At 67.0% G+C, this 109,251-nt stretch carries 110 protein-coding genes and 1 pseudogene (2 of these 111 cut by a window edge); 56 read left to right on the plus strand and 55 right to left on the minus strand.

From position 1 onward, the window contains the following. From ACAM54_RS29460 to ACAM54_RS29485, 6 genes are all read right to left on the minus strand, one after another. Positions 1-44, minus strand: the start of a protein-coding gene (locus ACAM54_RS29460; RefSeq protein ID WP_192326245.1) for a zinc-dependent alcohol dehydrogenase family protein. Its footprint begins 979 nt before the window's first position; the window shows 44 of its 1,023 coding nt (coding positions 1-44); it begins with the start codon at positions 42-44; its stop codon lies off the left edge, out of view. After that, positions 41-619, minus strand: coding sequence for an amino acid synthesis family protein (locus tag ACAM54_RS29465; protein ID WP_369651392.1), 579 nt, complete (start codon positions 617-619; stop codon positions 41-43). Before ACAM54_RS29465 ends, ACAM54_RS29460 begins: the two co-directional genes overlap by 4 nt. Before the next feature lie 10 nt (positions 620-629). Continuing rightward, a complete protein-coding gene (locus ACAM54_RS29470; RefSeq protein WP_225613156.1) occupies positions 630-1,601 on the minus strand; it encodes a tripartite tricarboxylate transporter substrate binding protein in 972 nt (323 codons plus the stop codon). Positions 1,602-1,670: 69 nt separating this feature from the next. Further along, complete coding sequence (locus ACAM54_RS29475; protein ID WP_145746310.1) at positions 1,671-2,534, minus strand: fumarylacetoacetate hydrolase family protein; 864 nt, start codon at positions 2,532-2,534, stop codon at positions 1,671-1,673. A gap of 44 nt (positions 2,535-2,578) precedes the next feature. Next, positions 2,579-3,130, minus strand: a complete 552-nt coding sequence (locus ACAM54_RS29480; RefSeq protein WP_145746311.1) for a VOC family protein — start codon at positions 3,128-3,130, stop codon at positions 2,579-2,581. 33 nt (positions 3,131-3,163) lie between these two features. Then, a complete protein-coding gene (locus ACAM54_RS29485; RefSeq protein WP_369651391.1) occupies positions 3,164-3,880 on the minus strand; it encodes a GntR family transcriptional regulator in 717 nt (238 codons plus the stop codon). A 31-nt stretch (positions 3,881-3,911) separates the two neighbouring features. Between ACAM54_RS29485 and ACAM54_RS29490 the strand changes: the two genes are divergently transcribed. After that, complete coding sequence (locus ACAM54_RS29490) at positions 3,912-4,496, plus strand: NADPH-dependent FMN reductase (RefSeq protein WP_369651390.1); 585 nt, start codon at positions 3,912-3,914, stop codon at positions 4,494-4,496. A gap of 16 nt (positions 4,497-4,512) precedes the next feature. Here ACAM54_RS29490 and ACAM54_RS29495 read toward each other — a convergent pair whose 3' ends face one another. From ACAM54_RS29495 to ACAM54_RS29505, 3 genes are read right to left on the minus strand one after another with little or no spacing between them, the layout of a single operon-like run. Next, entirely contained in the window at positions 4,513-5,526 is a 1,014-nt protein-coding gene (locus tag ACAM54_RS29495) for a TRAP transporter substrate-binding protein (RefSeq protein ID WP_369651389.1), read from the minus strand. A 35-nt stretch (positions 5,527-5,561) separates the two neighbouring features. Beyond that, positions 5,562-6,011 (minus strand): type II 3-dehydroquinate dehydratase, encoded by a 450-nt coding sequence (locus ACAM54_RS29500; RefSeq protein WP_369651388.1) that lies wholly within the window; start codon positions 6,009-6,011, stop codon positions 5,562-5,564. 15 nt (positions 6,012-6,026) lie between these two features. Beyond that, positions 6,027-7,034: a TRAP transporter substrate-binding protein gene (locus ACAM54_RS29505; RefSeq protein WP_369651387.1), complete on the minus strand. Its 1,008-nt coding sequence runs from the start codon at positions 7,032-7,034 to the stop codon at positions 6,027-6,029. 118 nt (positions 7,035-7,152) lie between these two features. On the opposite strand from ACAM54_RS29505, the gene ACAM54_RS29510 reads away from it, so the two are divergent. Continuing rightward, the gene (locus ACAM54_RS29510) at positions 7,153-7,935 is read left to right on the plus strand and encodes an IclR family transcriptional regulator (protein WP_145746317.1); all 783 of its coding nucleotides are present in this window, start codon (positions 7,153-7,155) and stop codon (positions 7,933-7,935) included. Positions 7,936-7,962: 27 nt separating this feature from the next. Here ACAM54_RS29510 and ACAM54_RS29515 read toward each other — a convergent pair whose 3' ends face one another. Together ACAM54_RS29515 and ACAM54_RS29520 are read right to left on the minus strand one after the other, a co-directional pair. Continuing rightward, positions 7,963-8,667, minus strand: a complete 705-nt coding sequence (locus tag ACAM54_RS29515) for a B3/4 domain-containing protein (RefSeq protein ID WP_369651386.1) — start codon at positions 8,665-8,667, stop codon at positions 7,963-7,965. Positions 8,668-8,706: 39 nt separating this feature from the next. Further along, positions 8,707-9,567, minus strand: coding sequence for a helix-turn-helix domain-containing protein (locus tag ACAM54_RS29520; protein WP_369651385.1), 861 nt, complete (start codon positions 9,565-9,567; stop codon positions 8,707-8,709). Positions 9,568-9,756: 189 nt separating this feature from the next. Between ACAM54_RS29520 and ACAM54_RS29525 the strand changes: the two genes are divergently transcribed. Together ACAM54_RS29525 and ACAM54_RS29530 are read left to right on the plus strand one after the other, a co-directional pair. Next, positions 9,757-9,957 carry a hypothetical protein gene (locus tag ACAM54_RS29525; RefSeq protein WP_145746320.1) on the plus strand — a complete coding sequence of 67 codons (201 nt, stop codon included), beginning with the start codon at positions 9,757-9,759 and terminating at the stop codon, positions 9,955-9,957. Positions 9,958-10,099: 142 nt separating this feature from the next. Then, positions 10,100-10,546, plus strand: a complete 447-nt coding sequence (locus ACAM54_RS29530; protein WP_192326226.1) for an SRPBCC family protein — start codon at positions 10,100-10,102, stop codon at positions 10,544-10,546. A gap of 14 nt (positions 10,547-10,560) precedes the next feature. Here ACAM54_RS29530 and ACAM54_RS29535 read toward each other — a convergent pair whose 3' ends face one another. Then, positions 10,561-11,310 carry a TerC family protein gene (locus tag ACAM54_RS29535; RefSeq protein WP_369651384.1) on the minus strand — a complete coding sequence of 250 codons (750 nt, stop codon included), beginning with the start codon at positions 11,308-11,310 and terminating at the stop codon, positions 10,561-10,563. Positions 11,311-11,499: 189 nt separating this feature from the next. On the opposite strand from ACAM54_RS29535, the gene ACAM54_RS29540 reads away from it, so the two are divergent. The 5 genes from ACAM54_RS29540 to ACAM54_RS29560 all read left to right on the plus strand — a co-directional run bounded on the left by ACAM54_RS29540 (position 11,500) and on the right by ACAM54_RS29560 (position 14,303). After that, on the plus strand, positions 11,500-11,868 hold the full coding sequence (locus ACAM54_RS29540; protein WP_145746323.1) for a hypothetical protein: 369 nt from the start codon (positions 11,500-11,502) through the stop codon (positions 11,866-11,868). Between the two features lie 60 nt (positions 11,869-11,928). Further along, a complete protein-coding gene (locus ACAM54_RS29545; RefSeq protein ID WP_192326222.1) occupies positions 11,929-12,342 on the plus strand; it encodes a GNAT family N-acetyltransferase in 414 nt (137 codons plus the stop codon). Between the two features lie 29 nt (positions 12,343-12,371). Continuing rightward, positions 12,372-12,884, plus strand: coding sequence for an AAA family ATPase (locus tag ACAM54_RS29550; RefSeq protein ID WP_369651874.1), 513 nt, complete (start codon positions 12,372-12,374; stop codon positions 12,882-12,884). A gap of 86 nt (positions 12,885-12,970) precedes the next feature. Beyond that, complete coding sequence (locus ACAM54_RS29555) at positions 12,971-13,837, plus strand: alpha/beta fold hydrolase (RefSeq protein ID WP_145746325.1); 867 nt, start codon at positions 12,971-12,973, stop codon at positions 13,835-13,837. Between the two features lie 34 nt (positions 13,838-13,871). Further along, positions 13,872-14,303, plus strand: a complete 432-nt coding sequence (locus tag ACAM54_RS29560) for a VOC family protein (RefSeq protein ID WP_369651383.1) — start codon at positions 13,872-13,874, stop codon at positions 14,301-14,303. A gap of 23 nt (positions 14,304-14,326) precedes the next feature. Here the strand turns inward: ACAM54_RS29560 and ACAM54_RS29565 are convergent, their stop codons facing one another. Further along, positions 14,327-15,004 carry a glutathione S-transferase family protein gene (locus ACAM54_RS29565; RefSeq protein WP_192326216.1) on the minus strand — a complete coding sequence of 226 codons (678 nt, stop codon included), beginning with the start codon at positions 15,002-15,004 and terminating at the stop codon, positions 14,327-14,329. Between the two features lie 57 nt (positions 15,005-15,061). Next, positions 15,062-15,541: a VOC family protein gene (locus tag ACAM54_RS29570; protein WP_192326214.1), complete on the minus strand. Its 480-nt coding sequence runs from the start codon at positions 15,539-15,541 to the stop codon at positions 15,062-15,064. Positions 15,542-15,638: 97 nt separating this feature from the next. Between ACAM54_RS29570 and ACAM54_RS29575 the strand changes: the two genes are divergently transcribed. After that, positions 15,639-16,133, plus strand: coding sequence for a helix-turn-helix transcriptional regulator (locus ACAM54_RS29575; protein ID WP_307698175.1), 495 nt, complete (start codon positions 15,639-15,641; stop codon positions 16,131-16,133). Then, complete coding sequence (locus tag ACAM54_RS29580) at positions 16,130-16,537, plus strand: VOC family protein (protein WP_319442731.1); 408 nt, start codon at positions 16,130-16,132, stop codon at positions 16,535-16,537. The genes ACAM54_RS29575 and ACAM54_RS29580 overlap by 4 nt, the downstream gene beginning before the upstream one ends. An 18-nt stretch (positions 16,538-16,555) precedes the next feature. On the opposite strand, the gene ACAM54_RS29585 is transcribed toward ACAM54_RS29580, so the two are convergent. Genes ACAM54_RS29585 through ACAM54_RS29605 form a run of 5 tightly spaced genes read right to left on the minus strand, consistent with a single transcriptional unit; the run spans position 16,556 to position 20,943 of the window. After that, the gene (locus ACAM54_RS29585) at positions 16,556-17,248 is read right to left on the minus strand and encodes a substrate-binding domain-containing protein (protein WP_192326208.1); all 693 of its coding nucleotides are present in this window, start codon (positions 17,246-17,248) and stop codon (positions 16,556-16,558) included. Next, positions 17,245-18,150 carry an NAD(P)-dependent oxidoreductase gene (locus ACAM54_RS29590; RefSeq protein WP_192326206.1) on the minus strand — a complete coding sequence of 302 codons (906 nt, stop codon included), beginning with the start codon at positions 18,148-18,150 and terminating at the stop codon, positions 17,245-17,247. Before ACAM54_RS29590 ends, ACAM54_RS29585 begins: the two co-directional genes overlap by 4 nt. 19 nt (positions 18,151-18,169) lie before the next feature. Further along, on the minus strand, positions 18,170-19,189 hold the full coding sequence (locus ACAM54_RS29595) for a tripartite tricarboxylate transporter substrate binding protein (protein WP_192326204.1): 1,020 nt from the start codon (positions 19,187-19,189) through the stop codon (positions 18,170-18,172). Between the two features lie 13 nt (positions 19,190-19,202). After that, entirely contained in the window at positions 19,203-19,910 is a 708-nt protein-coding gene (ligK, locus tag ACAM54_RS29600; RefSeq protein ID WP_369651382.1) for a 4-carboxy-4-hydroxy-2-oxoadipate aldolase/oxaloacetate decarboxylase, read from the minus strand. 4 nt (positions 19,911-19,914) lie between these two features. Beyond that, a complete protein-coding gene (locus ACAM54_RS29605) occupies positions 19,915-20,943 on the minus strand; it encodes an amidohydrolase family protein (protein WP_192326200.1) in 1,029 nt (342 codons plus the stop codon). A gap of 164 nt (positions 20,944-21,107) precedes the next feature. Between ACAM54_RS29605 and ACAM54_RS29610 the strand changes: the two genes are divergently transcribed. Next, on the plus strand, positions 21,108-22,412 hold the full coding sequence (locus ACAM54_RS29610) for a LysR family transcriptional regulator (RefSeq protein WP_369651381.1): 1,305 nt from the start codon (positions 21,108-21,110) through the stop codon (positions 22,410-22,412). Between the two features lie 21 nt (positions 22,413-22,433). Here the strand turns inward: ACAM54_RS29610 and ACAM54_RS29615 are convergent, their stop codons facing one another. From ACAM54_RS29615 to ACAM54_RS29635, 5 genes are all read right to left on the minus strand, one after another. Beyond that, entirely contained in the window at positions 22,434-23,288 is an 855-nt protein-coding gene (locus tag ACAM54_RS29615; RefSeq protein WP_192326317.1) for an NAD(P)-dependent oxidoreductase, read from the minus strand. A gap of 264 nt (positions 23,289-23,552) precedes the next feature. After that, positions 23,553-23,948, minus strand: a complete 396-nt coding sequence (locus tag ACAM54_RS29620; RefSeq protein WP_369651379.1) for a nuclear transport factor 2 family protein — start codon at positions 23,946-23,948, stop codon at positions 23,553-23,555. A 133-nt stretch (positions 23,949-24,081) separates the two neighbouring features. Then, positions 24,082-25,059, minus strand: coding sequence for a tripartite tricarboxylate transporter substrate binding protein (locus ACAM54_RS29625; RefSeq protein WP_192326194.1), 978 nt, complete (start codon positions 25,057-25,059; stop codon positions 24,082-24,084). 56 nt (positions 25,060-25,115) lie between these two features. Continuing rightward, positions 25,116-26,087 (minus strand): Bug family tripartite tricarboxylate transporter substrate binding protein, encoded by a 972-nt coding sequence (locus ACAM54_RS29630; RefSeq protein ID WP_369651378.1) that lies wholly within the window; start codon positions 26,085-26,087, stop codon positions 25,116-25,118. A gap of 54 nt (positions 26,088-26,141) precedes the next feature. Continuing rightward, complete coding sequence (locus ACAM54_RS29635; protein ID WP_369651377.1) at positions 26,142-27,095, minus strand: 2-hydroxyacid dehydrogenase; 954 nt, start codon at positions 27,093-27,095, stop codon at positions 26,142-26,144. 112 nt (positions 27,096-27,207) lie between these two features. Between ACAM54_RS29635 and ACAM54_RS29640 the strand changes: the two genes are divergently transcribed. Next, the gene (locus ACAM54_RS29640) at positions 27,208-28,356 is read left to right on the plus strand and encodes a citrate/2-methylcitrate synthase (RefSeq protein ID WP_369651376.1); all 1,149 of its coding nucleotides are present in this window, start codon (positions 27,208-27,210) and stop codon (positions 28,354-28,356) included. 51 nt (positions 28,357-28,407) lie between these two features. Here the strand turns inward: ACAM54_RS29640 and map are convergent, their stop codons facing one another. Continuing rightward, a complete protein-coding gene (gene map, locus ACAM54_RS29645; protein WP_369651375.1) occupies positions 28,408-29,199 on the minus strand; it encodes a type I methionyl aminopeptidase in 792 nt (263 codons plus the stop codon). Continuing rightward, positions 29,199-29,453 (minus strand): ParD-like family protein, encoded by a 255-nt coding sequence (locus tag ACAM54_RS29650; protein WP_125965980.1) that lies wholly within the window; start codon positions 29,451-29,453, stop codon positions 29,199-29,201. Before ACAM54_RS29650 ends, map begins: the two co-directional genes overlap by 1 nt. Before the next feature lie 70 nt (positions 29,454-29,523). On the opposite strand from ACAM54_RS29650, the gene ACAM54_RS29655 reads away from it, so the two are divergent. Next, positions 29,524-29,733 (plus strand): dihydrofolate reductase family protein, encoded by a 210-nt coding sequence (locus ACAM54_RS29655; protein WP_369651374.1) that lies wholly within the window; start codon positions 29,524-29,526, stop codon positions 29,731-29,733. A 65-nt stretch (positions 29,734-29,798) separates the two neighbouring features. Here the strand turns inward: ACAM54_RS29655 and ACAM54_RS29660 are convergent, their stop codons facing one another. After that, positions 29,799-31,268: an HD domain-containing phosphohydrolase gene (locus ACAM54_RS29660; RefSeq protein ID WP_369651373.1), complete on the minus strand. Its 1,470-nt coding sequence runs from the start codon at positions 31,266-31,268 to the stop codon at positions 29,799-29,801. Positions 31,269-31,427: 159 nt separating this feature from the next. Here ACAM54_RS29660 and ACAM54_RS29665 point away from each other — a divergent pair, with 159 nt between their 5' ends. Continuing rightward, the gene (locus ACAM54_RS29665) at positions 31,428-32,006 is read left to right on the plus strand and encodes a DUF308 domain-containing protein (RefSeq protein ID WP_369651372.1); all 579 of its coding nucleotides are present in this window, start codon (positions 31,428-31,430) and stop codon (positions 32,004-32,006) included. Positions 32,007-32,056: 50 nt separating this feature from the next. On the opposite strand, the gene ACAM54_RS29670 is transcribed toward ACAM54_RS29665, so the two are convergent. Next, positions 32,057-32,476: a hypothetical protein gene (locus ACAM54_RS29670; RefSeq protein ID WP_369651371.1), complete on the minus strand. Its 420-nt coding sequence runs from the start codon at positions 32,474-32,476 to the stop codon at positions 32,057-32,059. 133 nt (positions 32,477-32,609) lie between these two features. Here ACAM54_RS29670 and ACAM54_RS29675 point away from each other — a divergent pair, with 133 nt between their 5' ends. The 18 genes from ACAM54_RS29675 (at position 32,610) to ACAM54_RS29760 (ending at position 49,572) form a co-directional block, all read left to right on the plus strand. Next, positions 32,610-33,791, plus strand: a complete 1,182-nt coding sequence (locus tag ACAM54_RS29675; protein ID WP_369651370.1) for a CaiB/BaiF CoA transferase family protein — start codon at positions 32,610-32,612, stop codon at positions 33,789-33,791. 71 nt (positions 33,792-33,862) lie between these two features. Further along, the gene (locus ACAM54_RS29680) at positions 33,863-34,876 is read left to right on the plus strand and encodes an AraC family transcriptional regulator (protein ID WP_307698156.1); all 1,014 of its coding nucleotides are present in this window, start codon (positions 33,863-33,865) and stop codon (positions 34,874-34,876) included. 97 nt (positions 34,877-34,973) lie between these two features. Then, on the plus strand, positions 34,974-36,476 hold the full coding sequence (locus ACAM54_RS29685; protein WP_369651369.1) for a class I adenylate-forming enzyme family protein: 1,503 nt from the start codon (positions 34,974-34,976) through the stop codon (positions 36,474-36,476). Beyond that, positions 36,476-36,895, plus strand: a complete 420-nt coding sequence (locus tag ACAM54_RS29690; protein WP_369651368.1) for a PaaI family thioesterase — start codon at positions 36,476-36,478, stop codon at positions 36,893-36,895. Before ACAM54_RS29685 ends, ACAM54_RS29690 begins: the two co-directional genes overlap by 1 nt. Before the next feature lie 33 nt (positions 36,896-36,928). After that, entirely contained in the window at positions 36,929-37,909 is a 981-nt protein-coding gene (locus tag ACAM54_RS29695) for a tripartite tricarboxylate transporter substrate binding protein (RefSeq protein ID WP_369651367.1), read from the plus strand. 17 nt (positions 37,910-37,926) lie between these two features. Then, positions 37,927-38,745: an SDR family oxidoreductase gene (locus tag ACAM54_RS29700; RefSeq protein ID WP_369651366.1), complete on the plus strand. Its 819-nt coding sequence runs from the start codon at positions 37,927-37,929 to the stop codon at positions 38,743-38,745. After that, positions 38,742-39,176 carry a PaaI family thioesterase gene (locus tag ACAM54_RS29705; protein WP_369651365.1) on the plus strand — a complete coding sequence of 145 codons (435 nt, stop codon included), beginning with the start codon at positions 38,742-38,744 and terminating at the stop codon, positions 39,174-39,176. Before ACAM54_RS29700 ends, ACAM54_RS29705 begins: the two co-directional genes overlap by 4 nt. A gap of 109 nt (positions 39,177-39,285) precedes the next feature. Continuing rightward, a complete protein-coding gene (locus ACAM54_RS29710) occupies positions 39,286-40,470 on the plus strand; it encodes a lipid-transfer protein (RefSeq protein ID WP_369651873.1) in 1,185 nt (394 codons plus the stop codon). A gap of 90 nt (positions 40,471-40,560) precedes the next feature. Then, positions 40,561-41,004: a MaoC family dehydratase N-terminal domain-containing protein gene (locus ACAM54_RS29715; RefSeq protein WP_369651364.1), complete on the plus strand. Its 444-nt coding sequence runs from the start codon at positions 40,561-40,563 to the stop codon at positions 41,002-41,004. A gap of 17 nt (positions 41,005-41,021) precedes the next feature. Beyond that, positions 41,022-41,450, plus strand: coding sequence for a MaoC family dehydratase (locus ACAM54_RS29720; RefSeq protein ID WP_369651363.1), 429 nt, complete (start codon positions 41,022-41,024; stop codon positions 41,448-41,450). Positions 41,451-41,472: 22 nt separating this feature from the next. Beyond that, on the plus strand, positions 41,473-42,312 hold the full coding sequence (locus ACAM54_RS29725; RefSeq protein WP_307698148.1) for an SDR family NAD(P)-dependent oxidoreductase: 840 nt from the start codon (positions 41,473-41,475) through the stop codon (positions 42,310-42,312). Continuing rightward, positions 42,309-43,475, plus strand: coding sequence for an acyl-CoA dehydrogenase family protein (locus ACAM54_RS29730; RefSeq protein WP_369651362.1), 1,167 nt, complete (start codon positions 42,309-42,311; stop codon positions 43,473-43,475). The genes ACAM54_RS29725 and ACAM54_RS29730 overlap by 4 nt, the downstream gene beginning before the upstream one ends. Beyond that, a complete protein-coding gene (locus ACAM54_RS29735) occupies positions 43,472-45,160 on the plus strand; it encodes a long-chain-fatty-acid--CoA ligase (protein WP_369651361.1) in 1,689 nt (562 codons plus the stop codon). The genes ACAM54_RS29730 and ACAM54_RS29735 overlap by 4 nt, the downstream gene beginning before the upstream one ends. Then, the gene (locus tag ACAM54_RS29740) at positions 45,160-45,963 is read left to right on the plus strand and encodes an enoyl-CoA hydratase/isomerase family protein (RefSeq protein WP_369651360.1); all 804 of its coding nucleotides are present in this window, start codon (positions 45,160-45,162) and stop codon (positions 45,961-45,963) included. The genes ACAM54_RS29735 and ACAM54_RS29740 overlap by 1 nt, the downstream gene beginning before the upstream one ends. Then, a complete protein-coding gene (locus tag ACAM54_RS29745) occupies positions 45,960-46,349 on the plus strand; it encodes a Zn-ribbon domain-containing OB-fold protein (RefSeq protein ID WP_369651359.1) in 390 nt (129 codons plus the stop codon). The genes ACAM54_RS29740 and ACAM54_RS29745 overlap by 4 nt, the downstream gene beginning before the upstream one ends. Beyond that, the gene (locus ACAM54_RS29750) at positions 46,346-47,527 is read left to right on the plus strand and encodes a thiolase (RefSeq protein ID WP_369651358.1); all 1,182 of its coding nucleotides are present in this window, start codon (positions 46,346-46,348) and stop codon (positions 47,525-47,527) included. The genes ACAM54_RS29745 and ACAM54_RS29750 overlap by 4 nt, the downstream gene beginning before the upstream one ends. A gap of 41 nt (positions 47,528-47,568) precedes the next feature. Further along, positions 47,569-48,561, plus strand: coding sequence for a Bug family tripartite tricarboxylate transporter substrate binding protein (locus tag ACAM54_RS29755; protein ID WP_369651357.1), 993 nt, complete (start codon positions 47,569-47,571; stop codon positions 48,559-48,561). A 180-nt stretch (positions 48,562-48,741) separates the two neighbouring features. After that, positions 48,742-49,572, plus strand: a complete 831-nt coding sequence (locus tag ACAM54_RS29760) for a class I SAM-dependent methyltransferase (protein ID WP_369651356.1) — start codon at positions 48,742-48,744, stop codon at positions 49,570-49,572. 138 nt (positions 49,573-49,710) lie between these two features. Here ACAM54_RS29760 and ACAM54_RS29765 read toward each other — a convergent pair whose 3' ends face one another. Both ACAM54_RS29765 and ACAM54_RS29770 read right to left on the minus strand, forming a co-directional pair. Then, positions 49,711-50,523: a class I SAM-dependent methyltransferase gene (locus tag ACAM54_RS29765; RefSeq protein WP_369651355.1), complete on the minus strand. Its 813-nt coding sequence runs from the start codon at positions 50,521-50,523 to the stop codon at positions 49,711-49,713. Between the two features lie 140 nt (positions 50,524-50,663). Beyond that, a complete protein-coding gene (locus ACAM54_RS29770; protein WP_307698139.1) occupies positions 50,664-51,749 on the minus strand; it encodes an alpha/beta fold hydrolase in 1,086 nt (361 codons plus the stop codon). Positions 51,750-51,828: 79 nt separating this feature from the next. Here ACAM54_RS29770 and ACAM54_RS29775 point away from each other — a divergent pair, with 79 nt between their 5' ends. Together ACAM54_RS29775 and ACAM54_RS29780 are read left to right on the plus strand one after the other, a co-directional pair. Then, the gene (locus ACAM54_RS29775) at positions 51,829-52,476 is read left to right on the plus strand and encodes a glutathione S-transferase family protein (protein ID WP_307698138.1); all 648 of its coding nucleotides are present in this window, start codon (positions 51,829-51,831) and stop codon (positions 52,474-52,476) included. 224 nt (positions 52,477-52,700) lie between these two features. Next, positions 52,701-53,231, plus strand: coding sequence for a cytochrome c precursor (locus tag ACAM54_RS29780; RefSeq protein ID WP_369651354.1), 531 nt, complete (start codon positions 52,701-52,703; stop codon positions 53,229-53,231). Between the two features lie 42 nt (positions 53,232-53,273). Here ACAM54_RS29780 and ACAM54_RS29785 read toward each other — a convergent pair whose 3' ends face one another. After that, positions 53,274-54,164, minus strand: a complete 891-nt coding sequence (locus ACAM54_RS29785) for an NmrA family NAD(P)-binding protein (protein WP_369651353.1) — start codon at positions 54,162-54,164, stop codon at positions 53,274-53,276. Positions 54,165-54,274: 110 nt separating this feature from the next. On the opposite strand from ACAM54_RS29785, the gene ACAM54_RS29790 reads away from it, so the two are divergent. After that, entirely contained in the window at positions 54,275-55,180 is a 906-nt protein-coding gene (locus tag ACAM54_RS29790; protein ID WP_369651352.1) for a LysR family transcriptional regulator, read from the plus strand. 88 nt (positions 55,181-55,268) lie between these two features. Here the strand turns inward: ACAM54_RS29790 and ACAM54_RS29795 are convergent, their stop codons facing one another. Together ACAM54_RS29795 and ACAM54_RS29800 are read right to left on the minus strand one after the other, a co-directional pair. Then, the gene (locus ACAM54_RS29795) at positions 55,269-56,015 is read right to left on the minus strand and encodes an SDR family oxidoreductase (RefSeq protein WP_369651351.1); all 747 of its coding nucleotides are present in this window, start codon (positions 56,013-56,015) and stop codon (positions 55,269-55,271) included. A gap of 157 nt (positions 56,016-56,172) precedes the next feature. Then, positions 56,173-57,078: a helix-turn-helix domain-containing protein gene (locus ACAM54_RS29800; protein WP_369651350.1), complete on the minus strand. Its 906-nt coding sequence runs from the start codon at positions 57,076-57,078 to the stop codon at positions 56,173-56,175. A 151-nt stretch (positions 57,079-57,229) separates the two neighbouring features. Here ACAM54_RS29800 and ACAM54_RS29805 point away from each other — a divergent pair, with 151 nt between their 5' ends. Next, positions 57,230-58,066 (plus strand): oxidoreductase, encoded by an 837-nt coding sequence (locus tag ACAM54_RS29805; protein ID WP_369651349.1) that lies wholly within the window; start codon positions 57,230-57,232, stop codon positions 58,064-58,066. A 36-nt stretch (positions 58,067-58,102) separates the two neighbouring features. Here the strand turns inward: ACAM54_RS29805 and ACAM54_RS29810 are convergent, their stop codons facing one another. Together ACAM54_RS29810 and ACAM54_RS29815 are read right to left on the minus strand one after the other, a co-directional pair. Next, entirely contained in the window at positions 58,103-59,068 is a 966-nt protein-coding gene (locus tag ACAM54_RS29810; protein WP_369651348.1) for an AraC family transcriptional regulator N-terminal domain-containing protein, read from the minus strand. A 77-nt stretch (positions 59,069-59,145) separates the two neighbouring features. Beyond that, positions 59,146-59,589, minus strand: coding sequence for a DoxX family protein (locus ACAM54_RS29815; RefSeq protein WP_369651347.1), 444 nt, complete (start codon positions 59,587-59,589; stop codon positions 59,146-59,148). Between the two features lie 308 nt (positions 59,590-59,897). Here ACAM54_RS29815 and ACAM54_RS29820 point away from each other — a divergent pair, with 308 nt between their 5' ends. Genes ACAM54_RS29820 through ACAM54_RS29835 form a run of 4 tightly spaced genes read left to right on the plus strand, consistent with a single transcriptional unit; the run spans position 59,898 to position 62,909 of the window. Then, entirely contained in the window at positions 59,898-60,674 is a 777-nt protein-coding gene (locus ACAM54_RS29820) for an SDR family NAD(P)-dependent oxidoreductase (RefSeq protein ID WP_369651346.1), read from the plus strand. Between the two features lie 21 nt (positions 60,675-60,695). Beyond that, entirely contained in the window at positions 60,696-61,130 is a 435-nt protein-coding gene (locus ACAM54_RS29825; protein ID WP_369651345.1) for an ester cyclase, read from the plus strand. Positions 61,131-61,140: 10 nt separating this feature from the next. Then, positions 61,141-61,914: an SDR family oxidoreductase gene (locus ACAM54_RS29830; protein WP_369651344.1), complete on the plus strand. Its 774-nt coding sequence runs from the start codon at positions 61,141-61,143 to the stop codon at positions 61,912-61,914. Positions 61,915-61,952: 38 nt separating this feature from the next. Then, positions 61,953-62,909, plus strand: a complete 957-nt coding sequence (locus ACAM54_RS29835; protein ID WP_369651343.1) for a zinc-binding dehydrogenase — start codon at positions 61,953-61,955, stop codon at positions 62,907-62,909. A 52-nt stretch (positions 62,910-62,961) separates the two neighbouring features. On the opposite strand, the gene ACAM54_RS29840 is transcribed toward ACAM54_RS29835, so the two are convergent. Beyond that, the gene (locus ACAM54_RS29840) at positions 62,962-63,516 is read right to left on the minus strand and encodes a pirin family protein (RefSeq protein WP_369651342.1); all 555 of its coding nucleotides are present in this window, start codon (positions 63,514-63,516) and stop codon (positions 62,962-62,964) included. A 102-nt stretch (positions 63,517-63,618) separates the two neighbouring features. On the opposite strand from ACAM54_RS29840, the gene ACAM54_RS29845 reads away from it, so the two are divergent. Beyond that, a complete protein-coding gene (locus ACAM54_RS29845) occupies positions 63,619-64,530 on the plus strand; it encodes a LysR family transcriptional regulator (protein ID WP_145746368.1) in 912 nt (303 codons plus the stop codon). Positions 64,531-64,563: 33 nt separating this feature from the next. Here the strand turns inward: ACAM54_RS29845 and wrbA are convergent, their stop codons facing one another. Together wrbA and ACAM54_RS29855 are read right to left on the minus strand one after the other, a co-directional pair. After that, on the minus strand, positions 64,564-65,163 hold the full coding sequence (wrbA, locus tag ACAM54_RS29850; RefSeq protein ID WP_145746369.1) for an NAD(P)H:quinone oxidoreductase: 600 nt from the start codon (positions 65,161-65,163) through the stop codon (positions 64,564-64,566). 160 nt (positions 65,164-65,323) lie between these two features. Continuing rightward, positions 65,324-65,464 (minus strand): hypothetical protein, encoded by a 141-nt coding sequence (locus ACAM54_RS29855; RefSeq protein WP_186454244.1) that lies wholly within the window; start codon positions 65,462-65,464, stop codon positions 65,324-65,326. Positions 65,465-65,499: 35 nt separating this feature from the next. Here ACAM54_RS29855 and ACAM54_RS29860 point away from each other — a divergent pair, with 35 nt between their 5' ends. Further along, positions 65,500-66,249 (plus strand): DUF4303 domain-containing protein, encoded by a 750-nt coding sequence (locus tag ACAM54_RS29860; RefSeq protein ID WP_225613151.1) that lies wholly within the window; start codon positions 65,500-65,502, stop codon positions 66,247-66,249. Positions 66,250-66,390: 141 nt separating this feature from the next. Here ACAM54_RS29860 and ACAM54_RS29865 read toward each other — a convergent pair whose 3' ends face one another. Next, on the minus strand, positions 66,391-66,939 hold the full coding sequence (locus tag ACAM54_RS29865) for a DUF1003 domain-containing protein (protein WP_369651341.1): 549 nt from the start codon (positions 66,937-66,939) through the stop codon (positions 66,391-66,393). Positions 66,940-67,280: 341 nt separating this feature from the next. After that, positions 67,281-68,174, minus strand: coding sequence for a LysR family transcriptional regulator (locus ACAM54_RS29870; protein ID WP_369651340.1), 894 nt, complete (start codon positions 68,172-68,174; stop codon positions 67,281-67,283). Between the two features lie 100 nt (positions 68,175-68,274). On the opposite strand from ACAM54_RS29870, the gene ACAM54_RS29875 reads away from it, so the two are divergent. The 3 genes from ACAM54_RS29875 to ACAM54_RS29885 are packed head-to-tail and all read left to right on the plus strand — an operon-like array spanning position 68,275 to position 72,284. Continuing rightward, entirely contained in the window at positions 68,275-69,429 is a 1,155-nt protein-coding gene (locus tag ACAM54_RS29875) for a CaiB/BaiF CoA transferase family protein (protein WP_369651339.1), read from the plus strand. Positions 69,430-69,460: 31 nt separating this feature from the next. After that, positions 69,461-70,435: a Bug family tripartite tricarboxylate transporter substrate binding protein gene (locus ACAM54_RS29880; RefSeq protein ID WP_369651338.1), complete on the plus strand. Its 975-nt coding sequence runs from the start codon at positions 69,461-69,463 to the stop codon at positions 70,433-70,435. Positions 70,436-70,469: 34 nt separating this feature from the next. After that, positions 70,470-72,284, plus strand: coding sequence for an acyclic terpene utilization AtuA family protein (locus ACAM54_RS29885; protein WP_369651872.1), 1,815 nt, complete (start codon positions 70,470-70,472; stop codon positions 72,282-72,284). A 79-nt stretch (positions 72,285-72,363) separates the two neighbouring features. Here ACAM54_RS29885 and ACAM54_RS29890 read toward each other — a convergent pair whose 3' ends face one another. Then, positions 72,364-73,344: a tripartite tricarboxylate transporter substrate-binding protein gene (locus tag ACAM54_RS29890; RefSeq protein ID WP_369651337.1), complete on the minus strand. Its 981-nt coding sequence runs from the start codon at positions 73,342-73,344 to the stop codon at positions 72,364-72,366. 208 nt (positions 73,345-73,552) lie between these two features. On the opposite strand from ACAM54_RS29890, the gene ACAM54_RS29895 reads away from it, so the two are divergent. Both ACAM54_RS29895 and yccS read left to right on the plus strand, forming a co-directional pair. After that, complete coding sequence (locus ACAM54_RS29895; protein ID WP_307698120.1) at positions 73,553-74,095, plus strand: MarR family winged helix-turn-helix transcriptional regulator; 543 nt, start codon at positions 73,553-73,555, stop codon at positions 74,093-74,095. Positions 74,096-74,157: 62 nt separating this feature from the next. After that, on the plus strand, positions 74,158-76,371 hold the full coding sequence (gene yccS, locus ACAM54_RS29900; protein WP_369651336.1) for a YccS family putative transporter: 2,214 nt from the start codon (positions 74,158-74,160) through the stop codon (positions 76,369-76,371). A gap of 13 nt (positions 76,372-76,384) precedes the next feature. Here the strand turns inward: yccS and ACAM54_RS29905 are convergent, their stop codons facing one another. The 5 genes from ACAM54_RS29905 to ACAM54_RS29925 all read right to left on the minus strand — a co-directional run bounded on the left by ACAM54_RS29905 (position 76,385) and on the right by ACAM54_RS29925 (position 84,319). Continuing rightward, a complete protein-coding gene (locus ACAM54_RS29905; RefSeq protein ID WP_369651335.1) occupies positions 76,385-77,287 on the minus strand; it encodes an amidohydrolase family protein in 903 nt (300 codons plus the stop codon). Positions 77,288-77,765: 478 nt separating this feature from the next. Next, the gene (locus tag ACAM54_RS29910) at positions 77,766-78,797 is read right to left on the minus strand and encodes a hypothetical protein (RefSeq protein ID WP_369651334.1); all 1,032 of its coding nucleotides are present in this window, start codon (positions 78,795-78,797) and stop codon (positions 77,766-77,768) included. Between the two features lie 283 nt (positions 78,798-79,080). Next, positions 79,081-79,836: a prolyl oligopeptidase family serine peptidase gene (locus tag ACAM54_RS29915; protein WP_369651333.1), complete on the minus strand. Its 756-nt coding sequence runs from the start codon at positions 79,834-79,836 to the stop codon at positions 79,081-79,083. Between the two features lie 179 nt (positions 79,837-80,015). Next, complete coding sequence (locus tag ACAM54_RS29920) at positions 80,016-83,183, minus strand: CapA family protein (RefSeq protein ID WP_369651332.1); 3,168 nt, start codon at positions 83,181-83,183, stop codon at positions 80,016-80,018. A gap of 182 nt (positions 83,184-83,365) precedes the next feature. Next, on the minus strand, positions 83,366-84,319 hold the full coding sequence (locus ACAM54_RS29925) for a GlxA family transcriptional regulator (protein WP_369651331.1): 954 nt from the start codon (positions 84,317-84,319) through the stop codon (positions 83,366-83,368). A gap of 108 nt (positions 84,320-84,427) precedes the next feature. Between ACAM54_RS29925 and ACAM54_RS29930 the strand changes: the two genes are divergently transcribed. Then, positions 84,428-85,426 carry an SLAC1 anion channel family protein gene (locus ACAM54_RS29930; RefSeq protein WP_369651330.1) on the plus strand — a complete coding sequence of 333 codons (999 nt, stop codon included), beginning with the start codon at positions 84,428-84,430 and terminating at the stop codon, positions 85,424-85,426. A 48-nt stretch (positions 85,427-85,474) separates the two neighbouring features. Here the strand turns inward: ACAM54_RS29930 and ACAM54_RS29935 are convergent, their stop codons facing one another. Beyond that, positions 85,475-86,401, minus strand: coding sequence for a DUF3883 domain-containing protein (locus tag ACAM54_RS29935; protein WP_145746385.1), 927 nt, complete (start codon positions 86,399-86,401; stop codon positions 85,475-85,477). Between the two features lie 86 nt (positions 86,402-86,487). Then, positions 86,488-87,486 (minus strand): LysR family transcriptional regulator, encoded by a 999-nt coding sequence (locus ACAM54_RS29940; RefSeq protein ID WP_369651329.1) that lies wholly within the window; start codon positions 87,484-87,486, stop codon positions 86,488-86,490. A 102-nt stretch (positions 87,487-87,588) separates the two neighbouring features. Between ACAM54_RS29940 and ACAM54_RS29945 the strand changes: the two genes are divergently transcribed. Genes ACAM54_RS29945 through ACAM54_RS29955 form a run of 3 tightly spaced genes read left to right on the plus strand, consistent with a single transcriptional unit; the run spans position 87,589 to position 90,501 of the window. After that, positions 87,589-88,794, plus strand: coding sequence for a pyridoxal phosphate-dependent aminotransferase (locus ACAM54_RS29945; RefSeq protein WP_369651328.1), 1,206 nt, complete (start codon positions 87,589-87,591; stop codon positions 88,792-88,794). A gap of 17 nt (positions 88,795-88,811) precedes the next feature. Further along, complete coding sequence (locus ACAM54_RS29950) at positions 88,812-89,801, plus strand: Bug family tripartite tricarboxylate transporter substrate binding protein (RefSeq protein WP_369651327.1); 990 nt, start codon at positions 88,812-88,814, stop codon at positions 89,799-89,801. 10 nt (positions 89,802-89,811) lie between these two features. Then, entirely contained in the window at positions 89,812-90,501 is a 690-nt protein-coding gene (locus ACAM54_RS29955) for an RraA family protein (protein ID WP_369651326.1), read from the plus strand. Between the two features lie 4 nt (positions 90,502-90,505). Here the strand turns inward: ACAM54_RS29955 and ACAM54_RS29960 are convergent, their stop codons facing one another. Genes ACAM54_RS29960 through ACAM54_RS29975 form a run of 4 tightly spaced genes read right to left on the minus strand, consistent with a single transcriptional unit; the run spans position 90,506 to position 94,162 of the window. Further along, on the minus strand, positions 90,506-90,943 hold the full coding sequence (locus ACAM54_RS29960; RefSeq protein WP_369651325.1) for a DUF4019 domain-containing protein: 438 nt from the start codon (positions 90,941-90,943) through the stop codon (positions 90,506-90,508). Between the two features lie 30 nt (positions 90,944-90,973). Next, positions 90,974-91,918, minus strand: a complete 945-nt coding sequence (locus tag ACAM54_RS29965) for an AraC family transcriptional regulator (protein WP_369651324.1) — start codon at positions 91,916-91,918, stop codon at positions 90,974-90,976. Positions 91,919-91,949: 31 nt separating this feature from the next. Continuing rightward, a complete protein-coding gene (locus ACAM54_RS29970; protein ID WP_369651323.1) occupies positions 91,950-93,140 on the minus strand; it encodes a M20 aminoacylase family protein in 1,191 nt (396 codons plus the stop codon). Positions 93,141-93,157: 17 nt separating this feature from the next. Next, positions 93,158-94,162, minus strand: coding sequence for a tripartite tricarboxylate transporter substrate binding protein (locus ACAM54_RS29975; protein ID WP_369651322.1), 1,005 nt, complete (start codon positions 94,160-94,162; stop codon positions 93,158-93,160). A gap of 128 nt (positions 94,163-94,290) precedes the next feature. Here ACAM54_RS29975 and ACAM54_RS29980 point away from each other — a divergent pair, with 128 nt between their 5' ends. Beyond that, positions 94,291-95,208, plus strand: coding sequence for a LysR family transcriptional regulator (locus tag ACAM54_RS29980; RefSeq protein ID WP_369651321.1), 918 nt, complete (start codon positions 94,291-94,293; stop codon positions 95,206-95,208). Positions 95,209-95,220: 12 nt separating this feature from the next. Here ACAM54_RS29980 and ACAM54_RS29985 read toward each other — a convergent pair whose 3' ends face one another. From ACAM54_RS29985 to ACAM54_RS29995, 3 genes and pseudogenes are all read right to left on the minus strand, one after another. Continuing rightward, on the minus strand, positions 95,221-95,631 hold the full coding sequence (locus ACAM54_RS29985; protein WP_369651320.1) for an outer membrane protein assembly factor BamE: 411 nt from the start codon (positions 95,629-95,631) through the stop codon (positions 95,221-95,223). A gap of 23 nt (positions 95,632-95,654) precedes the next feature. Continuing rightward, positions 95,655-105,878 carry a YadA-like family protein gene (locus tag ACAM54_RS29990; RefSeq protein ID WP_369651914.1) on the minus strand — a complete coding sequence of 3,408 codons (10,224 nt, stop codon included), beginning with the start codon at positions 105,876-105,878 and terminating at the stop codon, positions 95,655-95,657. After that, a pseudogene (locus tag ACAM54_RS29995) lies at positions 105,873-106,238 on the minus strand (hypothetical protein); the annotation flags it as partial. The gene ACAM54_RS29990 and the pseudogene ACAM54_RS29995, both read right to left, overlap by 6 nt. 1,013 nt (positions 106,239-107,251) lie before the next feature. Between ACAM54_RS29995 and ACAM54_RS30000 the strand changes: the two are divergent. The 3 genes from ACAM54_RS30000 to ACAM54_RS30010 form a co-directional block, all read left to right on the plus strand. Beyond that, positions 107,252-108,004 (plus strand): winged helix-turn-helix domain-containing protein, encoded by a 753-nt coding sequence (locus ACAM54_RS30000; protein ID WP_369651319.1) that lies wholly within the window; start codon positions 107,252-107,254, stop codon positions 108,002-108,004. A 107-nt stretch (positions 108,005-108,111) separates the two neighbouring features. Further along, positions 108,112-108,513 carry an aspartate 1-decarboxylase gene (gene panD, locus ACAM54_RS30005; protein WP_047784860.1) on the plus strand — a complete coding sequence of 134 codons (402 nt, stop codon included), beginning with the start codon at positions 108,112-108,114 and terminating at the stop codon, positions 108,511-108,513. Positions 108,514-108,859: 346 nt separating this feature from the next. Further along, positions 108,860-109,251, plus strand: the 5' portion of a protein-coding gene (locus ACAM54_RS30010; protein ID WP_369651318.1) for a GreA/GreB family elongation factor. It continues 10 nt past the right edge of the window; the window shows 392 of its 402 coding nt (coding positions 1-392); its start codon is at positions 108,860-108,862; the stop codon falls past the right edge of the window.

Consider the following 109,251-nt stretch of genomic DNA (forward strand, 5'->3'; position numbering starts at 1 on the left):
CCGGGTGCCTGGAGCTGGACGGCCTTGATGGTGGCGCTCATCATCGCTGCCCGTCGTGCACGGACACGTTTTCCTTGGTGAGCCCCCCCAGGCGCGCATGCACCCGCCCTCCCGTGCCCATCACCAGCGCGAACAGGATCTCGTTGGGGCGCGGCGCATCCTGGATGCCGATCTCCATCGTGTTGTAGTGGCTGCGCACATACGCGGCATGGATGTAGTGCAGCGGCACCATCAGCCGGTAGCCGGTGGCCGCCACTGCCTTGGCCGAGGGCACGATCGCCTTCGGCTCGCCGAGCACCTCGCGCATGGCCCAGCCGCCGGCTTCGTGCCAGACGGCACCGTGCTCCAGTTCGCCGTTCACGCCAATGATCGCGGCCTTGCTGTAGACCTCGACCTTGTCGCGCCCGAGCGTCTCGACCAGCTCGGTAGCCAGCAGCGTGCCGAGTGCGCGCAGCTCGGCCATGAAAGGCAGCAGGTCCGGCTCGTAGCGGCCTGCGTAGGGGTTGTGGATGACCGCGCAGGCAGCCGCCAGCCTGAGCGGCGTGGCGGCCGGCGGACCGCCCTCGTGGTAGATGGTTTCGATGCAAAGGCTGCGCTTGCGGATGTCGATCAAAGACATGGAGGGGTCCTCATTGCTTGGGGATGTGTGCATCGTTCACCACGGCGGTCCACCGCTTGAGTTCGGTGGCCACCATCGCGGTCATTTCCTCGGGCGTGCTGCCGCGCACTTCGCCGCCCATCTCTTCGAGCCGCGCACGCACGGCCGGCGCCTGCAGGGCCTTGAGCGTTTCGGCGCGCAGGCGGTCGACGACCGGGCGCGGCGTGCCCGCGGGCGCCATGAAGCCGGCCCAGGAGCGTACGTCGTAGCCGGGCACGCCCTGCTCGGCCACGGTCGGCAGCTCGGGCATCTGGCTCCAGCGCTGCGCGCCGGTGGTGGCCAGCGCACGGAGCTTGCCGGCCTTGATGTTGGCGAGCACGGCCGTGGGCGGCGCGATGATCATCGGCACCTCGCCGCCGAGCAGCGCCGCCACCGAGGCCGCATCGCCGCGGTAGGGAATGTGCAGCAGCTCGACGTTCGCGCTCTTCACCAGCAGCTCGCCCGCAAGATGATGCGTGGAGCCGATGCCGGCCGAGCCGTACGATACGCCCCGTGCATCGGCACGCGCCGCGGCAAGCATCTCGGCGAGTCCGCGATAGGGCGAATCGGCCCGCACCACCAGGAGGAACGGAAAGTAGGTGATCGTCGAAACCATCTGGAAGTCCGCCACCGTCTGGTAGCTGAGCTTGTTGTAGAGCGCGCCGGCCACCGCATGGCCACCCGTGGCCAGCAGCAGCGTGTATCCGTCGGGCTTGGCACGCGCCACTGTGCCCGAGGCAATGGTGCCGCCCGCGCCGGTCTGGGCCTCGACCACGAAGGGCTGGCCCAGCCCCTTGGACATCTCGGTGCTGACCACGCGCGCGATGGTGTCGGCGTTGCCGCCGGCCGCAAAGCCCTGGTAGATCTTGATGGGCTTGTCCGGAAAGCCCTGGGCCAGGCCGTGGAAGGGTGCCGCGCAGGCCAGGGCCAGGCCTGCGGCAACGAGCGATCGTCTGTGCCACATGGTTCTTGTCTCCAATGTTGTGGAATGAAGGCCGCGGCTTGTGCCGCCGCGGTCCGGGTCCGAGAGGCCTCAGTCCTGCTGGACGATGGGATTGCGCAGCACGCCGATGCCTTCGATCTCGACTTCGCACACGTCGCCCGGCTTCATGAAGCGCGGCGGCTTCTTGCTCCAGCCCACGCCGGCCGGCGTGCCGGTGGCGATCACGTCGCCGGGCACGAGCGTGAAGATGGTCGACGCGTAGCTGATGAGCTTCGGAATGCTGAAGATCATGTGGCCCGTGTGGCTGCTCTGCACCACTTCGCCGTTGAGCCGGGTCTCGAGTTTCAACGCACGGCCGGGCGCGATCTCGTCGGCCGTCACCATCCAGGGGCCGAAGCCGCCGGTCGACTCGAAGTTCTTGCCCGAAGCGATCTGCTTGGCATGGAACTGCCACTCGCGCACGCTGCCGTCGTTGTAGCAGGCGTAGCCCGCCACATGGTCGAAGGCGTCGGCCTCGGCGATGTTGCGCCCGCCCTTGCCGATGATGACGGCGAGCTCGCCTTCCCAGTCGAGCGATTCGGACACGTGCGGCCGCACGATCGGCTGGTTGTGCGCACATTGCGAACGCCACACGCGCAGGAAGATCGGCGGCTGCTCGGAGAGTTCGCGCTGCATGCCGGCCGCCAGCACCTCCTGGTGGTGGTCCATGTAGTTGCGCACCGCGCACACGATCTTCTCGGGCTTGGGGATCGGTGGAAGAAAGGTGATGTCGGCCAGCCTGGCCGCGATCGGCAGTCCTTCGACATGCTGCGCCGCCTGCAGGTACTCGCCCGATGCGATGTAGTCGACCAGGCCTGCATGCTGCGGGCGCGCCTTGCCGAGATCGACCACGCCGTCGCCGACGACGGCGCCCCAGGTTTCGCGGCCTTGATGGACAAATGACAAAAGCTTCATGGGAACTCCGGTTGAAATGTGCGGGTGGGTGAAAGGCGCGTGCGTCAGGGCGCGGCCGGCGAACGCGACTCGAACTGCGCCTGCCACTGCGCGAGCGGCATGAAGCTCGGGTCCTTGCGGCAGGCCTCCTCGGTCTCGCGCATGAGCGTTTCGTCGTCCTTCGACAGGTCCAGCGGATCGCCATGCGGCTGCGCGATGTAGAACGGCGTGTCGACGTAGATCTCCACCGTGTTGCCCTCCGGATCGAGCATGTAGACCGAGAGCGCATTGCCGTGGTTGAGGCCGCGGATATTGGTGGCACCGCGCGCCTCGGCGCGCGCCGAGATGTCGCGCAGGTGCTGGATGCTCGGCACCACGAACGAGATCTGCATCACGGTGCTGAACGTCGCCTCCGGCGGCCGGCCCGAGGCCAGCACCAGCTGGTGGTGCTGGTCCGGGCTGGCGCTCGTGAACACCAGCTGGTTCCTGAAGGTGCGGCCCACGCCGCGGTCGGTGACCGTGAGGTCGAAGGTCTCGGTATAAAAAGCCACCATCCGCTCCAGGTCGGTGACGAAGATGCCGAAATGCGAAGGCGTGGGTCGTGCGACCTTGAGCATGCTGTCTGTCTCCGGTGACGGGGCCTTGCACCCCTAGGATTGCGCGGCCTGGGCCGCCTTGAGTGCGGCGACCACGTTGCGCTGTGTGCTCAGGATGTGTTCCTCGAGCAGCGCGCAGGCCGTGTCCGCATCGCGGCGCAAGGCGGCGTCCATGATCTTCCTGTGCTCGTTCGACTTGCGGCGCGCGGTCTTCCGGTGGCGCGCGGAAAACCGCCGGTAGCGCTCGGCCTGGTCGAACAGGCTCGCGCCCCAGACGCGCTGGCGCAGCGAGGGGCAGGCGGCCAGCAGCGAGAGATGGAAGGCGCGGTGCAGCTGCGACCAGTCGTTGTCGAGAATGACCGGGCCGTCGCTCAGGCGCGACTCGACCTTCTCGAGCCGGTGGAACGCCGCCAGGATGTCGGCCTCCCAGGCGTCGTCGCCGTGGGCAATGGCCTCGCGCAGCGCGGGCACATCGAGCATCACGCGCATGCGCGTGATGTCGGCCAGATCCTCTTCGGAGATCGGCGCCACACGGAAGCCGCGGCGCTCGTCGGCTCGAACGAGCCCTTCCTGCGCCAGGCGGCTCAGCGCCTCGCGCAGCGGGCTGCTCGAATAACCGTAGGCGGCCTGCAGTTCGTCGAGCTTGAGCTTGGCGCCGGCTTCGAAGGTGCCGGCCAGGACGTCCTGCCGCAAACGGGCGAAGGCCTGCTCGGCCAGCGGCGGCTCATTGGCGATGACTTCAGGTTTGTGCATGGAGTTGATTTTATGCATAAACTTGGAATTTTGGAAACAAGGGATCACCATGACACGCAGCACCCCCATCGCTGGCATCCGCCTGCTAGGCATTTCCGGGAGCATCCGGCGCGACTCTCACTGCACCGCGGTGCTGCGCAGCCTGCAGCCGTTGCTGCCTGCGTCGGCAGCCATCGAGCTCTTTGCGCTGAACGATATTCCGCTCTACAACGCCGACCTGGACGGCGATGCGCCGCCCCCGGCCGTGGCACGGCTCAAGGCTGCGATTGCAGAGGCCGACGGCCTGGTGCTGTGCTCGCCGGAATACAACTACGGCATGCCCGGGGTGCTGAAGAATGCGATTGATTGGGCATCGCGGCCCGGCTTCGCCTCGCCGCTCAAGGGCAAGCCCGTGCTGATCGCGACCGCATCGCCGGGCACCGCAGGCGGCGTGCGCGCGCAGGCGCAGATCCGCGACGCCCTGGCCGCCACGCTGGCGCGGCCCGTGGTGCGGCAGCACGTCGCCATTGCGAACGTCGCCACGCGCATCCACGACGGCCGGCTGGATGACGAATCCACACTCGACTTCCTACGAGTGGCGCTCGCCGATCTGCTTCAGGAGATTGAATTGCTGGACGGCGCCGCGTCCCGCTAGACGGACTGCCTCGGAGCTACCTGCGCACCTTGTCGATCTCCGACATCAGCTCCTTGACCGTGGCCTCGCCCACCGATGCGGAATATTTGTCGATCACCGGCTTCACCTTGGCGCGCAGTTTCGCCATTTCTTCCGGCGGCAGTTCCGAGACGGTCATGCCGGCTTTCCTGAGCGCCTCGAGCGCGCTGTCTGCGGCGCTGCGCGAGGCCGCGCGCTGGAACACGGTCGAATCCTTGGCGGCCTCGGTGAGGATCTGCCGCTCGTCAGCGCTCATGCCGTCCCAGGTCTTCTTGCTGACCAGGAGCGCCTGCGGGTTGTAGACGTGCCGCGTCTGGGTGATGTACTTCTGTACCTCGGCAAACTTGGAGGCAAGGATGGTGGTGTTCGGGTTCTCCTGACCGTCGACCGCCTTCTGGTCGAGCGCCGGATAGAGCTCGGGGAACGGCAGCGGCGTGGGGTTGGCGCCCAGCGCGCTGAACAGGTCGACGTAGATCGGCGATTGAATGACGCGGATCTTCAGCCCCGCGATGTCGTCCGCCTTCTCGATGGGCCGCTTGCTGTTGGTGAGATTGCGAAAGCCCAGGTCCCAGTAGCCAAGCCCGTGCAGGCCCTTGTCATCGAGCCTGGCCATCAGCTTCTGGCCGAAGGGCCCGTCGGTGACCGCATCGGCCTCCTTGCCGCTGTTGAAGAGGAACGGAAAGTCGAAGACTGCGAACTCCTTGACCTGCGCCGAAAGGATGCCGGCGTTGAGCACCGTGAGCTCGACCGTTCCGCCCTGCAGCGCCGACACGGTCTGCAGGTCGCCGCCGAGCGTGCCGCCTGCAAACAGCTTGACCGTGATCTTGCCGCCGGACTTGGCCGCGACGATGTCGGCGAACTTCTGCGCGCCCTGCGCCTGCGGATGGCCGGTCTGGTTCTGGAACGCGAATTTGAGCGTGCGTTCCTTGACCTGCGCACCGGCACCGGCCGCCGCCAATGCGGCGAATGCCGCGGCGGCCACCGCCAGCCATTTCCGCTTCGAGCTTTTCATGGGGGTCTCCTTCGTGTGTTCCGCCGGGGCTCTCTTCAGGCACCGGCCGGTTGCCTTTCCTGCATCTCGACCAGCGCGCGCAGCGCGGCCAGGTACGACTGCGGTCCCAGGCCCTGGATCGTGCCCTTGACGGCCGGCGAGATGATCGAGTGCGCGCGCCAGGCCTCGCGCGCCGCAATGTTCGACATGTGCACCTCGATGGTCGGAAACGGCATGGCCTTGATCGCGTCATGCAGCGGAACGCCGTGCTGCGTGAGGCCGGCCGGATTGACCAGCGCACCCTGCGCATCATCGATGTGCGCGTGCAGGAAGTCCACCAGCACGCCTTCGTGGTTCGACTGGATCGTCTCCAGCGTGGCGCCGAGCTCGTCCGCGAGCTTGTGCAGCCGGGCATCGATCTCGGCCAGCGTGGTGGTGCCGTAGATGTGGGGTTCGCGGCGGCCGAACAGGTTGAGGTTGGGACCGTGCAGGACGAGGATCTTCATTGCGTGGCTTCTTTCCTATTTGCGGACGCGCACGAGTTCGTCGTTGTAGAGCTTGACGATGGCGGGGTCGTAGCTGGCGGAGAAGCGCTCGATGACGGGCCTGGCGATCTGCCGCATGCGGGCCTGCTCGGCCGGCGCAAGCTCGTTGAACTGCGCGCCCTTGGCCTGGAGCTCGCCCACGGCGCGCTGCGCGGCGGCGCGGCTCACCTGTCGCTGGTAGCCCCGGGCCTCGTCTGCAGCCTCGCGCATCATCTTCTGCTCCGCGGGATTGAGCGAATCCCAGAACTTCTTGCTGACCAGCACGATGTTGGCCGCATACACGTGGTTGGTGGCGCTCACGAACTTCTGCACCTCGAAGAACTTGTTCGAAAGAATCACCGAATACGGGTTCTCCTGGCCGTCGACCGCCTTCGATTCGAGCGCACCGTAGAGCTCCGCGAAGGGCATCGGCACCGGGTTGGCCTTGAAGGACTTGAAGGTCTCAAGGAATACCGGGTTGGGAATCACGCGGATCTTCAGGCCCTCCAGGTCTTCGGGCCGGGTGATCGGGCGCTTGCTGTTGGTGACGTTGCGAAAGCCCAGGTCCCAATAGCCCAGCGCGACCAGGCCCTTCTCCGGCAGCTTCGCAACGAGCGCCTGCCCGAGCGGGCCGTCGAGCAGCGCATCGGCCTGCGCGAAGTTGCCGACCGCGAACGGAAAGTCGAGCAGGCCGAACTCCTTCACGATGCCCGCGAGCGAAGTGGTGGCCGGCGCCGACATCTGCTGCACGCCGCCCTGCAGCGCCGACTGCTGCTGCATCTCGTTGCCCAGCTGCGAGGCCGGGTACTCCTGCACCTTCATCCGGCCGCCGCTCCGGGCCGCCAGCAGTTCGGCAAAGCGCTTCACGCCAAAGCTCACCGGATGGTCGGCGTTGTTGAGGTGGCCGAAGCGGATGACGCGTTCCTGCGCCTCCTGCGCGAGCGCCGGAACGGCCAACGCGAGGGCCAGGCCGGCGGCCGCCAGCGAGCGATGAAGCTTTCTCAAGATGGTTCTCCAGCAAGTGATGCGGCGCGATCTTAGGATCGAAGTGGAAATCTTTTCCACTAGTGAAAACACTTGGCAAAAGAGCTAGCATTGCACCTGCCCCACCTTTCCGAACGACATGAGCGCCATCCTCGAACGCAGCTTCAAGGTCCTTGAACACCTGGCCGGCCATCCCGAAGGCCGCGCGCTTTCCGCGCTCTCCGCCGAGCTGGAAATGCCGCTGAGCGCCACCCACCGCCTGCTGGGCGAACTGATCCGCTGCGGCTACGTGCGGCAGGACCAGAGCCACGGCGACTACATGCTCACGATCAAGCTGGTGTCCCTGGGCCTGAGCTTCCTGAGCAACAGCGGCATCGTCGACGTGGCGCAGCCGCTGCTCGACCGGCTCGCGGCCGAATCGGGCGAGCTGGTGCGGCTGGCGGTGGTCGACGGCGACGAGCTGACCTTCGTCGCCAAGGCGCAGGGCGCGATGCGCGGCCTGCGCTACGACCCCGACATGGGCCTCTCGGTCAATCTCTCCTGCAGTTCCGCGGGCCACGCGTGGCTGTCGACCATGACGGACGAACAGGCGCTGCAGCTGGTCGCCAGGCAAGGCTTCGGCAAGCCCGAGGACTACGGCCCGAAGGCGCCGACCACCGTCAAGGCGCTGCTGGCGTACCTGCGCGCGGCCCGCAAGCGCGGCTTCGCAATGATCAACGAGGTGTTCGCGCCCGCCATGACGGCCATGGCCGCCCCCGTGCGCAGCGGCAACGGCGCGGTGATCGGCGTCATCACCATCGCCGGGCCGCTGGTGCGGCTGACCGAAGAACGCATGCTGGCGCTGGGCCCGGCGCTGCTGGCCACGGCCGAGGACGTGGCGCACGCGAGCGGCGCGTCTGCCCTCTTCAAGCGGCGCGCCTGACCGGGCGCCTCGGGAGACGGCCGCTCTTCAGAACGCCAGCCGGGGCGCCTCTTTCCGCAACAGCGCGCTCGCGGCCGGCGGCTCCCAGATCTCGGCCAATGCCCGGGACAGCGCATCCAGCAGCTGCCGCACATCGTTGGCGGCATCCGCGTGCAAGGCCTCGGCCACGATGAGGACGCGGGAGGTTTCATCGCGCACGGCGGAACGCGCGCTCTGGCGATGGGTCCAGCGCCGGGCGTGCGCGCAGCCCGCGGCATCCGCAAAGACGACTTCGCCGCGATCGGGCGTTTCGGTTTCGCCCGAGAACGCGAGGTAGCTTTCGGTGCCGTCGGCGCACCGCACCTGCAGCCCCTCGGCCACCTTCGACAGGTCGAACACCGCGATCGGAATCGCGAAGGCCAGCGACAGTGCATTGCAAAGATCGACGAGCGGATGGATCGGCGGCAGCGCGCCTTCTTTCCGGAACCGGCGCAGCAGCGACTCGGAGGCGCACCGGTATTGCGTGGGCTTGAGGCCCATGCGTGCGAAGCTGCGGCGCCAGGCCTGGATCTCCGGAAGATCGGCTTCCGAACCGACGGCTTCGAGCCGTGCGCGCGCCACGCCGTGGTAGTGCGCCACCTGCGCCTGCACCGAGCCGTTCCGGTGGATGCCCTGGGCCAGCAGGACGCCGGGCACCAGTTCGGGATGGCGCTGCCAGATTTCCGGCGAATGAGAGAAGAAGAAAGAATGCATGGCGCAGTGTGTCGCCGGCGCGGCGGCCTGTCTTGAACGCTATTGCAGCCGTGCGGGCGGCGTCCAGGCGCGCTGCCATGCGCCGGGCGTGAAGCCGAAGTGCAGTGCGAACGCGCGCGTCATGTGGCTCTGGTCCGCAAAGCCGGCCGCCATGGCCGCGTCCGCCAGTGCCGCGCCGCGCCGGATGAGGCCGCGCGCCACTTCCGCGCGCTGCTGGAGCAGCCACGCGAACGGCGTGACGCCATGGACCTCCCTGAAGCGCCGCAGCAGCTGGTATTTGCTCAGCCCCGAAGAGGCCGCGAGCTGGCCCAGGCTGGGCGGCTGCGCAAGGCAATCCGCGAGCATTTCGCGCGCCCGCGAGACGCCGGCCGACGGCGCACGCACGGGCAGCCGTTGGGCGCCGTGGCGCGATGCGAGCATGGTGCAGGTCTGCACGAGCAGTTCCTCGCAGCGCAATGCATCCGCCTGCGCCTGCTTCGGCGCGGCGGCGCGCGCCTCCAGCAGCCGCAGGAGATCGCCGAGCGTGCGCCGCAGCCGGTCGTCGCTGATGACGGGGCGGATCAGCGCCATGTCGCCATCATTCGCCGTGCCCGTTGCGGGCGCATCCACGGCCCATCGGAGCGCAGCGGGTTCGAGATACAGCATGCGCCAGCGCCGAAACGGCCCGCCAAGCGGCCGCCCGTCATGCACTTCGCCCGGATTCGTTGCGATGAGGTGGCCGGCATGGGCCTCGACCTCGCCGCACCCGCTGGCCGAGCGCTGGGCACCTTCGTCGATGATGCCGATGCCGAAGGTGGCATGCCAATGCCTGCCGTAGCGGCGTTGGCTCGAGATGCGGGTGCCATGCACGCCCTCCCAGGGAGAACCGAAGACGCGGCAGTCGTGGTGCGGGTTCTTCATCGCGCGGAGTATGCATGGGCACGCGAACCCGCAGGATTCGCCGCGAAATGCGCAAATTCGCACAGGTTCCGCCACCGCCCTCCCGTACGACCTGCCGCATTTGCCGGTTCGCACTTGTAGGATCGCCGCCATCCAGCAGAGCACGCCATGCGGCCCGCACTCCACCCTTCCCCGTCCGCCTCGATTCGAATGAAGCAAATCTGCGTCAACTGGCGTTCGAGCGTCGTCCACGACGAGGACGACGAGCACTGCGACGACGGGCTGTGGGTGCCCGAAACCCCGGCGGCACGCAGGGAGGCCCAGGTGATCTGCGAAGTTCAGAATGCGATCTACGGGCACGGCTCGCACTGGATCGAAGAGCGCGAGGCTCTTTTTCTGCGCTCCGCCTGACCAGAGCGCGCAGGCCAGACTGCGAACTTTCGGCCTCAGAAAAAGTTTCATCGCACGGCGCTACAGTTCGCTGTCGATTTTCCGCAGCCTCGTTCGTCGTGTCAGTGGAGGGTCATCCTCCGCATTTCAGGAGAACACAGCCATGGCTACCAATACCGTCCGCCTGCACCGCGTACTGCGCGCCCCGCCCGAGCGGCTCTACCGCGCCTTTGTCGAGCCCAGCGCCTTCGAGCGCTGGCTGCCGCCTTTCGGATTCACCGGCAAGGTCCACAGCATGGACCCGGTGGTCGGGGGCGCCTGGCGCATGTCCTTCACCGCCTTTGGCAGCGGCCACAGCCACTCGTTCGGCGGCAAGTACCTGGAACTCGTTCCCGGCCAGCGCATTGCCTACGACGCGAGCTTCGACGATCCCAACCTGCCGGGCACCATGAAGACCACCGTGACGCTCGCGGCCGTGTCCTGCGGCACCGACATGTCCGTCGTGCAGGAAGGCATCCCTGGCCTGATTCCCGCGGAGATGTGCTACCTGGGCTGGCAGGAGTCGCTGGTCGCGCTGGCCCAGCTGGTCGAGCCGAACATTCCGGGCTGAGGCGCCGAGCGGCGTCAGTCGCCCGGAATATGGGGCGGGTTCAGCTCCACGGGCTTGGCCGCCTTCTTGCGCAGCCGGATGTTGAGCATCTCGACGGCCAGCGAGAAGGCCATCGCGAAGTACACGTAGCCCTTGGGCACGTGATGCCCGAAGCCCTCTGCCACCAGCACCACGCCCACCACCACCAGGAAGGCCAGCGCCAGCATCTTGATGGTGGGATGGTTCGAGACGAAGCGGCCGATCGGGCCGGCAAACAGCATCATGAGGAACACCGACACGATCACCGCGGCGATCATGACCCGCACGTCGTCCACCATGCCGACCGCCGTGATGATCGAATCCAGCGAGAACACCAGGTCGATGACCATGATCTGCAGGATGACGCCGGCGAAGGTGGCCTTGACGGCGCTGGACTTCTGCTCGTGGCCGCCCTCCAGCGACTGATGGACCTCGCTGGTGCTCTTCCAGATCAGGAACAGCCCGCCCAGGATCAGGATCAGGTCGCGCCCCGAGATGTCCTTACCGAGCACCGAGAAAAGCGGAGCGACCAGGCCCACGATCCACGCGAGCACCAGCAGCAGGCCGATGCGCATGAACATGGCCATGAACAGGCCGGTCCGGCGCGCGAATTCGCGCCTTTCGGGCGGCAGCTTGTCGACCAGGATCGAGATGAAGATGATGTTGTCGATGCCCAGCACGAGCTCGAGCGCGGTCAGGGTCGCAAAGGCGATCCAGACCTGGGGATCCGTCAGCAGTTCAAGCATGGAAGATCTTTCGGCACGGCAATGCCGGCAAAAAAGAAGGATTGGCGGCAGGGGCAGAGTCTGCCATGCGGCTTCCTGGGGTTTTCGCGTGACATCTTGAAATGTTCTTCACCGAAGCGATGTGTGCGATCTTGCGCGGCCGAACGTTGGAAGAGGCATCGGGAGCAATCCCATATCTTTGGAGACGAGATGACCTTTCCTCGAACCGTTCTCAAGCTGGCTCTCTCGGGCACCATTGCCGCAGGCGCTCTTTTCGGCGTGGCTGCTGCAAGCGCGGGCACCAGCTGGTCCATCGGCGTGTCGGTGCCCGGCGTGGTGGTGAGCGAACCGGCACCGGTGTACTACGAGCCCGCGCCCGTGTACTCGCGGCCGGCCCCCGTCTACTACGAGCCGGCGCCGCCGGTGCGCTACCAGCCGCCCGCCTACGTTGCACCGGCACCCGTCTACTACGAGCCGGGACCGAGCTGGGAAGAACGGCGCGCAGCGCGCCGTGAATGGCGCCGCCGCGAATGGGAGCGCCGCGAGCACTACCGCCACTATCGCGAAGACCGGGACTGATCGCAGCCGCGCGAGCGGCTACAGTCGCCCTCGATGCCATTCAATTCCCGAGGAGCGGATATGCAGATTCGCGCTGCTGCGGCTTCCGATGCCGATGCGGTCCATCGCCTTCTTTCCGCCAGCGGATGGGCGCACCGGATCGCCGATGCCGCACACCTCGGCCGGCTGATCTCGGCATCGCAGCAGGCGGTGGTTGCGTTGTCGGCGGACGGCGAGATCGTCGGCTTTGCGCGCGCCATCGGCGATGGCATCTCCAACGGCTACCTGTCGATGGTGGTGGTCGCCGAGCCGTTGCGCCGGCAGGGCATCGGGCAAGCGCTGGTCCGGCACATCCTGGGTTCGGAGAAGGGCATCACATGGGTGCTGCGGGCCGGCCGGCCGGGTGCCGCCGAGTTCTTTGCCAGGCTGGGCTTCAGCCCCTCGTCGGCCGCGATGGAACGGCCGCGGGAGCAACAACTGCGGACGGCGCCTTGAGCCGAGGAATCACGCGCATGGCGAAACCGATGCTGATTGTTCTCGGCGGATTGCCCGGCACCGGCAAGACCACCATTGCGCGCGCACTCGCTGCCGGCTTCCCCTGCGCCTATCTGCGCATCGACACCATCGAGCAAGCGCTCATCCGATCGAGGGCGCTCGATGAACCGGGCCCCGCCGGCTACGCTGTTGCCTGCGAGCTTGCCCGGTCCAATATCGCGCTTGGCATGTCGGTGATCGCTGATTGCGTCAATCCGCTCCCGGTCACCCGCGAAGCATGGCGTGCGGTGGCAGCCGACACATCCTCGGGCTTGCTCGAGCTCGAGATCGTGTGTTCCGACCCCGCCGAGCACCGCAGGCGCGTGGAGGGCCGGAAGGCCGACATTCCGGGCCACGTTCCGCCGACCTGGGAGGCGGTCGCGCGCCATGAATACGCGGCCTGGACCACAAGTCGCCTCGTCATCGATTCGGCATTCGTCAGCGCGAGCGAGGCGGCCACCCTGATCCTGGAACGGTTGCGCAGCGAGGCCGCAGGCGAGTAAGTAAACGGCCTACATCCGGCTGCGGACGAGGCTGATCAGCACGGGCTTCGCGAGGGATACGGTGCTTCTCGAAGGAGCACGCACCCATGGCCCGCGAATCCACGCTTTCGATCGATGGCTTGACCCTTTCCTACCGCTGTGCCGGCGACCCGCGCTCGCCGTGGCTCGTGCTGCTGCACGGCTGGCCGCAATCGAAGTCGATCTACGACCCGGTGCTGGACGAACTGGGAAGTGATGCCCACGCCATTGCCTTCGACCTGCCCGGCATCGGCGGATCGCTTGGCATGCCGCCAGCCGCATCGCCGTGCGAACTGCATGTGCTCGCCGGCCTCCTGCTCCGCGCGGCCGAATCGCTGGGTGCGCATTCGATCGTGTTCGCGGGCGTGGACATCGGCGGCATGCTTGCCTTTGCAGCGGCCCGCGAGCATGGCGCACGCATTGCCGGCGCGGTGGTCATGAACACCGTCATCCCGGGCGTTGCGCCGTGGTCGAGGCTCATCGCCGAGCCGCGCATCTGGCACTTCGCGTTCCATGCGATACCGCAGCTGCCCGAACTGCTGGTGAGCGGACGCGAACGCGCCTATTTCGACTACTTCTACGACCTGCTCGCGGGCGACAAGCATGCGCTGACGAACGAGATCCGGAACGACTGGACGCGCGCCTACCAGCGGCCCGAAGCGTTGAAGGCCGGCTTCGACTGGTACCGGGCACTCGAGAGCGCCGCGCAACGCAATGCGAGCCCCGTTCGCATCGACACGCCCATCCTGTACCTGCGCGGCGACGCCGGCGGCCGCGACATCGACGACTATGCCGACGGCCTGCGCAAGGCCGGCGCCGCGAATCTTCGATCGCAGCTCATCAGCGGCAGCGGCGAGTTCCTTCCCATCGAGGCGCCCGCCGCAACCTGCGAGGCACTGCGCGCATTTCGCGCGGAACTCGGGCATGCAGCCTGATCCGGGCCACATCGCCTTTTCTTCGGAGACCTCCATGCAACCAAGAATCACCGTCATCACCCTCGGCGTCGAGGACCTGGAGAGAGCCGTCGCCTTCTATCGCGACGGACTCGGTCTGCCGACCAAGGGCATCGTGGGCAGGGAGTTCGAGCATGGCGCCGTCGCCTTCTTCGAGCTGCAGGACGGGCTCAAGCTGGCCGTGTGGCCGCGCTCGAGCATCGCGGTCGATGCCGGCCTTCCGCTGCGCGCGGGCGGGTCCCTCGAATTCACGCTCGGGCACAACGTCATGTCGAAGGCCGAAGTGGACGCCGTAATGCAGCAAGCCGCGAGGGCCGGTGCCAAGGTGGTGAAAACCGCAGCGGACACCTTCTACGGCGGGTACGCCGGTTACTTCATGGACCCGGACGGGCACCTGTGGGAGGCGATCTACAACCCGCAACTGCTGCCAGGGGCTGAAGCTGCATAGGCGCTTCGGGCCGGGGCCGCGCGTCAAGGCCTGTCGGGCCTGATGTCGGGCGCAGGGGTCGAAGAGACACCCTGCGCCTCGGCCGCTCGCGATTGCGCAGCCATGGCCGCCTTGAAGCCCGGTCGCGCCTGCAAGCGCTCCCAGTAGGCCGCCACCGCCGGTGTGAAGCGTTCGGCCAGGCCCAGATGCTCGGCCAGCAGCAATGCGTAGCCGACCGACACGTCCGCCGCAGTGAAGCGGCCCGCACAAAGATAGTCGCGCTCGGCGAGCAACGGCTCCAGCGTTCGCAGGCGCGCGAGGAACCACTTGGCATAGTCGTCGGCCACCTGCGGCTGCTTCCGCTGCGCCGGCTCGAAGTGCGCATACCGCAACACGAGCGTCTGCGGAAAGGTCAAGGTCGCCTCGCCGAAATGGAGGTAGTTGAGGTACGGGCCGAAGTCAGCCTCGTCGCAACCTACATCCAGCTGGCCCGCCGAGAACCGCGCAGCCAGGTACTGGCAGATCGCGGCCGACTCGGTCATTCGCATGGCGCCGTCGGACAGCATCGGCACGGTGCCGAGCGGGTTCACCTCGAGATACGGCCGCGACAGCACGCGCGGCGGAAAGGGCAGCATCCTGAGGTCGTAGGAAAGCCCGATCTCTTCAAGCATCCAGAGAGGGCGGAACGAGCGTGCGCTGAGGCAGTGGTGCAGGGTGATCATGGTTCGGCGGCTTGTGGCCCGCCATGAAGCCGAGGCCGGGGTTGGGGTCCGAACGCGTCAACCGCGCCGGGCCGCTTCGATCGCGGCGATGTCGATCTTTGTCATTTCCATCATGGCTTCGAACGCGCGCTTGGCTGCCGCCGGGTCGGGATCGGTGATCGCGGCCGTCAGGGCGCGCGGCGTGATCTGCCACGACAGTCCCCACTTGTCCTTGCACCAGCCGCATGCGCTTGCCTGCCCGCCGTTGCCGATGACCGCGTTCCACAAGCGGTCCGTTTCGGCCTGGTCGTCGGTTGCGACCTGGAACGAGAAGGCCTCGCTGTGCTTGAACGCCGGTCCCCCGTTCAGGCCCAGGCAAGGGATGCCCATCACCGTGAACTCGACCGTCAGCACATCGCCCTCCTTGCCCGAGGGATAGTCGCCGGGTGCGCGATGCACGGCGCCCACCGCGCTGTCGGGGAAGGTCTCGGCGTAGAACTTGGCGGCATCGAGGGCGGTGCCGTCGTACCAGAGGCAAATCGTGTTCTTGCTGATCATCTTGGGTCTCCTGAATTGGACAGATACGAACGCCAGTTGCGATCCCCGGCAGGATAGCGCCTCCAGCCGCTGCACGGCGCGTCCCCGATAATTTGCGATGGCCATCAACTCGATCAACCAGGATCCCGCGCTGCTGCGGCGGCTGCTGCGCGCCAAGGACCGGATGGACGCCGCATCGCACGAGGAGTGGCCGGTCGAACGGCTGGCGCAGGTGAGCGGCGTGTCGGAGGCCCACTTCGCGCGTTCGTTCAAGCAGGCCTTCGGTACGCCGCCGCACCGGTACCTGCTCACGCGCCGCATCGAGCGCGCGATGGCGCTGCTGCGCGAGACCGACCGGCCCATCACCGACATCGCCTTCGAGACGGGCTGGGCGAGCCTGGGCACCTTCGGGCGCACCTTCCGCGACATCACGGGCAGCAGCCCGAGCGCGATCCGCGCGCGCGGCAAGGCCACGCCGCACGAGCTCGGCCGGGTGCCCGTCTGCATCGTCAATGCCGCCCGCCGGCCCCATCTGACGACCGCAGTTTCGGAGAAGCGGCGCCTCGCGGCAGACGGTACAAACGAGCCCGAACAACCACAGGAGATCCCATGAATCAGGGCATTGAAGTCGCCGGTCTGTACGTGCACGATCAGGACGAGGCGCTGGCGTTCTATGTTGAGAAGCTCGGCTTCCGCGTCCACACCGACGTGGGAAACGGCGACTACCGCTGGCTCACGGTGCAGCACCCCGAGCAGCCGTCGTTCCAGCTCGGCCTGTTCAGGCCCGGGCCGCCGGTGCTCGACGCGGCCACGGCGCAGGCGGTGCGCGCCATCGTGGCCAAGGGCGCGATGCCGCCGCTGGTGCTGCGGGTGGACGACTGCCGCGCCGCCTATGAGCGGATGCGCGGCCTGGGCGTGGAGTTCACGCAGGAGCCGGTGGAGCGCTACGGCACCGTGGACGCGGGCTTTCGCGATCCGTCGGGGAATGGCTGGAAGATGATCCAGGCGCGCGGCTGAGCCGGCGCCGAGCTGGCCTCAGGCCGGCGCCATGCCGTGGCGGCGCTTGGCCTCGGCGCTGTCGGCCGAGCACATGAATTCGAGCAGCGCGCCCACCGCGGCCGGCTGCGCGCAGCCGACCACCGGCGCCGCGGAAAAGACCGTGGTGATCTGAACCTCCGGCGGCAAGGGACCGAGCAGGTCGATGCCTTCGACACCGATCAGCTCGCTCAGTTGCTGGAACCCCAGTGCGGCCTCGCCGCGTGCAAGCAGCGCGCCGACCGGCACGCCGGGCGGCGCCTGCGCCAGGCGGGCGCGGATCTCGCCGGCCATGCCCCACCGCTCGAACAGTGCCATCAAGGCGACGCCGCTTGGCCCGGTCGAATACGCAACGCCGGAGGCGGCCCGCACCGCGCTGCGCAGTGCGTCTTCGGTGGAGATATCGGGACGCGCCGCGCCCGCAGGCACTGCCACGGCCACGCCCGAACGGACCAGGTCGACCTTGCCGGCGGCGTCGAGCCTGCCCTGCGCGACGAGCGCGTCGATCGCCTCCGAGGCCAGCACCACCATGTCGAAGGGCTCGCCCGCGGCCACGCGCCGCGCAGCCTCGACCCCGCCGATCGCCAGGAATGAGACCGGCACGCCGCTGCGCCGCGAATGGGCGGCCGCAAGCTCCTCCAGCAAGCCCTGGGTCGCCATCGAGCAGAGGCCACGGATCGCGGGCGCCGTCATTTCTCGCCGCCCTGCCCTGTGCCGATCAGGCGGTCGGCGTAGTCCTGCCACGGGCTGCTGGCGTCCAATCCGTCGAAGCGTCCGGTGCGCGCCTGCTGCGCGACCCAGTCCTGCTTGGCTGCAATGGCGGCCGCCATCAAGGGCTCGAAGCCGGTTTCGCGAACGGTCTGCGCCGCTTCGCGCATTTCTTCGGCACGCCGCTTGCCATGCTGCACGACGCGGCTGAAGAAGTAGGCGCCCTGCCGCTCCCAGTCGATTTGCGGAAAGGTTTCCGCGAGCGTGGGCAGCACATGCGCCTCGACGCCGTAGCGCCGTGCCGTGGTGTAGCTTTCGATGACCAGCGCCTCCAGGCCCTTGATCATGATGCTGCGGCTCATCTTGATGGCCGAGGCTACGCCGAGCCGCTCGCTCACGGCGCGTGCGTCCATGCCCCATGCGCACAGCATGGCAGCCAGCGCCTCGGCCTGGGCGCCGCCCAGCAGCATCGGCACGCGGATGCCGTAGGGCGGCACCGAGGTCATCACGCCGGCTTCCACATAGCCGACGCCGGCGGCCTCGAGCACGGCGCCGGCCCGCTGCTTGGTGCCGGGCGAGGCCGAATTGAGATCGAGAAAGCGGCTGCCCGCGCGCGCATGGCGCGCGGCTTCCTCGGCCACCGCGAAGGTGCTGGACGCGGTGACGGCCGAGATCAGCAGATCGGCCGCGGCGCACAGCGCCTGCATGCCCGAGGCGACGCGCAGGCCGTCGGCTTCGGCGGCGGCCCGTGCCGCAGCGCCGCTGCCGGGGTCGGCGAATTTCAGGTCCCAGACCCAGACCGCCTTGACGCCCTCCTTGTGCAGCAGGCCGCGGCCGAAGATGCCGCCCACTTCGCCGCAGCCGACGATGCCCAGTGTGATGTCCATGTGCGTGTCTCCTTGCTGTTCAATCGACGGTGATGCGGGCCGACTTGATCACGCGCTCCCAGCGCACGATCTCGCTCGCGATCAGCTGGCCGAAGGCCTGCGGCGTCGCGGGCGTGGCCTCGGCGCCCTCGGCCGCCAGGCGCGCCTTGACTTCCGCTGCGTCGAGCGAGCGGTTGATCTGCTGGTTGATCATCGCAATGATCGGCGCGGGCGTTGCGGCCGGTGCGACCACGCCGTACCACTGGTCGGCTTCGAAATCCTGGGTGCCGGGCGCGCCGCTCTCGGCCACCGTGGGCACCTCGGGCAGCAGCGCGATGCGGCGCGGGCTCGAGACCGCGAGCGCACGCAGCTTGCCGGCCTTGATGTGCGGCAGCAGCGCGGGCGTGCCGGTGAAGAGTGCCTGCAGCTGGCCCGCCAGCAGGTCGTTCACGGCCGGCGCGGTGCCGCGGTAGGGAATGTGCAGCAGCGGGGCGCCGGTCTGCAGCTTGAGGTATTCCATCGCGATGTGCGCCGCGCTGCCGTTGCCGCCGGAGCCGTAGGCCAGCTGGCCGGTCCTGGCCTTGGCCAGCGCGATCAGCTCGGCCAGCGTGCGCGCCGGCACCGACGCATGGACCACGAGCACGTTCGGCACCCGCGCGACCCACGCCACGGGCGCAAAGCTGCGCAGCGGGTGGTAGCCGAGCTTCGGGTAAAGCGAGGGGTTGATGGCCAGGGTGCCGATGTGCCCCATCAGCAGCGTGTAGCCGTCCGCGGGCGCTTTCGCGACCTTCTCCGCGCCGACGGAACCGCCCGCGCCCGGCACGTTGTCGACCACCACGGCCTGGTTCCACGCGCGGCCGAGCGCCTGCCCGATGCCGCGCGCCAGCACGTCCGTGGAGCCGCCGGGCGTGAACGGAACGACGAGGTGCGGCGGGTGGTCCGGATAGCCCTCGGCGGCCGCGCCGCTGCGGCTCGCGAGCCAGAGCGCGCCGCCTGCGGACCAGACGCAGGCTTGGCGGCGGGTGATGCCGGCGGTCGCGGCGCCGAGGATGCGAGCCATGTCCATCCTGCCCTCAGTCGATGTAGCGCAGGCCGGCCTTGGCCAGCGGCTCGCGCATGGCGTACATGTCGAGCCCGAGCTCGCCGGCCGCGAAGCGCGCGCGCTTGGCCGTTTCGTTGGCCTCGCGCGCTTCGGCGGCGTCGGCCACCTGCTGTGCGCGCGCGGCCGGCACCACCACCACGCCGTCGATGTCGGCCACCACCACGTCGCCCGGATGCACCAGCGCGCCGGCGCACACCACGGGCACGTTGACCGAGCCGAGCGTGGCCTTGATCGTGCCCTTCGAATGGATGGCGCGGCTGAACACGGGAAAGCCCATCGCGTTGAGGTCGCGCACGTCGCGCACGCCGCCGTCGATCACCAGGCCCTTGCACCCGCGCGCCTTGAAGGAGGTGGCGAGCAGGTCGCCGAAGAAGCCGTCGGTGCTGTCGCTGGTGCAGGCCGCCACCACCACGTCGCCAGGCTGGATCTGCTCGGCCGCCACGTGGAGCATCCAGTTGTCGCCGGGCTGCAGCAGCACCGTGACGGCCGGGCCGCAGAAGTGCGCATCGGGATGGATCGGACGGATGCGCGGCTGCATCAGCCCAAGCCGGCCGAGCGCCTCGTGCACGGTGGACACGCCGAAGCGCGAGAGCTTCTCGACCGCGGCGGCGTCCGCGCGCGCCACCTTGCGATGGACTACGCCGATCTGCTGGAGAGTATTGGAGGAAGAAAAAGTCATGAGATCAGAGCCCCTTGGCGATGAGTGCGCGGTCCAGGCGCGGGTACACGCGGCGTGCATTGGCTTCGAACACCTTGTGGCGCGCCTCGGCGTCGAGCATGGGCGTGGCGTCGATGTAGCGGCGCGTGTCGTCGTAGAAGAAGCCGGTCTCGGGGTCGATGCCGCGCACCGCGCCGATCATTTCGCTCGCGAACAGGATGTTGTCGACCGGGATCACGCGCGTCAGCAGGTCGATGCCCGGCTGGTGGTACACGCAGGTGTCGAAGAAGATGTTGTTGAGCAGGTGGTCCTTGAGCAGCGGCTTCTTCATCTCCTGCGCGAGGCCGCGGAAGCGCCCCCAGTGGTAGGGCACTGCGCCGCCGCCATGCGGGATCACGAAGCGCAAACTCGGAAAGTCGGTGAACAGGTCTGACGTGAGGCACTGCATGAAAGCCGTGGTGTCGGCATTCAGGTAATGCGCGCCGGTGGTGTGGAAGCAGGCGTTGCAGCTCGTGCTCACATGCACCATGGCCGGAATGTCGTGCTCGACCATCTTCTCGTAGAGCGGGTACCAATGGCGGTCCGACAGGGGCGGCGAGGTCCAGTGCCCACCCGAGGGATCGGGATTGAGGTTGATGGCGACGAAGCCATACTCCCGCACGCAGCGTTCCAGCTCCGGAATGCAGCTGCGCGGGTCCACGCCCGGCGACTGCGGCAGCATGGCCGCGCCGATGAAATGGTGGGGGAACAGCTCGCTCACGCGAAAGCACAGCTCGTTGCAGATGGCGGCCCATGTCGACGAGGTCTCGAAGTCGCCGATGTGGTGGGCCATGAAGCTCGCGCGCGGGCTGAAGATCGTCAGGTCGCTGCCGCGCTCCTTCATGAGGCGCAGCTGGTTGCCCTCGATCGACTCGCGCAGCTCGTCGTCGCTGATCTTCAGGTCGGCGGCGCGGGGCTTCAGCGCGGGGTCCTTCAGGCCCGCGATCTGCTGGCTGCGCCAGTTCTCCAGCGCCTTGGGTGCCGTGGTGTAGTGGCCGTGGCAGTCGATGATCATGGGGCGGTTCCGTTGGTGGCTGGTGGTGACTTGCCGGCCTGCATGGCGAGTGCGCCGGCCCTTGCGTCAAGTGTGGTTCCGGAGGCCGCCGCGTGGCGTGAGTTCGGCTTGCCCTACCATCAGACTTTCTTATCGGCCAGGGCTCGCGCCCCGGCACCTCTGGAATGACGGGCCGACGCCAGCTGCAAGACAAAGTGATCGACCGCACGCACGCGCATGCGCTGGGCCTCAACCTGCGGCACCTGCGCGCGTTCACGGCCGTGGCGGCGGCCGGCAGCATCGCCAGGGCCGCGGACGAGCAGTTGTTCCGCGTCGCCTCGGGCGTGACGCGCTCCATTTCCGAGCTCGAAGGCGCGCTCGGGCGTCCGCTGTTCGACCGCGGCCCGCGCGGCATGGCGCTGAACTCCTACGGCGACCTGGTGCTGCTGCGCGCTCGCCGCATCGAGCGCGAGTTCGAGGATGCGCGCGCCCAGCTCGTCGCGCGCGGCGGCATCGGCACCTCGGCCGACGTGCATTCGCCGTTCGCGTCGATCCTCAACGGCCGCCGCCTGGCGGTGATCGCGAGCCTTGTGGAGAAGCGCAACATGCCGGCGGTCGCGCGCGAGTTCGGCATCACGCAGCCGGCGATCAGCAGCGCGCTGAAGGACCTCGAAGGCGGGCTCGGCGTCGCGCTGCTCGAGCGCAGGACGCGCGGTCTCGTGCCCACGCCGGCCGGCGAGATCGTGGCCTTCCATTTCAAGCGCGTGCTCGCGGAGCTGCGCCACATCGGCCCCGACATCGCGGCCAGCGAAGGCATGCTGCAGGGCAGCGTGAACGTGGGAGCGCTGCCGCTCGGCCGCACGCAGATACTGCCGCAAGCGATCGCCTCGCTGCTGGCGCGCCATCCGGGGCTGCACGTCGCCACGGTCGAAAGCCCTTACGACGCACTGGCGGCATCGCTGCGCAGCGGCGACATCGACTTCATCCTCGGCGCGCTGCGCAGCGGCGCCGAGGCGCGCGACCTGCAGCAGGAAGCGCTGTTCGAAGACCGCATCTCGGTGATCGCGCGCGCCGGCCATCCGCTGGCGCGCGCCGCGCGCGTCGACTTCGATGCGCTGCGGCAGGCGACCTGGGCGCTCTCGCGGCAGGGCACGCCGTCGCGCGAGCTGCTCGAGCGCTTTTTCTCGGCCGCGCGCGAGGCGCCGCCGGTTCCCGCCGTGGAGACCGGCGACCTCGCCGTGCTGCGCGGCCTGCTGCTCGAAAGCGACATGCTGACCGCGATCTCGGCCCACCAGCTGCGCCACGAGATCCGCAACGCCAGCCTGGTGGTGCTCGACTTTCCGCTCGACGAGACGCGGCGCGAGATCGGCCTCACCCAGCGCCTCGGTGCGTTCCCCTCGCCCGGTGCGAGCGCACTGATGCAGGAGATCCGCGCGGTGGTCGCCCGCTCGCCGGACTTCCGCGCCAAGCCCGCGGACCGCCGCCGGTGAAATGCCGGCGGCCGCTGGCGCTCAGCGCCGGGCCAGCAGGTCAGCCAGTTCGGGCACCAGGGCCTCGGGCGCCAGGCCCTGCGCATGCTGCAGCGTCTGCAGCACCGCCGCCGCAATGTCGCGGTGCGCACCGGCATCGCCCGCCATGGTGTTGTAGTAGCCGAGGTCCTTGCTCGCATTGGCGATCGAAAAGCGCAGGCTCGATGTGTCCTTGGCCGTCAGGTAGGGCCGCAGCCGCTCCAGCGCCACGCCGCCGCCGCCGCCCTTGGCCAGGATCTCCACGAACATCTCGGGCGCCACGCCGTGCTGGCCGGCACAGGCGGCCGCCTCGGCGATCAGCGCCACCGTGCCCAGCGAGACGAAGTTGTGCAGCAGCTTCATGCCATGGCCCGCGCCCACCGGGCCCGCGTGCAGGATGTTCTCGGCAAAGCACGACAGCAGCGGACGGCATTCCTCGAGCAGAGCCGCATCGCCGCCGACCAGCAGGTTGAGCCGGCCTTCGGCCGCTTCCTTGGGCGTACGCGTCATCGGCGTGTCCAGGAAGCGGCTGCCCGCGGCCTGCACGGCCTGGGCCATGCGCAGCGTGGAGGCCGGAATCGCGGTGGAGCAGTCGATGACGATGCTGCCCGGGCGCAAACCCTGCAGCACGCCGCCTTCGCCCGTGAGCACGGCCTCGACCTGGGGCGAGCCCGTGAGCACGAGGATGACGATGTCGGACTGCGCAGCCAGGTCGGCCGCCCGCGTGAAGCTGCGCGCGCCGGTGGCCTTGAGCGCGTCCAGCGGCTGGTTGCCGGCGTGCTCGAGCACGGCCAGCGGGTAGCCGTGCTTGGCGATGTTGGTGGCAATGCCGTGGCCCATCATGCCGATGCCGATCATGCCGATGTTTTTTTTCAAGGGAATCTCCTGGTTGCGATGTGTAGGGGATGCAGGGGCAACCGTCCGAGTCGAGGACTGGGTTCCGCTTCGGGTCAGGCTTCCGTCGGCAAGCACCGATCGTGCGACGAAGTGGCTCGGATGGGCCTGCAGGCAGGCGCAGCGTACCAAACTCGGCGGAGTACTTCGTCCCGACAAGCGATGCCCACGCCCACCGAGCAGTTCGAGCAATCGCTCGCCTCTCTCCCGGCGCAGAAAACCACAGGATCAGGCCGCAGCCGGCGAACGGTTCTTGCGATAGGAGTTCTTCAGAAGAATCTTGCCGGCACGAAAAGCAAACAGATCGCAGCCTTGGACTTCGACGTGGGTTCCGTCGGTGCGTGTTCCCGTGAACGTCCACTCCGACACTCCGCGGTCTCCATGGACGAAATGGCGCGCGTTCCCCCAGTGGGCATCGGGAAAGACCGCCCAGACTTCTGCAAAAGCAGCTCGCACTGCCGCGCCGCCGGCGTATCGGGTGCCGCAGGCCTCGGCGCCGGCGGAGGCTTCGAAGATGCAATCGGGTGTCATGAACGACATGAGTGCATCCACATCGTGCCGATTCCACGCATCGGCAAATGCCTGCAACACTTCCGCGGTCACTTCGGGATTCGGCGTTTGCATGATCGGGCACCTCCGGCCGGCGGGCGGCTTGGATGCCGAGATTAGTCCGATCGAATCCGGCCAGCAAGCTCATCGGGGACCGGTTGGCTGCACGCCGTTGGCATCGCGCATTGCACGCGATCCCGATCCGTCCTCACTCCGCCTGGATCCCCGCCTCCTTCACCACCCTGCCCCACTTGGCAAGGTCGGACCTGATCAGCGCGGCGTATTCCTGCGGCGTGCCGCCCTGTATCTCGATGCCGGCAGCCTCCAGCCTGGTCCGCACGTCCGGCAGCTTGAGCGCCGCGTTGATCTCGGCATTCAGCTTGGCGACGATGGCCTTGGGCGTGCCGGCCGGCGCCAGGAACCCGCCGTTCGTGTTGGCGTCGTAGCCCTTCAATCCCTGCTCGTCCGCAGTCGGCACGTCGGGCAGCGAGCTTGTCCGCTTGCGCGTCGACACCGCCACGGCGCGCACGTTGCCGGCCTTCACCTGCGGCTGGATGGCACTGAGGGTGTCGATGAAGAGCGCGGTGCGTCCGGCCAGCAGGTCCGGGTGCGCGGCGGACGAGCCCTTGTAGGGCACCAGAAGCATCGGCGCGCCGCTGGCCATGCGGAACATCTCGGCCGCCATTTCCTGCGCGCTGCCGCGGCCGGAGGTGGCAACCTTGGCCTCGTCCGGATGGGCCTTCATCCACGCCACCAATTCGGGCAGCGTCCTGGCCGGAAGCTGCGGGTAGATGGCGAACACCAGTGGAACCTCGTGGCTGTAGACGATGGGTTCGAAGCTTTTTTCCGGATCCCAGCCGAGGTTCTTGAACAGGAACTTGTTGATGTTGTGGCTGCCGCCGACGATGCCGATCGTGTAGCCGTCGGGCGACGACTTGGCAAGAACGTCGGTGCCGAGATTGTTGGAAGCGCCGGGCCTGTTGTCGACGATCACCGGCTGCCCCATCGACACCGCAAGCTTGTCGCCGACGACGCGGGCGATGGTGTCGATCGCACCGCCGGGCGGCGCAGGCACGATGATCTTGATGGCGCGTGCCGGATAAGCCGCCTCGGCCGATGCGGCGAACGGCATCGCCGCCAGCGACGCCGAGACGGCAAGGATCTTGACCAGGGATGTGAGCTGCATGGATGTCTCCTGTTCGGGGTGGGTCTGTGTCTCTTTTGAAAGGCCGCGCGCCGCGCTCACTCGATCGTGATCTTGCGGCTTCGGATGATCTGGGCGTAGCGGCGCTTGTCGTCGTCGATCAGCCGCGCGAACTCCTGCGGCGATGTGGCGCGCGGCACGCCGCCCAGCCCCACGAAGCGCGCCTTGACCGATTCGTCGGCCAGCACGGCGCGCAGGTCGGCGGCGATCTTCTCCACCAGTTCGGGCGGCGTGCCCGCCGGTGCGAGCAGGCCGATCCAGGAGATCGCGTTGAAGCCGGGCGCCACGCTTTCGGCGAGCGTGGGCACGTCGGGAAACGCCGGCACGCGCTTGTCGCCGGTCACGGCCAGCGCACGCAGCTTGCCCGCCTTGATGTGGCCGGAGGCCTCCAGCACGGTCATGAACGACAGCTGCACATGGCCCGCAAGCAGGTCGGCGATGGCCGGACCGCCGCCGCGGTAGGGCACATGCACGATGAAGGCACCCGTCTGGTCCTTGAACATCTCGGCCGCCAGGTGCGGCGCGCCGCCGGCGCCCGAACTGCTGTAGCTCATCTGGCCCGGCCTGGACCTGGCCAGCGCCACGAAGTCGGCCGCCGTCTTCGCGGGGACCGCCGGATTGACCATCATCGCCAGCGGCAACTCGGCCACCAGGGAGACCGGCGCAAAGGCCTTGTCGGCGTCGTAGGGCAGCTTGGAATACAGCAAGGGATTGATCGCCTGCGTCCCGATGTTGCCCAGCAGCAGCGTGTAGCCGTCCGGCCTGGACTTGGCGACGAAGTCGGCGCCGATCTGCCCGGCGGCGCCGCCCTTGTTCTCCACGATCACAGGCTGGCCCCAGCGCCGGCCCAACTGCTCGGCGATGACGCGGCCGCCGGTGTCCGTCCCGCCGCCCGGCGGGAACGGCACCACCAGCGTGACGGGGCGCGAAGGAAAAGTCTGCGCGAAGCCCGGTGTTTGGATGGCGCAGAGGGCAAGGGCCAGGGGAACGGCAAGGCGTCGAATGAACAAGGGTGTCTCCATTTATAGGTTTGATGTGCGGCCGCTGGCCGCGCGCGCAGGGACTCAGGTGGTCAGGCTCATGGCCGGGCGCTCGCCGGCCAGGGCCTGGGCGACGCTCGCCAGCACCATCTCGGCCATGGCGGTGCGGGTCTCCCAGGTGGCACTGGCACGGTGGGCCTGCAGCGTCGCGCGCTCGGACCGGCGCAGCGCCAGCGGCACGCGCGGCTCGTCGACGAACACGTCGAGCCCCGCACCTGCGATGCGGCCGTCAAGCAGCGCCTGCGTGAGGTCGGCTTCGTTCACGAGCCGGCCGCGCGCCACGTTGACCAGGAAGCCGCGCGGCCCCAGCGCATCGAGCACGGCCGCATCGACGATGCCTTCGGCGCGGTCCGCGGCGGCGCACAGCACCAGCGCGTCCGACTCGCGCGCCAGGTCCACCAGGCGCGGTGTGAAGCCGTACGCGACGTCGTCCATGGCATGCAGGTCGGTGTAGCGGATGGGGCAACCGAAAGCCGCCGCCCGCACCGCGACGGCGCGGCCCACCCGGCCCATTCCGACGATGCCGATGCGCATGCCGCTGAACCTGCGGGCGAGCGGAATGGCACTGGGCTGCGGATGAAGTTCCCACTGGCCGTCCCGCACAAAGCGGTCGCCGGCACACAGGTTCCGGCAGGCCGCGATCAGCAGGCCGATGGCCAGGTCGGCCACGTCTTCGGTGAGCGCACCCAGCGTCGCGGTGACGGGCAGGCCGCGCTCCCGGCAGTACGCCAGGTCCACGGCGTCGGTGCCCACGCCATTGACGGCCACCACCTTCAGGCTGGGCAGCTGCTCCAGCATCGCGCGCGAGATGCCCGTGTGCCCGCCGGTGATCACGGCGTCGACCGACGCGCCATGCTGGCGCAGCCAGCCCTCCGGATCGGGCAGCTCGAAGTGCTTGTGCACGGTGTAGAGCGAGGCGAGCGTGTCGTTGATCGCGGGAATCAGGATCGGATTGAGTTGAAGGACTTGGGGTTTCATATCGCTGTTCGGAAACGCTCTTCACGGAGCTGGGCCTATGCTATGAATAGATTGATAGTACGGTCAATCTTGATACATATAATCAATAGAAATCGACTCTGACGACCTGCCCATGGCTTCCTGGATTTCAATGACCGAGGCGTGCAAGCTGCTGGGTGTGCAGCCCCAGACGATCTACGCGTACGTGAGCCGCGGCAAGCTCGAGGTCATGCCCGACCCGGCCGACACGCGGCGCAGGCTCTACCGCGCCGAGGACGTGGCCGGCCTGGCCAGGCGCAAGCAGGCCGGCCGCAAGCACGAGACGCTGGCCGCCAACACGCTGTTCGGGTCGGAGCCCAGCATTCCCACGGCCCTGTGCGCGTTCTCCCGCGGGCGGCCGTACTACCGCGGCCGGGATGCCGTGCGCATGGCCCGCACCGCCACGCTCGAAGATGCGGCTCAGCTCCTGTGGGGCGCCGAACATGCCGTCGATTTCGCCTGCATGGCGTCCCTGCGCTCCGGCAAGCCGGGGCGAGGCGCGGCCTTCGCCGCCTTGGCCAGCCTGGCGGCCGCCGGCCATTCCACCGGGGGCCGCCTGACCCGGGTGCTGCATGCCGAGGGCCAGGACCTGGTGGGCCGGCTGGCCAACGCGTTCGGGGCTTCACCCGGCCACGAACCGCTGCATCTGCGCTTTGCGAAAGGATGGAAGCAACCTGCCAAGGTGGCCGATCTGCTGCGAACGGCCCTGGTGCTCCTGGCCGATCACGAACTGACCAGTTCGGCCTTTGCCGCACGCATTGCGGCTTCGACGGGCGCCTCGTTGCCCGCATGCCTGCTGGCCGGATTGACCACCCTCTCCGGCCCCTTGCATGGCGACGCCTCGGGCCGCGTCCGCGCACTGTTCAGCGAGGTGGAGCGGCTGGGGGACGACCAGGTGCTGGCCCACCACCTCTCGAACGGCCTGTCGCTGGCCGGATTCGGCCATCACCTCTACCCCGACGGCGATCCGCGCGCGGCCGCGCTGCTGGCCTTGTTCGAGCCTCCCAAGGTGATCGCGCGCTTCATCGCAAAGGTGGCGAAGCTGACCGGCTTGCAGCCCAACATCGACGTCGCGCTGGCCGCCATGGCCGCCCACCATCGGCTGCCTGCCGATGCGGCCTTTGGCCTGTTCGCCACCGCGCGCAGCGTCGGGCTCCTGGCGCACAGCCTGGAGCAGCTGGGCACGGCGCAGGTGATCCGCCCGCGCGGGCGCTATGTGGGGCCGGCGCCAGAGCCCGTGTGAGCTGCCCGCATCGATGCAACCGTCCCGAGTCAAGCCTCGCCCGGCCAGGCGTCAAACCGGCGCGTAGCTCCCTGTGCCTCCCGGCCAGGTCGTCAGCACTTCATATCCCTCGGGCGTGACGGCCACCATGTGCTCCCACTGGGCGGACAGCGACCGGTCCCTGGTCACGACGGTCCACCCGTCGGGCAATTGCCTGGTTTCGCGCTTGCCTGCGTTGAGCATCGGCTCGATGGTGAAGACCATCCCCGGTTCCAGCTTGAGACCTTCACCGCGCTGCCCGTAGTGCAGCACCTGCGGCTCATCGTGATAGATCCGGCCAATGCCGTGGCCGCAGTATTCGCGCACCACGCTGAACTGCTCCCGGTGAGCGACCGACTGGATGGCATGGCCGATATCGCCCAGGGTCGCTCCGGGCCTGACCTGCCGGATTCCGGCCAGCATGGCCTCGTACGTCGTCTCCACCAGGCGCCGAGCCAGCACGCTGGGCGCGCCGACGAAATACATGCGGCTGGTGTCGCCGAACCAGCCGTCCTTGATGACAGCGACGTCGATGTTGACGATGTCGCCCTTCTTCAGGATCTTGGCCGGAGACGGAATGCCGTGGCAGACCACCTGGTTGACGGAGGTGAGGATGGTCTTGGGATATCCCTGATATCCCACGTTGGCGGGAATGGCGCCTTGCACATTCACGATGTGGTCGTGGCAGATCCGGTCGAGCGTCTCCGTGCTCACCCCCGGCACCACGTGGGGCCCGACCATGTCCAGAACCTCCGCGGCAAGCCTGCCGGCGCGCCGTGCCATCGCGAGCTCCTCGGCGGACCTGATGGGAACGCCGTGCACCACTAGTGCTTTCCAGTCGCGGATCCGCGGGGCTTGCCGGGCTGGCTGGTGACAGCCGCGGCAATGTCCAGGCCGCCCGCGAGTTCGGCCTGTATCAGCAGCTGGCAGATTTCCCGGTAGTCCAGTTCCGGATGCATCTCGGTCAGCATCCCGACCCGCATCCAGTGCTCTGCCTGTGCATTGATGGACCTGCTCAGGGCATTCCCCGCCACCCGCAGGTTCTCATGCATCAGGTCCGAAATCTTCACGATGCCCATTGCTTGCCCTCTATACGAAATATACCCGTATTGTATATGTTTCGTATGGTCTCGCAAATGATCTGGGCGAATGAACTCGACGACACCCGCGGGCGGCGCGCTCGCTGCGCAGCAATACCTGAAAGCCGACCTGGTCGACGAAATGCAGCTTCACCTCGTTCCAACGCTGCTCGGCGGTGGCGAGCGCCTGTTCGACGGCGTCGAAGCCCTGCATGCCCTCGCGATGGTGAAAGCGGTCGTGGCGCCGGACGTGGTTCACCTGCAATTTGCGAGAAAGTAAAGCCGTGCGGTGCAGTCCCTTGCTGCAGGCAGCGCTTGGACCTGGCACTGCCGTCCGGTCTCCCGCTACAGCAGGCCTTTGGCGGACGCTTTCAGCGTTGCGGCCGCGCGGGTCGAGCAGCCAAGCTTGCGGAACACACGTTCGACATGGGTCCGTACCGTGCTCGGGCTGATGCTCAGCGCGCGAGCGACCTGCTTCGTGTTGTCGCCCCGGCTGATGCAGCGCAGGACTTCGAGTTCGCGCTGGGAAAGCGACGGGTCGCCCGGCGCAGGTGCGGCGGGCTTTGCAGGCGTTCCCGACAGGGCACAGGCGAGCAGCGCGGTGACGACCTCCTGGTCGAAGCGGCCCGCCTCGACGTCCTCGTGCATGCGAGCGAGCGACTGTGCCTCGGTCAGTTCCGGCCGCCACGGACGGCGGGTGCGATGCGAAACCCACTGCTCGGCCGCCGCGACGATCTGTCCTTCGAGCGGCATCGACATGCCGGAGCGACCGCGGAAGTAGCCGGAGCCATCGCGCCGCTCGAAGGCGAACGATGCGATCTCTGCCTCGGCCGCAAGGCCGTCGATCTGCCCGGCGGCGCGGGAAGTCCAGTACGGCACGAGCCGCAGGCGCTCCATCGACGAGGCCGGCAACGGTTCGGGCGCGTTCCAGATGGCGTTGGGAACCGCTGCGCGCCCGATGCCATGGATCAAGCCGGCCTTGTACATGCGTTGGCGCAACGGTTCGTTCATTCCCAGTTGCGTGCCGCAATCGCGCGCCAACTTCGCCACGCGGCGCGAGTACCCCGTCATCCAGGGAAGCTTGAGGTCGCTCACGTCGCCGACGAGTTCCAGCCCGACGCGCCGAAGCATCGAAGCCGGCTGGTTGGCGACGCCGGTCCACGGCGCGACAGGAGAATCCAGCAGCTTCATCCACTCCCGAGCGTGCGGTGAGCTCGCCTCGACGAGGAAGTCCGGGTAGAGGCTGTTCGCGCGCCCCCGCGCCAGCGCGAGGGCTTCGTCGAGCCCGTAGAGGCGGCTGAAGATCTCCAGGTCGCTCGCCAGGGCCACGACGTAAGTCGCAACGGGCACGTCCTCGCCCCGGAGGACGCCGGGAATGCCGCTGCCATCGTAGGCCTCGAAGATGGCGCGCAGCGCCGCTTCCACATCGGGACTCAAGCCGAGCATGCCCGCGATGTCGCCGGCAATCTCGCAATGAATATGGGCCATGGCAACCACTGGCCCAGGGATGGGCGCGCGGTGCGGCCGATGCAGCCGCGGCTGCGGGGATGCCAGAAGGGCTCGCCGACCGAGCACGTCGTCCTCCAGGAAGTCCGCGAACTCCTGCGCATTGGCCGTGCAACCCGACCAGCGCAGCAGCGCAACGTGCCGCGCGACCTCGACCTGTGGCGCGTTGCAGCCGGCTTCCCTCGCAATCATCCCCGCCAGCCAGGCCGTACGCAGGGAATGGTCGATCGGCTGGCCCATGCTCAGATCGCCGATGAAGGCCAGCGCGCGGGCCGCGTCAAAAACGGTGATGGTCGTGTCTTCAGGCATGGGATCCCTGTGGCGGGCGCATAGCATCGCACAGTCTTCGTGCGGTGCCTGTCGGTCATCCGACCGATACCGCAACCAGCGGCGCAGGACAAGAATCGTTGCATCCGCCTCGCTCGATGCGCGGAAAGCTCTCATCCCCACGGCCTTCGCCCCACATCCATGTCCGACATCATCCAGCCTCATCTTCAGCGGGCCGCCTGGCTGCGCAAGCTCTACTTCATCCGTGCGGCCTTCTCCTTCGCATGGGTCGCGCTGGCCTTCGCCACGGCCAGGCAATCGGCCGTCGCGACGGCCGCCCTGCTGATCGTCTACCCTGCATGGGACGCGCTGGCGAACCTGCTGGACGCCAGGATGGCGGGCGGCACCAAAGCCAATCCGACTCAAGTGTTGAACGCCTGGATCAGCACGATCGTCGCAGCTGCGGTCACGGGCTCCCTCGTGCTCGGGCACCAGATCGTCCTGGTCATCTTCGGGATCTGGGCCATTGCTTCAGGTCTCCTGCAGCTGGCGACGGCCATTCGCCGCCGCAAGAGCGATCGTGGGCAATGGGCCATGATGCTGAGCGGCGCGCAGTCTGCGCTTGCCGGCGGCTTCTTCATCGCACAGCAAGGCGCCGGTACACCGGTCGTCCGGACGCTCAGCGGCTATGCGACGGTTGGCGCCGTGTACTTCCTGATCTCCGGACTTGTGATCCTATTTCGCAAACCGGATGAGAGGCCCGTCAGCTCGCCCGGTTGATGGCCTTGTGGCTTGCCTGCACATACTTCAGGAGAATCCTCCACGCGCAGTCAAAGACCCAACCGCGTCAAGGCCCAGGCCACCGTGGCCAACTGCGCCACGTTGAGCATCATCCCGGCGACGTGGAGCCGGCGGAACCTGAAGATCGAAGTGTCGGCGACCGGGATCGTGTGCCGCAGCATGTCCATGCGCGGGATGATGATCCAGCGGCGCAGCGCAAACGCCAAGGCTGCGATGAATGCCATGCCGAGGGCAAAGGCGGGCTTGCCGGCCCACGCGTAGCTGAGTGCTGCCGCGCTCGCGGTCAGCACCACGGCAACGTAGTAGACGTTGAAAAGACCTCGGATGAAGCGCGAATCCAGCGGCGTGTCGTGCTTGAGCACCAGCAGTGGCAGCGAGCCCATCATGAAGAATCCCATCCAGACGAGCAGGACGACGGTCGCTATGAGCGCAATGACCATGGGGAGCATCTGAACCCTCCTCGGTCTCGAAGCATACGCCGGCGGCAAGCCGCGCGATGGCGCCCCCTGATGCTTTTCGCCAATCGCGCGGAGCAGTGCTGCCATTGCCGCGCGCTCCCGCGCCGCCTAGATTGCAGCCCACATGACCTCTTCTCCCGAACCCATGGCAGGCGCAGCTAAAGGCGCGCCGCTCGCCGGCGTGCGCGTGCTCGACCTGACCCGCCTGCTGCCCGGGCCGCTCGGCGCCATGCACCTGGCCGACCTGGGCGCCGACGTGATCAAGATCGAAGACACCGGCGCCGGCGACTACGCGAGCCCCAGCGTGCGCGCGCTCGTCAACCGCAACAAGCGCGCGATCCGCATCGACCTGAAGCATGCGCAGGGTGTGGCCACGCTGCTGCGGCTGTGCCGCGAGGCCGACGTGCTGGTGGAGGGCTTCCGGCCCGGCGTGATGCAGCGGCTCGGCGTCGGCTATGAAGCGGTGGCGGCCGAGAACCCGCGCATCGTCTACTGCAGCATCAGCGGCTTCGGCCAGACCGGGCCGCTGTGCGACACGCCGGGGCACGACCTGAACTACGCGGCGCTCGCCGGCGTGGCCGACCAGATCGGCAATGCCGCGGGCCCGGCCCTGTCGAACCTGCCCGTGGCCGATCTGCTGGGCGGCACCATGACCGCGGTGGCCGGCATCCTGGCCGCGCTGTTCGATGCCGCGCGCAGCGGGCGGGGGCGGCACGTCGACATCGCGATGGCCGACGGCGTGCTCGCCCATGCGGTGCTGCCGCTGGCCGGCCTGCACCAGCATGGCGAGGTGCCGCGCGTAGGCCACAGCGCGCTGACGGGCGCGCTCGCCTGCTACGGCTACTACCGCACGGCCGATGGCCGGCACGTCGCGGTCGGCGCGCTCGAGTCCAAGTTCTGGAACGACCTGTGCCGCCTGCTCGAGCGCCCCGATCTCGCACCGCTGCACCGCAGCGGCGATGCCGCCACCGAGGAGCGCCTGCGTGCGGAGCTGGCCGCCATCTTCTGCGCGCGGCCGCTCGCGCACTGGCGCGAGCTGTTCCGCGACGGCACGGGCTGCGTGACGCCGGTGCTGCGCATCGACGAGACGCTGGCGCATCCGCATTTCCGCGCGCGCGGCATGCGCGTTGCGGGCGATGCCGCTGCGCGGCCGCAGCTCGGCTGCCCGATCAAGATGACCGGCTTCGAGCCGTTCGTTCCCCGCCCTGCCCCGCGCCCGGGCGAGCACAGCGACGAAATCCTGCGCCAGGCCGGGCTCGACGCATCGGCCGTGGCCGCGCTGCGGGCGGTCGGCGCCGTCGATTGAGGCGCCCTCCCCCACGGGAGCGCTGCCTACAATCCCTTCGGCCGAGTTGCAGCAAGCCGCGGCCGCCACCGATGACGCTCACCCATCACACCGTTGCCATCCAGCAGGTGCACAGCATCCTGATGGGCGCGCGCCACCGCGGCGTGGATGCGGCGCGCGTGCTGGCCCGCGCGGGTATCGCGCCCTCGCTGCTGGAATCGCCGCTCGCGCGCATCTCGCAGCGCCAGTACGCGCTGCTGATCCGCGCGCTGCGGCGCGAACTGCGCGACGAGATCTGGGGCCTCCTGAGCGGCCCGCTGCCGCCCGGCAGCTTCGGCCAGTGCATGCGGCAACTGGTGCGCTGCGCCACGCTCGGCGAGGCCCTGCGCGAAGGCTTCGCTTCGTACCACCTGCTGCTGCACGACTTCGTGCCCCGGCTCGCGGTGCAGGGCGGCAGCGCGCACGTGCAGTTCGTGCTGCGGCGCGCCTCCGATGCGCGGCTCGACTATGCGGTGAAGGCCTTCATGCTGTTCGCGTTCAATGCCTCGTCCTGGCTGGTGGCGCGCCGCATTCCGCTGCTCGAGGTCGACTACACGGCCGAGCAGACCAACACCGAGACCTCGCGCGTCTACCAGGTGCCGATCCGCTACGGCCAGGCGCATGTCGGCATGTCCTTCGAGGCGCGCTGGCTCGACCTGCCGGTGGTGCAGTCGCCGCAGAGCCTGCGCGAATTCCTCGCCGGATCGCCGGCCAACCTGATCGTGAAGTACCGCGACACCAGCAGCCTCACCGAGCGCATCCGCCGGCTGCTGCGCAAGGGACTGGGCAGCGAGCTGCCGTCGCTGGAGGAAGTGGGCGAGGCGCTCGCGGTGACGCCGCAGACGCTGCGCCGGCGCCTGCGCGACGAAGGCCGCGGCTTCCAGCAGATCAAGGACGAACTGCGGCGCGACGCGGCCATCGATTACCTGCTGCACACGCCGCTGCCGCTGCTCGACATCGCCAACCGCGTGGGCTTCTCGGAAGCCAGCACCTTCCACCGCGCCTTCAAGCAGTGGACCGGCGTGGCGCCGGGCGAGTACCGGCTGACGCACGGCCCGGAACGCTGAGCGGTTTCGCCAAGCCCTTTGGCGCTTCCCGCCATGGGTGCGGCACGTAGTGCGGCCTAAGCTGTGCCGCATCTTCGTTACCCGTCGGCGGCTCATCGTGTACCTGACCCAAGGCCTGCATCGCGCGCTCCAGCGCCACCCCGGCATGGCGGCGCTCACCCACGTGGGCGACACCGGCGTGCGCCACCAGACGCATGCGCAGATGGCGGACGGCATCGCGCGCCAGGCGGCCGCGCTGGCCCGGCGCGGCATTGCGCGCGGCGACCGCGTGGCGCTGCTCGCGCCCAACAGCGACCAGCTGGTGCGGGCCATCCTCGCATGCTGGTGGCTCGGCGCCGTCGCCTGTCCCTTGAACATCCGCTGGAGCACGCCGGAGCTCGCGCATGCGCTGCAGGACAGCGAAGCCTCGCTGCTGCTCGTGCACGAAAGCCTGCGGGCGCTGGCACCGGCCGGCGGGCCCGCACTGGCACAGCTGGATGCGCTCGAAGACGAAGGCGCAGCGCTGGAACCATTGCCCGACACGCGCACCGGCGGCGACGCGCTCGCCGCCATCCTCTACACCGGCGGCACCACCGGCCGCTCCAAGGGCGTGATGCTGAGCCACGCGAACTTCTGGACCGCCTCGATGACGCGCGGCGCCGAACTCAACAACGCGCCCGATTCCATCTCGCTGCTGGTGGCACCACTGTTCCACGTCGCCGGGCTCGGCCGCCTGGTGGGCCAGCTGATCGTCGGCGGCTGCTGCGTGACGATGGCGCAGTTCCGCCCCGCCGCCGTGATCGAGGCCATCGAGGAGCACCGCATCGGCGACATCATCGTGGTGCCGAGCATGCTGCAGTCGCTGCTCGACGATCCGTCGTTCACGCCCGGGCGCGTGCGCAGCCTCACGCGCATCGCCTTCGGCGCCGCGCCGATGCCGCCCGACCTGCTCGACCGCGCGCTGGCCGCCTGGCCCGAGGCCGAGTTCTTCCAGGCCTACGGCCTCACCGAAACCGCGGGCGCCGTGTGCATCAACCTGCCCTCGAACCACCGGCCGGAGGCGCGCGCGCTCGGCCGGCTGAACTCGGTCGGCCGCGCCGGCCTGGGTGCCGAGATCATCATTGCGGACGAAAGCGGCCGCGAGCTGCCGCGCGGTGAAGTCGGCGAAGTGCTCGCGCGCGGACCGATGGTGATGCAGGGCTACTGGCGCAACCCCGAGGCCACGGCCGCGGCACTGCGGGACGGCTGGCTGCGCACCGGCGATGCGGGCCGCATGCTGCCCGACGGCCACCTGTTCATCGTCGACCGCCTGAAGGACATGATCATCAGCGGCGGCGAGAACGTCTACTGCGCCGAGGTGGAGGCCGCACTGCGCAGCCATCCGCAGGTGCGGCAGGCGGCGGTGATCGGCGTGCCCGATGCGCGCTGGGGCGAGGCGGTGCATGCGGCGGTCGTGATGGCCGACGATGCCCGTGTCGACGCCGATGAATTGCGCGCCTGGTGCCGCGAGCGCCTGGCCGGCTACAAGTGCCCGCGCGGCATCAGCTTCCTGCGCGAGCTGCCGCTGTCGGCCGCGGGCAAGGTGCTGAAGAACGTGCTGCGCGAGCGGCTGCAGGCGTGATGCAACCCGTCACCGGCGCGGACCACCGCAACCTGTTCGGCCAGGTGCCGTTCATGCGGCTGCTGGAGGCGCACCGCGAGTTCTCCGAAGGCGGTCGCGCGCGCCTCGTCATCGACGCACGGCCCGAGCTCGGCAACGTCATCGGCGCGGTGCACGGCGGCGTGCTGGTCACGCTGCTCGACGTGGCCATGGCGAGCGCGGCCGTGTCGCTGTTCGACTTTGCGCGCACCGCCGTCACGCTCAGCCTCAGCACCAGCTTCCACGCACCGGGCCGCGGCCGGCTCATAGCCGACGGCGAAGTGGTGCAGCACGACGCCAGCATCGCCTGGTGCCGCGCCACGGTCAGCGACGAGGCGGGCCGCGTGGTCGCGCAAGCGCAGGGTTCCTTCCGCTACCTGCCGCTGCCGCAGGCCGCCTGAACCTCGAATTCCAACGACAGGAGACACAGCACCATGAACCGCCCCTTCCGCCCGCTCAGCCGGCGCGCCGCGCTCGCCGCACTGCTCGCGCTCTGCGCCTGCGCGGCCGCCCCGGCGTTCGCCACCGACCCATACCCGAGCAAGCCGATCCAGCTCGTGCTGCCATTCCCGCCGGGCGGCTCCTTCGACCCGATCTTCCGCACGCTGGCCGAGGCCGCTTCCAGGGACCTGGGCCAGCCCATCGTGCTGATGCACAAGCCGGGCGCGGGCGGCGTCACCGGCACGGCATCGCTGGCGACCATGAACGAAGCCGACGGCTACACGATCGCGGTGATGCACAACTCGGTGATCCGTGCGCCGCTGGTGCAGAAGGTGGCCTGGGACCCGCTCAAGGACTTCAGCTACCTGATCGGGCTGGCCGGCCTCACCACCGGCATCGTGGTGGCCAGCGACGCGCCCTGGAAGTCGCTGCCCGAGCTGCTGGCCGACGCCAGGAAACGCCCCGGCGCCGTCAGCTGGGGCAACGTCGGCGCGATCAGCATCAACCGCATCTACGCCGAGCGGCTCGCCAGGCAGGCGGGCACCGCCTTCAACCTGGTGCCCTACAAGGGCGGCAGCGAGGCCTTCCAGGCGGTGATCGGCCGCCATCTCGACGTCTACGGCGACCCCGGCTTCGGGCCCCAGGTGCAGGGCGGCAAGGTGCGCCTGCTCGCCACCTTCACCGCCGAGCGCCTGGCGCGCTACGACGCGCCGACCGTGAAGGAGCTCGGCCACGACCTGGTGATCGAGTCGCCAGTGGGCCTGGTCGCGCCGAAGAACCTCGATCCGAAGATCGCCGCCAGGCTGCACGCGGCCTTCAGCAAGGCTGCGGCGGACCCGGCCTACCTCCAGCAGCTGGAGCTGTTCGACATGCAGCCCAAGCTGATGACCGGCGAGGGCTATGCCGGCTACGCCCGTGCGCAGTTCGAGCGCGAACGCAGGATGCTGGCCGAGATCGGCTTCAAGCCGGAGTGAACGCAGCAATGAATCCCATGGACTTTTCCGCCTTCGATTTCTCGGGCCGCCACGTGGCCGTGGCCGGCGGCTCCAGCGGCATCAACTTCGGCATCGCGCAGGCTTTTGCGCGCGCCGGTGCGCGCCTCACGGTGCTCAGCCGCTCGGACCACAAGGTGGCCGCGGCCGCGCAGCAGCTCGAGGCGCTCGGCACGCAGGCACTGGGCATTGCAGCCGACGTGCGCCTGCCCGAGGCGCTGGAACGCGCCTTCGCGCAGGGCGCCGAGCGCTTCGGCCCGATCGACGTGCTGGTCTCGGGCGCCGCGGGCAACTTTCTCGCGAGCGCGCTCGACATGTCGCCCAACGCGTTCAAGACGGTGGTCGACATCGACCTGCTGGGCAGCTTCAACGTCGCGCGGCTCGCGCATGCGCACCTGCGCCGGCCCGGCGCCTGCGTGATCCAGATCTCCGCCAGCCAGGCCTTCACGCCCACGCCCTTCCAGGCCCATGTGTGCGCAGCCAAGGCGGGGGTCGACATGCTGACGCAGGTGCTGGCGCTCGAGTGGGGTCCGCAGGGCATCCGCATCAACTCCATCGTGCCCGGGCCGATCGCCGATACCGAGGGCCTGAAGCGGCTCGCGCCCACCGACGACACGATGGCCGCGATGGCCGAGCGCGTGCCGCTCAAGCGCCTGGGCCGCATCGAGGACATCAGTCGCATGGCGATGATGCTTGCGAGCGGCTGGGGCTCCTACATCACGGGCGCCGTCATTCCCGTGGACGGCGGCCTTGCGCTGACCGGGCCGCGCGACTTTACGGCCGCGGCCGCCGCGTCGAAGCGGGGGACCGCGCCATGAGCCTTCATCTCGCGGGCGCGCCGCAAGCAGGCGACGACCGGCCGCGCAGCGGGCCGCAGCGCCACGTGCCCTTTTCCGAGCACCTCGGGCTGCGGCTCGAGCATGCGGAGGGCGGCGAATCGCTGGTATCGGTGGTGCTGCGCCCCGAGCTGCTGAACAACCACGCGAGCGGCCACGGCGGCCTGCTGATGACCCTGCTCGACAGCGCCATGGCGCATGCCGCGCTCTCGCGCGTCGGCTACGCGCGCGAGGTCGTCACCGTCGACATGCACATCGCCTTCATGCGGCCCGCGGGCGGGCAGCTGCAGGCGCAGGGGCGCGCCACCGGCGGCGGACGTTCGGTGTGCTTTTGCGAGGCCACCGTCACCGATGCCGACGGCGAGGTGGCGGCGCGCGCGATGGGTACCTTCCGCTACCGCGATATCGCGTGAGCGTTTCGGCCAATCGTTTTGGGCCGATCCGCGATTGTTGAAGCCTGCGCACGGGCGGAGACTTCATTCCATCGTCACCCCCTCTCATCCAGGAGTCTCCATGACACGTATGCAGCGCCCCGTCCATGTGGTCGGCGTGGGCATGATCCCCTTCACCAAGCCGGGCGCCAGCGACCCGTACACCGTGATGGGTGCGCGCGCCGCCAGGCTTGCGCTCGACGACGCCGGCGTCGACTACGCGCTGGTGCAGCAGGCCTATGTCGGCTATGTCTACGGCGACTCCACCGCGGGGCAGGCCGCCATCTACGGCGTCGGCCTCAGCGGAATCCCGGTCTTCAACCTCAACAACAACTGCTCCACCGGCTCCAGCGCGCTGTTCCTCGCGCGCCAGGCGGTCGAGAGCGGCATGGTCGAGTGCGCGATCGCGCTCGGCTTCGAGCAGATGCAGCCCGGCGCGCTCAAGGGCGCCTACGACGACCGGCCCTCCCCGATGGCGCGCTTCGCTGAAGTGATGGCCGAGAAGCAAGGCTACATTCCCGAAGCGCCGCGCGCCGCGCAGTTCTTCGGCGGCGCGGGCCGCGACTACATCGCGCAGCACGGCATCCGCCGCGACACCTTCGGCCGCATCTCGGTGAAGGCGCGCCAGCATGCGGCGCGCAACCCGCTCGCGGTGTTCCGCCAGACGCTCACGCTCGACGAGGTGATGGCCTCGCCGCTGGTGTTCGATCCGCTCACGCGCTTCCAGTGCTGCCCGCCCACCTGCGGTGCGGCCGCGGCCATCGTCTGCTCGGCCGAGTTCGCAGAGAAGCACGGCCTCGACATGCGCGTGGTGATCGCCGCGCAGGCCATGACCACCGACACGCCCTCCACCTTCGACAGCAAGGACATGCGCAAGCTGGTCGGCTACGACATGACCGCCGCCGCGGCCCGCCAGGTGTACGAGGACGCCGGCATCGGCCCCGAGGAACTGGACGTGGTGGAACTGCACGACTGCTTCACCGCCAACGAGCTCATCACCTACGAGGCGCTGGGCCTCACGCCCGAGGGCACGGCCGAGCGCTTCATCGTCGAGGGCGACAACACCTACGGCGGGCGCGTGGTGACCAATCCTTCGGGCGGCCTGCTGTCCAAGGGCCATCCGCTCGGCGCCACCGGCCTTGCGCAATGCGCGGAGCTCGTGTGGCAATTGCGCGGCCGGGCCGAGCAGCGCCAGGTCGAAGGCGCGCGCCTCGCGCTGCAGCACAACCTGGGGCTGGGCGGCGCCTGTGTCGTCACGCTGTACCAGGCCGTTTGACATGCTGGCCCCCACGCTTGTCGCTTCGCGTATTGCGCTGCCCCCCAAGGGGGCTCCAGCCGCCTTGGGGCGGCCCGGCGGTGGCTGGGCATGATCGACCGCCGCCACATCGGCCACCAGCTCCCGCCCTTCCAGGTGGAGGTGGAGAAAGGTCGCCTGCGCTTCTTCGCCAAGGCCACCGGCCAGACCGATCCCGTCTACACCGACGAGGCCGCCGCGCGCGACGCGGGCCATCCGGGCCTGCCGGTGCCGCCCACCTTTCTCTTCTGCCTGGAGATGGAGGCGCCCAACCCGGCGGCCATCCGCGAGCTGCTGGGCATGGACTACCGCAGCCTGCTGCACGGCGAGCAGGGCTTCAGCTACCACGCAATGGCCTATGCGGGCGACATGCTCACGTTCCGCCAGCGCATCGAGGACATCTACGACAAGAAGAACGGCGCGCTCGAGTTCGTCGTGCGCAAGACCCATGTGCACAACCAGCGCGATGAACTCGTGGCCGAACTGCGCTGCGTGACCGTGGTGCGGAACCAATGAACGACCGAAACCCGACGATGGCCACCGCCCAACTCCCCGACTGGAACGCACTGCAGCCCGGCGACGCGCTGCCTCCGCTCGAATTGCCGCCGATCCGCCGGCTCGACCTGGCGCTGTACTGCGGCGCCTCGGGCGACCACAACCCGATCCACGTCGACGTCGACTTCGCCAGATCCGCCGGCATGCCCGACGTGTTCGCGCACGGCATGCTGTCGGCGGCCTGGCTCGCGCGGCTGCTGACGAATTGGGTGCCGCAGTCGGCGATCCGCTCGCTCGACCTGCGCTTTGCCGCCCTCACCCATGTGGGCGAACGCATCCGCTGCACCGGCACGGTCGCCGAGAAGTTCGAGCACGAGGGCCGGCGCAGCGTGCGGCTGAAGCTCGCAACGGCCAACCACGAAGGCGCCGCCAGGCTGAGCGCCGAGGCACTGGTCGCCTGGCCCTGACACATCCCAGAGGAGACAGCACATGAACAGCAGCATCCACAGAAAACTCGAAGGCAAGGTGGCCATCGTCTCCGGCTCCGGCCGCGGCATCGGGCGCGAGATCGCGCTCAAGCTCGCGAGCGACGGCGCGCGCGTGGTCATCAACGACCTCGACGCCGAACCGGCCGCGCAGACCGTCAACGACATCGTGGCCGCGGGCGGCAGCGCCATCGCCTGCGCCGGCAGCGTGACGGACGCCGGCTTTGCCGACCGCTTCGTGCGCACCGCGGTCGACAGCTACGGCGGCCTGGACATCGTGGTCAACAACGCCGGCTACACCTGGGACAACGTCGTGCAGAAGATGAGCGACGAGCAGTGGGAAGCCATGCTGGCCGTGCACCTCACCGCGCCCTTCCGCATCCTGCGCGCCGCCTCCGCTTTCATCCGCGAGGCGGCCCGGCGCGAGGCCGACGAAGGCCTCGAAGTGTTCCGCAAGGTGGTCAACATCTCGTCCACCTCGGGCGTGTACGGCAACGCGGGCCAGGCCAACTACGCGGCCGCCAAGGCCGGCATCAATGGCCTGACCAAGGCCATGGCCAAGGAATGGGGCCGCTACAAGGTCACGGTCAACAGCGTGGCCTTCGGCCTGATCAAGACCCGGCTGACCGAGGCCGATGCCAGCGCGGGCGCGAGCATCGACATCGAGGGCCGGCAGATCAGGGTGGGCGTCAATCCGCAGATCCTGAAGAACGCCGAGGCCCTGATCCCGCTCGGCCGGGGCGGCACGCCGCAGGAGGCGGCCGGTGCGGTCTACCTGTTCTGCATTCCCGAATCGAACTACGTGAGCGGGCAGGTGCTGGTCTGCGGAGGCGGACGGCCATGACCGCCGGGGCCGTTGCCACGCGGCCGTGGATGAACGACGAACTCGGGATGCTGCGCGACAGCGCGCGCCGCTTCTTCGAACGCGAGTGCGTGCCCCATGAGCCGCGCTGGCGCGCGCAGCACCACGCCGACCGCGACATATGGACGAAGGCCGGCCAGGCCGGCCTGCTGTGCGCCAGCATCCCGGAGGAATACGGCGGCGGCGGCGGCAGCTTCCTGCACGAGGCCGTGATCTGCGAGGAGCAGATGCGCGCCATGGCGCAGGGCTTCAGCAACAACGTGCACAGCGGCATCGTCGCCCACTACCTGCTGGCCTACGGCACCGAGGCGCAGAAGCAGCGGTGGCTGTCGCGCATGGCCAGCGGCGAGCTGGTGGCGGCCATTGCGATGACCGAACCCGGTGCCGGCACCGACCTGCAGCGCATCAAGACCCAGGCGCGGCGCGACGGCAGCCACTGGCGCATCAGCGGCAGCAAGACCTTCATCACCAATGGCATGCATACGGGCCTGGTCTGCGTCGCGGCCAAGACCGATGCGGCGGCCGGCGGCAGGGGCATCTCGCTGCTGATGGTCGAGACCGAAGGCACGCCGGGCTTCCGGCGCGGACCGCTGCTCGACAAGATGGGCCAGAAGACGCTGGACACCACCGAGCTGTTCTTCGACGACGTGCGCGTGCCGGCCGACCACCTGCTGGGCGGCGAAGAGGGCCGCGGCTTCGCGCAGCTCATGCAGCAGCTGCCGCGCGAGCGGCTGCTGATCGCGGTCGGCGCGGTGGCCACCATGCAGCGCGCGATCGGCGACACGCTCGACTACGTGCGCGACCGGCAGGTGTTCGGCCAGCCGCTCCTGAAGATGCAGAACACCCGCTTCAAGCTCGCCGAATGCGAGACGCAGGCGCAGGTGGCACGCGCCTTCGTCGACGACTGCATCGCGCGCCTGATGCGCGGCGAGCTCGACGTGCCCACGGCCGCCATGGCCAAGTGGTGGACCACCGACGCTTGCTGCCGCATCGTCGACGAATGCCTGCAGCTGCACGGCGGCTACGGCTTCATGAACGAATACCCGATCGCGCGGCTCTATGCCGACGTGCGCGTGGGCCGCCTCTACGGCGGCGCCAACGAGGTGATGAAGGAAATCATCGCGCGGGCCATGGAAAAGCAATGAACGCAAGGCCGCCGCACTTCCGCTTCTGGCCCAAGGGCGTGGCGCGCGAGTTGCGCGTGCCGCGCGCCACGCTGCCCGACTACCTGGAGACCGCGGCACGCCGCTACCCCGGCAAGCCGGCCATCGTCTACTGCGGCGCGGCCACATCCTATGCGCAGCTGGGCGAACGGGTCGACGCGCTGGCCGGCTACCTGCAACAGCGTCTGGGCGTTGCGCCGGGCGATCGCGTGCTGATCGCGAGCCAGAACTGTCCGCAGTTCGTGACGGTCTTTTATGCCGTGCTGCGCGCCGGCGCCGTGGTGGTGCCGGTGAACCCGATGAGCAAGGCCGCGGAGGTGCGGCACTGCGCGCTCGACAGCGGCGCGCGCGTGGCCTGCGTCGCGCAAGACCTGCTACCGGCAATTCCGCTCGGCGAAGGTGACGGCGAGTTGCGCGGCGTGCTCGTCCATGCCTACGCCGATGCCGTCGATGCGGGCGCGGGCGCCGACGCGCTGCCCGACTGGGTCACGGCGCCGCGCGCGCCGCTCGCCGACGAACGCCAGCACGGCTTCGAGCAGGCGATCGCGCTCGGCCTCGCGCCCGCTGCGCTGCCCTTGTCGCCGCACGACCTCGCGGTGCTCCCGTACACCTCGGGCACGACCGGCCATCCCAAGGGCTGCATGCACACGCATGCGACGCTGCTGGCTTCGCTGGCCGCTTCGGCGGTGTGGAAGCAGCTGCACGTGGAGACGGTGACGCTGGCCGTCGCGCCGCTCTTCCACATGCTGGGCCTGCAGAACGGCATGAACCTGCCGATGTTCCTCGGCGCCACGGCGGTGATGATGCCGCGCTGGGACCCCGCGATGGCCGCGCGCCTGATCGAGCGCCATGCGGTCACCGCCTGGTCGGCGCCGCCGGCCATGGTGATCGACCTGTTCTCCCATCCCGAAGCCGAGCGGCGCGACCTCTCCAGCCTGGCGCTGTTGTCGGGCGGCGGCGCCGCGATGCCCGAGGCCGTGTCCGCGATGCTCTCGCAGCGCCACGGCCTCTCGTACAACGAAGGCTATGGCCTGACCGAGACTGCGTCCTTCCTGCACGCCAACCCGCCCGCACGCGGCAAGCGCCAGTGCCTGGGAATGCCGACGCAGGGCGTCGATTCGCGCATCGTCGACCCGGTCACGTTCGAGGAACTGCCGCCCGGCGAAACGGGCGAGCTGGTGACGCGCGGCGCGCAGGTCATGACGGGCTACTGGCGCAACCCCGAGGCGGACCGCGACGCCTTCATCGAGATCGGCGGCCAGCGCTTCTTCCGCACCGGCGACCTGGCGTCGATGGACGAGGAAGGCTATTTCTTCCTGCGCGACCGGCTCAAGCGAATGATCAACGCCTCGGGCTACAAGGTCTGGCCCACCGAGGTGGAGAACGCGATGTACGAGCATCCGGCCATCCACGAGGCCTGCGTGATCGCAGTGCCCGACGGCAAGCGCGGCGAGTCGGTGAAGGCGCTGGTGGTGCTCAAGCCGCAGCAGCGGGGCCGCATCGGCGAAGAGGAGATCGTCGCCTGGTGCCGCGAGCGCATGGCCGTCTACAAGGCGCCGCGCGTGGTCGAGTTCCTCGACAGCCTGCCGAAGTCCGGCACCGGAAAGATTCTTTGGCGCGAGCTGCAGGAAGCCCATCGCGCCGCTGCGCCCCAGGAGCCAACTTGATGAACAATTTCACCGCACTGCGCTGCGAGCGACACGGCAGCACCGCGCTGTTGACGCTCGACACGCCCGCGAATCGCAACGCCTTCACCCCCGCCATGCGCGACGACCTCGCACGCGCCATTGCAGAGGTGCGTGCCGACACCGAGGTGCGCACCCTGGTGCTCGCCGGTGCGGGCGGCCAGTTCTGCTCGGGCGGCGACCTGCGCGGCATTGCCGATGCGAAGCTCGACAACGCCGGCTGGCGCGAGCGCATGCAGGCCACGCAGCGCTGGTTCAGCGAACTGATCCTGCTCGACAAGCCCGTGATCGCGGCGGTCGATGGCGCCGCCTATGGCGCGGGTTTCAGCCTGGCGCTCGCGGCCGACTTCGTGCTCGCGAGCCCGCGCGCGCGCTTCTGCATGTCCTTCCTGAAGCTGGGCCTGGTGCCGGACTGCGGCGCCTTCTACACCCTGCCGCGCGTGGTGGGCGCCCAGCGAGCGCGCGAGCTGATGCTGTCGGCGCGCGAGGTCGGCGCCGCCGAGGCGCTCGAACTCGGCATCGCCATGGAGCTGCACGAACCCGGGCAACTGCTGCCGCGCGCGCTGGCGCTGGCCCAGAGCTTCGCCGGCGCCTCGCCGCTGGCGGTGAGCCTGGTGAAGCGTGCCACCGGCGATGCGGGCGCGCTGGCCGCGCTGCTCGACACCGAGGCGAACGTGCAGGCGCTGGCCTTCGGCAGTGCCGAGCACCGCGAGGCGGTGAACCGTTTCCTGGACAAGAAGCCGTTGTCGTTTCTGTGGCCGGCCAACAAGGAGCAAGCCCAATGAACGACAACAGCATCGGCGTGCAGGCCTTCCACCAGCGCGAACTCGACGCCGGCCGCTTCCTGCTCCAGCGCTGCGGCGACTGCGGCCGCCACGTCTACTACCCGCGCGAATGCTGCCCGCACTGCGGCGGCACGGCACTCGAATGGAAGACGCCCGGCGGGCTCGGCACCGTGCATGCCGTGACGACCGTGCGGCGCAAGCCGGCCGATGGCGGCGACCTCAACGTGAGCCTGGTCGATCTCGACGAAGGCGTGCGGCTCATGACCCGCATCGAGAATCTCGCGCCCGAAGCGGTGCGCATCGGCCTGCGCGTCCAGGCGCGGGTGCAGGTGAAGGACGGCCGGGGACTGGTGCTGTTCGACGCCATCGAAGGAGCCGCTGCATGAGCGCCGGACTCAAAGCCCTGCGCGGCAGCGCTGCGATCTCCGGCGTCGCCACCTTCGGCTGCGGCGAGACACCGGGCTTCACCGACATGGAATTGCTGGCGCACGCAGCCCGCGCGGCCGTGGCGGACGCAGGCCTCGACATGCGCGACATCGACGGGCTGTGCACGGCCAGCGCCTCGGCCGCGATGTGGGCCCTGCCGGTGGTCGAGTACCTGGGCCTCGATCCGCGCTACATCGACGGCACCATGCTGGGCGGCAGCAGCTTCATCGCGCACCTGCTGCCCGCGATGCAGGCCATACGTTGCGGCCAGTGCAGCGCGGTGCTCGTCTGCTACGGCAGCGCGCAGCGCAGCGCCGCCTTCGGCCGGCGCGAGATCGTGGCGGCGCGCCGCTTTCTCGACCCGCAGCCCTACGAACATCCCTACGAGCCGATGCTGCCGGTGTCGGCCTACGCGCTGGCGGCGTCGCGCCACATGCACGAATTCGGCACCACGCGCGAGCAGCTCGCCGACGTGGCGGTGGCGGCGCGCGCCTGGGCCGCGCTCAACCCGGAGGCCTTCATGCGCGAGCCGCTCACGCGCGGGGAGGTGCTGGGCGCCCGCATGGTGTCGGACCCGCTGACCGTGCGCGACTGCTGCCTGGTCACCGACGGGGCCGGCGCCTGCGTGCTGGTGAGCGCCGAGCGCGCGAGGGACCTGCCCAAGCAGCCGGTCTACGTGCTGGGCAATGCCACGGCGGTGTGGAACCGGCAGATCTCCTCGATGGCGGACCTCACCGTCACGGCGGCAAGCCAGTCGGGCCGCGAGGCCTTCGCGATGGCCGGGCTTGCGCCCAAGGACATGGATGTGGTGCAGCTCTACGACGCCTTCACCATCAACACGCTGCTGTTTCTCGAAGACCTGGGCTTCTGTCCCAAGGGCGAGGGCGGCCGCTTCGTGGCCGACGGCGCCATCGCGCCGGGCGGGCGGCTTGCGGTCAACACCAACGGCGGCGGGCTGTCGTGCGTGCATCCCGGCATGTACGGCATCTTCGCGCTCATCGAGGCCGTGCGGCAGCTGCGCGGCGAATGCGGCGAGCGGCAGGTGAAGAACGCGCACACCGCGCTCGCGCATGGCAATGGCGGCACGCTGTCGAGCCAGGCCACCGCGATCCTGGGTACGGCCGAAGCGCTGCGTTGAGCCGAGTCGAGTTATTCCAACCCCGAAGAGGAGACAAGCCCATGAAGACATCGTCGATGCCGCTACGCAGGCTCTGCATGGCCACAGGCCTCGCGCTTCTGCTCGCCACGCCGGCGCTGGCGCAAACGCCCGCGCAGCCCGCCTATCCGAGCCAGCCGCTCAAGCTGATCGTGCCCTACCCCGCCGGCGGCGCCACCGACACGCTGGCGCGCACCATCGGCCAGAAGCTGCAGGAAGCCTGGGGACAGCCTGCGATGGTGGAGAACCGCCCCGGCGCCGGCGGCACCATCGGCAACGGTTTCGTCGCCAAGGCACCGGCCGACGGCCACACCGTGCTGATCGCCATCACCGCGCTGATCCAGCAGCCGCCGCTCATGGACAAGCTCGCCTACGATCCGCTGAAGGACCTCGCACCCGTCACGATGATCGCGCGCAGCCCCAGCATGCTGGCCGTGCCGCTGGACTCGCCCGCGAAGAACCTCAAGGACTTCATCGCGATGGTGAAGCAGAGCCCCGGCAAGTACAACTTCGGCAGCTACGGCGCCGGCACCTCGTCGCACATCCAGGGCGCGCTCCTGAACATGCAGGCCGGCATCGACCTGGTGCACGTGCCCTTCCAGGGCGCTGCGCCGCTGGTCACCAACCTGGTGGGCGGCCAGCTCGCCTCGGCCTTCATCGACAGCGCCACCGCGCGGCCGCATCTCAAGTCGATGCGCCCGCTAGCGGTGACCGGCACGCAGCGCATGCCCGGCCTGCCCGAGGTACCCACCTTCGCCGAGCTGGGCTACCACTCCTTCGACCCGTACGGCTGGTTCGGCGTGTTCCTGCCCGCCGCCACGCCCGCGCCGCTGGTGCAGAAGCTCTCCGACGAGATCGACCGCATCGTGCACCTGCCCGAGGTCAGCGCCAAGATCGAGGCGCTGGGCCTGCAGGTGGGCGGCGGCAAGCCCGAAGCATTCCAGAAGCTGGTGCGCGCGGATGCCGCCATCTACGCCAGGATCATCAAGGACGCGAACATCCGCCTGGCGCAGTGAGCGCGAGCCGTTGCAGCGCGGCGCGAGGTGGCGCAAGATGCCACATGGCAGCCTCGACGCAGGCTTGAGATTCGCCGCTCCGTCGTGGCGCTCGTCGCCGTTCGCCGCCATGCGGCTGGTTCGGGACGGCGAGGTCCCTTTCGTTCGCTGGGCAACGCCAACAGGTACTGGAGGATTTCTATGCCGAATCGGATCAACGAAGCCATCCAGACGCATTACGGCCGCCCGGATGTGGGAAGCGTCATCCTGGCGGCCCTGGAAAAGGCGGGCAAAGACCTGGACCGCCTCACGCCGGAAGACTTGGCACCTGTCGACGAGTTTCATATCCGGGGCCGGGCAGCGACGCTTGAGCTTGCCCGGGCCGCGGGTCTCGATGCGAACAAGCGTGTGCTCGATGTCGGCAGCGGTGTTGGCGGCACTTCGCGCTGTCTTGCAAGGGAATTCGGTTGCCACGTCACTGGCATTGACCTCACGGACGAATACTGCCGTGCCGCTGCAATGCTCTCTGCCAGGGTCGGCCTCGCGGACCTGGTCGACTATCGCCAGGGTGATGCCACCAACCTGCCGTTCGACGACGGCGTGTTCGACGTCGTCTGGACGGAGCACGTGGCCATGAACATTCCAGACAAGCTCCGGCTGTACGAGGAGATGCACCGGGTTCTGAAGCCGGGCGGCACGCTCGCCATCTACGACGTGTTGGCCGGCCCTTCTGGACCGGTCCTGTTTCCCGTCCCTTGGGCGCGCACGCCGGATACGAGCTTCCTCGTGCAGCCGGACGAGTTGCGCAGGCTTCTCGAGAACGCGGGATTCACGATTTCTGACTGGATGGACACGACCGAGGCCGCGCGCACGTGGTTTGTCTCCCTGGTCGAGAAGATCCGCAAGGAAGGCTTTCCGCCCCTTGGATTCCATCTGCTTCTGGGGGCTGACTTTCAGGCGATGGCACAAAACCAAGGGCGAAATCTCCAGGAAGGGCGGATTGTTCTTGGACAAGTTGTCGCAAGGAAATAGGCGGCGCCCAACAATGGCGTGCAGCCGCCCGGCATCCGACATACCGTCATGGCCTGGCCGGACCACTGCGAGCTGATCGAGATCGTGCCGCCTGCGGAACACGAGACGGTCAACGACGCGTGAATGCAGCCGCTGCGGCTACGCCGATGCCGTGCCCTTGACGGCCCAGGCCAGCGCCGCGTAGGAGCGAGGGCCATCGGCTTCGCCGTCGAGATAGGCCGCCTCGACGGCATCGCGCAGCCGTGAGCGCGCGGCCGCGTCGAGCGTGGCGACGTACTCCGCGCCGGGACCGTCTTTGCCCTCGAAGGGTGCCCAGTAATCCGCGAACGAGGCGAACTCCATCCGGATGGCGAGCGTCGTTTCTTCCACGCCCTTGAACCCGGCGTCGCGCCAGGCCCGCGCCAGTTCGCCGGGCCGCGTCAGGGGCCGCGTGTAGTTGCGGGCGCGGCGCGCCCCGGCCTCCGGGTCGAGCACGGCGGCAGTGTCGAAGAACATGCGGTTGGCGATCCAGCCGCCGCGCGCGTCCCACACCGCCGCACCGATCACCGCGCCGGGCCTGGCGACGCGGCGCATCTCGGCAATGGCCTTGCCCGGCTCCGGCACGAAGTGCAGCACCAGCAGCGAGAGCACGCGGTCGAAGCTTTGCGCCGGGTACGGCAGCGCGCAGGCGTCGGCCACCTCGAAGACGATGCGCGCATCCTCGTTGTGGCGCCGGGCCTGTTCGACGTAGGGCAGCGCGATGTCCACGCCCCGCATTTCGCCGGCGCCGGTGCGTCGGGCCACGGCGAAAGTCAGGTGGCCGGTGCCGCAGCCGACATCGAGGATGCGGTCGCCGTCCGCTGTGCCGACGAAGTCGAGAAAAGGCAGCGCGAGGAGTCGGCTCCAGCGGCCCATCAGCCGTTCATAGCCATCGCCGTCGGCGGCGACGAAGGTCGAGGACGTGGTGCTCATGGCAATTCCTCCGCACGGCCGGGCGCATGGAAGGGTGCCGCGCAGGCACATGCTATGCCTCGGCCGATGGCGGCGTCAACGCCGGCGCGCCTGCCGGTTTTCGGGCCGGCCGGAGTTCATGCTTCCTGGGAGCGCGTCGGCTACAACCCTTGTCGTGGCGCTTTTTGCAGCAGTTCCGCAAGCTGCGCCTTCCACCACGCTGCCTGACCTGTGGTTCCGTGCCCGGTGGTCCGGTCGCTGGCCGGAATCAGGTAGTAGCGGCCATTTTTCACGCGCTTCATTTCACGTTCCATGATGCCGGTCTCGGGCGGGTTGCGCTCGTCGTCAGCCGCGTTGATGGCGAGCACGGCAGCCTGAATGCGCTCCAGCCCGGGGGACGGGTTGTAGTCGGCGGACGCCTCCCATTGGTAGAGGATGTCGTTTGCATCCGCGGTGAAGGGCGCACCCAGTCGCGCCTCCAGCAGCTTGTCGGCCTGGGCGCGCGTCGGCGCGGCCTTGTACATCGCCAGGTTGCCGCCGTTGGTGGCGGTGGCGAAGAACACGGAGGCCAGCTGGGCGCTGCGGGGCTGGGTGGCGTAGTTGCCGTTGTTCCACTCCGGATCCCTGCGGATGGACTCGGTCAGCAGCCGGCGCATCATCCAGTTGCGGCTGGCCATCTCGGTGGGCTGGCACGCCATCGGCACCAGCGCGTCCATGGCGCCAGGGTGCTTCACGCCCCACATCCAGGCGTGCATGCCCCCCATGGAGTTGCCGATGATCGCGCGCAGGTGCTTGACGCCGAGGTGTTCGGTGACGAGCCGGTACTGCGCGTCCACCATGTCGTCGTAGTTGTAGCGGGGAAAGTTGGCGCGCAGGCCATCGGAGGGGCGGGCCGACTTGCCTGTTCCCAGACCGTCGGGAATGATGATGTAGTAGCGGGTGGCATCCAGCGGCTGGCCCACGCCGAACAGCTCGCCGGCAAAGGCGGGCGTCAGCATGCTTGCCGCCGAGCCGGCGGTTCCATGCAGGATCAACACCGGCTCGCCACCGGGCGCGCCAATGGTCACGTAGTTCAGGCGCAGTTCCGGCATGACCTGGCCGGTATGAAAGCGAAAGTCCTTGGCGATCCAGCTGCCCTCCTTGGGCGCCGGGTAATCGGCGGCCCGGCTCGTCAAGGCGAGCATCGCCAGGCAGGAGTACAAAGCGGCTCGCAAAGCGAACCGGTTGAAGTGTGGAACAGCGGGCATGCAGTCTCCTATGGTTTGAGCACAATTTACCGCGAATGCCACATTTGCCGCACCATGGACTCTCTTCTGGACACTCACCATGACCATCACCATCACCGCTTTTGAACGCTCGCCCGACGGCGGCAAGGGCCTGGCGCGCGACACGCGCGTGCGCTGGGCATTGGAGGAAGCCGGCCTGCCCTACGAGGTGCGCCTGGTGTCCTTCCGCGCGATGAAGGAGGCCGCGCATCTGGCGCTGAATCCCTTCGGCCAGATCCCCACCTACGAGGAGGGCGAGCTCGCGCTGTTCGAGACCGGTGCCATCGTGCTGCACATTGCCGAGCGCCGCCCGGGCCTGTTCCCGGCCGATGCCAACGCAAGGGCGCGCGCCATCGCGTGGATGTTCGCGGCGGTCAATACGATCGAGCCGCCCATCCTCGAACTCGTCACGGTCAAGCTGACGGAAGGCGACAAGCCCTGGAAGGCCGAGCGCATGCCCCTCGTGGAGGACCGGGTGCGCGCCCGGCTGAACCAACTGGCCGCCCGCCTCGGCGAGGCCGACTGGCTGGACGGCGGCTTCAGTGCGGGCGACCTGCTGATGGTGTCGGTGCTGCTGCGGCTTCGGCCCTCCGGCCTGCTGGACGAGTTTCCCAGCCTGGCCGCCTATGTCGCGCGCGGTGAAGCGCGGCCGGCCTACCAGCGGGCGTTTGCCGCTCAGCTGGCGATCAACGCCGCTCCCGCTCCATAGCAGACATTCCCGGAGACCGCGTGGATGAGCGCTTCGCATGGGGACAGCAGTTTTCGCCCCGCGGCCCACGCCACCGAACGTCTGTGTCTGTATTCGCCGCTGCACTACCCATGACAAAGCGCCCAGGCAGAAATGGGACAAAGCGCCCATGCGCGGTTCAGAGCCGATCGCTACCGTGGTGCCATGTCTACTTCGACATGAACGCCAAGCCCGGGAGCCAGCCAATGAAGAATCGCATGAACTCACATGCCGCTCTGACGGCTCACCTGCTTCGCCGCGTCGCGCGCACCAGCGCCGTGTTGACCGTCCTTCTGTCCTCCGCCCTGGCAGGGGCGCAAACAGGCAGCAGCCAGAAGGCGAACAAGGACGAGATTCAGCGCGGCCGCTACCTGGTGATGATCGCGGGCTGCAATGATTGCCACACGCCCGGCTACGCCGCGAAGAACGGTGAGGTCGATGAGAAGCTGTGGTTGACTGGCGACGCCCTGGGCTGGTCCGGCCCGTGGGGCACTACGTATGCGGTCAATCTGCGCTTGCTCATGGCTGACATGAGCAAGCAGCAGTGGGTGAAGCATGCGCGCACCATGACACCCCGCCCGCCCATGCCATGGTTCAACGTGCGCCCGATGACCGAGGCGGACCTGAAGGCCATCTACGCCTACACCCGCTCGCTGGGTCGCGGCGGTGACCCGGCGCCCGCTTTTGTACCGCCGGGTACCAAGCCTGGCGGCCCGGTGGTGCAGTTCCCCGGCTGATCATCATGCAACGCGGTTCGCAGCGGCGGGCGAAGAATCCCCTCAGGTCTTCTCGAAAGCAGGCCCGAAAACCGTGGCCGCGAAATCCGCGAGCGTCGTCGGGGTGATCTCGGTCGGGCCTTTGTCGTACTCGCCATCGAGGCGTCCCGTGGAGAAGGCCGTGCTCATTTCTGCGAGCTGCGCGGCGGCGTCCGCAGAGAAGCCCTGCTGCATCAGCGCTGCCCTGCCCTCTTCCGGCTCGGACTGGACATACGCGAGATCCGGCTTGCCGATGGCCGCGCCGAGCAGCCCCGTGGCTTCTTTCATCGTGTAAAGGCTTGGCGCGCGCAGATGGAGCACGCGCTTGCCCTTGCCTGACGGCGTACGCAGCTCTCGCGCCACGACTCGTGCGATGTCCCCGGTGGCCACCATCGGCAGCGGTGCATCGGGCGCAGTCATGTCCGCATACACACCGATGGTCCGGATCATCTCTATCGCGATCAGGTGGTTCTCGAAGAAGTAACCCGGCCGCAGGTGCAGCACGTCCACACCGGCGAGTTCATCCAGCCGCCGCTCCTGCCGATGCAGCCCCGCAATCGGGCCCGTCCCCGAGCCCAGGTGCGCACCGACGCTGCTCAGATTCACAACGCGTGTCAGGCCAGCCGCAGCGATGGCGCGCGTGATTGCATGGCCCAGCCGATCCTGCTCGGCCGCCATGTCGTGCGCTGCGTAGTCGGTAGGGATCATCGTGTAGGCAGCCGTCGCGCCGGCGAATGCCTGGGCCAGGAAGCCCGCATCGCCGATGTCGCCGGCCGCGATATCCGCACCCGCAGCCTTGACAGAAGCGAGCGATCCCGCATTGCGACCGACGACGCGTACCGGTGTCCCCTGTCCAAGCAGCAGTGCCGCGACCTTGGACGTGATGTTGCCGTTGGAGCCGAGGAGCACGTACATGGCAGTTCCCTTCATGGGTGATGTTGCGATGGGTGCCATGGTGCGCGTCGCGGTTGTTTTCAGAAAGCGCCTGCAAGAGAATTCATTGTCCAGTTCTGGAGAACAATTGCATGAAGGCTCCTGCCATCTCCTTTGCCCGCCTGGCGGCCTTCGTTGCAGTTGCCGAGGCTGGAAGCTTCACTGCGGCTGCCGAACGTCTGAACACGGCCAAGTCCGCAGTCAGCCAGGCGGTGGCGGTGCTCGAGCGGGAGTTGGGCACGCAGCTGCTGCAGCGATCCACGCGCAAGCTCGCGATCACCGAAGCTGGGGAAGCATTTCTCTCCGACTGCCGTCAGCTGCTGGCCGGCGCCGAGGCCGCAATGGAGCGGGCACGCACCGGGCACGCGCAACCTTCGGGGACCTTGCGGCTCACCAGCCCCCAGGGATCGGCCGGCATGGTGGCCCGCTGGATCGCGACTTACAGCGAACGCTATCCCGCCATGCGCGTGGACTATGTGCCCACGGACCGCAGGCTCGACCTGATCGCCGAGCACTTCGATCTCGCGATCCGCGTCGGACCGATGGCTGATTCCGGCCTTCGCGCGGTGGTGCTCGAGGAACTCGGGCTCTGGACGGTCGCGGCGGCCAGCTACCTTGCCCGGCATGGCACGCCGCGCAAGCCCACGGAGCTTGCGGGCCATGAGTGGATCGCGCTGTCGCTGCTGCCCGCGCCGTGGTCGATCGATTTCGAGCGCGGCGGCCGCAAGCTGCGTGTGAAGCTGCGCGGCTCGATATCAGCGGCGAGCACGGACGCCGTGCTGCAACTGGTGAGCCAAGGCGCAGGTATCTCCTTTTTCCCCAGTACGGCAGACCTGCGTGCTGAGGTGGAAGCCGGGCGCCTCGTTCGCCTCTTTCCCGGCTGGGCGTCGGGGCGCATGTTTCTCTACGCGGCGTATCCGGGCAACATCGCACCTCCCGCGAAGACGCGCGCGTTCATCGATCTTGCGAAGGAAGCGGTGCGGTCTGCGGGACCCTAGGGTGCGGCAAGGCATGCGCCGCCGAGTCGCTCACTCCGGCTCTCCTCCAGTCTTTGATGAGGAAGATCTTTCCGAGGAAAAAACGGCTTCACCAGGGCTGGTCTGTCGGCAGCACGAACAGTTCGGCCACATTGACGTGGGCCGGCGCTTGCAGCGCGAACATCACGGTGTCGGCGATGTTGTCGCAGCTCAGGAATGACATCTGGTCGCGCAGCCCCTCCATCTGATGGCGGTAGCCCTCGTCGGAGATGTGATTGAACAGCTCCGTGTCGACCGCGCCTGGCTGGATGCTGGTGACCCGGATGTTGTGCTTCTTGCCGACTTCCAGGCGCAGGCCTTCGGTGAATGCGGAGACGGCATGCTTGGTCGCGCAATAGACGGCAAGGCCGGCAAATACCTTGCGGCCGGCAATCGACGACGTATTGACGATGTGGCCGGATCCCCGCTCGATCAGATGAGGTAGCGCTGCAGCCGTGCTGTTCATCAGGCCCTTCACGTTGACGTCCACCATGCGATGCCATTCGCCGACCTTCAAGGCTTCGACGTCCGAGATCGGCATGAGGCCGGCATTGTTGAACACGATGTCCAGTCCGCCGTAGGCTTGCACCAGCTTTGCCACGCCCGCTTCCACGGATGCACGGTCGACGACATCCATCTCGATGGCGATGGCTTCGCCCCCGTTCGTCCTGATCTGGTCGGCCAGCTTGTCGAGGCGGACGACGCGGCGAGCGGCGAGTCCGACCTTCGCTCCCGCTGCCGCCAGCTTGAGCGCCGTAGCGGCGCCGATGCCGCTCGATGCACCAGTGACCAAAGCGATTTTTCCATTGAGTTCCATGACAGCTCCTTACGGTAGTTAAGTTGAAGGCGCGGCGGCTGCAGACTCGGGTTGTCTGTGCAGCTGCCACGGTTGTCATGGTGCCGAGCGGGGTCCGAGCGGTCGCTCGTCGAATTGCTGCCGATATCGAAGATTTGCTGCGAAGGCCAGGTGCCGGTCAGCGCCCATGCCGGTAGTCGCTTGGGAGCACGCCTACCTCCTTGCGAAACACCTGCGCAAAGTGGCTGGGGCTCGCGTACCCGACCTCCAGCCCGATCTCCACAATGGGCGTCTGTGTCTCCCTCAGAAGACGCCGTGCACGCTCCATGCGCAGCCGTGTCAGGTATTGAGAGGGGGAGAAGCCGGTGCTCTTCTTGAAAGATCGCGAAAAATGGGACTCGCTGAGCTGCACCGCCTTTGCAAGGTGCTTGAGATCGAGTTCCTGATCGATGCGCTCCTGCATCGCTGCGAGCACCCGGTGGATCTTGAAAGCCGGCAGTCCCCCGTGCGGGGTTGCCGGATGCTGCGTGTCGCTTGCGTAGGTTCTCACCAGATGAACGGCAAGGCTGCTCGCGAGGCCTTGCACAAGCATGGTGCTCGGCGTACGGCGCTCCAGCAGCTCGCAGCAAAGGATGCCCAGCTGGTTGGCGATGACCTCGTCCGCGGCGCCGGAGACCTCTCTGAGCGGGACGAGCGGGCTCTCCGGTCCTTGGACATCGGTGGCCGCCCTTTTCATCAACGGAAGCCCCAGATAGACGTGCATCACCCGAAACGGCTCGCTTGTCAGCGTGCGCCACCGCAGCTCGCATGGGCGCGGCGAGGTCTGCAGAAAGAACTCTCCTGCGCGCACCTTGTTGGCCATCCATTCGCCTTCAAGCTGCCGCTCCTCCACCAGCGCCGAACCGGAGACGACCCATACGATGAGCGGCTCCGGAACAGCCGGAATGAGCAAGCTTTCCTGGACCGGCCGCCTCGTGAAAATCTGGACCAGAAGGTCTCGCCACGGCTTGCCCTTGCTTGTCGCAACGAGGTCCCCGGGCACACGCTCGTCGAGCGCTTCGGCGGTACTGAGTTGAAGGTCCATGGTTCAGCGTATCAATACTCCAAGATTCTCCAGTCTGTCGGTTTGTGCAAGACCTCGCCAGAAACAGGCATGTGACGCGGGGCCCTGGTTCCTACGATCGCTCCATGTTCAACCGGCGTGTGAATCACGCAGCAACTTGGAGAGTAATCAAATGAGCAAGGTCTGGTTCATCACGGGTGCTGGCCGCGGAATTGGTGCACAAATCGCCACGGCGGTACTGGCAGCTGGCGACAAGGTCGTGGCAACTGGCCGGAACCCCGCGCAGCTTGAAGAGCTGTATGGCGAATTCGGCAGCCGCGCCATGTGCCTTCCACTCGATGCCACGCGCGAACAAGATGCCATTGCAGCTACCCAGGCGGCCGTTTCCCGCTTCGGCAGCATTGACGTGCTCGTGAACAACGCGGGCTACGGCCAGCTTGGTTTGTTCGAAGAAGTCTCCGGCGAGGACGTCGAGCGCCAGTTTCACACGAACGTCTTCGGCATGATGCACGTGACCCGTGCCGTGTTGCCGGCAATGCGCAAGCAGCGCCGGGGCCACATCCTGAACCTGGCGTCGGTGGGAGGCTTCATGGGCTTCGACGGGGCTTCCATCTACTGTGCCGCCAAGTTTGCCGTGGAAGGCTTTTCCGAATCTCTCGCTCTCGAAGTTGCACCCTTCGGAATCAAGGTCACCATCGTCGAGCCGGGATTCTTCCGTACCGACTTCCTGGACAAGAAGTCGGTCCAGTACGGCTCTCGCAGGGTTGCCGACTATGCGGAGTTCTCGAGCAACTCGCGTTCCGCCTACGAAAGCTACAACCACAAGCAGCCCGGTGATCCGGCAAAGCTGGGCCGCGCCATCGTGGAACTGGCTGAAATGCCGCAGCCTCCGCTTCACTTTCTAGCCGGCACCGACGCCGTCGACTTTGCGGCGAAGACTTTCGAACGCCGGCGTGCCGAGATCGACACCTACGCCGGGCTGTCGGTCACGACGGACGGGGATTTCTGATGCCATGGGTGCCGGCGGGTGGCGCCCTACCCCTTGCTAGCCGGCCATCATCTCGAAGCGGGAGACATCCTTGGATGGAGGTACGCCGAACAGCCGGCTGTATTCGCGGCTGAACTGGGAGGCACTCTCGTAGCCCACTGAATAGCCCGCCTTCGAGACCTCCATACCCTCGCTCAGCAGCAAGCGCCGGGCCTCCTGCAGGCGAAGTTGCTTCTGGTATTGCAGTGGGCTCATGGCGGTAACGGCCCGGAAGTGATGGTGCAAGGAAGACGTGCTCATGCAGCATTCGCGCGCCAGTTCGTCCAGCTTCAGGGGCTCTGCAAAGTTCGACTTGAGCCGGGAGACCGCTCGCATCACGCGGTTTGCATGGCTGTCGGCCCTTGCCACCTGGGAAAGCCGCTCCCCTTGCTCACTGCGCAAAAGCCTGTAGACAAGCTCGCGGGTAGCCAGCGGTGCGAGGGCCGCTGCATCTTCAGGCGAGTCCAGCAAATGCATGAGCCTGATTGCGGCGTCCAGCATGCCGTTCGAAACGCTGCTCAGGAACAGGCCGCGTTGCGTGGCCGCGCGCCGTGCCGGGGGAGGCCCTGCCTGGAGAACCAGCTCGGAGATCTCCGCAGGGTCCAGATCCAACCTGAAGCACAAGTACGGCTCGCTGGATTTCGCATGAGTGACCTGCGCGCTGATGGGCAGGTCGGTGGAAAAGACCAGGAACCGCGAGGCGTCGTAGTCATAAATCTCATCCCTCAGCATGACCCGCTTCGCGCCTTGCGCAATGATGCAGACAGCCGGTTGATGAAGGGCGTGGACCAGTTCGTCGCTGGGTGCCGAAAGCTTGATGGCCGAGACGCGCGGAATCGATGTCGGGCAAATTCCCTCTCTTGGGGCATGCCGTGCGACGAGCGAAGCCAACTCCCGAACCCGTGCGGCGTCGGGCGGCGAAAAATGGGGCACGGCCGAAGAACCGGGGACTGCGGCTGTGGAATTCAGGTTCAAGGAATCCATGCGGGGCATTGCATCGGTCGATTGAAGACCCGAAATCCTAACAACCAGACAGGCCCCGCCAGCCGCATGCCGACGCTTCATCGAACAGCGCTCAGCGCGACCGGGAGCTCGGCGTGACGCTCATCCAGACTGAAGCTGCCGGCGCCGAAGGCAACCACCTGCAGCAGGCCGCCGGCCATTGCCAGGTTCTTCAGGAAATGGAACAACTGGTTCTGGTCGCCCAGCGCGCTGTGGAAGATCACCGCGGAAACCACCGAGAACAGCGCCAGCGCGGCAGCCACCCAGCGGGTGCGGTACCCCGCCACGAGCAGCAGGGCGCCACCGAGCTCCATGGCAAGAGCGCCGGCGTACGCCAGCTCCGGCAGCGGAATGCCCACCGATGCGATATAGCCGATGGTGCCGCCCGGGGCCATGAGCTTGCCCACGCCGCTGATCAGGAAGATGGCAGCCATGAGCAGTCGCCCGATAAATGGCGCCGCGGAGGTCGACGAGAGGATGGAAGAGGTGTTTGCGGATTGCATGACGAGGTACTCCTAAAAGTTTGAGACAGGGTGGAAAGAACGGTGGGCAAGCCGGGCAAGCCCGTGCGCATCCAACCGCTGGGACGAACTTTAGGAACTTCCTGTGTAGCTGAAAAGCCAATATTTTTAGATGCAATCCATCTTATTCAACGATAGGGCACCGGCGCCCGCAAAACTCCTTTCATCGTTGCCTGTATATCGTCCTGGCCGATGCTTTCCATCTAAACAAATAGGCTATCGCAATCGATGGCGTTTCCCTACTCTTCAGGTCATGCAGCAATGAGCTGAACAACACCAAGGAGTAGCAATTGGAACTTAAGGACTTTGACAACAAAGTGGTGCTGGTCACCGGCGCAGGCTCCGGGATAGGCCGCGAGGCCGCCCGGGCATTTGCCGGGCGCGGTGCAATCGTTGTCGCTGCGGACCTGAACGAAGGTGGACTGGCCGAAACCACGCGCCTGATTGCCGGTCTCGGCGGGCGAGCGCTTGCCGTCACGACAGACGTCTCCGACGAGTCGCAGGTGCGCAACCTGATGGCACGTTTGAAGAAGGATTTCGGCCGATTGGACGTTGCCTTCAACAACGCGGGAGTCACCGGCCAGGCGCATCGCATTGAGGACTACCCGACAGACGACTTCGACCGCGTGATTGCGGTGAACCTCAGGAGCGTTTTCCTCGGCATGAAGCACCAGATCCCACTCTTGCGCCGTGCCGGGCGGGGCGCCATCGTGAATACGGCCTCCGTGGCGGCCTTGACCGGGCCGGGGGGCATGAGCGCGTACGCGGCATCGAAGCACGGGGTACACGGGCTGACCCGCGTTGCAGCAATGGAAAACGCCGCCCACGGCCTGCGCATCAACGCATTGGCGCCAGGCTGGACCGAAACCCCCATGGTCGCCACGGCGAGCGCACAGAACCCCGGCTTCGCCCAACTGGCCACTTCGGCCATTCCGGCGAAACGAGGTGCCCAGCCGTCCGAGATTGCTGCGGCTGCGGTATGGCTCGCTTCTGAAGCGTCCTCCTACGTCATGGGTCAGATGCTTGTCGTGGACGGCGGAATGACCATCGGCGGATTCGAACTCTGAAACACATCACGAAAGAACATCATGGCTGACATCAACATCGATATTGGCGAAGCAGCAAAGGCCGTCATTCGCCGCAATACGGACGAAGTTCAAGGCCAGGGCAACTGGGCCCTGTTCGATGAGCTTTTCTACGACGCATTTCTGGACCACACCCCGCAGCCGAATTGCACCCCGGACAAGGCCGGCGCGCTAGGCCTCTACAAGAAACTCCGGGAAGCTTTTCCTGATTTCCACGCCGTCATCCATTGGCAGCGTGCGGACGGCGACGTGGTGACTACCTACAAGACGTACCACGGCACACACCGTGGTGACTTCCTGGGGGTTCACGCGACCGGCAAAGCCATCCAGTTCGAGACCGTCGACGCCATGCGCGTGCAAGACGGAAAGATTACCGAGCACTGGGGCGTTGCCAACCTGTACTCGGTCCTGGAACAGCTGAATGCACTTTCTCAGTAAGGAGATTCACATGAACACGAACATCCTGCAGAACAAAGTCCTCGTGGTAACGGGTGCCGCAAGCGGCATCGGTCGGGCCATTGCGGTCAATGCCGCCAGGCATGGCGCCAAAGCGGTCATCGTCTCGGACATCAGCCGCGAACCGCGCGAAGGCGGAACCCCGACAACCGACGAGATCGAAGCCCTGGGCGTTGCCACCGCTTTCGTCAAGGCGGACGTGAGCAAGAAGGAAGAAGTCGACGCGCTGGTAGACGCATCGGCCCCGTTTGGCGGCGTGGATGTGATGGTCGCCAATGCGGGCATTACCCTTCGCTCCGATGGTTTCGACGTCTCTTCGGACGACTTGCGCAAGCTGATGGCCGTCAACCTGGACGGTACGCTGTTCAGCGCCCAGGCCGCAGCCCGCCAGATGAAGGCCAATGGCAAGCAGGGAAGCATCGTTCTCATGGCCAGCATGGGTGGGCTGGCGGGGGCCGGCATCACGGTGGCGTACTCGACAAGCAAGGGCGGCGTCGTCCTGATGGCCAAATCGCTTGCCGACGCGCTCGGGCCCGACGGTATCCGCGTGAACGCGGTAGCGCCAGGAACCATCGACACCCATCTTCTACGAACCAGTCCGGGCATTGCTGAAGCGGCCGAGGGCTTTCGCCAACGCACTCCGCTGCGGCGGCTGGGCCAGCCTTCGGAGATCGGCGATGCGGTGGCTTTCCTCGGCTCCGATCTATCCAGCTACATCACCGGAACCGCCTTGCTGGTCGATGGGGGCTTGCTGGCCGTCATCTGAAATACAAGCTTTTTTCTTCTCGAACTCTGAAACCCATCATGAACACCACCATTCGCTTTCATTCCTACGGAGGCCCCGAAGTTCTCCAGGCCGAGCACCAGGCCGATGTCGGGGCGCCGTCCGAAGGACAGGTGCGCCTGCGCCACCTGGCCATTGGCGTGAACTTCATCGATACGATGTTCCGCCGGGGCATCGTCCCCGTTCCGCTGCCTGCAGTTCCTGGCGTCGAGGGCGTCGGCATCGTCGAGGCTCTCGGAGCAGGCGTCGGCGCCTTGAAGGTAGGCCAGCGCGTTGCCTACTATCTCGCTCCGGGCAGCTACACCCAGGTGCGCCTGATCGACGCAAGTGCATTGGTGCCGGTGCCCGACGATCTCGGCGCAGGGCAGATTGCGGCCGTCCTGACCAAGGGCTTGACCGCCTGGGCCGGGCTGAACGGCTACCACCAGATGCAGCCCGGCGAGACGATCCTCGTCCAGGGCGCCTCGAGCAGCGTTGGCAGCCTGCTCGCGCGCTGGGCAAAAGCGCGCGGCGCCACAGTCATCGGCACCGCGGGAAGCCCCGAGAAACGCCGGACGCTGGAAGGCACCATCGACCATGTGCTGCCATCGGATGCGCAAGACCTGGCGCAACGGGTGCGGGAGATCGCGCCCGGCGGCGTCGACGTGGTGTATGAGTTCGTCGGAAAGTCGACGTTCGATGCAACGCTTGCTTCGGTAAAGGATGGCGGCGTGGTCGTTTCCATCGGCGCCGCATCTGGCGCTCCGGCCTTCGACAAGGAAGCGGCCGCAAAGCGGGAGCTCAAGATGGTCGGCGGTCCGATGGCGCCTTATCTGACAGGCCGGGTGTCGCAGGCCGTGAATGATGTTTTCGATGCTTTCAGGACGGGCGTATTGGGAGAAGTTCCGTTCACGGAGTATGCCCTGCGCAATGCATCCGAGGCGCATGCAGCCATTGCGGCGCGCACCAAGAATGGAGCGCTCGTGCTGGTACCTTGAGACGGGCGCCAGCCCATGAAGAAGAGATGCCCAGGCAGGCATCTCTTTTTTCTTAGTGCAGCAGTTGTCCGAGCCAGAACGCCAGCACCGCTGCGGCCATGGTCACCACGAGACACGGAAGGATGAACAGGCCGGCTCCCAACTCTTCGTGGTGCGCTTCGATGTACTTCCAGATCTTCATTAAAAAGCTCCTGACAAGATGGTCACCCGCCGCCGGCGGTATGCGCCCTTCGTGCCGAAGACGGCGGTCGCTCGACGGGCTGGCGTCGTGCCATACCCCGCCTCCCGCGCGCATCCGCTCGATGCTTCCGCCGGACAAGGTTCCGGCCGCACCCGTGGTGTCCTCGTAGCGCAGATCGCCGGAGAGCAGCACGGCGGGGGTCGCGATGCCCGAATGCGGATGCAACGGAAACAGCGATCCCCGCTTCGGCACCATGTCGAAATGGTCGACAAACACAAGAGGCTTGGTCAGCTCTCCAATGTCGGAAGGGCTGACGAGGCGTGCCACGGGTCCATGCGTGCGCCCGCTGGTGCGAGCCACCACGCCGCGGTTGCGGCTTGCAGGCGAGCGCTGCAGCCCGGGCGGAACGGAAGTCGTCGAGGTCATTGGGATTTCCTTTGGATTCATAGAACGAACCAAAGGTTAAAGGCTGGACTTCTCTCTGCGAAGCCTATATCTTTCGATGTGAACCATCTATAGAGGAGATACATGCTCGACGGCGTCTCAATGGATCAGCTGCGCACTTTCATCGCCGCGGCGGACGAAGGCAGCTTCTCGGCCGCAGGTCGCCGCTTGCGGCGCGCCCAGTCCGTCGTGAGCCAGACCCTGGCAAACCTCGAAGGCCAGATCGATGTTCAGCTGTTCGACCGGAGCGCCCGGTATCCACAACTGACCGAAGCCGGCATTGCCCTTCTGGCAGAGGCACGCCGGGTGGTGTCTGGCATGGACGGTTTCAAGGCAAAGGCTCGCACCATGGCCGAGGGGCTGGAGCCGGAGCTTTCAGTGGTCGTCGACGTCATGTATCCGATGGAGTCGCTGACGACGGCGGTGGGCCTCTTTCATGCGGCTTTCCCGCACACCCCACTCAGGCTGTACGTGGAGGCGCTTGGCGCTGTTGTTCAGCCAGTGCTGAATGGCAGTTGCCGCATCGGCATCATGGGTTCGATGCCAACGGTACCCGAAGGCCTGGATACCGAGAAACTGCTGGACGTCCCCATGATCACTGTTGTGGCGCCGTTCCACCCGTTGGCCAAGAGCAAGGGGGTCATCTCTTCGGCCGAACTGTCGCAGCATGTGCAGCTGGTGCTCACTGATCGCACGGCCATGACGGAAGGAAAGAGCTTTGGGGTGTTTTCCGCGCTCACCTGGAAGCTGGCCGATCTGGGTGCGAAGCATGCTTTTCTGCGTGCCGGGTTCGGCTGGGGGCACATGCCCGCCGCGATGGTGCGCGCCGACCTGGAAGCTGACGCCCTGGTGCCGATCACGCTGGAGATGTTCCACCCGAAAACGCCGCCCATCGCCATGCTCGCGGCCTACAGAAAGGACATGCCTCCAGGGCCAGCTGGGCGATGGTTCCTGGAGCAGCTGAGAGATGCCGGCCAGCTGGGCCGCCGCAGCTGATCCCGCTCGGCCAGCGACGCGCCTCCTCCGGTCTCACCCGTGCAGCCTGGCCGCCGTACGTGCCACCAACTCGCCCTGGTGCTGGGCACCAGCCAGGTCGATGGCCGTAGGCTGCCGCGAGCCGTCGCCACCCGCGACGGTGGTCGCCCCATAAGGCGCGCCGCCAACGATCTCGTCGACGCTCATCTGGCCCGCATGGCTATAAGGCAGCCCGACGATAGTCATGCCGAAGTGCAGCAGGTTGGTGATGATCGAAAACAGCGTTGTCTCCTGGCCGCCATGCTGCGTGGCGCTCGACGTGAATGCCGCACCTACCTTCCCGTTCAACGCGCCGCGCGCCCAGAGCCCGCCCGCCTGGTCCAGGAATGCTGCCATTTGCGAGGACATACGTCCGAACCGGGTACCCGTGCCAATCACGATAGCGTCGTAGTTTTCGAGCTCGGCCACCGTTGCCACGGGCGCGGCCTGGTCCAGCTTGAAATGAGCGTTTCGCGCGATCGCTTCCGGCACGGTTTCCGGAACGCGCTTGACGTCGACTTGCGCACCGGTGCTGCGGGCACCTTCGGCAATGGCTTGCGCGAGCGTCTCGACGTGTCCGTAGGACGAGTAATAAAGAACAAGAACCTTGGTCATTTGATGAAGCTCCTTTGGGTTTTTGGCAACTCGGCGAGTTGCAGTGCACAAAGAATAGCTTCGCTGGATCCATCAAAATAGCCTCTAAATTTCGATGGAAAGCATCGGCAGATCAGATAGATGATGACGTTTGGATCTGGTTAGACCACCTGAAAGCAGGCTACGCACGACCGGTCGTTTCAGCGCCTGCGCCCACGTCCGGCGGTTCGGCCGCCTGCCACACCGCGTCGATACGGATCGCCGCTCCGGCAAAATTCGGCTGAAAGAAGCCGCTTGAAAAGCCATCGACAAAAAGGCTCATGGCGGCATTGCGCCCCCTGAAGGAGTTCCCCGCCCATGACCTGGTCACTGTTCTACCGCTTCGACAACGACGTGCCCACGGACTTTCACGAACTGCGCCAATTCGGCAGTTCGCTGTGGAGTGCAAACGGAAAGGTGATAACCATGGGGCACTCCATGGTCACCGAGTTCGCAAGTCCCCAAGCCGCAAAGGATGCCCTCGTGCAGCGCGGCAAAGAAATCGAGGCGCAGGGCTACAAACGGGTGCGCCAAGGCATACACGATCCCGCTCGCATCGACTTTCCTTTGCTCACCACTGAGATCCGCGAAGGTGCTCGCCGCGCCTTCCAGGCCATCCGCGCGGCCCATCCTGACGAGACCATCCGCCTTTTCGCGCTTGGCAGCGATGACGGTGCAATGACCATCGTCCACGCTGCCGGCAATCTCGCCTTGAGCGCTCTGGGTGACATGGACGATGAAAGCGAGGTCTGGCACTTCGCCGAGTGGCCCTACGAGGAGGGCGGTGAGTTCCTCGATATCGCTTACCGCATGATCCTGGCATGCCACCGCAGCGACTTGCCTTGCGACGTTGAGTTCGACGTCCTGCACGCAGGCCTCTTCGAGGCTTGCATTGCCGCGATGGAACAGCTCGACCGTGAAGGTTTCTTCGGCACCGGCGAGGCGCGTGAAGAGGTTGTGCTGCTGTGCCAAAGCGAAGGCACCGAGGACATGGAAGGCTCGATCGGCCGACTCAATACTTCTCGCGTGGTGAGTCGACTCGAACGCTGGATCAAGCTCTGCGAATGAGCTTCGGCCCGACCGGATTCCGATTCGCCCAATGAGGCTGCCATGTGATACCCCCATTCAACCCAGCGCCCCCGCATTCGGGGGACGGGTTCGCGCCGGGGCCGCGCCTGTGCCTTGCGCTGCGGCTTGGTGGAGAAGGACTCAGGTCGGGCGTTCCGACAACCCTTCGATCCGCCGGGTCAGGGCGCGCACCGCGTCGGTCAGCGCCAGCAGTTCGCGTTCCTTCAGGAGGTCGATCTTCTCGTGCAGAAGTTCGATCTCCAACTCCGCCTTGACATTGATCTCGTAGTCGGTTTCGGCGTGGCGCCGGTCCTGCTCGGACTGCCGGTTCTGGCTCATCATGATTGCCGGCGCGGTGTAGGCCGCCTGGAACGACAGGAGCAGGTTCAGGAGGATGAACGGATACGGGTCCCAAGCGCCCTTCCCGGTCATCGCGTTGCCGACGATCCACAGCACGATGGCCGTGCTCTGGAAGATGATGAAGCGCCACGACCCGACGGTTGCGGCCACCGCGTCGGCCAGGCGTTGACCGCGGGTCGGCTCGGGTGGCAAGAGATGCTCGGGAGCCGTCGGCGGTTTGGCCGATCTGGCTTGCCGGTGGGCGCGCCGGCGCATGCGAAGCGACTCCAGCCGAAGCCGATCTTCGGCTGCCAGGGTCGTCGCAATCTGGGTGGGGTGTTTGTCGTTCATAGGGGCTCCGATGCTGAGGTCAAGGGCGATGTCGATGGCCCGCGTCCGCCAAACGCCGCAAGCCCGGTTGCATCATGGGGCAGACAGCATGCGGATGCTTGACGACGCCAAGAAGCGTTGCACCTGTGCCCACGCCAGCGCGTTCCCAGCCGCAGCTGGGTGCGTCGGCGCGCGGCTTGCGGGCGCATCAAACCGTCGATCGAAATGGACTGGACGTTGACTCCTTGACCCGCCGAGTTCCACCGGCAGCTGTGCGGCGCCAAGTCGGTCGGTCATTTCAGTGCACGCCTCCTCCGCCTGCGATGCGGTTGCAGATGCTTTGCCTTCTCCGCCTGCTCGCCCTAGGGCCTCTGCTGGATCAAGGTTCTCATGAACGCCAGGCTGGCCGGGGCCAGGGTGCGGCCGATCCGGGTGACGATGCCCACCGACCGGAAGGTCGCCGGCTGTACGAGCGGGATGGCCGCCAGATCGCGCATATCGGCCAATCCGAGCGAAAGCCGCGGCAGCGCAGCGATGCCGAGACCTTCCTTCACCAACGCGCAGCACGCGGCCACACTCGGCGCGTCGAATGCCGCGCGCACCGCGAGCCTTTTCCGGACGAAGACACTGTCGATGATCGGGCGAATGCTGCTGCCAGATTGAACGCCGATGTAAGGCCTGTCGGCCAGGATGGACCACGGCGCATTGGCGCGGGCTGCGACCGGGTCGTCTTCACGGCACACCAGCATCATCGGATCGTCCTGCAGCGGCTGGTAGCGCAGCCGCTGATCCGGCGCCGGCTTCGCGCACAGGCCGAAATCGGCCCTGCCCCCTTCCACCGCGGCCAGCAACGGCTCGGCCGTCAGTTCCTGCAGCTTGAACTCCACCTGCGGGTGCTGCTGCCTGAAGGTGGCGATGGCCGAGGGCAAGAGCGCAACGCTCATGGACGGCAGCGCGGCCACGTTGACTTGCCCGCGGTACCCCTTCATGAAGTGACCGAGTTCACTCAGCGCGCTGTCGAAGTCACCCAGCACGCGGCGGGCAATGTGCAGCAACTCCTGCCCGGCCGGGGTGATCGTCACGCGCCGGGTGTCACGGTCGAACAGCCGTGTGCCAAGCGCCTCTTCCGCCAGCCGCAGCGTGCGGCTGAGTGCAGGCTGGGAAACGCCCAGCTTGCGCGCCGCCGCCCGGAAGCTCCCCGCCTCGTCGACTTCGACGATGACTTCCAGTTGGCGAAGACTCAGGTTCAGGCGCATGCGGGGTCCCAGTGATCCAATTAAGTTATCACAGAAAACCTCTCTTGAGCATTCCCATATCAGTGCCGGCTGCCTAGACTGGCCCCACAAGGAGACAGAAATGAACACTGCGGCAGCGGCCCCCCTTGCGGGCGTGCGTGTGGTCGAACTCGGCCAAGTGCTGGCGGGCCCGTTTGCCGGCGCCATCCTGGCGGACCTGGGGGCGGAGGTCGCGAAGGTCGAGCGCGTCGAAGGTGGCGACGATGCACGCCGCATGGGCCCGGCCTATCGCCACGGCGACGCACTGATCTTCCACATCTTCAATCGCGGCAAGCGCTCCGTTGCACTGGACCTGCGGTCGGAGGCAGGTCGCGCCAGCCTCGAACAACTGCTCGCGCAGGCCGATGTCTGCATCCACAACCTGCGGCCGGACGTGCCCAAGGCGCTGGGCATCGACGGCCCGTCGTTGTGCGCGCGCCATCCGCGCTTGATCTACGGCGAAATTTCCGCCTTCGGCCACCGGGGGCCCATGGCAATGCAACCCGGCTACGAACCCTTGATCCAGGCGTTCAGCGGTCTCTCGAGTACCAATGGCGGACCGGATGATCCGCCGCTTCGCTCCGGCGCCTCGGTGTGCGACCAGGGCAGCGGCATGTGGCTCGTGATCGGCGTGCTGGCCATGCTGCACCGGCGCGCGCAGACCGGACGCGGCGGCATGCTGCAGACGTCGCTGCTCGAAACGGCCCTGGTCTGGAACGGCCAGAAGAGCGATGCCTACCTGAACGAAGGACGCCTGCCCGAGCGCCACCGGTCGGGCCATCCCGGCTTCGTCCCCTACGAGGCCTTCGACACGGCCGACGGGCCGCTGCTCATCTGCTGTGGCAACGACCGGCTCTTCGCCAAGCTGGCCGAGGTCCTGGACCAGCGTCAATGGCTGGACGACGAGCGATTCGCAACGAACAGGGCGCGCCTGGCGCACAAGGCGGAAATGCTGGCGGAACTGGCGCCCCTGCTGAAGATGCGTCCGCTTGCGGAATGGGTCGAGCGCCTCGAGGCCGCGGGCGTGCCCTGCGCGCCCATCAACAGCGTTCCGCAAGCGCTGGACGATCCGCAGGTGCAAGCGCTGGACCTGTTGGCACGTGTGCCCGGCGAGGACTTCCGCCTCACGGCATCTCCGCTGTCCTTCGACGGGCAGCGTCCCGCCATCACCGCATCCGCGCCGCGCCTGGGCGAACACAACGCCCACTACGGCCTGCCGGAATTCGTACCTGTCTGATCGCCGGCCCCATCGAACAAAAGGAGACCACATGATTCATCCCCGCCACCGAATCGGGCTGCTGCTTGCAGCGGCCACCTGCGCCCTGGGCCTGCCAGCCGCGCAGGCGGACACCTTTCCGAGCAAGCCGATCACGCTGGTGGTGCCTTTCGCGGCCGGCAGCGGCACCGACCAGATGGCCCGCGTGTTCGCCCAGGCGATGGGTGACGAAGTCAAGGTGCCCATCGTGGTGGACAACCGCGCCGGTGCCAGCGGCTTCCTTGCGGCCCAGTACGTGGCCAAGGCGCCGCCGGACGGCTACACGGTGCTGATCACGACCAACACCACCCAGTCGGCCAACGAGCACCTCTTCAAGAAGCTGCCCTACGACCCGGTGAAGGACTTTGCGCCGGTGAGCCTGCTGTCCAAGGGCTACATGCTGCTGCTGGTGCGCCCGGATTCGCCGTACAGGTCGGTGGGCGACCTCATCGCCGCTGCCAGGAAGTCGCCGGGCAAGCTGAACTTCGGCAGCGGCTCGTCGTCCAGCCGCGTGGCCAGCGAGCTGCTCAAGCAGATGGCGGGCGTGGACATGGTCAACGTGCCGTACAAGAGCAACCCGATGGCCATCACCGACCTCATGGGCGGACAGGTGGACTTCATGTTCGCCGATGCCCCCACGGCGCTGCCCCAGGTGGAAGGCGGCAAGCTGCGTGCGCTGGCCGTGAGCGGCCCCAGGCGCATCGCCGCCGCCCCCAACATCCCGACGGTGGACGAAGCCGGCGTGAAAGACTACGACATGTCGTATTGGACGGCGGTCTACCTGCCGGCCCGCACCCCGCAGGCCATCGTGCAGAAATTCAATGGCTGGCTGGCGAAGGCTTCGGCCACGCCGCTTGCCAAAGAGTTTCTGGTCAAGACCAGCGGGGAGGAGGCCTTGAGCACACCCGAGCAGCTGGCGCAGTTCCAGGCGAACGAGTCCGGCAAATGGGGTCGCGTCATCAAGGCCGCAGGCATTCAGCCCGAATGAACCGAACCGCATCCGCCGACCGTTGGAGAGTCAGATCGTGAACAAGACCATCCGCATCGGGGGCGCCTCCGGCTTCTGGGGCGACAGCGGCGTGGGCGCCACGCAACTCGTGCAAAGCGGCCAGATCGACTACCTGGTGTTCGACTACCTGGCCGAACTCACCATGTCCATTCTGGCCGCCGCGCGCATCAAGAAGCCAGAGCTCGGCTATGCCACGGACTTCGTGTCCGTTGCCATGAAAAGCGTTCTCAAGGACGTGGTGACCAGGAACATCCGCGTGGTCAGCAACGCCGGTGGCGTGAATCCGCAGGGCTGCGCGGATGCTGTGGCCACACTGGCCAAGGCGCTCGGGGTTGATGTGCGAATCGCCGTGGTCACTGGCGATGACGCGATGCCTTTGCTGCCCGAGCTGCGCAACGCCCAGCCACCCGTCGCCGAGCTGCAAAGCGGCGCGCCGCTACCCGCCCAGGTCGTCACCGCCAATGCCTATCTGGGCGCCGTTCCCATCAAGGCAGCGCTGGATGCTGGCGCGCAAATCGTCATCACCGGCCGCTGTGTCGATTCGGCCGTGACACTGGGCGTGCTGATGCACGAGTTCGCCTGGACGCCGCACCAATACGACGAACTCGCCGGCGCCAGCTTGGCCGGCCACATCATCGAATGCGGCTGCCAGGGCACCGGCGGGCTTCACACCGATTGGCAGTCGGTGCCCGACTGGCCCCACATCGGCTACCCCATCGTCGAATGTTCGGCGGACGGAAGCTTCAGCGTCACCAAGCCCAAGGGCACCGGGGGACTGATTGCGCCGCAATGCGTGGCCGAGCAATTGCTGTACGAAGTTCACGACCCGGCCAGCTACTTGCTGCCCGACGTGGTGTGCGACTTCACGCAGGTGCAGATCACTCGGACAGGCCCGGAGCATGTGCGGGTGACGGGTGCGCGCGGCCGCCCACCCACCGACAGCTACAAGGTCTGCGCCACCTACCTGGACGGCTACAAAACCTCGGCGCAACTGACCATCGTCGGCTTCGACGCCGTGGCCAAGGCGCGGCGCACGGGCGAGGCAATCCTCACGCGTGCGGGTGAGCTGCTGAAAGCACAAGGACTACCGCCCTTCAGCGCGACCCACATCGAGGTGCTCGGCGCCGAGTCCTGCTACGGCCCACTCGCCAACCCCGCGGTGGCGCAGACCCGTGAAGCGATCTTGCGCCTGACGGCGCGCCACACCGACAAGGCGGCCCTGCAACTTCTCGCATCCGAGGTGGCGTCCGCCGGCACGTCCTGGGCGCCCGGTACGACGGGCATCGGTGGGCGGCCGGGGGTTTCACCATTGATCCGGCAATACGCCTTCCTGCTGGACAAGCGCAAATTGAAGCCCGCCGTGGTTCTGAACGGCACAGCGATTTCAATACCCGAGGACTCATCAGAGCGCGACATTCCATCGCGGGTAGCTGGCGAACCAGTCGCACAAGCGGTCGTGGAGCCGGCTGCGCTTGCCGCCAGCGAGACGGTCGAAGTTCCGCTGATCGCGGTCGCCTGGGCGCGGTCGGGAGACAAGGGAGACATCTCCAACATCGGCGTGATCGCGCGCAAGCCCGACTGGCTGCCCGTGCTGCGTCAGCAACTGAGCGAAGCGCGCGTGGCCGAGCACCTGTCGCACTTGATCGAGGGAAAGGTCGTGCGCTACGAGCTGCCAGGCATCGCGGCCTTCAACTTTGTCTGCGAGCAGGCGCTGGGGGGCGGCGGCATGGCGTCGCTGCGCAACGACCCGCTGGGCAAGGGCATGGGGCAGATCCTTCTGGCGATGCCGGTGAAGGTGCCCAAGGCATGGTTCGCTGAAGCAGCGTAGATGCCTCCGCATGGCGCCAATGGGCGAGGCCGATACCCGGGCTTGCCGCCGGCCCGAAGCAACGGCGCCGCGGGACCGTTCAGGGCTGGAAGCCCGAGCGGCGCACCACCGGCTCCCATTGCTGGCGGAAGGCCTTGAGCATCTGCACGGTCTCGGCCTGCGTGCTGACGACGGGCGTGATGTAGGCGGCGTTGGCGGCCTTCTGCAGCGCCGGGTCCTCCATGACCTCGCGGATCCTGGTGGCCAGCAGCTGCACCTTGGCCGGCGGCATCGAGGCCGGGGCAAAGAAGGTGTTCCAGCCGTCGGCATCGATCTTCATGCCGGCCTCGCGGAAAGTGGGGATGGTCGGCGCGAAGCTCACGCGCTTCTTGCCCGACACGGCCAGGATGCGGATCTTGCCGGCCACGTGCTGGCCGTAGAGCGAGTCGAGCGTGTCGATGGCGATCGGCAGGCTGCCGCCGCTCAAGTCGGCCGACAGCGGCGCCGAGCCGCCGTAGCCCTTGATCTGCGGCTGCACGCTCAGCGCGTCGCCCACCATCAGGCCGAAGAAGTGCGGCAGGCTGCCGGTGGCCGGCACGCCGAAGACGGCCTCTTCCGGATGCGCCCAGAGCCGGCCGACCAAGAACATCGCGCGGTCGAGCTGCAGCTTGTTGCCCACGGCCAGCGCGAAGTCGTAGCTGCTGACCTGCGACACGGGCACGAAGTCTTTCTCGGCGTCGTAGCCCGCATCCTTGAAGACCAGCGGCGCCACCACCATCACCGCGGGGTTGCCGAGCATCAGCACGTTCTGCGACGCGGGCGCGCGCCTGAGCTCCTTGGCCGCGAGCCGGCCGCCTTCGCCGGGGCGGTTCTCCACCGTGACGGCCACGCCGAGCTTCGGGCCCAGCCGCTCGGCGACCAGGCGCGCGATGCGGTCGGTGCTGCCGCCGGCGGTGTAGCCGACCACGAGCGTGAGCGCGCCATCGAGCGCGGGCGCCTGAGCGTGGGCCAGGGGAGCGGCACCGGCGGCGAGCGCCAGGCACCATGCCGTGAGCTTGCGCCGGGAAAGGAATGCGGTCATCGGATCTTCTTCCTGCTTGCAGTGGTGGCGACCGGGCACGCGCAGGACTTCACGGCGACAATCGCCGGTCCACACTCGTTTCTTCCCGTGTCATTTGTTACATGGTTATACGCACGCAACAAACAGTTGATCTAATCCATCATTTCCGCGCGAGGCGCGCGAACGACACCGCCTTGACGGCCCCGACCTGATGCACGACACGCAAGGCATGCCAGCCCTCCCCGACGCCAGCGCCCTGCGCGCGCCCCGCTCCCTGGACGAGCTGCTGCTGTACCGGCTGTCGCGCGCCGTGCGCAACGCGAGCGGCATGGCCACGCGCCTGGTCGAGGGCGGCTTCGGCATCACGCGGCGCGAGTGGGGAATGATCGGCATGCTCGCGCAGCACGGCGAGATGAGCTCCTCGGCGCTGGCCGCGCACCTGCAGCTGGACCGCGTGCGCACCTCGCGCGGCCTGCGCAGCCTGGTCGAGAAGAAGCTGGTCTCGCGCCGACAGGACGAGGAAGACCGGCGCGGCGTGCATGTGCGGCTGAGCCCCTCGGGCCGGCAGCTCTTCGAGCGGGTGTTTCCGCGCATTGCGGCCCTCAACACCGATCTGCTCGCCGGCATCGAGCCCGCGCAGATCGACATCTTCCTGCAGTGCCTGCAGCATCTCGAACAGCGCGCGAGCGCGCTGAGCGCACAGGGCGTGGTGGCGGAGAAGGCCGACCGGCGCGCGGGCGGCACGCGGCACCGGTGGCCGGAGGCGGGCTGAATGCTGCGGAGGCGGCCGCAGAACAGGCCGCGCGCTGGCACGCATCGTGCAAAACGATGGCAATGTCTTCTATCTCCCTCGATCTTTTTCACCAGCGGCTTCGCCGGATGGCCGGCCACGCCCAGCCGCTGCGGGTGTTGCTCACGCTCGGCAGCCTGATGGCCATCGGCAGCCTCAGCGGGCATGCGGAAGCCATGATGCCGCTGTTCCTGGGCGCCATTGCCAGCGCACTGGCCGAAACCGACGACAGCGGCCAGGGCCGGCTGCGCGCGCAGGCCGTCACGCTGGCATGCTTCGCGGCGGCGGCGTTTGCGGTGGTTTCGTGGATCGACCACCCTCTGCTCTTCGTCCCGGGGCTGGCGCTGGCCGCGTTCTCGCTGACGATGCTGGGCGCGATCGAGCCTCGCTACAAGGCCGTCGGCTTTGCGACGCTCGCGCTGGCGATCTACGCCATGCTGGGCATCGACGGCAGCGCGGCCGCCCCTGGCGGCACCGGCCGGCTCGGCGAGGCGCTGTGGCTGCTGGCGGGCGCGGCCTGGTATGGCGTGTTCTCGGTGGCGTGGTGCACGCTCTTTCCGGCGCAGCCGGTGCAGGCGCAGCTGGCGGGGCTGTTCCGCGTGCTGGGCGACTACGTGTGCTTCAAGGCCTCGCTCTTCGAGCCGCTGCGCGGCATCGACATGGAGCGCAAGCGGCTGTCGCTCGCGCAGCTCAACACGCAAGTGGTGGGTGAACTCAACGCCGCCAAGGAAGGCATCTTCCGGCGCATCGGCAGCACGCGCGCGCCCACGGGCCGCATCGTGCGCTACCGCGGCCTCTACCTGATCGCGCAGGACGTGCACGAACGCGCGACCTCCTCGCACGAGGACTACAACGCGCTGGCCGATGCCTTCTTCCACAGCGACCTGCTCTATCGCTGCCAGCGCGTGCTGACCCTGCAGGGCGAGGCCTGCCGGCGGCTCGCCCTGTCCATCGAGCGGCGCGAGCCTTTTGCCGCCGATCCGACCACCGGCCACGCGCTCGCTGAACTGCAAAGCGCCATCGATCACGAGCGCGCGCAGCTGCGCGAACCGCGCCGGGTGGCGCTGCTCGCGTCCGTCGAGGCCTTGGCGTGGAACCTGGCGCAGCTCGAGCGGCAGCTCGCCGGCGCCACCGAACCGTCGGCCCGGGCCGGACGCGCCGACATGGGGTTGTTCGACCGCTCGCCACGCTCCGGACGCGAGATGGCGGAACGCGTGCGGCGCCAGTTGACGCCGCGCTCGGCGCTGTTCCGCCATGCGCTGCGGCTGGCGGTGGCGCTGGTGGCCGGCTACGGCGTCATGCTGCTGATCCACCCGGTGCGCGGCTACTGGATCCTGCTGACCACGCTGTTCGTCTGCCAGCAGGCCTGGGGCGACACGGTGTCGCGCGTCGGCCAGCGCATCGCCGGGACGGCGCTCGGCGTGGTGGCCGGCTGGGCGCTGCTGGTGCTCTTCCCGCAGCCCTGGGCGCAGTCGCTCCTCGCGGTGGCCGCGGGCGTGTTCTTCTTCGCCACGCGCGCGACCCGCTACCTGCTGGCGACGGCCGCCGTCACGGTGCTGGTGCTGATGTGCTTCAACCAGGTGGGCGACAGCGACGCGCTGATGGTGCCGCGCCTGATCGACACCGCCATCGGCAGCCTGATCGCCGCGCTCGCGATGCTGCTGGTGCTGCCGCACTGGCAGGCGCGGCGCTTCAGCGACCTGGCGGCCGCGGCGCTGCGCAACCATGCGCACTACCTGCGGCAGATCGCGGGCCAGTACCGCTCGGGCGCGCGCGACGACCTGGCCTACCGGCTCGCGAGGCGCAACGCCCACAACGCCGATGCGACGCTGTCCACCGCCGTGTTCGAGATGTTCCGCGAACCCGGCTTCGTGCGGCCGCGCGCGGGCACGGCGCTGCGCTTCCTGATCCAGTCGCACACGCTGCTGAGCTACCTCTCGGCGCTCGGCGCGCACCGCGTGGCGCTGCCTGCGCCGCAGCAGCTGGAAGCGCTGCGCGCGGAAGCCGAAGGCGCCGCGGCGGCGCTCGATGCGCTGGCGTCGTACATGGAAGGCGGCTCGCCGGATGCCGGCGAAGCGAGCGCCGAGCCGGTGGATCCTGCGCCGCCGGAAACAGTGCCCCAGGAAAGCGATGCCAGCGATCACGCGGCGAAGCTTTTCCGCACCGAGCTGGCGCTGGTCCGGCAGCAGATCGAGGCGCTGCGCGAGCAGGCCGGCCGATGGCTGCAGCCGCAGCCGGACGGCGCGCCCCGCAACTGAGCGACCGAAGCGCTCAGCGCAGGTCGAACAGCGCGGCCGCGTTGCCCCAGGCAATGCGCCGCGCCACATCGGGGGGCAGGTCGCCGAGCCAGGTGCGGTAGCCGCGCATGATCTCGTCGTAGGCGCTCCAGCGCTGGTTCACCCAGGTGTCGGAGCCGATCATGAAGCGCCCCGGGTACTTGAGGATCAGCGCACGCCACTCGGGGCACAGCCTGCCGCCCTCGCAGGTCAGCCCGGGCCGGTACGAGAGTTCACCCATCAGCAGCGGATAGCGTTCCAGCAGTGCCTGCACCCGCTCGATGGGCGCGCCGCCGATGCCGGTGTGGGCCCAGATCAGGCGAAGGTCCCGGCCCTTCGACGGCGCGTTGGCCATCAGGAGGTCGATCGCCACGTCGTCGACATGCGCGAGCACCGCGAGCTTCTGGCGCTCCGCCAGCGCGATCAGCTTCTTCGCCACTGGGCCATTCGCATTGGCGCTGTCGTACAGGTGGAACTCGCCGAGCCCGCGGTAGGGTCCGCTCGCGGTGCCGCGCGCCAGCTCGGCCTGCACCATGTCGTGGATGGTCTCGTCGCGGAACCAGTTGCTGTAGTCGTCGCGGTTGCGGTACAGCCGCACGAAAGGCACCACGGTCACGCCCGCGTCGCGGGTTTCGCGCGCGGCGGCCAGCGTTTGCGTGCCTGCGTTGGGCCGCGAATTGGCAATGATGGCCGTCACGTTGTTGCGCTGCATGCGCGCGAGCGCCTCGGGGGGCGGATAGGGGCCGGTGTTGCCGTCCCAGGCTTCCTGGTTGTAGTGCAGGTGCGTGTCGAACAGCGGGCCGGCGTAGGGCGACGGGTTCTCCGCAGCCTGGGCGTGGGGCGCCACGGCGAAGCAGGTGGCCAGGACAAGGGCCGCGACGGACGTAGCGGTTTTCATGTGTTTCGTAAGGGTGGAACTCCGCCCATTTTGAACCTGCCGAACGGAGCGGCGAGACGATGCCGAAAAGCCCGAACCCGGTTCGCTTCCGAGATTGGCTGATTTCAAGGTCGATCCAGAAAGGCTCCAGGCCCACTTTCTGGACCGTCTAGCAATCGAGCGAAACGGCTGATCAGCCATCGCTGACTCTGCAAGTACCTTGACGCCTTCGAGGACGACTGGGAGAACGCACGTACGTTCTAAAGTTCGTGTTTCGAGAGACGGGCAACCGCTGATTGATTCGACCAACCTGACAGTCGGTGTCCCGAAAAATCGAGGCCTGAAGCAGCCGTTCGTGGTCAGTCTCACCGTGGACTCAGCGCTGGTGATGCAGTTTTGAGCGCGACATCCGATTGGTCGAAGGGAAGCGGAGTAGAAAAGAGCCGGTTGGGCGCTACTTCTTCAAAGCATGTTCACTCGAATTCATCCTAAGAAAACTTTACGGGATAGCCAAAAATCCATTGATTTCCACATTGCTGACACCCGTATTTCGGACCGCACGCTGGATCACTTTTAATATGCGAGGATCGTGTATTACGTCCTTCTGATCTGTTTCTTGCCATCCATATGTGGGCCATGAGTTCAATGCGGTAAGCACATTGCTTTCGGATTCAAGTCCTTGAAGTAAGGATTGAATGAAAGGAGCGCCCTTCAAATAGATATCCTTCATTATTAGCGTTCCGTCAACATACGTCGCGCTAGTCAAGGAAGCTGGTAGATCAATCACATTATCCGGCGAGGCATCTACCTGCTGAATCAGGCGATCCCAGAAGGCCATAGGATAGGACTGGGAGTAGACGTTTGTTTGCATGGCTTGAGCAGAGCTGGGGAGTGGCGTGGTACTCACAGTGTTGGCGAAGCCGCTACGAATCGCATACTCAGACCATCTCGCTGTTCCCTCCATAAACCATGATGCTTTGAACATTGAATATGAGTTTTGATAGAGATGAAATAACTCATGTCCAACGACAGCCCACGTCCCCGGAAATACAGCCAAACTCCGCGATATCGAAATCAAGAGCGCACAGTTATTGGTTTTTATGGGAACATTAGGATAAACCGCTGGTTCGTCATAGGCGATGCCGTTGCTTGCTCCGATATCTCTCACCGAAATATCGATGTACTTGGCTGCACGGTAACGTGAACTCTCAAGTGGATCACGAAATCCTAAGCTGTTGAGTGCCCGACGCATGAAATCAGCTTGACGTGCTACGTTCTCGACATAATCAGGAATTCCATTTGAGTTCAAATCCGTTGTATCTATGACCGCATGGGTGCCTGCCACGGCATATAAAATCCTAAACGGAGGGAGTTCGAATTTGAGAAGAGGCTCCGCATAAAATCCGCTTGAGGAAGTTTCTACGGCGCATGGCACAACTGCTTCTTGGGCAGTGGCTGACGTTGTGCCGAGCTGGGCAGAAACTAAAACGGCCAAATATATGACGAGATGTTTTGCGTGCAACATACGCAAGCCTCACTTATTCTTGCATTCAGTAACCCAAACATCATGACAGTAACTCATTGAAATGTGCAATCAATTTGAAACAAAAAGCATTTAATGAGTTTGTTTTCAATAATTAATTGAATAAAGCTTTGTGCTTACAAAATACGGGCCGGCTTCAAGTATTCGCGACTCGCGCGCCGACTGGGCTTTTATCTGAACGATCAAGCAGAATTCATTGCTGCGCCCCGCGATGCTCCCGCAGAGTGGCATTGGTGCAGGGCCCCTTGAGCTCCGGCCGCCTTCGTTCGCTCTAGTCGCCTCGCGCGCAAGCCGCAGCCTGGCGAAACCCTGACTCCTCGCGCATGTCGTGATATTCCGGCGGCCTGCCCTCGGCTTGTCGCACTTCAGCCTGGTGCCCGGCTCGCTGCAGCGCATTGGCGAACTCAGCCTGCAGCACGAAGGGCGTGACGGTGTCACGCGGGTCACCAAGCACATATACCGTCCGACGCGGGTCGTGCACCACGCCGGCCACATGCGCAAGGGGGTCGTACATCGCACGCGCGAGAACCTGTCCTCGCTCGACCGAGGGTGCTGGACCGCCCTGGATGCGGTTGATGCGCCAGCGCTCCAGGTAGTCGAAGGCCGCAGAGGTGATGACGGCGCACCGCAGGTCGGTCCGGCCCATCGTGAGCATGGCCGCCGCCGCTGTCGCCCCCCCGCTATGGCCCCACAGCACCAGGCGCCCGATACCATGGCGGCGGCGCAGCAGATCCAGCCCCGCGTACAGAGGTTCAAACTCCTCGGTCATCCGGCGGCGCAGCCGGTGGTCACCCGAAGACCCATACGTGCCAGGACGGGCCAACATCACCACGGGCACCGCGGCTTGGCGCGACAGCCGCTGCATGGCCGCTATCTGCGCCTGCGCCGTGTTTGCCGGAATCTGGTCGGGTGGCACGCGCAGCAGCTTGTCGCGATCGCCCGTGAGGTACACGATGGCTGTGCCCGCGCCCTGCAGGCCCGCCGATGCAAAGTAGCGAAGACACACATTGCCGCTGGCAAGCGGCAACCACAGATAACTCTCCTCGTCCGGGCACGCGTCACGGCTCGCTCTCTGGCTCCAGGGCAATGGTGCATCGGGTGCCAGCAAAGCCCATGCGGGGCCGGGGGCCAACCAGGTTGAAAGAGCGGCGCATGCCAGGCGCAGCAGGACGGGAAGAAGAGATGAGGGTTGACCCATAGCAAAACTCACCGTGGCGTCGTCTGGCACAGCGCCTGAAGTCTCGGAAAGACTTCGCCAAAGTCCGAGTCGCGGCGCGAACCCTTGATCAATAGCGCATCGCCGTCTTGCAGATGCGCATGCAGCCATCGCGCCATCGCGTCAGCGGTTTCGAAATGCGGTCCCAGGCGTTCAGGCGGTAGCTCGTCGCGCATGTGCAACATTTCTTCGCCATGGGTCAGTACCAGCTCGACGCCGTTCTGCAGAAGAGGCTTGGCCAGGCTGCGATGGAGCTCCGCAGTCATGTCGCCCAAATGCACGATGCGTCCCAGCGCGGCCCACTTGCGGCTGTTGCGCTTGAGCGCCAGCACGCCGAACGCGTGGACCATGGAAGCGACCTCTGCGTTCCAGCTGTCATCAAGTACGTCGGCACGCCGACCGTCCCAGGCCAGGCTGTGCCATTGCAGCCGGCCCTGCGAGGAGGCCATGGCACCCAGGCGCGCCATGCCGGCTTCCACGTCACGGCCCATCGCATGCAGCACCGATGCCACGGCCAGGGCGTTGGACACCATGCCCTCGCCAGGTATGGGCACATAGAAGCGGAAGATCCCGGCGCCAATCCGAATGGTGGCCCAGGAGCCATCGGGGCTGGCCTCTACATCTGTCAACCGCACCTCGCAGTCGACGCCGCGTCCGTAGACGATGCTGCGGCTCGCGTGTCGCCGCGCCTGGGCCCGGACTTTCTCCAGGTGCGGCAGGTGATCACCGAATACCGCGACTGCCGCACCCTCGAGACCGTCGAACACGCGTGTTTTCCACTTCACCACGTCCTCGGTCGAGCGCACAAGCCGTTGGGTCTGCGAATGGGCGATGGCCGTGATCAGCGCGATCGTTGGGCGCACTTGGCGCGTGACGGGGCCGCGGTTCATCCAAAGTGCGCTCTGCGCCACCTCGACGACGGCGGCCTCATGGTCTGGCGCAAGGCTGGCCAAGGTGGTGGGCGCGCCCACGCGCGAGTTGTAGTTGTCGATGCTGCCCAGCACACGTTCGGGGCCCCCGAGGGCCTGCACCAACATGCCCAGCGTGCTGGACTTACCCACTGTGCCTGTGACGGCAACGACCTCGCCGCGGTAGCGCGCGCGGGCCGCGAACCCCAGCTCCATCACCGCGCGGATCGGGTCATCGACGAGCAGCAGCGGCAGGTCCGGCGACAGCCCTGGCACGGGCCGCGACACGATGGCGCCGGCAATGCGTTCTTGCAGGCCGGGCAGCAACAGGTGTCTGTCCTGCGAACGGGCGGGCGGGTTGGTGTGCTGCTCATGGCGCATGCGCTGCGCCGTGGTGTTGGCCACGAAAAGCACCGGCTGCTGCCGGAGCGCCACATGGTTGGCACCCGAGACCACCGATCGCACAAACCAGCCTCGCGGCGGTTCGACAAGCCATCGTCCGCCCGTGATGCCAGCGAGTTGGGCCGCGTCCCAAGTCTGCCCGGGCACGCTGCGCAGCAGCGCCTCGTCGAACGCCGTGCGGTATACCTGCGGTGCAGAAATCTCTGCGGGCGGAAGATGCGCTGGCGGCGCGGCATCGGGCCGGCCGGGGATCGCCACATCGATGAAATGGTCCAGGTCGTGTACATACATCCGCTCAAGCCCCTGCACGAGGGCCGCCTGCAGCTGCAGGCGGCCGTTAAACAGCTCGCTCAACGGTGGCGGGCGAAGCGGACACAGGTCCACATAGATCTGCCCCGGCTGCCAGCGACTTGTCGGCCAGAGCCAGTCACAGGGATCGTGGTCCATGCCCAGGCCCCAGTGCTCGCGCTTGTGCGGCCCCATCGGCACCGCGCGCAAGTCCAGCCGCAAGTCATGCTCCACCGGCGCATCGCAGCACCAGTAGCTGCGCAGCCAAAGGCTTTGCCGCTTGGTGAGCGGCGTTTTGGACTCGACACTCAGGCCCAGCAGGCGCAGCGGGCCAAGCTGCAGTGGCTGGGTCAGGCGCGCTTCGGTGGGTACCTCCTGCACTGATGCATCGTCCGGCATCGGCTGCGGTGCGCGGATGGCGCGCAGGTCGTAGCCCGCGGGAGGCGGCAATGAGCGCTTGGCGCGCGCCGGGCGCGCGGGCGGCGCCAGTTCAAGTGACGCGGTGCCGTCCTCGCGCAGCAGCAATGAGGTGCCCATGGCGTCGCACAACCTGGCGTAGCGTTCCGCCGCCGCGCTGCGGGCCTCGCCGGCCAACTCGGTGCTTTGGCCGAAGCCAACCTTCACCGGCACGAAGACGACGCGCTCAACACCGCCGGCGCCGATCTCGAGCTCGAACACGCCGCCGACGCCGCCGTCGTTGCGCTTGGCGTCGAAAAGCAGATCGCCAGCATCGAAGATGATCGGGCGGCCCTGATGCGTGCCGATGCCTTGCAATCTGTGCGCAGAGGCGCCCAGTACCGCGTCGGCACCGATTTCGATCAGTGTCTTTCCCAGCGCGACCTGCGCGGCCGCAGGTTCGTCTCGACGGTTGTCGCCCCAATGCACCGCCACCAGCACTACGTCTGCTTGTTCACGGGCCTCAGCGATGCGGGGCCCGAGCATGGCCCGCCAAGCTTCAGGATCGGCCAGAGGCAGGTGCGCGCAGCCCGGCGAAGTGGGTCCGGCCGCAAAGCGCGGCTGCGTGCTGTCGACAGAGAACACCGCCACCGTGAACGGCCCGGCCGACGCCAAGGCCGGACGCAGCGCCTCGTCCGCATTGCGACCACTGCCGCATTGAGCGATGCCCGTGCGCTCAAGCCACTGCAGCTGTTCCAGCACGGCCTGCGGGCCATAGTCCCCGGAATGATTGTTGGCAGTGCTGACCATGCGCACACCCGCTGCGGTAAGCACCTCCAGCATGGCCGGCCGGGCGCGAAAGTAATACGGACCCCCTTCGCCCTTGGCCACGGCGCGGTGACCGCCGGTCGCCACCACGCATTCCAGATTCACAATGCTGAGGTCGGCCTGTGATATCGCGCTCACTGAAGCCAGCGCTCGCGACATGCCCAGACGCGCTGCGATGTAGTGCTGACGGCGACCCAGATTCACGTCGCCACCCCATAGCACCACCGGCCCTTTGCGAGGGGAAACGGGTGTGCGCGCGAAAAAATCCGGCACTGCAGCAACACTGCCGGTAGCCAAGGGCGCCGACGCCGGGTGTGCAGTTAAGAAATGGTTCATGCCGGCGAGCTCGGAAAACGAGCCGGAAGGTCACACCCTGAGAATTTATCAGTCCACACACAGATGTTCCATGAGGTTTCGTAAGCCTGATCTGGATCCGCAGCCACACGCTGCATTTCCGATCCTAGCGGGGATCAAGTGCAGCGCATCCGCGGCAGGCATGACGGCGCCGCACTCCGCCTTCATTTCGCGAATCGCCTTCGATACTCCACGAGGCTCACGCCAAGGCGCCGGCCGAATGCGCGCCTGAAGCCGTCCACGTTGGCATAGCCCACCTCGTCGGCCAGGCGCTTGGCCGGCAACTGCGACTCCTCGGCCAGGCGGCGGGCGGCATCGATGCGGGCGTTCTCGACGAACTCGGCCGGCGTGGTGCCGGTCTCGCTTCGAAAGATCCGCGCGAAGCTGCGTTCGCTCATGCCCGCCAGCGCGGCCAGCGCCGGCACGGACAGGTCGTCCTTCAGATGCGAAAGCACATGGTCCTGCACCTGCCGCACGCTTGAGCGCTCGGAGGTCTGGGCCGCCAGGTGGGCGCTGAACTGGCTCTGGCCGCCCGGGCGCTTGAGGAACATCACCAGCTCGCGCGCCACGCGCAGCGCGAGTTCGCGGCCGTGGTCCTCCTCCACCATGGCGAGCGCCAGGTCCATGCCCGCGGTCACCCCGGCCGAGGTGAAGAGCTTGCCGTCCTTCACGTAGATCGCGTCCGGCTCGACGGTGGCCAGCGGATAGGCGGTGGCCAGCCGCGCGGTGGAGTTCCAGTGCGTGGCCACGCGCTTGCCGTCCAGCAGCCCCGCGGCCGCGAGCACGAAGGCGCCGCTGCACACCGAGCCGTAGCGGCGCACCGTGCGCGACTGGCGCCTGAGCCAGCCATGCAGCGCCGCATCGCCGGCCGCGGTGCCGATGCCGGGACTGCCGGCCACCAGCAGGGTGTCGATCGGCCCGCGCTGCGTGGCAACCGTGGCGTCGACGGCCAGGCGCACGCCGCTGCTGCTCTTGAGCAATCCCCCCTCGGTGCCGATCACCTGCACCTGGTAGGCACGCGGCCGGCCGAGCTGGCGGGCCGCTTCGGCGAACACATCGGCCGGCCCAGCCACGTCGAGCAGCTGGACACGGGAAAGGGCAAGGATGGCGACGCGCATGGCAGTGAAGGCTCTGTAATTGGCAGAAAACGCCGTGCCGCGGCATCCGCAGCGCAGGCAGTTTGGCAGAAACTATCCATACCAGCAAATTCAGCCAACGAGCCCATCATGCAGAACGAGTCATTGAATCCGCCCTTTCCGGTTTTCTCCCCCACCAGCGAAGCTTCGCTGCGCCACCTGCCCGTCAACCTGTTCGGCTCGGTCATGGGCCTTTCGGGGCTGGCGCTGGCCTGGCGGCTCGCACACGGCAGCCTGGGTGCGCCCGCCTTCATCGGCGAGGCCATCGGCGCCTTTGCGCTCGGCGTCTTCGTGCTGCTGGCGCTGGGCTACGCCGCGAAGCTGGCCAGGCATCCACAAACCGTGCACGCGGAATTCCACCACCCGGTGACCGGCAACTTCTTCGGCACCATCGTCATCTCGATGCTGCTGCTGTCGGCCGTCATCGCGCCCTACAGCGCGCCTGCCGCGCATGCGCTGTGGACGCTGGGCGCCATTGCGACCTTCGCGCTCAGCCTGGTGGTCGTCTCGCGCCTGCTCAAGGGCCGGCTGGACGCCGCGCATGCAGTGCCGGCCTGGCTGATTCCGGGCGTCGCCACGCTGGACATCGCTGTCACCGCGGGCCATGACCCCTCCATGGCCTGGGCCGCGGAGCTCAACTTGCTGGCGATGGCCGTGGGCGCGGTGCTCGCGCTGGTGCTGCTGGTGCTCATCGTCGGCCGGCTGGTGCACCAGGCCCCGCTCGCGCCGGCAATGACGCCCTCGCTGATGATCCTTGTGGGGCCGTTCGCGGTCGGCTTTCTTGCCTATACGAACATCACGGGCAGCATCGACCGCTTTGCCGCGCTGCTTTTCTACTTCGCGCTCTTCCTGTTCGCGGTGCTGGCGCCGAAGGTGTTCCGGCCGAGCATCAGTTTTTCCGCGGGATGGTGGGCGATCGGCTTTCCGATGGCCGCGCTGGCCAACGCGGCGCTGAAGTACGCACAGCTGCGGGGGACCGCGCCACTGTGGGCCATTGCGCTCCTGCTGCTGGGGCTGCTGAGCGTGGCGCTGGCGGTGCTCACCGTGCGCACCCTGCGCATCGCATTCAACGGCAAGCTGTTCATGTGAGCCAGGGCTTTCCCGGCGCGCTGCCGCCACGAAAGCAGCGGCTTCCCGCTAATCCAGCGGCTCGAATCCCGGCGCCTGTTCCATTTCGGAAGGCTTGTAGATCTTGTGCTGCGCCGCGGTGCCGATGGCATCGGCAACCACCAGCAGCCGCCAGAGCGGCTCGCGCGCCGAGCTTGCACGCTCTTCGCTCGTGAGCCGGAAACTGGGCACGCCCGTGGACGTGCCCTTCACCACCACCCTGAGAAGCGTGGCGCCCTTCGCGTTCGACACCTCGAGGTCGTAGCCGAGCTTCCGGCTGGTGACGTCCTCGGCCTTGTAACCGTAGCCCTTGAAGTGGCGCATCACGTAGTCCATGGCGGCGGCCTGGACCTCTTCCCGCGAGGCCGACCGCTCGGCAGCCGCTGCGCCCGCGTCGCCGGCCGCAGCGACCGGCACGCTGCCCCGCGCCTTGGCTGCCTGTATGTCGGCTTCGCCGGGCACCCAGCCGCGCGCACCGCGCACCAGGACCGCGAGTTGCTGGTCGGAATCCCAGGAGGCGACATGCCATTCGGCGTCGTCGCGCACCCGCGTGGAGACCTTCGCGCTCTTGTTGCTCTCGAGCTCGGCAATGGCAACCCGGTTGGTCTGCAGCACGGCGCGAAAGCCCTGGCCTGCATCGACGGTGCGCTTGAGCAGCGCACGGCGGTCCTTGGCGCGCTGGATCTGCTGGGGGCTGCGCACGCCGCCGCCGACGCGGTGCTGCGTGTCCAGCGACTCGAGGCAGAACCAGCGCCCATCGGCGCCGATGTTCACGAATTCGGCCCAGATGGTGGCAATGACGTTGTCGCCCGTCGCGAGCCAGGCGTGATCGAACGGCTTTTCCCGCGCATCGAAGACACCCATCTTCGCGACGATCTCGACCGGCGTGAGCCGCGGTCCTGACAGCCGCATCTCATCGATGACGGCGAGCACTTGGGGGTCGACTTCCTTGTCCATTCAGCGGGGTCTCTGGCGAGTTCGGGGGGTGGGAAGTATGCCGCATCGGATGCGGGCCGGCACGCGCGGCGGTCAAGGCCATGCCGCTAGCTTCTTGCCGGCTTCTTTTTCACGCCCTTGCGTGCAGGCCGCTGCCGCAGGCCCGAACTCGTGCCCCGCAGCGGCCGGGCCGGGGCCACGTCGTGCTGGCTTGCCCGCAACCTGAAATCGCAGGTCTTGACGGCCAGCTCGACGATGCGCGCCAGTGCGGGGCTGGAACTGTCGCTTCGATAGACCGCGCTGTAGACCAGCGGCGGCGGCATCGGATCGCTCTTCACGACGCGCAGCACACCATTCTTGATGTCCGGGCGGACATAGTCGAGCGCAAGCTGGCTGATGCCGAAGCCGCTGATCGTCAACTCGCGCAGGACCGTCGTGCTGTTGGTGAGCAGGACCTTGCCGAAGCGGAAACCGTGCTCCGCGCGCCAGGCCTCGTAGAACTTGTTCTTCGAAGCGCCCGCAGGCTGCTCGATCACCGGATAGTCGGCGAACTCGTGCGGCGCCAGGGCCCGTTGCGGAATGCCGAGCCGCGGGCTCGCGATCCAGGCCTGGTCGACCTGCCCGACCTTGATCGATTCGAACGCCTGGCCCCAGTAGGTGCCCGGCATGATGGACAGGTCGAGCTTGTTGGCTTCGAGGCGCTCGAAGAGCGTCAGCCCCGCGTCCACCACCGGCTCGAGCGTCACCTGGGGGTGCAGCTTCTGAAGCAGCTGGATCAGGCGCGTGAGCCACGTCATCGCAATCAGTTCCGTCACGCCCACGCGGAATGTGCCGCGCAGCGTCTTGTCCACGCTGATGTCGTGCTGGATGCGCTGCCACAGGCGATGGGCTTCCTCGGCCAGCGGCAGCAGCTCGCGGCCGACCTGGGCCAGCTCCAGCCCGTGGGAAGTGCGGTGCAGCAGGGTCCCGCCCAGCGACTCCTCGAGTTCGGCCAGGCGCTTGGAGATGGCCGACTGCGTGGTGTGCAGCTTCACCGCCGCCGCGCTGAAGCTCTGGAGCTTGGTGCTGAAGAGAAAGGCCTCCAGCTGCTTGAAGGTGAAGTTCATTCCAATGGAATGTAAGCCCAATGCTCCGCAGGAAAAAAAGGAATACCTCGATGCTCCGATTTCTCGTTTGTCCCGCGGCGCATGGCCTTTGATACTGCGCCCATGCTCCATATCGCTCCCCGGCTCCATCGCATCAAACCTTCCCCCAGTTCCATGGCCGGCCAACGCGCGCGCGAACTGCGCGCCATGGGCCGGGACATCCTGAGCCTGACCGCCGGCGAGCCCGACTTCGAGACGCCCGGGCACATCAAGGAGGCGGCAACCCGCGCCATGGCGGCCGGCCAGACCCGCTACACCGACGTCGGCGGCACGCCGGCGCTGAAGGAAGCCATTGCCGCCAAGTTCCGCAACGAGAACGGCCTGGACTACGCGCCGGGCGAAATCATCGTCGGCACCGGCGCCAAGCAGGTGATCTTCAACGCCCTCATGTGCACGGTGGCGGCGGGCGACGAGGTCATCGTGCCCGCGCCCTATTGGGTGTCGTACCCGGACATCGCCCTGCTGGCCGGCGGCGTGCCGGTGTTTGTCGACTGCCCGGCCGCCCACGGGTTCAAGCTCCAGCCCGCGGATCTCGAGCGCGCCATCACCGGCAAGACGCGCTGGCTGATGCTCAACTCGCCGAACAATCCGAGCGGCGCCACCTACACGCGCGCCGAGCTCCAGGCGCTGGCCGAAGTGCTGAGGCGCCACCCCCACGTCTGGATACTGACCGACGACATCTACGAACATCTCATCTATGGCGATGTCGAATTCGCCACCATGGCCCAGGCGGCGCCCGACCTGAAGGACCGCACCCTCACGGTCAACGGCGTCTCCAAGGCCTATGCGATGACGGGCTGGCGCATCGGCTACGGCGCGGGTCCTGCGGAGCTGATCAAGGCGATGGTCAAGCTCCAGTCGCAAAGCACGTCCGGCCCCAACTCGATCGCCCAGGCCGCGGCCATCGCGGCGCTCGCAGGCCCGCAGGACATCGTGGCCGCGAACCGGCGCGAATATCAGCAGCGCCGCGACACGGTGGTTGCGGCGCTCAACGCCATCGACGGCATCCACTGCCAGGTGCCCGATGGCGCCTTCTACATCTTTGCTTCGTGCAGCGCGCTGTTCGGCCTCTGCACGCCCAAGGGGGTGAAGATCGGCAGCAGCGACGACTGGATCATGCATTTGCTCGATGCACAGGATCTGGCCGCGTTGCAAGGCAGTGCCTACGGCGTGCCGACGCACTTCCGGCTCTCTTTTGCCGCCAGCACCGAACAGCTGCTGGAGGGCTGCCGCCGCATTGCGCGGGCGCGCAACGAACTTGTCGTCTGAATGAACCAGGAACAGCCATGAACGTCCGATCGCTTTCTCCCAAACTCCTGCCGTGGCTCGTCGCCGGCACCGCATGGCTGTGCGCCGCCCATGCGTTCGCGGCCGATCCCTTTCCGTCGAAGCCGGTGAAGATCCTGGTCGGCTTTTCACCCGGCGGCTCCAACGACGTCGTGGCGCGCCTGATCGCACCGAAGCTGGCCGAGGGACTTGGCGCGCAAGTGCTGGTCGACAACAGGCCCGGCGCCGGCGGCAACATCGCGGTCTCGGCCATGCTCACCGCGCCCGCGGATGGGCACACGCTGCTGATGTGCACCACCGGAACCCTTTCGATCCAGCCGCACGTTTTGAAAAGCATGCCCTTCGACCCCGAAAAGGACATCGTGCCGGTCACACAGGTCACCAACGCGCCCTACATGCTGATGGTCAACTCGACGCTGCCGGTGACCAGCGTCAAGGAACTCGTTGCCTACGCCAGGCAGAAGCCGGGCGAGCTCAACTTCGCCTCTTCCGGAACCGCGACGGGCGGCCACCTGGCGGGCGAGATGCTGAAGACACGCGCAGGCATCGACATCGTCCACGTGGCCTACAAGGGAACCGGCCAGGCCATGACGGATCTGCTGGCGGGCCAGGTCTCCATGATCTTCGACCAGCCCGTGAGTTCGGTGCAGTACGCGCGCTCGGGCAAGCTGCGCGCGCTGGCGGTGGCCAGCCCGCGCCGGCTGGCGGCGTTCCCCGACATTCCGACCGTGACGGAGGCCGGCATTCCCGACTTCGAACCCGTGACCTGGGCGGGCATCTGCGCGGCCAGGAATACGCCGCCGGCCGTCGTCGAGCGGATCCAGCGCGAAGTCGCCAAGGTGCTCGCGATGCCCGACATCGCCAAGCGGCTCGCCGCCGATGGCCTGGAGCCCGTGGGCAGCACGCCCGAGCAGTTCCGCGCGTTCCTGGCCGCCGACAAGCGCAAGTGGGGCCGCGTGGTGAAAGACGCCGACGTCAAGGCCGAGTGAGAACAACGACATGAAGAGCCAATCCCCCGATATCGTGCGCGACTTCCCGCGCATTTCGCCTGAGCTGGTCGCACAGGCCTCCGCGTTCCAGCCCGCCATCCTGGCCGACGTCGCGGGCCGCCGCGGCGCCCTGCACGGCCGCATCGCGGCCCTGCGCCACCGCATGAAGCTGGCCGGCAGCGCGCTCACGGTGGAAGTGCGGCCGGGCGACAACCTGATGATCCACGCCGCCATTGCGCTGGCCAGGCCGGGCGACGTGCTGGTGATCGACGGCAAGGCCGACCAGACCGCTGCCCTCATGGGCACCATCATGATGAACGCCTGCCGGCAGGTCGGCATCGCCGGCGTGGTGGTCGACGGCGCGGTGCGCGACAGCCTCGAGATCGACGAGATGGACTTTCCCGTCTTTTCGGTCGGGACCAATCCCAATGGCCCGACCAAGCTGGCTTCAGGGCGGATCGGGCACCCGGTCTCGGTCGGCGGTGTGACCGTTCGTTCCGGTGACCTCGTGGTCGGCGATGCCGACGGCGTGGTTGTCATCGAGCGCGAAAGAGTGGAAGCGCTCCTTCAGGCCGCAGGCAAGAAGGTCGAGGACGAAGCCGCGCGGATCGAGGCGATCAAGAAAGGCAACACGGCCGCCAAGTGGCTGGACGCCGCACTGCGCAGCGCGGGCGTGCTCAAGGAAAACGAGACGCTCTAGCGGTTCAGCGCACGACATAGCCCACGAAGCGCCAGACCTTGTCCTCGTCCTGCCGCAGCGAGACGAGTTCGCGCTGCGTCTTGCCTTCGGCGAAGGTGGTCACGAAATCGATGTTGATGTAGGCGCCGGCCGGCAGCTTGTCGCCGGCGCCGACGAACTGGCGCGACAGGCCGAGCCAGGTGCGCGAGGCCACGGCACCGAGCGCCGCGCGGCTTCGCTGCAGGCTTGTGACGAAGGCTTCGCGCGTGACCACCCTCTTGGCGGCCGGCGAAGCGCCGTCCCACAGCACTGCGGCCTGGTTGCGGTCCACGGCCTGCGCGATCTGCACGCCAGCCGCCTGCAGGGCGTTGAGGTCCAGCTGTTCCTGGGCAGGCTGGGCCGAAGCCAGCGTGAGCCAGCCCGAGAATGCCGCGGCCGCCGCGATGCGAGAGATGTGTTTCATGATGTTCCTGTGTCCTGTTCCTGTTGTTGTTCAGTCCTTTCGCCGCACCGCTCCGGGCGAAACCCCATAGCGGGCGCGAAAGCGCCTGGAAAAATGAGCGGGAGAACTGAAGCCGCAGCGCGCCGAAATCTCGATGACGGTCGCGGTGCCGTGCGGGCCGCCGCGCAGCATGGCGTGGGCGCGCTGGAGCCTGCGCGCCATCAGCTCGGCACCAAAGCTCGTGCCATCCTGCGCGAGCCGCGCGTGCAAGGTGCGCACCGAGATCCCCATCTGGTGCGCGACGCTGGCGGGGCACAGCGCCGGATCGGCGTACTGCTGGTCGATGATCTGCTGCACCCTGCGCCGAAAGAAGCACCTGTGCTTCGTGGCAGCCAGCGACTCGTCGCCGGTGCCCTGCAGCACGGCCTGCAATGTGCCCACGAGGACGTCCGCCACATGGCTGGCTTCGTCAGGCTCCAGGTCATGGGGCCATGCGCTGAGCGTGCGCATCTGGCCGGCCAGCAGCTGAAGCGACGCCCGATGGGGAAGGTGCTGCGCAATCAGGCCCTCCACCGCTGGCGCACGGCTGCCCAGCGCCGTGTAGGGCACGGCCAGGGCGAGCATGCTCACCGGATCGGGATGGTCGAGCCTGTAGTTCCGGCGCCCGTCGATCAGGAACGGCTCGCCCGGCCTCGCGATGATCTCGCGGCCCTGCTGCGATGCCTGAACGTGGCCCGACAAGTACAGGTCCACGAACACGAAGGGCATCTCGCTGCGCGACAGGTCGAGGTCGGTGCACTCGACGTCGTGGCTGGTTGCCACCTGCACCTCGTTGAGTATCAGGTTGTCCATGCTGCGGGTCGTCAGCGTGGCATCGAAGCTCTCGATCCTGGGAATGTGCGGCGTGATCGGCGTCAGCGCATCCTGGCTCGCCGCGCGCCAGAACTCGGCGCGCTGGGGCACCGCAATATGGGACGTGGACCAGCGGTTGTACATCGGCGTTCAGCCCGTCGCGCGTGCCAGGTGCTCAGGCCAGGAAGCGCTGCGCCAGCAGAGCCCAGTAGGCTGCACCGATCGGCAGGTTGCGGTCGTTGAAGTCGTAGCCGGGGTTGTGCACCATGCAGGCGCCATGGCCATCGTTGATGCCGTCGGCCGAGCCGTCCCCATTGCCGATCAGCAGGTAGCTGCCCGGCACCTGCTCCAGCATGAAGGCGAAATCCTCGCTGCCGGTGAGCGCGCGGGCCTGCAGCTCGACACGGTCCGCGCCCACCAGTTCCAATGCCACCTGCCGCGCAAACTCCGTCTCCGCGGGTGTATTGACCAGCACCGGATAGCTGCGCTGGTAGTCGACCCGCGCCGTCACGCCCAAGCTCTGCGCCTGCCCATGCGCAAGCTCGGTGATGCGGCGCTCCAGGGTGTCTCGCACACCGCCGTCCAGCGCCCGCACGCTGAGCTTGAGCGTGGCGCTCTGCGCAATCACGTTGTTGGCCGCGCCGGCATGGAATGCGCCGACCGTGATCACTGCCATGTGCAGCGGATCGATGTTGCGCGCGACGATGCTTTGCAGCCCCATGACGATGGCCGATCCGGCCACCACCGGGTCCGCCGCGCGGTGCGGCATGGCGCCGTGGCCGCCCGTGCCTTCGAGCGTGATCGTCACGTGGTCCGACGAGGCCATGGCCGCGCCGTCGCGCAGCAGCAGCTTGCCTTGCGGGTGGCCGGGCATGTTGTGCATGGCAAAGATCGCGTCGCACGGGTACTTGGCGAACAGCCCGTCTTCCATCATCCTTTTGGCGCCGCCCTGCCCTTCCTCGGCGGGCTGGAAGATCAGGTTGAGGGTGCCGTCGAACTGCCCTTGCGTGGCCAGGTGATGCGCCGCCGCGAGCAGCATGGCGGTGTGGCCGTCGTGCCCGCAGGCGTGCATGACACCGGGGCGCGTGCTGGCGTGCGCGAGGCCCGTGGCCTCGGCAATGGGCAGCGCATCCATGTCGGCACGCAGGCCCAGGCGCTTGCTGCCCGTGCCACGCCTGAGCTGGCCGACCACGCCGGTGCCGCCAAGGCCGCGCTCCACGGCATAGCCCCAGCACGCGAGACGCTCGGCCACCAGGTCGCTGGTGCGAAATTCCTCGAATGCGAGTTCTGGGTGGCGATGGATGTCGCGGCGCACGGCCACGAATTCATCAGCATGGGCCTGCAGGGTCTCCAACATGGCGCTCATGGATCGGCTCTTCTTGCCTACTGGGGCTGCAGGTTGATGGCCTTGGCAATCGCGCGGAAGCGCGCGGTCTCGGCCGCATAAGCCTTGTCGGCCGCCCAGAGGCTCATCGGCTGCGCCAGCAGCGTGTTCTGCGCCTCCAACTGGGTGCGCACCGCCGGCTCCGACAGCACCGCGCCCAACGCCTTGTTCAGCTGCAGCACCACCTCGTCGGGGGTGTCCTTGCGAACGAAGTAGCCGGTCCAGGTCGAGAAGTTGAAGCCTTTCAGCAGCTGGCCTTCATTGACCGTGGGAATGTTCCTGAGCGCCGGCAACTCGGTGCGCGTGGCGTTGATGCTGGCGATGATCTTGATACGCCCCTGCTCGGCCAGCGCGATCTGCTGCAGGGACACCGGCAGCATGACGAAGTCGAGCTGGCCGCCACCGAGGTCCTGCAGCAGCGGCGCCCCGCCCTTGTAGGGCACGTGGACCATCGTCGCGCCGAGGGTCTGCGCCATGTGCTCGCCCAGCACGTGGTAGAGCGAACCGACGCCCACGCTGCCATAGGTCAGCGGCCGGGTCCTGGAGACGCTGCGCGCGAGCGTGGCCAGCTCGTCGGCCGTGTTGGCGGGAAGATCCTTGCGGGCCAGGATCACCATCGGCGCCACCCCAATCATCTGCACCAGCCGGAACTCCTCGCTCTTGAACCTGACAGCGGCATTGGCCAGCGGCGAAAGAATCAACTCGTTGGGCGAGCCCTGGAACAGGTAGTAGCCGTCCGCCGGTGCCCCCGCCACTTTCTGCGCCGCGATCGCGCCGCTCACACCGCCCAGGTTTTCGACCGGTACCGGCTGGCCCAGCTGCTTCGAAAGCGAGTTGTTCACGAGGCGCGCAATGGTGTCGGAGAGACCGCCCGCCGGATAGGGAACCATCATCACGACCGGCTTCGACGGGAAGGGAGGGTCCGCCGCCACGGCGCCGCCCGCCAGCAGCAACAGGCCAGCCAGCAGGATCGCGGCTTTCTTCAGCAATTCAGAGGGGATCACGGCGCTTCTCGTGGGGACATTGGATGGGGACGATGGCTGGGCGCAAATGTAGGAATGCGCCTACTATTTGTCTAATGCATAATTTTTCTTGATATAAGAAGAAAGACTCATGCAAGGGAGCAGAGGCCATGAACCTCAGACAGTTGGAGCACTTGCTGGCCGTTGCCGAAACCGGCTCGTTCAGCCGCGCCGCGGAGCAACTGCATCTCACGCAGTCGGCCCTGAGCCGCAGCATCCGCATGCTCGAAGACGATCTGGATGCGCGCCTGATCGATCGCATGGGCAAGCGCAATGAACTCACGCCCTTGGGCGAGGCCGTGGCAGCGCGCGCCAGGCGCCTGGTGTTCGAGGCCGCTGAACTTCGACGCAACGCGGAACTGCTCAAGAAGGGCAATGCCGGCGAGATCCGCGTCGGCCTGGGTTCCGGCCCTGGCGCCATGCTCATGACGCCGTTCCTGATTCACATCGCGCAGAAGCATCCAGAGGTACGCGTGCATGTTGCGCGCGGCTCCATCGAAGTGCAGCTGCTTCAGCTGCGCCAGCGCACGCTCGATGCATTGGTGATCGACACGCGCGGCCTGGTGCCCGCGCCCGATCTGCGCATCGAGCGAGTGAGCGAAATGCGGGCCGGCTTTGTCTGCAGGCGCGGCCACCCGCTGCTGGCGGCCGCGAAGAAGAAAAACAAGAAAGGTGTGTCGTTCGACGACGTGCTTCGTTACCCCTTGGCGTCGACGCCGCTGGTCGAGGAAGTGACGCAGATCCTCATTCAGCATTTCGGCCCTCGGGCCAATCCGCAACAGGCCGTGAGCCTGCGCTGCGAAGAGATCGCGAGCCTGATCGAAACGGTCCGGGTGTCGGACGCGATTTTTCTTGGCATCGTGACGGCAGCGCGCAGCGGCCTCCAGACCGGCGAGCTGGTCGAGCTGGTGACGACGCCGCCGCTCCTGAGTGGCACGCGCTTTGCCATCGTGACCCTTGTCGGCCGCACCGAGGCGCCGTCGATGGCCTTGTTTCGCGAGTTCGTGGCTGAACGCTTGCACGACTGAGGCGCTTTCTTCTTACTGCCCGGGGCAGCTTGCCGGCTGCCAGTGGAACGACTGCGCCTTGTGCCTGCTGTCGAAGATCACCTTGTACTGGCAGGTGATGAAAGCGGGGCCCTGCCCGGTACGCAGATTGAAGACGTAGTCCCACTCGCGCACATCCACCAGGCCTTCGCTGAAATGCGGCTTGCCGAGCAGGTCTTGCAACTGGTCCTTGCTCATGCCCGGTGCCACCTGATGCAGATTGGACACATTGGGAAACGTGCCCTCCTTTTGCCAGGCGTCTTTCTGGATGTCCGGGAAGACCGGCTCGCTCACGCGGCCGTCATCCGTCAATCCCTTGCTCACCCAGGCGGTACCGCAACCCTGAAGCCCCATCAGCGCGCCCGCGACAGCAAAAGCCAGCACCTGTTTTCGCATTTTTTTCATGGTTCTCTTTTTGTTGTTGCTGCTTACCAGTGGAATCCTGCGCCCACCGCCACACCAACCTTGCCGCGCGTGTTGGCCGAACCGTTGAACTTGACCACCCAGCGGCCGTTGTCCGAGAGCTTGGAGACGCCGATGGCAATGGCCGTCTGCCCCTGGTAGCTCGCAACGCCGGCGGACATCATGCTTTTGCCCGGAATGGAAGCCTGCGGCATGCTGGCCATGGCCATCGCCCCTGCGGAGCCTGCATTCGCATCCTTCTCGACGTTGTCGATACGCTGGTTGACTGCGTTGAACGCCTTGTTGACATTCGCCATCGCGCCATTCAACTGGTTGACGTTGACGGCATCCGTGCCGGCACTGCCCGCAGCCACGTTGGTGAGCTGGCGTTCATTGCCTTCGCTGCCCACCGACACTTCACCGGCGGAGTTCTGCGGCACGCTCAGCCCCGCGGCGGCGTAGCCCGTCTGGGCGCCGCGCACGGCCACGGAACCCGCACCCAGCGCCACGCTGTTGGACATGCTCGCGCTCGCGCCCTGCCCCAGCGCCGTGGACGACATGCCGCTGGACACGGCGCCGTTGCCCACCGCCACCGCGTTGGCACCGCTGGCGATGGCTTCGTTGCCGCTGGCCATTGAATTCGCGCCCGATGCACGGGCGCCCGAGCCGGTGGCCAGCGACTCGCTGCCCGAGGCCTGGGGCGCCACGTAGTGGGCGGTGTTGCCCGTCGTCCACCTGTTCGACGCCGCCGCCGCAACCCCCTGGAGCTGGGCCACGTTCACGGCGTCGCTGTCCTGCGTGCCCGCGGCCACGCCCGTGATCTGGCGGAACTGGCCATTGGCGGCATCGCCCACGCTCACTGCCCCGCTGGTGCTGGTGGTCGCCTCGATCGCCCGTGCCTGCTCGGCGGTGGCCGAACCTGGCACATAGCCCTTGATGCCCGCCGCAGTGGAAGCCACGGAGCCCTCGCCCAGTGCGACGCCGCCCTCGACCCTGACACTGGTGTTGGAGCCCAGCGCCGTGCCGTTGGCGGCCGCCACTTCGGCGTTGATGCCCATGGCGACACCCTGCGTGGCGGCAGCCGTCGTCCTGGCGCCGGAACCCACCGCCACGGATGCCCTGCCATCGGCCGTGGCATCGGGCATGGACGCATCGCCCACGTTGTGGCGGAAGTAGCGGATGCCGCCGCCGTTGTTGATGGTGTTGACGGTGTTCTCGACGTTGGTTACCCGGCCGTCGAGCGCCGACACGTCGCCCCGGATCGATGTGATGTCGCCCTGCATCGCCGTCACGCTGCTTTCGACTTCGTTCACTCGGCCGCCCAGGCTCGCTACGTTCTGGTTGGTCGTGTTCAGCTGGCCCATGTTCACCGCGTCGCCGGGGTTGGTGCCCGTCCCAACGTTGGTGATAACGTTGCCGCCCATGTTCACCGTCGTGTTGGCGGTGAGGGTCAGGCCGCCGCTGATGGTGGTGCCGCCGCTGAGCACGGTCGGTCCCGTCACGTTCAGGGTGCCGCCGATGGTGGCGTTGTTGCTCACCGTCAGGTCGCCGGTGGTCACGCTGCTGAATGTCGGTGCATCCACCACGCCCACCTTGAGCCGGTTGGTCGCCGGGTCGTACTCGACCGTGGTGTTGCTGCCGTTCACCACATTCACCGTGTCGCCGGGTGCGATGTTGTCCGTCGCGCCGCCGTTGGCCTGAACGTTCCAGCCCTTGCCGGCCACCGTACCGACCTGGTTGAGCTGGTTCAGGTTGATGGCATCGGTGCCGTTGACCGCATTGCCTACATTGGTGATGGTGTTGCCGCCCATGTTCACCGTGGTGCCGCTGGCTACCGTCAGGCTGTTGCCGATGGTGGTGCCGCCGCTGAGGGTGGCCGGGCCCGAGACGTTGAGCGTGTTGAGGCTGGTTGCACCCGTGGCGGTGAGATTGTTGGTGGTGGTCGTACCCGCCACGTTCAGGTCACCGCCGATGCTGGCACCACCGGTGGTGCTCAGGCTGCCGAACACCGGCGCATCGGCCATCTGCAGGTTGATCGCGCCCGTCGCCGGGTCGGTCACGGTCTTGAGGTTGGCGCCCGAGTAGCTGCCAGCCGTGGTCGCACCACCGTTGATGGCCAGTACTTGGCCCAGGTCACGATGAACGTTGCCGGCGCTGTTGTCGTTGCCGCTGAAGTTCAGGCCGCTCGTGGTCACGCCAGAGAGCGCCGCGTTCACCTGGCCCACGTTGGCCGCGTCGGTGGCCGCGGTGCCCGTGCCCACGTTGGTGATGACATTGCCGCCCATGTTCACCGTGGTACCGCCAGCCACCGTCAGGCTGTTGCTGATGGTGGTGCCGCCGCTGAGCGTCGTGGGGCCGCCGAGAGTGCTCGCGCCCGCCACGTTGAGCGTATTCAGGTGGGTCGCGCCGGTAGCCGTCAGGTTGTTGGTGGTGGTCGTGCCCGCCACGCTGAGGTCGCCGCCGATGCTGGCGCCGCCCGTTGTGCTCAGGCTGTTGAACACCGGCGCATCAGCCATCTGCAGATTGATTGCACCCGTCGTGGGATCGGTCACGGTCTTGAGGTTGGCGCCGGAGTAGCTGCCTGCCGTGGTCGCTCCGCCATTGATCGCCAGTGTCTGGCCCAGGTCGCGATGAACATTTCCAGCCGTGGCGTCATTGCCGGTGAAGTTCAGGCCGCTCGTGGTCGCGCCAGAAACCGCAGTGTTCAACTGGCCCACGTTGGCCGCGTCGGTGGCCGCGGTGCCCGTACCCACGTTGGTGATGACGTTGCCGCCCATGTTCACCGTGGTGCCCGGGCTCACTGTCAAGCTGCTGCTGATGGTGGTGCCGCCGCTGAGGGTGGTCGTGCCAGTGGCGGTCAGGTTGTTGGTGGAGGTCGTGCCCGCCACGCTCAGGTCGCCGCCGATGCTGGCACCGCCCGTGGTGCTGAGGCTGCTGAACGTCGGAGCATCTACGACGCCCACCTTGAGCCGGTTGGTCAGCGGGTCGTATTCGACGGTGGTGTTGCTTCCATTGACCACGTTCATCGTGTCGCCAGGCGCGATGTTGTCCGGCGCGCCGCCATTGGCCTGTACGTTCCAGCCCCTTCCGGCAACTGTGCCGATCTGATTGAGCTGGTTCAGGTTCACGGCGTCGGTGCCATTGACCGCATCACCTACGTTGCTGACCACGTTGCCGCCCATGTTCACCGTGGTGCCAGCGGCCAGCGTCAAGCTGTTGCTGATGGTGGTGCCGCCGCTGAGGGTGGCGGGACCGCTGATGGTGGTCGGGCCGCTGAGCGTTGTCGCTCCGACGGCTATGAGGTTGTTGGTGGTGGTCGTTCCCGCCACGTTCAGATCACCGCCGATGCTGGCGCCGCCTGTGGTGCTCAGGCTCGCGAACGCTGGTGCGTCAGCCATCTGCAGGTTGATCGCGCCCGTCGCCGGGTCGGTCGCCGTCTTGAGGTTGGCGCCCGAGTAGCTGCCGGCCGTGGTCGCGCCGCCATTGATTGCCAGTGTCTGGCCCAGGTCGCGATGGACGTTGCCGGCCGTGGCGTCGTTGCCGGTGAAGTTCAGGCCGCTCGCGGTCAGGCCGGACACCGCGTTGTTCACCTGGCCCACATTAGCCGCGTCGGTCGGGGCTGTGCCCGCGCCCACGTTGGTGATGACATTGCCGCCCATGTCCACGGCGGTGCCGCCGGTCACCGTCAGGCTGTTGCTAATCGTGGTGCCGCCGCTGAGGGTGGTGGGGCCGCCGAGACTGGTCGTGCCGGTGGCCGTGAGATTGTTGGTGGTGGTCGTGCCCGCCACGCTCAGGTCGCCGCCGATGCTGGCGCCGCCGGTGGTGCTCAGGCTGCTGAACACCGGCGCTTCAGCCATCTGCAGGTTGATCGCACCCGAGATCGGGTCGGTCACGGTCTTGAGGTTGGCGCCGGAGTAGGTGCCTCCTGTGGTTGCCGCGCCGTTGATCGCGAGTGTCTGACCCAGGTTGCGGTGGACGTCGCCGGCGGTGGCATCGTTGGCGGTAAAGTTCAAGCCACTGGTGGTCGCGCCGGACACTGCAGTGTTCACTTGGTTCACGTTGGCCGCATCGGTGCCGCTCACGCCGGCAGCCACGTTGGCGATGGTGTTGCCACCCATGTCCACCGTGGCGCCGGGACTCACCATCAAGCTGTTGCTGATGGTGGCGCCGCCGCTGAGGATGGTTGCACCACTCACGTTGAGGGTATTCAGGCTGGTCGCGCCAGTGGCCGTGAGATTGTTGGTGGCAGTCGTTCCTGCCACACTCAGGTCGCCTCCGATGCTGGCGCCGCCGGTGGTGCTCAGGCTGCCGAACACCGGTGCGTCGGCCATCTGCAGATTGATCGCACCCGTCGTCGGGTCGGTCACGGTCTTGAGGTTGGCGCCCGAATAACTCCCAGCCGTGGTCGCACCCCCATTGATCGCCAGCGTCTGCCCCAGGTCGCGGTGGACGTCACCGGCACTGTTGTCGTTGCCGGTGAAGTTCAGACCGCTCGTGGTCAGGCCGGAGACCGCGTTGTTCACCTGGCCCACGTTGGCCGCATCGGTAACAGCGGTGCCTGCGCCTACATTGGTGATGACGTTGCCGCCCATGTTCACGGTCGTGCCCGGGCTCACCGTCAAGGTGTTGCTGATGGTCGTGCCGCCGCCGAGGACGCTCGCCCCCGTCACGTTGAGTGTGTTCAGGCTGGTCGTGCCGGTGGCCGTGAGATTGTTGGTGGTGATCGTCCCCGCCACGTTCAGGTCGCCGCCGATGCTGGCGCCACCCGTAGTGCTCAGGCTCGTGAACGCTGGTGCGTCGGCCATCTGCAGGTTGATCGCGCCGGTCGTCGGATCGGTCACGGTCTTGAGGTTGGATCCCGAATAGGTGCCGGCCGTGCTTGCGCCGCCGCTGATGGCCAGCGTCTCGCCCAAATTGCGGTGGACGTCGCCGGCGGTCGAATCGTTGCCGGTGAAGTTCAGGCCACTCGTCGTTGCACCCGACACCGCTGTGTTCACCTGGTTCAGGTTCACGGCGTCGGTACCGTTGACTGCATTGCCCACGTTGGCGATCGCATTGCCGCCCATATCCACGGTCGTTCCGCCGGCGAGCGTCAAGCTGTTGCTGACGGTGGTGCCACCGCTGAGGGAGGTGGGTCCGCTGATGTTGGCAGGGCCGCTGAGACTGGTCGTGCCGGTCACACTGAGGTTGTTGGTGGTGGTCGTTCCCGCCACACTCAAGCTGCCGCCGATGCTGGCACCACCGCTGGTGCTCAGACTGCTGAACACCGGCGCATCAGCCATCTGCAGATTGATCGCACCGGTCGTCGGGTCGGTCACGGTCTTGAGGTTGGCACCCGAGTAGCTGCCGGCCGTGGTCGCGCCGCCATTGATTGCCAGCGTCTGGCCCAGGTCGCGATGGACGTTGCCGGCCGTGGCGTCGTTGCCGGTGAAGTTCAGGCCGCTCGTGGTCAGGCCGGATACGGCGGTGTTCACCTGATTCACATTGGCCGCATCGGTGCCGTTCACCCCGGCAGCCATGTTGGTGATGGTGTTTCCGCCCATGTTCACCGTGGTGCCGCCGGCCACCGTCAGACTGTTGCTGATGGTGGTACCGCCGCTGAGGTTGGTGGGTCCGCTGAGATTGGTCGTTCCGGTGGCCGTGAGATTGCTGGTGGTGGTCGTGCCCGCCACACTCAAGCTGCCGCCGATGCTTGCGCCACCCGTAGTGCTCAGACTGCTGAACACCGGCGCATCAGCCATCTGCAGATGGATCGCGCCCGAAATCGGGTCGGTCACGGTCTTGAGGTTGCTACCGGAGTAGGTGCCTCCTGTGGTTGCGCCGCCATTGATCGCGAGTGTCTGACCCAGGTTGCGGTGAACATCGCCGGCCGTAGCGTCGTTAGCGGTGAAGTTCAAGCCGCTCGTGGTCACACTGGAGACCGCGTTGTTCACCTGGCCCACGTTGGCCGCATCGGTGGACGCGGTGCCCGCGCCTACGTTGGTCATGACGTTGCCGCCCATGTCCACTGCTGTGCCACCGGTCACCGTCAGACTGTTGCTGATGGTGGTGCCGCCGCTGAGGTTGGTGGGTCCGCTGAGATTGGTCGTGCCGGTGGCCGTGAGATGGTTGGTGGAGGTCGCGCCCGCCACGCTCAAATTGCCGCCAATGGTGGCACCGCCGGTGGTGCTCAGGCTCGTGAATGCTGGTGCGTCAGCCATCTGCAGGTTGATCGCGCCCGTCGCCGGGTCGGTCACGGTCTTGAGGTTGGCGCCCGAGTAGCTGCCAGCCGTGGTCGCGCCGCCATTGATCGCCAGCGTCTGGCCCAGGTCGCGATGGACGTTGCCGGCCGTGGCGTCGTTGCCGGTGAAGTTCAGGCCGCTCGTGGTCACGCCGGAAACCGCAGTGTTCACCTGGCCTACGTTGGCCGCATCGGTGCCGTTCACCCCGGCCGCCACGTTGGTGATGATGTTGCCACCCATGTCCACCGTCGTGCCAGGGCTAACAGTCAGGCTGCTGCTGATGGTGGTGCCTCCGCTGAGGGTGGTCGCGCCCACCACGTTCAGGTCGCTGCCGATGCTGGCGCCGCCCGTCGTGCTCAGGCTTGCGAACGCCGGTGCGTCGGCCATCCGCAGGTTGATCGCACCTGTCGCCGGGTCGGTCACGGTCTTGAGGTTGGCACCCGAGTAGGTGCCTGCCGTGGTCGCGCCGCCATTGATCGCCAGTGTCTGGCCCAGGTTGCGATGGACGTCACCGGCCGTGGCATCGTTGCCGGTGAAGTTCAGGCCACTCGTCGTTGCGACCGACACCGCTGTGTTCACCTGGTTCAGGTTCACGGCATCGGTGCCGTTGACCGCATTGCCCACATTGGTGATGGTGCTGCCTGCCATGTTCAGGCCGCCCCCAAGGGTGGTCCCGCCCGAGACGTTGAGCGTGTTCAGGCTCGTCGTGCCGGTGGCCGTGAGATTGTTGGTGGTGGTCGTGCCTGCCACACCCAAGTCACCACCGATGTTGGCGCCGCCGGTGGCGGTCAGACTGCTGAACACCGGTGCGTCAGCCATCTTGATCTGCACCTCGTTGCCCACCACTTCGGTCTTCAGGTTGGCACCCGAGTAGGTGCCCGCCGTGGTCGCGCCACCGCTGATGCTCAGCGTTTCCCCCAGCTTGCGGTCCACCGTTCCCGTATTTCCGGTGAAAGTCAGGGGCGTGTCGCCCAAGGCGGTGAGTTGACCCACGTTCGCTGCATCCGTCGCGCTCACGCCCGCCCTGACGTTGGAGATGGTGCTGCCTGCCATGTTCAAGCCACCACCGAGGGTGCTCGCGCCCGAGACGTTGAGCGTGTTCAGGTTGGTCGTTCCCGTAGCCGTGAGATTGTTGGTGGTGGCCGTTCCCGCCACACCCAGGTTCCCGCCGATGCTGGCACCGCCCGCCGTGCTCAGGCTTGCGAACGCTGGTGCGTCAGCCATCTGCAGGTTGATCGCACCCGTCGCCGGGTCGGTCACGGTCTTGAGGTTGGCACCCGAGTAGCTGCCGGCCGTGGTCGCGCCGCCATTGATCGCCAGTGTCTGGCCCAGGTCGCGATGGACGTTGCCGGCCGTGGCGTCGTTGCCGGTGAAGTTCAGGCCGCTCGTGGTCAGGCCGGACACCGCGTTGTTCACCTGGCCCACGTTGGCCGCGTCGGTCGGGGCCGTGCCCGCGCCCACGTTGGTGATGACATTGCCGCCCATGTCCACGGCGGTGCCGCCAGTCACCGTCAGGCTGTTGCTGATCGTGGTGCCGCCGCTGAGGGTGGCGGGACCGCTGATGGTGGTCGGGCCGCTGAGCGTTGTCGCTCCGACGGCTACCAGGTTGTTGGTGGAGGTCGTTCCCGCCACGTTCAGATCACCGCCGATGCTGGCACCACCGGTGGTGCTCAGGCTGCTGAACACCGGCGCGTCCGCCATCTTGATCTGCACTTCGTTGCCCACAACCTCGGTCTTGAGGTTGGCGCCCGAGTAGCTGCCTGCCGTGGTTGCGCCGCCGGTGATCTGCAGCGTCTCGCCCAGCTTGCGGTCCACCGTGCCGGTGTTGCCGGTGAAAGTCATCGGCGTACCGCCCAGGGTTCCGATGGCCTGGTTCGTCGCATAAAGCTGGCTGCCGTTGATCGCATCGGTGCTGCTGCTGCTGAGCTGGCCGGCGCCCACGTTGGCGATGACATTGCCACCCATGTTCACCGTGGTGCCGCCGGCCACGGTCAAGCTGTTGCTGATCGTGGTGCCGCCGCTCAGGGTGGTTGTGCCGGTGGCCGTGAGATTGCTGGTGGTGGTCGTGCCCGCCACGCTCAGGTCGCCGCCGATGCTGGCGCCGCCCGTGGTGCTCAGGCTCGCGAACGCTGGTGCGTCAGCCATCTGCAGGTTGATCGCGCCCGTCGCCGGGTCGGTCACCGTCCTGAGGTTGGCGCCCGAGTAGCTGCCGGCCGTGGTCGCGCCGCCATTGATCGCCAGTGTCTGGCCCAGGTCGCGATGGACGTTGCCGGCCGTGGCGTCGTTGCCGGTGAAGTTCAGGCCGCTCGTGGTCACGCCGGACACCGCGTTGTTCACCTGGCCCACGTTGGCCGCGTCGGTCGGGGCCGTGCCCGCGCCCACGTTGGTGATGACATTGCCGCCCATGTCCACGGCGGTGCCGCCGGTCACCGTCAGGCTGTTGCTAATCGTGGTGCCGCCGCTGAGGGTGGTGGGGCCGCCGAGACTGGTCGTGCCGGTGGCCGTGAGATTGTTGGTGGTGGTCGTGCCCGCCACGCTCAGGTCGCCGCCGATGCTGGCGCCGCCGGTGGTGCTCAGGCTCGCGAACACCGGTGCGTCAGCCATCTTGATCTGCACCTCGTTGCCCACAACCTCGGTCTTGAGATTGGCGCCCGAGTAGCTGCCTGAGGTGGTCGCCCCACCGTTGATCCGCAGCGTCTCCCCCAGCTTCCGGTCCACCGTGCCGGTGTTGCCGGTGAAGGTCATCGGCGTACCGCCCAGGGTTCCGATGGCCTGGTTCGTCGCATAAAGCTGGCTGCCATTGATCGCATCGGTGCTGGTGCTGCTGATGCGGCCGGCGGCCACGTTCTGGATCTGGCGCGGCGCGGTGGCCGAACCGACGCTCACCACATCGCCATCGGCCGGCGCGCCGCCGGCGAAGCTGTAGGTGATGCCGTTGATGGTGGTGCTCGGCGTATCGACGGCCGCAGACACGGTGCTGTTGTTGCCCAGCACGACAGCGCCATCGAGCCCCGTGCCGATGCTCACGTTGTTGCCCACGATCATCGTGTTGGCCGAGCCGGTGCTGTTGCCGTTACCGACAATGCGGCTGTTGTCCGCCGCCGCGCTCATCAGGTTGTTGTTGCCGAATGCGCCCGCGTTGTCTGCCGCGATCGGATTGGCGAGCGTGCCGTTGTCGTTGCCGAGAGTGTAGGTGCCCGCGCCGGTCACATAGCTGGGATCGCCCAGCGCGCCCGAGTTGTTGCCGGACACGACATTGCCGGTGCCAATGCTGATCGACTGCACGCCGCTGGCCTGCGCGCCGGTGCCGATGGCGATGGTGCGGTCCTTGGATGCCACCGCAGCGTTGCCGATGGAGATCGTCGTGAGGCCCAGCGCCTGGGCATTGGTGCCTTCAGCGATCGAATTGGCACCCGATGCCACGGCGCCATAGCCGAACGCGATGGCCCCATTGGCGCCGGAGCTCACGCGCGCGTTGTGCCCGAGAGCAATGGCATTGGTGGAATTGACGACCCGGGCCATGCCGCCGATGGCGACGGAATAGTCGGAGGTCCCGTCCACTGCCACCCATCGCGAACCCGAGGGCAGGCCCGCCGCCACGATGTCGGCATCTGCGTTGTTCTGGAAGACCAGCGACTGCTTGCCCCTAGCTTCGGCCTGGCCGCCGACGATGGCGGAATTGGCGCCCGAAGCCGTCGTCGATTTGCCGATCGAAACCGCATTGGTGTTGCTCACGGTGGCTCCATCGCCCTGCGCAATGCCGTAGGCACCGCTGACAGCGGCGCCACGCCCGATCGCCATGCCCGAGGTGGCCGTCGCTGCAACGCTGGAAGCCCGTCCGATTGCCACGGCGTCCGCAGCCAGCGCGCTGGGTCCATCGCCTTGCGACGCATTGTTGATGACCGTAGCGCTACCGAGCGCGATAGCGCCCGTGCCCCCGGCGTAGGCACCGTAGCCCCATGCTTGCGCACGCTCGGCCGTCGCCTTGGAGTCGCGCCCCATGGCAAAGGAGTAATTGCCGTAGGCCATCGCGTTCACGCCAAGCGCAAACGAGCTTTCGCCATAGGCCCACGTCGGATAGTTGCAATTTGTGCCGATGGCAATACTTTCTTGGCCAGCTGCAATCGCACCTTGGTTGGCCGTGGTCCCGCCGCCATACAGCCTGTAGTTGCTGTCAGCCTGCGGCGAGCAGTTCGCGGTAGTTCCCCCTATCGCGATGGAGCGTACGCCGTTGGCGACACCGCCTCCGAGGGACGTCACGGCGGCAGCGGGCAGAGCGGCGCCAAGCATCAGCATGATGGCTGTCGCCACCTTCTTCGAGGCCCGCCCGATGACTGCAGATGCCGCCTTGCGGTTGCTCGACTTCTTCCCCCGTGCCTTGGTGGTCTCGGATGCCGCAACCCAGGCACCGAGCGATTCATTCCAGATTGACCGATATGACTTGTTCATGAAAAGAGGACTTGAGAGGTGATCGCTGGCGTGACATGCCAGGGTGGGGATTGGGGAAGCGGATGTCGCGCGCGCGGCGCCGATCGCAGCTATGAGCGGCCGGCGAATCCGCCCTAGGCGACGATCGGAATTGACAGGTGCGTTCGCACGCCAAATGTCTCGGACGCGGGGATCCCGTCCTCCGACACGGCGACGCTTTCCCGCACCTTCCCGTTCGTGGTTCTTGCAGCCATGGTCATGAAACTCCCTGTTGATCTCGATGCCTTGCAGGCGCGGGAAAACCGAGGCCTCATGCCTGCGCTCGATAAACGCAGCGGCGACCTCGGGGATCGAAATGAACACAGGGAGCGGCGCGAACTGCGCCAAAGAAGAAAACGGTTGTGCGCGCCGTCACCCACCAACCACTCTCTTGGAGCGGTGATGCGACGAAGCGGATTTCCGAAGCACCCATCGGCCGGCTTTGCCGGCCCTCCCTGCATGGACACGAATCCTGTAACGAGCGTATTCAGATGTGTGGTGCATTCATAGGCGACGGAAGCCTCTCAGTGCAGCCAGATTGACCACTAGCGCAAGTACGCTTGTTGCTCGGCATGGAATGGTTATCAACAGCGCTTGTCGCAATCAAGTACGCACGTTTAGTCATGGACGATGCGCTACTGGGCAGGCATTTCCTTGGAGCGGACTGCATGCATGGCTAGTCTGCTTATTTGCCGTTTTCTTCGAGAAGGTATTGCACAGTGAAACAACCCATCCTTGTTTACAAAGGCCACGAGATTGCACTGTCCATCATTCGCGCCGCACTGCGAGTCATCTTCCAGTCAATGCAGAGCGGTTCCGTGCGTTTGTACCTTTGCCACCTTGTTTTTGTTGAATAGCCTTTGTGTCTTCTTTTTAATAGTTAGAGCTACCGCTCCGATAGAAATCGTGAACAAGCCAGTGAGAGTAGAGGAGCAATGACGACACCAGCTGAATGCCCTTTGTCGGTCGCGCTCCTGGGCACAACGAACGAACGCATCAATGCCCTGCACGACGAACTGGTAGCGCTGGGATATCAACCCATCCTTTTCACCAACGCTGCCGATTTCCTGATTGCGTTCTGCATGGGGCAGCGATTCAACCTGCTACTCCTTACGCTGCATGATCCGTCGCAGTACAAGGGGCTTCCCGAGGTATGCAGGAAATTCCGCATACCTACGCTCCTGGTCGTGGAAGAAGCGCAGTGGAAGCTCCTCTCGTCCCAGACCCTGGAAGCCTCCTGGGACGACATCATGGATTTCGCCGTCCTGCAGACGAGGGTCCAGGAACTGGAGTGGCGCATCCAGGCGCTCCTGAAAAAGCAGGATGCTCCGGGCCAGATAGGCTGGCTGGAGGGCGAGATGACCTGGGAGGACTACAAGTTCTGCCCTGAATCCATTTCGGTCGAGTTCCGCGGCCGCAAAATCCATCTCACGCAGCTCGAGTGGACTTTTGCGCTGGAACTGTTTCGCAACATTGGCCGAGTGTTGCCCCGCGAGTGGCTGCTGACGAGGGTCTGGAAAAGCAAGCCAAGGCTCGGCACGCGAACCGTGGATGTCTGCGCGACCAAAGTGCGAAAGAAGCTGGACTTGCGTGAAGAGAACGGATTCGTGCTGCGCGGCATCTACCGGCAGGGCTACCAGCTCGCCCACATATCGGGCGAGGCAAGGACCGCGAAAATCGCTCGGTGAGGATCGGGCTATCCTACGGCCGCCGCGCGTGCGGCACCCTTCGTTCCGCCGTGCTCGCCGAGGGACGCCGGTCCGACCACCTTTTCGCAAAGAGAAAGAGTCCGCTCATGTTCCGTACCCTGCTCAAGTCCAAGATCCACCGCGTTGCCGTCACCGACTGCGAACTGCACTACGAAGGCTCCTGCGCCATCGACGAAGACCTGCTCGACGCCGCCAACCTGGCCGAGAACGAGCAGGTCCACATCTGGAACATCAACAACGGCGAGCGCTTCGTCACCTACGCGATCCGCGGCGAGCGCGGCACCGGCATCATCTCGGTCAACGGTTCGGCCGCACGCCGGGCCTCGGTAGGCGACCTGATCATCATCGCGGCGTTCGGCCTGGTGCCCGAGGACCAGGTGGCGGGCTACAAGCCCAAGCTGGTTTTCGTGGACGGGGCCAACCGCATCAAGGAAGAGCGCGCGCACATTCCGGTGCAGGCGGCTTCGGGCGAGACCGCCATGGTCTGAGCGGGGTGCGGCGTTAGCGACCTCCTCGAACCAGGACCAAGGGCAATCCGGCAAGAACCCTGAGGGCATTGCTTGCCCCGCCACAACACGCTGAATAGACTACGCAGCATGTCGACTCCCCTCGTCCTCGCCCGCACCGGCGCGGCGCTGCTTGCCGCAGCGGCGTGTGCGCGTGCACGCGCGACCTTGAAGGCGGGCCGCAGGCCACCGCCCGCACATTTCTAGGCCCGGCGGTCGCTTCCTTTCTTCCTTTCTTTTCAGCGCAACCATCCACCGCCGGGCACAAGTTCCGCGCGTCCGCGGCCACCGTCGTTGATCGACGGGTCCGCACGAATGGAGTGCGTCAATGCATGCAACGATCCACGGCGAGCGCACGCTCACCGAACTTGATTTCGCCCGCCTGAACAAGCTGCCCAGGCTCAACCTGCCGCCCAGCCTTGCGGATCTTCTGGACTGTGCCGAGGTGACCAGCTCGAGGGCCGTGCCCGGCAACATCGTGACGATGTGCTCGCGCGTCGAGATCGTCGACACGCACACGCGTCGGCGGCAGACGCTGACCATCAGCTATCCCGAAGAGGCCAGGCCCGCGGCCGGCCTCATCTCGGTGCTGTCGCCGGTGGGAACCGGCCTGCTCGGCCTGAAGGTGGGAGACACCGCCAGGTGGCAAGCCCCGAACGGAGAGGCATGCGCCGCGGAAGTCGCGGCGATCCTCTTTCAGCCCGAGGCGACCGGCGACTA

The organism is Variovorax sp. V93 (assembly GCF_041154485.1).
Classification (GTDB): Bacteria; Pseudomonadota; Gammaproteobacteria; order Burkholderiales; family Burkholderiaceae_C; genus Variovorax; species Variovorax beijingensis_A.

Excerpts from the sequence above, each read along its gene's own strand:
- ACAM54_RS29465 (WP_369651392.1), bottom strand. The coding sequence starts at position 619 with ATGTCTTTGATCGACATCCGCAAGCGCAGCCTTTGCATCGAAACCATC.
- ACAM54_RS29470 (WP_225613156.1), bottom strand. The coding sequence starts at position 1,601 with ATGTGGCACAGACGATCGCTCGTTGCCGCAGGCCTGGCCCTGGCCTGC.
- ACAM54_RS29475 (WP_145746310.1), bottom strand. The coding sequence starts at position 2,534 with ATGAAGCTTTTGTCATTTGTCCATCAAGGCCGCGAAACCTGGGGCGCC.
- ACAM54_RS29480 (WP_145746311.1), bottom strand. The coding sequence starts at position 3,130 with ATGCTCAAGGTCGCACGACCCACGCCTTCGCATTTCGGCATCTTCGTC.
- ACAM54_RS29485 (WP_369651391.1), bottom strand. The coding sequence starts at position 3,880 with ATGCATAAAATCAACTCCATGCACAAACCTGAAGTCATCGCCAATGAG.
- ACAM54_RS29490 (WP_369651390.1), top strand. The coding sequence starts at position 3,912 with ATGACACGCAGCACCCCCATCGCTGGCATCCGCCTGCTAGGCATTTCC.
- ACAM54_RS29495 (WP_369651389.1), bottom strand. The coding sequence starts at position 5,526 with ATGAAAAGCTCGAAGCGGAAATGGCTGGCGGTGGCCGCCGCGGCATTC.
- ACAM54_RS29500 (WP_369651388.1), bottom strand. The coding sequence starts at position 6,011 with ATGAAGATCCTCGTCCTGCACGGTCCCAACCTCAACCTGTTCGGCCGC.
- ACAM54_RS29510 (WP_145746317.1), top strand. The coding sequence starts at position 7,153 with ATGAGCGCCATCCTCGAACGCAGCTTCAAGGTCCTTGAACACCTGGCC.
- ACAM54_RS29515 (WP_369651386.1), bottom strand. The coding sequence starts at position 8,667 with ATGCATTCTTTCTTCTTCTCTCATTCGCCGGAAATCTGGCAGCGCCAT.
- ACAM54_RS29520 (WP_369651385.1), bottom strand. The coding sequence starts at position 9,567 with ATGAAGAACCCGCACCACGACTGCCGCGTCTTCGGTTCTCCCTGGGAG.
- ACAM54_RS29525 (WP_145746320.1), top strand. The coding sequence starts at position 9,757 with ATGAAGCAAATCTGCGTCAACTGGCGTTCGAGCGTCGTCCACGACGAG.
- ACAM54_RS29530 (WP_192326226.1), top strand. The coding sequence starts at position 10,100 with ATGGCTACCAATACCGTCCGCCTGCACCGCGTACTGCGCGCCCCGCCC.
- ACAM54_RS29535 (WP_369651384.1), bottom strand. The coding sequence starts at position 11,310 with ATGCTTGAACTGCTGACGGATCCCCAGGTCTGGATCGCCTTTGCGACC.
- ACAM54_RS29540 (WP_145746323.1), top strand. The coding sequence starts at position 11,500 with ATGACCTTTCCTCGAACCGTTCTCAAGCTGGCTCTCTCGGGCACCATT.
- ACAM54_RS29545 (WP_192326222.1), top strand. The coding sequence starts at position 11,929 with ATGCAGATTCGCGCTGCTGCGGCTTCCGATGCCGATGCGGTCCATCGC.
- ACAM54_RS29550 (WP_369651874.1), top strand. The coding sequence starts at position 12,372 with ATGCTGATTGTTCTCGGCGGATTGCCCGGCACCGGCAAGACCACCATT.
- ACAM54_RS29555 (WP_145746325.1), top strand. The coding sequence starts at position 12,971 with ATGGCCCGCGAATCCACGCTTTCGATCGATGGCTTGACCCTTTCCTAC.
- ACAM54_RS29560 (WP_369651383.1), top strand. The coding sequence starts at position 13,872 with ATGCAACCAAGAATCACCGTCATCACCCTCGGCGTCGAGGACCTGGAG.
- ACAM54_RS29565 (WP_192326216.1), bottom strand. The coding sequence starts at position 15,004 with ATGATCACCCTGCACCACTGCCTCAGCGCACGCTCGTTCCGCCCTCTC.
- ACAM54_RS29570 (WP_192326214.1), bottom strand. The coding sequence starts at position 15,541 with ATGATCAGCAAGAACACGATTTGCCTCTGGTACGACGGCACCGCCCTC.
- ACAM54_RS29575 (WP_307698175.1), top strand. The coding sequence starts at position 15,639 with ATGGCCATCAACTCGATCAACCAGGATCCCGCGCTGCTGCGGCGGCTG.
- ACAM54_RS29580 (WP_319442731.1), top strand. The coding sequence starts at position 16,130 with ATGAATCAGGGCATTGAAGTCGCCGGTCTGTACGTGCACGATCAGGAC.
- ACAM54_RS29585 (WP_192326208.1), bottom strand. The coding sequence starts at position 17,248 with ATGACGGCGCCCGCGATCCGTGGCCTCTGCTCGATGGCGACCCAGGGC.
- ACAM54_RS29590 (WP_192326206.1), bottom strand. The coding sequence starts at position 18,150 with ATGGACATCACACTGGGCATCGTCGGCTGCGGCGAAGTGGGCGGCATC.
- ACAM54_RS29595 (WP_192326204.1), bottom strand. The coding sequence starts at position 19,189 with ATGGCTCGCATCCTCGGCGCCGCGACCGCCGGCATCACCCGCCGCCAA.
- ligK (WP_369651382.1), bottom strand. The coding sequence starts at position 19,910 with ATGACTTTTTCTTCCTCCAATACTCTCCAGCAGATCGGCGTAGTCCAT.
- ACAM54_RS29605 (WP_192326200.1), bottom strand. The coding sequence starts at position 20,943 with ATGATCATCGACTGCCACGGCCACTACACCACGGCACCCAAGGCGCTG.
- ACAM54_RS29610 (WP_369651381.1), top strand. The coding sequence starts at position 21,108 with ATGACGGGCCGACGCCAGCTGCAAGACAAAGTGATCGACCGCACGCAC.
- ACAM54_RS29615 (WP_192326317.1), bottom strand. The coding sequence starts at position 23,288 with ATGATCGGCATCGGCATGATGGGCCACGGCATTGCCACCAACATCGCC.
- ACAM54_RS29620 (WP_369651379.1), bottom strand. The coding sequence starts at position 23,948 with ATGCAAACGCCGAATCCCGAAGTGACCGCGGAAGTGTTGCAGGCATTT.
- ACAM54_RS29625 (WP_192326194.1), bottom strand. The coding sequence starts at position 25,059 with ATGCAGCTCACATCCCTGGTCAAGATCCTTGCCGTCTCGGCGTCGCTG.
- ACAM54_RS29635 (WP_369651377.1), bottom strand. The coding sequence starts at position 27,095 with ATGAAACCCCAAGTCCTTCAACTCAATCCGATCCTGATTCCCGCGATC.
- ACAM54_RS29640 (WP_369651376.1), top strand. The coding sequence starts at position 27,208 with ATGGCTTCCTGGATTTCAATGACCGAGGCGTGCAAGCTGCTGGGTGTG.
- ACAM54_RS29650 (WP_125965980.1), bottom strand. The coding sequence starts at position 29,453 with ATGGGCATCGTGAAGATTTCGGACCTGATGCATGAGAACCTGCGGGTG.
- ACAM54_RS29655 (WP_369651374.1), top strand. The coding sequence starts at position 29,524 with ATGAACTCGACGACACCCGCGGGCGGCGCGCTCGCTGCGCAGCAATAC.
- ACAM54_RS29660 (WP_369651373.1), bottom strand. The coding sequence starts at position 31,268 with ATGCCTGAAGACACGACCATCACCGTTTTTGACGCGGCCCGCGCGCTG.
- ACAM54_RS29665 (WP_369651372.1), top strand. The coding sequence starts at position 31,428 with ATGTCCGACATCATCCAGCCTCATCTTCAGCGGGCCGCCTGGCTGCGC.
- ACAM54_RS29670 (WP_369651371.1), bottom strand. The coding sequence starts at position 32,476 with ATGCTCCCCATGGTCATTGCGCTCATAGCGACCGTCGTCCTGCTCGTC.
- ACAM54_RS29675 (WP_369651370.1), top strand. The coding sequence starts at position 32,610 with ATGACCTCTTCTCCCGAACCCATGGCAGGCGCAGCTAAAGGCGCGCCG.
- ACAM54_RS29680 (WP_307698156.1), top strand. The coding sequence starts at position 33,863 with ATGACGCTCACCCATCACACCGTTGCCATCCAGCAGGTGCACAGCATC.
- ACAM54_RS29690 (WP_369651368.1), top strand. The coding sequence starts at position 36,476 with ATGCAACCCGTCACCGGCGCGGACCACCGCAACCTGTTCGGCCAGGTG.
- ACAM54_RS29695 (WP_369651367.1), top strand. The coding sequence starts at position 36,929 with ATGAACCGCCCCTTCCGCCCGCTCAGCCGGCGCGCCGCGCTCGCCGCA.
- ACAM54_RS29700 (WP_369651366.1), top strand. The coding sequence starts at position 37,927 with ATGGACTTTTCCGCCTTCGATTTCTCGGGCCGCCACGTGGCCGTGGCC.
- ACAM54_RS29705 (WP_369651365.1), top strand. The coding sequence starts at position 38,742 with ATGAGCCTTCATCTCGCGGGCGCGCCGCAAGCAGGCGACGACCGGCCG.
- ACAM54_RS29710 (WP_369651873.1), top strand. The coding sequence starts at position 39,286 with ATGCAGCGCCCCGTCCATGTGGTCGGCGTGGGCATGATCCCCTTCACC.
- ACAM54_RS29715 (WP_369651364.1), top strand. The coding sequence starts at position 40,561 with ATGATCGACCGCCGCCACATCGGCCACCAGCTCCCGCCCTTCCAGGTG.
- ACAM54_RS29720 (WP_369651363.1), top strand. The coding sequence starts at position 41,022 with ATGGCCACCGCCCAACTCCCCGACTGGAACGCACTGCAGCCCGGCGAC.
- ACAM54_RS29725 (WP_307698148.1), top strand. The coding sequence starts at position 41,473 with ATGAACAGCAGCATCCACAGAAAACTCGAAGGCAAGGTGGCCATCGTC.
- ACAM54_RS29730 (WP_369651362.1), top strand. The coding sequence starts at position 42,309 with ATGACCGCCGGGGCCGTTGCCACGCGGCCGTGGATGAACGACGAACTC.
- ACAM54_RS29735 (WP_369651361.1), top strand. The coding sequence starts at position 43,472 with ATGAACGCAAGGCCGCCGCACTTCCGCTTCTGGCCCAAGGGCGTGGCG.
- ACAM54_RS29740 (WP_369651360.1), top strand. The coding sequence starts at position 45,160 with ATGAACAATTTCACCGCACTGCGCTGCGAGCGACACGGCAGCACCGCG.
- ACAM54_RS29745 (WP_369651359.1), top strand. The coding sequence starts at position 45,960 with ATGAACGACAACAGCATCGGCGTGCAGGCCTTCCACCAGCGCGAACTC.
- ACAM54_RS29750 (WP_369651358.1), top strand. The coding sequence starts at position 46,346 with ATGAGCGCCGGACTCAAAGCCCTGCGCGGCAGCGCTGCGATCTCCGGC.
- ACAM54_RS29755 (WP_369651357.1), top strand. The coding sequence starts at position 47,569 with ATGAAGACATCGTCGATGCCGCTACGCAGGCTCTGCATGGCCACAGGC.
- ACAM54_RS29760 (WP_369651356.1), top strand. The coding sequence starts at position 48,742 with ATGCCGAATCGGATCAACGAAGCCATCCAGACGCATTACGGCCGCCCG.
- ACAM54_RS29765 (WP_369651355.1), bottom strand. The coding sequence starts at position 50,523 with ATGAGCACCACGTCCTCGACCTTCGTCGCCGCCGACGGCGATGGCTAT.
- ACAM54_RS29770 (WP_307698139.1), bottom strand. The coding sequence starts at position 51,749 with ATGCCCGCTGTTCCACACTTCAACCGGTTCGCTTTGCGAGCCGCTTTG.
- ACAM54_RS29775 (WP_307698138.1), top strand. The coding sequence starts at position 51,829 with ATGACCATCACCATCACCGCTTTTGAACGCTCGCCCGACGGCGGCAAG.
- ACAM54_RS29780 (WP_369651354.1), top strand. The coding sequence starts at position 52,701 with ATGAAGAATCGCATGAACTCACATGCCGCTCTGACGGCTCACCTGCTT.
- ACAM54_RS29785 (WP_369651353.1), bottom strand. The coding sequence starts at position 54,164 with ATGTACGTGCTCCTCGGCTCCAACGGCAACATCACGTCCAAGGTCGCG.
- ACAM54_RS29790 (WP_369651352.1), top strand. The coding sequence starts at position 54,275 with ATGAAGGCTCCTGCCATCTCCTTTGCCCGCCTGGCGGCCTTCGTTGCA.
- ACAM54_RS29795 (WP_369651351.1), bottom strand. The coding sequence starts at position 56,015 with ATGGAACTCAATGGAAAAATCGCTTTGGTCACTGGTGCATCGAGCGGC.
- ACAM54_RS29800 (WP_369651350.1), bottom strand. The coding sequence starts at position 57,078 with ATGGACCTTCAACTCAGTACCGCCGAAGCGCTCGACGAGCGTGTGCCC.
- ACAM54_RS29805 (WP_369651349.1), top strand. The coding sequence starts at position 57,230 with ATGAGCAAGGTCTGGTTCATCACGGGTGCTGGCCGCGGAATTGGTGCA.
- ACAM54_RS29810 (WP_369651348.1), bottom strand. The coding sequence starts at position 59,068 with ATGGATTCCTTGAACCTGAATTCCACAGCCGCAGTCCCCGGTTCTTCG.
- ACAM54_RS29815 (WP_369651347.1), bottom strand. The coding sequence starts at position 59,589 with ATGCAATCCGCAAACACCTCTTCCATCCTCTCGTCGACCTCCGCGGCG.
- ACAM54_RS29825 (WP_369651345.1), top strand. The coding sequence starts at position 60,696 with ATGGCTGACATCAACATCGATATTGGCGAAGCAGCAAAGGCCGTCATT.
- ACAM54_RS29830 (WP_369651344.1), top strand. The coding sequence starts at position 61,141 with ATGAACACGAACATCCTGCAGAACAAAGTCCTCGTGGTAACGGGTGCC.
- ACAM54_RS29835 (WP_369651343.1), top strand. The coding sequence starts at position 61,953 with ATGAACACCACCATTCGCTTTCATTCCTACGGAGGCCCCGAAGTTCTC.
- ACAM54_RS29840 (WP_369651342.1), bottom strand. The coding sequence starts at position 63,516 with ATGACCTCGACGACTTCCGTTCCGCCCGGGCTGCAGCGCTCGCCTGCA.
- ACAM54_RS29845 (WP_145746368.1), top strand. The coding sequence starts at position 63,619 with ATGCTCGACGGCGTCTCAATGGATCAGCTGCGCACTTTCATCGCCGCG.
- wrbA (WP_145746369.1), bottom strand. The coding sequence starts at position 65,163 with ATGACCAAGGTTCTTGTTCTTTATTACTCGTCCTACGGACACGTCGAG.
- ACAM54_RS29855 (WP_186454244.1), bottom strand. The coding sequence starts at position 65,464 with ATGAGCCTTTTTGTCGATGGCTTTTCAAGCGGCTTCTTTCAGCCGAAT.
- ACAM54_RS29860 (WP_225613151.1), top strand. The coding sequence starts at position 65,500 with ATGACCTGGTCACTGTTCTACCGCTTCGACAACGACGTGCCCACGGAC.
- ACAM54_RS29865 (WP_369651341.1), bottom strand. The coding sequence starts at position 66,939 with ATGAACGACAAACACCCCACCCAGATTGCGACGACCCTGGCAGCCGAA.
- ACAM54_RS29870 (WP_369651340.1), bottom strand. The coding sequence starts at position 68,174 with ATGCGCCTGAACCTGAGTCTTCGCCAACTGGAAGTCATCGTCGAAGTC.
- ACAM54_RS29875 (WP_369651339.1), top strand. The coding sequence starts at position 68,275 with ATGAACACTGCGGCAGCGGCCCCCCTTGCGGGCGTGCGTGTGGTCGAA.
- ACAM54_RS29880 (WP_369651338.1), top strand. The coding sequence starts at position 69,461 with ATGATTCATCCCCGCCACCGAATCGGGCTGCTGCTTGCAGCGGCCACC.
- ACAM54_RS29890 (WP_369651337.1), bottom strand. The coding sequence starts at position 73,344 with ATGACCGCATTCCTTTCCCGGCGCAAGCTCACGGCATGGTGCCTGGCG.
- ACAM54_RS29895 (WP_307698120.1), top strand. The coding sequence starts at position 73,553 with ATGCCAGCCCTCCCCGACGCCAGCGCCCTGCGCGCGCCCCGCTCCCTG.
- yccS (WP_369651336.1), top strand. The coding sequence starts at position 74,158 with ATGTCTTCTATCTCCCTCGATCTTTTTCACCAGCGGCTTCGCCGGATG.
- ACAM54_RS29905 (WP_369651335.1), bottom strand. The coding sequence starts at position 77,287 with ATGAAAACCGCTACGTCCGTCGCGGCCCTTGTCCTGGCCACCTGCTTC.
- ACAM54_RS29920 (WP_369651332.1), bottom strand. The coding sequence starts at position 83,183 with ATGAACCATTTCTTAACTGCACACCCGGCGTCGGCGCCCTTGGCTACC.
- ACAM54_RS29925 (WP_369651331.1), bottom strand. The coding sequence starts at position 84,319 with ATGCGCGTCGCCATCCTTGCCCTTTCCCGTGTCCAGCTGCTCGACGTG.
- ACAM54_RS29930 (WP_369651330.1), top strand. The coding sequence starts at position 84,428 with ATGCAGAACGAGTCATTGAATCCGCCCTTTCCGGTTTTCTCCCCCACC.
- ACAM54_RS29935 (WP_145746385.1), bottom strand. The coding sequence starts at position 86,401 with ATGGACAAGGAAGTCGACCCCCAAGTGCTCGCCGTCATCGATGAGATG.
- ACAM54_RS29940 (WP_369651329.1), bottom strand. The coding sequence starts at position 87,486 with ATGAACTTCACCTTCAAGCAGCTGGAGGCCTTTCTCTTCAGCACCAAG.
- ACAM54_RS29945 (WP_369651328.1), top strand. The coding sequence starts at position 87,589 with ATGCTCCATATCGCTCCCCGGCTCCATCGCATCAAACCTTCCCCCAGT.
- ACAM54_RS29950 (WP_369651327.1), top strand. The coding sequence starts at position 88,812 with ATGAACGTCCGATCGCTTTCTCCCAAACTCCTGCCGTGGCTCGTCGCC.
- ACAM54_RS29955 (WP_369651326.1), top strand. The coding sequence starts at position 89,812 with ATGAAGAGCCAATCCCCCGATATCGTGCGCGACTTCCCGCGCATTTCG.
- ACAM54_RS29960 (WP_369651325.1), bottom strand. The coding sequence starts at position 90,943 with ATGAAACACATCTCTCGCATCGCGGCGGCCGCGGCATTCTCGGGCTGG.
- ACAM54_RS29965 (WP_369651324.1), bottom strand. The coding sequence starts at position 91,918 with ATGTACAACCGCTGGTCCACGTCCCATATTGCGGTGCCCCAGCGCGCC.
- ACAM54_RS29970 (WP_369651323.1), bottom strand. The coding sequence starts at position 93,140 with ATGAGCGCCATGTTGGAGACCCTGCAGGCCCATGCTGATGAATTCGTG.
- ACAM54_RS29980 (WP_369651321.1), top strand. The coding sequence starts at position 94,291 with ATGAACCTCAGACAGTTGGAGCACTTGCTGGCCGTTGCCGAAACCGGC.
- ACAM54_RS29985 (WP_369651320.1), bottom strand. The coding sequence starts at position 95,631 with ATGAAAAAAATGCGAAAACAGGTGCTGGCTTTTGCTGTCGCGGGCGCG.
- ACAM54_RS29990 (WP_369651914.1), bottom strand. The coding sequence starts at position 105,878 with ATGGCCTACGGCAATTACTCCTTTGCCATGGGGCGCGACTCCAAGGCG.
- ACAM54_RS30000 (WP_369651319.1), top strand. The coding sequence starts at position 107,252 with ATGACGACACCAGCTGAATGCCCTTTGTCGGTCGCGCTCCTGGGCACA.
- panD (WP_047784860.1), top strand. The coding sequence starts at position 108,112 with ATGTTCCGTACCCTGCTCAAGTCCAAGATCCACCGCGTTGCCGTCACC.